Origin of the sequence: Pantoea endophytica (genome assembly GCF_002858935.1) — a bacterium.
GTDB classification, from domain to species: Bacteria; Pseudomonadota; Gammaproteobacteria; order Enterobacterales; family Enterobacteriaceae; genus Pantoea; species Pantoea leporis.
Map to the genome: position 1 here is coordinate 172,742 of NZ_PJRT01000031.1, position 105,499 is coordinate 278,240.

Consider the following 105,499-nt stretch of genomic DNA (forward strand, 5'->3'; position numbering starts at 1 on the left):
CACCGGCTCGCACGATTTTCCCGAACAGGAGCTGCGTGAAGGCACGCGCGGTGCGGCGGCGCACGGCGTTACCACCATCGTCGAGATGCCGCATTCTCTGCCACCGGCCACATCGCTGGCTAACTTCAGCGCCAAAAAAAGCTGGCTGGCAGACAACTGCTCGGTGGATTACGCCCTGTGGGCTGGGTTAGATGGAAATAACGTGCATGAACTGGCGGCGCTGAATAAGGCCGGTGCGCTGGCCTTCAAAGCCTTCCTGTGCAGCGGCGCACCCAACGGCGACGCCACCGACGAGAAAGGTTTGCCGCGTCTCGACGATGACGGCCTGCTGCGCGCCATGCGCGAGTTGGCCACGTTCGACGGGCTGATTGGCGTGCACGCTGAGAATCACGAGATTTTGATCGGTGCCGGCAGCGAACAGCGCCGCGCCGGACGCAAAGATGCGCGCGCTCATGCGCTGGCGGGGCCGGAAATCGCCGAGATCGAAGCGGTGGGACGCGTGTTAGCGATTGCCGAAGAGACCGACGCGCGCTGCCATATCGTGCACGTCAGCTCGGCGCGCGCGGCGGAAACCATTGTCGCTGCCAAAACCCGCGTACGCGCCAGCTTCGAAACCTGTCCGCACTATTTACTGCTCGACGAAGACGATTTGGTGCGCATCGGCCCCAACGCGCGCTGCGGCCCGCCAATCCGCCCACGTCCGGTGGTGGATGCGCTGTGGCAGGTGCTGCTGCGCGGCGATATCGACATGATCGCCTCTGACCATTGTCCGTACACGCCCGCACAAAAACAGGCGGGTGAAGCCAGCATCTGGGAGGCGGGCATGGGCCTCACCGGCGTGGAAACCCTCAGCCCGATGTTCTTCAGCGCGGCCCATATTGAACGTGGCGTGGCGCTCAGCGAGTTTGCGCGCATGACCGCCAGCGGCCCGGCCAAAGCCTTCCAGCTGTGGGGCAAAAAAGGGGCGATTGCGCCCGGCTTCGACGCCGATTTGGTGTTCTACGACGCCAGCCAAAGCTGGACGGTGCGCGGCGCCAATTTTCAGGGACTCGGCAAGTGGAGCGCATTTGAAGGGATGCGCTGTCAGGGTAGAGTGGTGCGCACATTGATTCGTGGCGTCACGGTATTCCAGGATGACCAGATGCAGGTTGAACCCGGCTTCGGTCAATTCGTGACCCGACAGGTTTAAACAGGATAAACAACATGGCAGGAAAACCCTCTACCGCTCGTCGTAAAAACAGCGCCCCGCTGGCGCAGGACGCGGCCACCGATAACAGCTGGAATAGCGCGCGTCCGCGCACGCTGGTCGATCACGCCGTGGATGCCATTCTCAGCGCCGCCTCGCGCGGCCTGATCCTGCCCGGCGACCGCATCGCAGAACCCGAGCTGGTGGCGAAACTCGGCATGAGCCGCGTGCCAATCCGCGAAGCGCTGCGCATTCTGGAGAGCCAGGGCATTGTCACCAGCGAGCCGTATAAAGGTATCCGCCTGATGGAGATTTCGCATCAGCGGCTGGAGCAGATTATCGATGTGCGCATCCCGCTGGAGACGCTGGCCTGTCGCCGGGCAATTGAGGCCGGACGCAACAGCGCTGAGCAGCTAAATCAGCTCTATCAGGGCGTGGCGCAGATGCAGGCGATGATGCAAAGCGATAACGTTTACGGTTTTGCCTCCGCCGATACCGATTTCCACCGCACGCTGTGCAGCTTCGCGCACAACCCGGTGCTGAGCAATTTGTGGGAGTCGATTGCCCGTCAGCTGACGGTGATTTTCGGTCTCTCCACCATGGGCAAATCGATGAGCGACATCATTGAGGAGCATCAGCGGCTGATTAATGTCTTTGCCGATGGCGACATCGCCAAAATGACCGACGAGGTTGAGAACCACATCCGCATTCAGGCGCTGGACGTGGATTACGAAACCCTGATAACACAGCGCCGACAGCACCGTTCCGCTCTCGGCTAATTTCGCCTTGCCTTTACACCAGGGAAAACACCATGAAAATCATTAACGTTGAGGCGTTTTACCTGCGCCTGCCAGTGATTGAGCAGCGCACCGACAGCTCTCAGGATGCGCTGCTGATCAAAATCACCACCGATGCCGGCATCACCGGCTGGGGCGAAGTGGATGGCAGCCCGTATGTCACCAAAGCCATCATTGAAGCGCCCTATTCGCACACCATGGTCACCGGCCTGAAGTCGCTGTTAATCGGCGAAAACCCGCTGGAAACCGGCCGTTTATGGAAGAAGATGCACAAAGCCACCCTCTATTACGGCCGCAGCGGCGCGGTACTACAGGCGATGGCCGGCATCGACATCGCCTTGTGGGACATCAAAGGTAAAGCACTCGGCAAGCCGATTGTTGAACTGCTGGGCGGCGCCATGCGCGATAAAATGCGCGTTTACTCCTCCAACATGTTCCAGTTCAGCGTGGAAGAGACGGTCGCGCGCGCGCAGCATGCGATGGATACCGGCCATAGCGGCGTGAAGTTTGGCTGGGAGCCGTTTGGCACTGACGAAGCGCTGGATCTGCGCTATCTCGACGCCCTGCGTAAAGCGATGGGCGACGATGTGGATCTGATGCTGGACGTCGGCCACGTGTGGGATGCGAAAACCACCATCCGCCGCAGCCAGCGCTATGAACACCTCAATCTGTTCTGGATTGAAGAGCCGCTGCATCCCGATAACTACGCGGGTTACGGCCAGGTCTCCGCCGCCTGCCAGCAGCATATCGCCGCTGGTGAGCAAGAGTGTTCGGTAACGGGTTTCCAGCGCCTGATAGATGAAGGCGGCATCGATATCGTGCAGATCGACCTGACGCGCACCGGCTTTACGCAGGCAATGGAGATCGCCAGCTACGCGCACAGCCGTGGACGCAAAGTGTGCAACCACAACTTCACCACCGACATTAATACCGCCGCCTCGCTGCATTTCCTCTGCGCGATTGAGAATGCGCTGGTGATGGAGTATTGCGTCGAGCCGGGCGAAATCAGCCGCTCGCTGGCGAAGAATCCGGTGCGCATCGCCGACGGTTACGCGTGGCTGCCGAGCGAGCCAGGCCTCGGCGTTGAACCCGACGAAGCGGTGATCGAGACGTTTTTGGTGCGTGATTAACGGCTGTCACCGTCTAACAACGAAGCACACATTGTAGCGGCGCAATTTATTGCGCGATAAATCGCGCCGCTATGCAGTGCGCGCGAATTGATTCTGGTGTCGAGTGTCGAATAACAGAGTGATCTGAATTACAACGCTAAAGGTTGTTGGCGCGCGGCTCACTGGCTACCCTTCTTCGCAGCCAATGCAAGAGGGTGCCATGCAGCAAAAAATTTACTGGATCGACAACTTACGTGCGGTTGCCTGTCTGATGGTGATCGTCATTCACACCACAACCTGGTACATCACCGGGCCGATGGCGGTAACAGGCCTGAGCTGGGATGTGGCGAACCTGCTTAACTCAGCGTCACGCGTCTGTGTGCCGCTGTTCTTTATGATTTCAGGCTATCTGTTTTTCGGCGAACGCAGCGCACAAGGGCGGCATCTGCTGCGCATCGTGCTGTGCCTGCTGTTCTACAACGCGGTGGCGCTGGCCTATATCACCTGGCTGACGCCGATCAGCGAAGGTCGATCGCTGCTCAAACTGCTGCAAAGACCGGTGTTCTATCACCTGTGGTTCTTCTTCGCCATTATCGGCATCTATCTGTTATCCCCGCTGATTCAGGTGAAAAGCGTGGCACCGCGCTATGTCGCGATACTGGTGATCGTGCTGGCGGTGCTGGCGAATCCGAATACCGTGAGCCAATCGCTGGGACCGTTCCACTGGCTGCCGGTGAATCTGTATGTCAGCGGCGACAGCATTTACTACCTGCTGTATGCGCTACTCGGGCGCGCGATTGGCTGTATGGAGACCGACAAGCACAGCGTCAGCTGGCTGGCGGGATTGGGCTTTGTGGCCTGCGTGATTGGCATTGCGCTCGGCACCAAACAGATGCTGAAAATCAACGGCGCGTTCAACGATACCTGGTATCTCTACTGCGGGCCGCTGGTGTTTATTGCCGCCATCAGCCTGTTGATTCTGTTCAAAAACACCCTGAATCAGCGCGCGCTGCCGGGGCTCGCCACCCTCTCGCGCTATTCCCTGCCGATCTACGGTTTTCACGCGCTGTTTATCCACTTTCTGCGTACCCATCACTACGACGACATGTCGCGCCCGTGGCTCGATTTGCCGTGGGTGATGGGCACGACGCTGATCGGTAGCCTGCTGCTGGCGATGGGATTACAACGCGTGGATAAGCGTCATCTGGTGAGCTGATCGTCCCAGCGCTGGTGCGCGCGGCGCAGCTGGCGTGCCGAGGAGAATCCGGCGGCCAGCGCCGCTTTCTCCGCCGCTTCGCCCTGCTGCTGGCGTTGCCGCGCAATCACTAAGCGCAGCTGTTCGTGGTATTCGCGCACGCTGATGCCCAGATGCTGGCGGAACAGGCGCGTCAGATGACGCTCGCTGACGTGCGCCCGTTCGGCCAGCGCGGTAAGCGACCAATCATGTTCGGGATGGGCAATCATCACATCCTGCGCGCGATGAATCGCCGGATGCATGTGATTGCGATAGCGCAGCCACGGCGACAGTTGCGGATCGTCGCCGGAACGGCGGAACCACACCACCATTTCGCGCGCCACTTTCAATGCCTGCGGCGCGCCGCACAGCCGATTGATGAGATGCAGCGCCAGATCGATACCCGCAGTAATGCCCGCGCTGGTCCAGATGCCGCCATCTTCGACGAAAACCCGGTTATCTTTTACCAACGCCGCTGGCGCTGCCGCTTTCAGACGCGGTAACACATCATGATGCGTGGTGCATTGGATGCCATCCAGCAACCCCGCCTGCGCTGAAAGCAGTGCGCCGGAACAGATGCACACCAGCGTGATGCGCTGATCGGTAATCGCCGCCTGCTGCTGGCGCAGCCAGTCACGAGCTTTCGCGGCCGGTTCGGTGTCGAAACAGACGCGCGAATCGTGTACGCCAGGCACCACCAGCAGGCTGTTTGCCGGCAGTTGCGCGGGCAAGGGCGCGATGTCGGCGAGGGTCATGCCGGTGGAGCACAGCACGCTCGGCTGCGGGCCGATGTAGTGCAGCGCGAAGTGGCCGTCGGCCAGCTGCAGGGTTTCAGCGGGGCCAGTGAGATCCAGCGCCATCACGCCGGGAAGCACGAGAAAGAAGACGGACTGCGGCATGGTGAGCTCCGGTTGGGTTTGGTGTGTTTTTCCCCCCTCACCCCAACCCTCTCCCGTAAACGGGCGAGGGAGCTGATCGTGCGTATACTCTCGATCGGTTCCCTCTCCTGCTTGCGGGAGAGGGCTAGGGTGAGGGCAAATCAGGCCACTACATTTAACACAAACCCCCAATCATACCCGATAAAAACCCCAACACCCTGCCAAATCCAGCCATCACCCTCCCACATCAAGACATCAACGGCTGCAACTGCTGATACAAGCGCGCAAACACCTCGCGCTGTGGCTGATACGCCTGATGCCGCGTCGCATCCGGTTGATGCCGCTGCGCCAGTTCCAGCGACGGCCATTCGCTCGCCGGATCAACCGCCAGCTGCGCCAGTCGCGCCGCACCCAGCGCCGGACCGACTTCGCCGCCATGACAATAATCCAGCGTTTGCCCGCTGATATCCGCCAGCATCTGACGCCAGTACGCACTTCGCGCGCCGCCGCCAATCAGCATCACGGTTTTCGGCTGCACGCCGCACTCATGCACCGCATCCATGCCTTCGGCCAGCGCGAAGCCCACGCCTTCCAGCACCGCGCGCGCCAGTTCTGGTCGGCCATGCTGATGCGTTAAACCAAAGAACACGCCCTGCGCCTGCGGATTGTTATGCGGCGTGCGCTCGCCAGAAAGATAGGGCAGGAACCACACTGGCGGCACATCGCTGCGCGCTTTTTCCGCCTCACTTAGCAGTTGCGGCACATCGGCGCAGCCGGTCAGCGCCGCCGCCCAATCGAGGCAGGAAGCCGCGCTGAGAATCACCGACATCAGATGCCAGCGCTGCGGAAGCGCGTGGCAAAAGCTGTGCACCGCACGCTGTGGATTGCTGAGATAGCCGTCGCTCACCAGGAAATAGACGCCCGACGTGCCGAGCGACAGCATGCCTTGTCCCGGCTCAACCATGCCGACACCCACCGCACCCGCCGCGTTATCGCCACCGCCCGCCACCAGCGGCACACTTTGCATGCCCCAACGCGCGGCGACATCTGGCAACAAGGTGCCGGTGATCTGATTGCCTTCAAACAGTTGCGGCATCTGGCTGCGTTGCAAATCGCAGGCGTTGAGCATCTCATCGCTCCAGTCGCGCTGCGCCACATCCAGCCACATCGTTCCCGCCGCGTCCGACATGTCGCTGGCGAACTCACCGCTCATGCGCAAGCGCAGATAATCCTTTGGCAGCAGCACTTTAGCCACCTGAGCAAAAACCTGCGGCTCATGCTGTTTTACCCACAGCAGCTTAGGCGCGGTAAAGCCAGGCATCATCAGGTTGCCGGTGATGCGACGCGAATCCGGCACGCGCTTCTCCAGTTCCTGACACTGCTCGCCGCTACGCCCGTCATTCCATAAAATCGCCGGACGCAGCACCCGACTCTCGCTATCCAGCAAGGTGGCACCGTGCATCTGCCCGCTCAGGCCAATCGCCTTCACGCCGCTGAGATCGTGCTGCTGGGCCAGCGCCTGCATGGCACGATCGGTCGCCCGCCACCAGCTTTCGGCATCTTGCTCGCTCCATAACGGCTGCGGCCGCGACACCTCCAGCGGCGCACTCTCCACTGCAATCACTTTGCCGTGCGCATCCAGCAATGCCACTTTCACGCCGGAGGTGCCTAAATCGATGCCGATAACCATGCTGCGCTCCTGAAAAGTTAAAAATCAAACAAGTAGTGATTCACCAGATTCTCCAGCTGTTCCTGGCGTCCACTACGATGCTGTGGATTAAATTGCTGTTGCTGCGCCTGTTCCGCCAGCGCGGCAAGGGAAAATTCTCCCTTCAGGATCTGCTGTCCGAACTCGCCGTTCCAGCCGCTGTAGCGCTGCGCCACACGCTTATCCAGCTCGCCATCCGCCACCATGCGTGCCGCGACTTTCAACGCCAGCGCCATGGTATCCATTGCGCCGATATGGCCGTAGAACAGGTCATATTTATCGGTGCTCTGGCGGCGGACTTTGGCATCAAAGTTTAAGCCGCCGGTGGTAAATCCGCCCGCTTTGATAATTTCGTACAGCACCAGCGCATTCTCTTCCACGCTGACCGGGAACTGGTCGGTATCCCAGCCACACTGTATATCGCCACGGTTAGCATCCACCGAGCCAAAAATGCCCAGCGCAATGGCCGTTGCGATCTCATGATGGAATGAGTGCCCCGCCAGCGTCGCATGGTTGGCTTCCACATTCACTTTGATCTCTTTCTCCAGCCCGAACTGCTTCAGGAAGCCATAAACTGTCGCGACATCATAGTCATACTGATGTTTCGTCGGCTCCTGTGGCTTAGGTTCAATCAGCAACATACCGTGGAAACCGATCTTATGTTTGTGCTCCACCACCATCTGCATAAACCGGCCAATCTGCTCGCGCTCCTGACGCAGATCGGTATTCAGCAGGGTTTCATACCCTTCGCGTCCGCCCCACAGCACATAGTTCTCGCCGCCCAGAGTTTGCGTGGCCTGCATGGCGCTGCACACCTGGCTGGCGGCCCAGGCAAAAATTTCCGGATCCGGATTGGTCGCCGCACCCGCACCGTAACGCGGATGGGTAAAGCAGTTGGCGGTTCCCCACAGCAGTTTCACGCCCGTTTCCTGCTGTTTCTCCAGTAATTTATCGGTCATCACCGCGAAATTTTCACGATAGCTTTTCAGCGAATCGCCTTCCGGTGAGACATCCACATCGTGGAAGCAGTAATAAGGCACATTCAGTTTATGGAAGAACTCAAAGGCGACATCGGCCTTTTGCTTCGCCAGCTCAAGCGCATCACCCGGCTTCTGCCACGGACGATCAAACGCGCCAACGCCAAACATATCCGCGCCGTTCCAGCAGAAGGTATGCCAGTAACAGGCTGCAAAGCGCAGATGCTCCGCCATGGTTTTACCGAGAATCACCTCGTCCGGGTTGTAATGACGAAACGCCAGAGGATTGCGGGTATTACTCCCTTCATAACGAACGCGATCAAGCTGGTCGAAATAGGCGTGCATAGTTAGCTCCTTAGCATGAGGACCCGAATGGTCAGCTTTGAGCGGTTATTGTGATGATGTAATTTACTGCTGCTCAATTACGATATTTAACACTCAACGTAAGATAATTATTATTTGTGCGCCAGCTCGCAAAATAATGTCGTTATTTTCATTCAGCCTCTCTCACGTCGTTTTTTCTGAAAGCGTTGAAATATCGATCGCGCTCATAAAATCGCAAATAAACCAAAAAACGTAATAGCCGGATAAAAATCAGTAATTGATGTCATCTGAAACTCAGGGCAACAATTCATCGGCCTGGTTATCAGCCTTACAACGACAACAGCCTCAACCTACAGGATTAATACCATGAACATGAAAAAATCACTGTTGGCCGCCTGCGCGGCTCTGGCCCTGTTTAGTCACGCGGGTAGCGCTAAAGAAGTCAAAATCGGTATGGCTATTGATGATTTACGTCTGGAACGCTGGCAAAAAGATCGCGATATCTTTGTTAAACAAGCCGAATCACTGGGCGCCAAAGTGTTTGTGCAATCGGCCAACGGCAACGAAGAAACGCAGATGTCGCAAATTGAAAATATGATTAATCGTGGCGTCGATGTATTGGTCATCATTCCTTATAACGGCCAGGTTTTAAGTAACGTGGTGGCAGAAGCGAAACGTGAAGGCATTAAAGTGTTGGCGTATGACCGCATGATAAATAACGCCGATATTGATTTTTATATCTCATTCGATAATGAGAAAGTGGGCGAATTACAGGCCGAAAGTATTGTGAAGCAAGTACCAAAAGGTAATTACTTTCTGATGGGTGGCTCGCCGGTGGATAATAACGCGCGCCTGTTCCGTGCCGGTCAGATGAAAGTGTTAAAACCTTATATTGATAATGGCAGCATTAAAGTGGTCGGCGATCAGTGGGTTGATGCGTGGCTGCCGGAAAATGCGCTGAAAATAATGGAGAACGCCTTAACCGCAAACAGCAACCACATTGATGCCGTTGTGGCGTCGAATGATGCCACCGCAGGCGGTGCGATTCAGGCATTAAGCGCGCAGGGACTTTCCGGCAAAGTCGCGATCTCCGGCCAGGATGCCGATCTCGCCGCCATCAAACGCATTATGAACGGCACGCAAACCATGACGGTTTACAAACCCATCACCGAACTGGCGACTGAAGCAGCCAAAATCGCGGTGGAACTCGGTGACGACAAACAACCCGCCAGCAACAGCAAGCTGAATAATGGCCTGAAAGATGTGCCATCGCGCCTGCTGAATCCTATTCCGGTGAACAAAGACAACATTGAAAGCACGGTAGTCAAAGACGGCTTCCACAAGCAGAGCGAACTCTGAGGCGCGAGCCCGTAAAGGAGAGAGGCCGATGTTGCTGGAAATGAACCATATCACCAAGCGTTTCGGCGCGGTGAAAGCCCTGGATGACGTGAGCCTGCAGCTGGAAGCCGGTGAAGTGATGTCGCTGTGCGGCGAAAACGGCTCGGGGAAATCGACCCTGATGAAGATCCTGTGCGGGCTGTATCCGCACGGTGACTTTGAAGGCAGTATCCATTTTGCGGGCGACGAGATTCAGGCGCAGACCATTCGTGATACCGAACGCAAAGGGATCGTGATCATCCATCAAGAGCTGGCGCTGGTGCGGCAGCTGACGGTGATGGAGAACATTTTCCTCGGCGCAGAGCTGGGACGTTTCGGCATGGTGGATGACGAAACCATGACGTTGCGTTGCCAGCAGCTGCTGGAGCGGGTCAAGCTGCAGGTATCGCCGGATACGCGCGTCGGCGAACTGGGATTAGGCCAGCAACAGCTGGTGGAGATTGCACGCGCCTTGAATAAACAGGTGCGCCTGCTGATCCTCGACGAACCGACCTCTTCGCTCACCGAACAGGAAACGGAGGTGCTGCTTAGCATCATCAAAAACCTGCGCGAACATGGCATCGCCTGCATCTACATTTCGCACAAACTCAACGAGGTAAAAGCGATTTCGGACACCGTCTGCGTGATCCGCGACGGTCAGCATATCGCGACCCGCGCGGCCGCCGGGCTGAGTGAGGATGACATCATCACCATGATGGTCGGGCGCGAGCTGACGGCGCTCTATCCGCATAGCCCACACGAGATTGGCGAAAACCTGTTGCAGGTAGAGAACCTCACGGCGTGGCATCCCATCAACCGCCATATCCGCCGGGTGGATAACGTCTCTTTTAGCCTGAAGCGCGGCGAAATTCTTGGCATTGCCGGGCTGGTTGGTGCCGGGCGAACCGAAACCGTGCAGTGTCTGTTTGGCGTTTGGCCGGGACGCTGGCAGGGCGATATTCATATCAACGGCAAGAAAGTCCGTATCAAGGACTGCCGCGCCGCCATCGCGCACGGCATCGCGATGGTGCCGGAAGATCGCAAAAAGGATGGCATCGTGCCGCTAATGGGCGTGGGCAAAAACATTACGCTGGCCGCGCTGGACCAATTTAGCCCCCGGCTTTCGCTGCTGGATGACGCGCAGGAACAACAGGCAATTAATCAGGCCATTACGCGATTGCGGGTGAAAACCTCGTCGGCGGAACTGCCGATTGGTCGCCTGAGCGGCGGCAATCAACAGAAAGCGATCCTCGCTAAATGCCTGCTGCTCAATCCAAAAATCTTAATTCTTGATGAGCCTACACGCGGCATTGATGTGGGCGCGCGCCAGGAAATATATCTGCTGATCAATTCGCTAGTGCAGCAAGGGATTGCCGTGATTGTCATTTCGTCTGAGCTGCCCGAAGTGCTGGGCCTGAGCGATCGGGTTTTGGTGATGCATGAAGGCAAAATCAAAGCCGATCTGATTAACGATAACCTGACTCAGGAGCAGGTGATGGAAGCCGCCCTGCGGAGTGAACACTATGTTTAAGACCGAAAGTACGCAACGCGGCCTCACTACGCCGGGTAAAGGTGCGCCAGGTAAATTCTCGCTGCCAAATCTGCAGGTGCTGGTGATGCTGGGTGCGATTGTGCTAATCGCCCTGTTCTTCACCTGGACCACCGACGGTGCCTGGCTCAGCGCACGTAATGTTTCCAACCTGCTGCGCCAGACCGCCATCACCGGCATTCTTGCGGTCGGCATGGTGTTCGTCATTATCTCTGCGGAGATCGATCTCTCGGTGGGTTCGATGATGGGGTTGCTCGGCGGTGCTGCAGCTATCTTTGACGTCTGGCTCGGTTGGCCGCTGCCGCTCACCATCGTCGTGACTTTGGTGATGGGTTTGCTGCTCGGCACCTGGAACGGCTGGTGGGTGGCCTATCGCAAAGTTCCGTCGTTTATTGTCACGCTGGCGGGGATGCTGGCGTTTCGCGGCATTCTGGTCGGCATCACCGATGGCACCACGGTAGCGCCTACCAGCCCGGCGATGTCGCAGATTGGCCAAAGCTATCTGCCCGGCGGGATCGGATTTGGCTTCGGCTTTGCTGGCCTAGCGCTCTTTATCCTCTGGCAATGGCGCTTGCGCCTGCGTCGCCAACAGCTTGGTCTCGCGCAAACTTCCGTCAGCGGAGCGCTGGTGCGGCAGGTTGTCACCGCTGTTTTGGTGTTAGGCGCGATCTGGCTGCTCAACGATTATCGCGGCGTGCCAACGCCGGTCTTGCTGCTGGCGCTGCTGCTGCTCGGCGGCATGTTTATGGCGACGCGCACGGCCTTTGGTCGCCGGATTTATGCCATCGGTGGCAACCTGGATGCCGCGCGCCTTTCCGGTATTAATGTGGCCCGCACCAAGCTGGCGGTCTTCGCCATCAATGGCGTGATGGTGGCGATTGCTGGCCTGATCCTGAGCTCACGCCTTGGCGCGGGTTCGCCTTCAGCAGGCAACATTGCCGAACTGGATGCCATCGCCGCCTGCGTGATTGGCGGCACCAGCCTGGCGGGCGGCGTTGGCTCGGTGGCGGGCGCGGTCATCGGCGCATTTATCATGGCGTCGCTGGATAACGGCATGAGCATGATGGATGTCCCGACCTTTTGGCAGTACATCGTCAAGGGCGCAATCCTGCTGCTGGCAGTGTGGATGGATACCGCGACGCGCCGCCGGGTGTAATCGCGTGGGGGATCACAATGTGGTGCAAATTCTTTCTGCTGTCCGTCATGCCATGCTATGCAAGGTGCTGTCGATTTAGGAGAGTGCGCCACGATGCATGAGAAACGCTTTCGCATTACGTTGCTGTTCAACGCCAATAAGGTCTATGACCGCCAGGTGGTTGAGGGCGTCGGTGAGTATTTACAGGCATCACAAACGGATTGGGACATTTTCATTGAAGAGGATTTTCGTTGCCGCATCGACAATATCCGTGAATGGCTGGGCGACGGGGTTATCGCCGATTACGACGATCCCTCGATTGAAAAACTGCTGGCGAACGTGTCGGTGCCGATAGTCGGCGTTGGCGGATCGTACCATCAGCCGCAGGACTATCCGCCGGTGCATTACATCGCCACCGACAACGCCGCGCTGGTCGAGAGCGCCTTTTTGCATTTGAAAGAGAAAGGCGTGAACCGCTTTGCATTCTATGGCTTGCCCGCAGCCAGCGGCAAACGCTGGGCGCAAGAGCGTGAACATGCGTTTCGCCAGCTGGTGGCGCGCGAGCGTTATCAAGGCGTGGTTTATCAGGGCATGGAAACCGCGCCGGAAAATTGGCAGCACGCTCAAAACCGTCTGGCTGACTGGCTGCAAACCCTGCCGCAGCAAACCGGCATTATCGCCGTCACCGATGCCCGTGCGCGCCATCTGCTGCAGGCCTGTGAATACCTCAAAATTCCGGTGCCGGAGAAGCTCACGGTGATCGGGATTGATAACGAGGAACTGACGCGTTATCTGTCGCGGGTGGCGCTCTCGTCCGTGGCGCAGGGTTCACGCCAGATGGGTTATCAGGCGGCAAAACTGCTGCATCGCCTGCTGGATAATCAGCCTCTGCAACTGCAACGAATTCTGGTTCCACCGGTGAAAGTTATTGCGCGCCGCTCCACCGATTTCCGCTCCTTGCACGATCCCGCAGTGATTCAGGCGATGCATTACATCCGCTTCAACGCCTGCAAAGGCATTAAAGTTGAACAGGTGCTGGATGCCATCGGCATCTCACGATCGAATCTGGAAAAACGCTTCCGTGATGAAACCGGCGACACCATTCACGCCATGATTCACCGCGAAAAACTGGAGAAAGCGCGCGAGCTGCTGGCGTGTTCTTCGCTGAGCATCAATGAGATCTCACAAATGTGTGGTTACCCGTCGCTGCAATATTTCTATTCGGTGTTTAAAAAGAGTTACGCCAATACGCCGAAGGAGTATCGGCAGCTTCACGGTGAAAACGTGCTGTGACGCACGGCTGAGATCAAGAATTCCGCCGTGATTGTCGCTATACTCCTGCGGCATCTTCAAAGGAAGATCGTCGTCTCCGGTGAGGCGGCCGGATTTCAAATCCGGTTGGGGCCGCCAGCGGTCCTGGGCAGGTTCGACTCCTGTGATCTTCCGCCACTTTTTTGTTTCATTCAGCTAACTCAACAACCCCGCCCCCACATTCACCGACAATCCCAAAATCGCCAGATTGAATACAAACGAAATCACCGACTGTAATAGGGCGATTTGCCGCATATCCGTGGTGCCCGTTGCCACATCGGCGGTTTGCGATGCTACCGCGATGGTGAAAGAGAAGTAGAGAAAATCCCAGTATCCCGGCTGCTCGGGCTTTTCAGGAAAGATCATCGGCGTGACATCCTTGCTGCGCCGCAGATAGTGATGGTGCGCGTAATGCATGGCGAATGACGTCGGAAGCAGCGCCCAGGAAACCACCAAGGTTGCCGCGGTCAGCAGCAGATGCAGCACGCGCGGCGTTCCCGTCAGGCTCTTCAGCGTGGTGAGTTCCATCAGAATCGCCAGAATGCTGACCAGGCAGGTGAGCGTTACCATACTCAACACCAGCGTCGCGCTTTCATCCTCGATTTTAGCAATATGCGGAATATCTTTGGCCTCGGTGCCTAGCATGCGCAGCCACAGAAAAGCGAGATAGAGCCATGCCAGCACGTTCCAGCCAATCAGCAGACGCTGCAACATGCCCAGGTGCGCAGGCAGGAAGAAATAACAGGCCACGCCAGCCACAATCGAAATCAGCAAACGCAGGCGCGCACGAAGATAATGCATCAGAGAAAGGCTCATGGTGTCAGAGGCTTAGTGAAGGAAGGTGGATAGGTTAACTGTAGACGCTGATAAAGAGGTTGTAATTGCGGAGCACCCCAACCGTTTACCAAATCTGCTGCGCTGCAGTTGATAAAATAATCGCCAATCGACTAATGAGCTTCATTGCGTCTCTCTGGCATACTGTGCACCAGATCCTAAAAGAGCGGAGGCGACATGTCAGAGGAGCAATCCACACCATCACCAGCAGGCGAATTTGTCATGTTTGCGAGCGGCGATGGGAAAGTGCGGGTTGAATGTCGCTTTGAAAACGAAACTCTGTGGCTTTCTCAGGCCATGATATGTGAGCTGTTTGATAAAGCGAAAGCGACCATCAGTGGGCATATCAAAAACATCTTCGAAGAGGGTGAATTGCTGGAAAATTCAGTTGTTCGGTTTTACCGAACAACTGCCAGCGATGGAAAAAATTATCAGGTTCAATACTTTAGCCTGCCAATGATTCTCGCCATAGGTTATCGCGTCCGCTCTGCACGCGGTACTCAGTTCCGCCAATGGGCAACGCAAACCCTGCAAGAATATTTGGTCAAGGGCTTCGTGATGGACGACGAGCGGCTGAGAAATCCGCCGGTTGGTTCATCCGCAGTACCTGACTATTTCGATGAGATGCTGGAGCGTATTCGCGACATTCGCGCCAGTGAGCGTCGGATGTATTTACGCGTTCGCGAGATTTTTGCCTTAGCGGCTGACTATCAACCTTCCCTCAAAGAGACCACGCAGTTTTTTCAAACCATTCAGAACAAATTGCACTTTGCCTGTACCGGTTATACCGCTGCCGAGCTGATTCATTTGCGCGCCAACGCCAGCCAACCTCATATGGGTTTGACCAGTTTCAAAGGTGAAGAGGTGCGCAGAAGCGATGTCACCGTGGCTAAAAATTATCTGGTTCAGGACGAAGTGAGCGAGCTTAATCGCGTGGTCACGATGTGGCTGGATTTCGCAGAAGATCAAGCGCGCCGCCGCCAGCAGGTTTTTCTTCGCGATTGGCAGAGCAAACTCGATCAATTTTTGCAGTTTAACGATCGCGATGTGCTGCAAGGTGCAGGTTCAATCAGTAAGAAAATGGCCGATGAAAAAGCGCAGGCTGAATACGGTCAATTCGCCGAGCAACAGCGTCGTTTAAAAGAGGCAGAAGGTGAAAACAACATTGCCGGTCTGCTGCAGTGGCAGACAATCCCTAAGAAATCGAAATGATCGCCGCTGGGCCGCATCCCGCCCTTTCACTCCTCAACTTATACACACCCACGCTTTACTTCCCCACCTATCTCCGCCACTTTGCTCCTTCATCGCATTGTGGAGCCAGGCATGCTAATCCATCCAACTGATACTCTGACTTTTTCCGGCAATCCGCGTCAGGCTGAGCTGCGTCAGCGCCTGCTGCAGCCGGATGCGCCGAAAGTGATTGCCGCTGCGTTAGCGAAGCAGCTGGACCGTGAAACCTTCACCCATCGCCACGCCGCCGGGCAGCTCTTCTGTTTGAAGCAGGGATTAATGACGGTGAAAACGCCGTCGGGTATTTTCGCCAATCCGCCGCGACTGGTGGGCTGGATTCCGCCCTACTTTGAACATGCGATCATCGGGCCGGGCCCGGTGCTTGGCTGGACAGTATTGGTGGACGACGCGCTGGCCGCACCCTTGCCGGATCATCCCGTCCTGCTTTCCTGCCCGTCGGTGCTGGAGCCGCTGGCGGAAAGACTGGCAACCTTGTCGCCCGATCACTGGGGCAGCGCGCGCTACCATCGCCTGTGCGAGGTGTTCCTGGATGAGTTATATGAATCGACCGAACATCCGCTGACGTTACCGCTGCCGGCGGAACCGCGCTTGCTGCAGATTGCACGCCTGTTAATGGACGACCCCGCCGATACGCGTACCGGGCCCGAACTGGCGCGCTGGGCAGGACTCAGCCCGCGCAGCCTCAGCCGTCATTGGGCCAGCGCGGTCGGCATGAGTTTGACGCGCTATCGCCAGGTTTCACGTTTACTCAAATCACTGGAAGGATTGGCCGCGGGCAAAAGTGTGCAGCAAGTGGCGTGGCAGGTCGGATTCGACAGCGTTAGCAGCTACATCAGCGCTTTTCGCAGCGCGTTTGGCTCAACGCCCGGCAAATACTTTACGCCGCCAGCCGACTCTGCGGATGCAAAAACAGCAAACTAGCAGGCCCATCAATGTCCGGCAAACTGTGCTGATATTTGCGACGGAACGCGCCTGGCGGCAGGTCGAACATGCGGCGGAAGGTGCGGCAGTAAGTTTGCTGCGAGTCGAAGCCATATTTGATGGCGATATCCATCAGCGGCATATTGCTGTTCAACAGCGCAATCACCGAAGCCGTTAACTTGCGCTCGCGAATATAGGTACCCAGCGCGACGCCGGTGTAACTGCGAAACAGTCGCTGCAGATGCCACTGCGAATAGCCGGCGCGGCGCGCCACGGTTTCCAGAATGAGTTTCTGTTCAATGTTGTCCTCAATCCAGAGCATCAGTTGCTGCATAAAGGCGGCGTGCATATCCATCTTTCCTCCTGATGTCGAAATGAATACCGTGATACCGATAAATCGTCGCACATCCCGTAGCGGCGCGATTTATCGCGCAATAAATTGCGCCGCTACGATCAGTGCGCTCTGAAATTTCGGTTTCAGCGATTAACTGATAAGCATTATAAGAAGACGCTCACTGGCTATGTGATGGTCAAAAGCCAATAAATAACGATAACTCGCCAATTTATGGCTGTTCCTACAGCTAGGACTCTTCGGCATCTTGTAGCCAAATGCATCATGTAATATTGTTAGTTACATGAAATGATACTTTGAGATGAAAAGGAGAATGTATGAGCAGCTTAATAATATCGAACCTGTCAATATGCCTGGCGATCGCACTGGCATCGGCCAGTATTTCCATGACAATTACCCAAACTGAGCTATTCGCGGGATTACGCGCATGGACCGCTAAAAAGAACGCATTATTGGGTCACTTGTTTCATTGCTTCTATTGCATGAGCCACTGGGTGGTATTTTTCGGCATGGTGGTTTATCACCCTGATTTATTACATAGCGGAATGGCAATTGCTGACTGGCTGATGACAGCATTTATCACCCTCACGCTAACAACCTTTATTAATGGTTTGATGTTTAAGGTTTTCCAGGCGGCCATTACTACGCACGTCATGAAGCATGAAGCACAAATCACCTTACAAAAACAGGATTAACCGATGTGATGAATAACCGGGAAAAATCGGTTATTCACTGCATTTAGGGAAGGTATTGGACGGGAGGCCAAGTTTAGCCATTTTACTCAGATAATCGTCGCTAATATCGGCAACAGTAATTTGGCTAAAGCGCTTCAACAACAGCGCTTCCGCTTCGCTAAGGGTTTGATCGAGTTGCGCATCAACGGCATGCTCAACCAGACAAGGCGAGGGCTCCGCAGCCGGACCAATGCTAAACAGCGCTGGTGCGCCGATTGCCTGATAAACATCCAGCAGGGATATTTCCGTTAACGCCACACGCAGCTCCCATCCACCACCGTGCCCTTTTTCTGACACCACATACCCTTTATCACGCAGGCCGGACATCATCCTGCGCACCACCACCGCATTAGTGCCCAACATTTTAGCCATCGTTTCTGAAGTGGCGCGTTTAACGTGCCGATCCAGATGTATCAGTGCGTGCAACGAGCGGGACAAGCGATTATCGCGCGGCATAAATCATTCCTCTAAAATTCACCACACTCTAACAAAGGAGTGAAGTGGCAACAATTTATCGCGCTATCATCGAGTCAAAAGCTTAATCATCAGCGTTTACGGATATGACACGAAAATATCAAGGAGAACACCATGAAAGGAATTTACCCCGCGCAGAGGAGCGATTTCGAGGCGATAACCACGGTATGGGAAGCCTCGGTGCGGGCGACGCATCATTTCCTGCAAGATGCGGATATCCGCGCTCTGCGCCCGTTGGTGCGCGAGCAATATTTGCCGATGGTTGAGCTGCGTGTTTATCGCGATGAACAACAGAACATCGTCGGTTTTCTCGGCGTGGCGGATAATCGGCTGGAGATGCTGTTTGTCGCGCCGCAAGTGTTTGGTCTCGGCATAGGCAAACAGCTACTGCGCTTCGCCATCGAACAAATGAATGTCACCGAACTGGATGTGAACGAGCAGAATCCGCAGGCGCTAGGTTTCTATCAGCATCAGGGATTTGTTATCACCGGCCGCTCGCCGCTGGATGGTCAGGGAAATCCTTTTCCGCTGCTTCATCTGCGCTATGCGCCGTGATTTAAATGGTCGCGCCCATTGAAAGGCGATAATGCAGGTCGACCTGCTCGATGGTGGGCTGCTGGTTGATCTTTTTCAGGATGATCTCCGTCGCCACTTTTCCCATCTCAAAGCGCGGCGTGATCACGCTAGCTAAGCGTGGCGTGGTTGCCTGACCAATTTCCAGCCCGTGAAAACCGGCAATCGCCATCGCTTGTGGCACGGCAATGCGCGCCGCCTGACACTCCTGCAGCACGCCAACCGCCAGATCGTCATTGGTACAAAGAATCGCATCCATCTCCGGATAGAGCTGGCGCGCCAGCGTCATCATGCCGGTGCCAATCGATACCGAAGAGACCTTGTTCGGCACAATCCGGCCCGCAGGCAACCCGGCCGCTTCAACCGCATCGCGATAACCGGCGTAGCGTTGCTCATCACGGCGATCGGACATCGAACCAAAATAGATAACGCGCTGTTTGCCGCTGGCCAGCAGCATCGCCGTCATGTCGTAGCCGGCGCGATAGTTGTCGAAGCCCACATTGATGCGTCCCCGCGCCTCGGTCAGCCCCATCACTTCCGCCACCGGAATGTTGGCGGCGTTTAGGTATTTTTCTGCGCGCACGGTGTGCACGGATTCGGTCAGAATCAGCCCTTTGATGTTAAAGGCCAGCACCGTGGCGATCTGCTCCTCTTCACGCTGGGCGTTGTAATCGTAATTGACCACCAGCGTTTGATAACCGTGCGCGCTGGTCACCGATTCAATGCCCGCCAGCAAGTCGGCAAAGATTTGATTATTAAAAGAAGGAATTAACACGCCGATGCGCGGTGGGTTCTGTTTGGTCGCTGCGACATTTTCGCTATCCGCGACGTAGCCAATTTCGGCAATCACGCTGGCGATTTTCTCCGCCGTTTCCGTTTTGACCTTTTCCGGCGTGCGCAGATAGCGACTTACCGTCATTTTGGTGACGCCCGCCAGGGTAGCAATATCGTCCAGAGTGATGCGCTGCGTTTTCATTACGACGTCCGCAAAGAGGGGCTGATAATCAACGTATTATGCCCGTTGCCTGTTAAAAAATGAAACGCACCCGTGCGCTCAGTCGGGTGAAATAAACCCGGCAAACCCGCGTGTTTAACAGAATAAAAATTCCAATAAAAAGCAAATTTTGCAATGCCCTCACAGCGTGAATTGATGAAAAACCTATCATTTCATTGGGCTATAAGCATACTTCTGACGACTTATTCGGCAATTTTCGCCACCCCCTTCACACTTTTCGGAAAAAATGATCCAAATGCCATCATTTAGAACATATATTCCAACACGAAGACCTCGCGTGAATAAAAGTTGAACATCGAAACCTACACCACCCTCTTTCTGGACAAGTAACGTTCAGGCCGTAGAGACAAGGGGCTATAACAATGGATACCAGGCAAAAACGCTACAACATGAAGTATGTCATTCTCTGCTGTACTGTCGCGGCATTCGGCGGTCTGCTGATGGGATATGACTCTTCCATTATCTCCGGTGCAATCGAACCCTTAAGTGAATATTTCCAGTTAACGCCCGCTGAAACCGGCTGGGCCGTTTCCAATATCCTGCTCGGCAGTTTGATCGGCTGCTTTATGGCACCGCGCCTCAGCGACAAGCTGGGACGTAAAAAATCCCTCGCCATCACCGCCCTGCTGTTTACCGTTTCGGTGATCGGCACGGCGCTGGCGCATAACTTCACCGTGTTCGTCATCTTCCGCATGATTGGCGGATTAGCGATTGGCCTGGCGTCGGTAATTTCGCCTATCTATCTGGCCGAGCTTTCGCCTTCGAAGTTTCGTGGCCGTACCACCGCGCTCTATGCGGTGTGCTGCGTCGGCGGACAATCGGTGGTGTTGCTGACCAACTACTTCATCACCAAATCCACCTTGCCGGATGTGATGATCAACATGGGCTGGCGCTACATCCTCGCCACCGCGCTGGTGCCGTGCGCGCTGTTTATTTTGTTCATCGCCTTTATCCCGGAATCACCGCGCTGGAACGTGCTGAAAGGCAAGTACGATGAAGCGCTGGATACGCTGACCAAAATCTCTAACCGCGAACATGCCGAGAGCGTGTTCAACGAAATCAAACATTCGTTTTCTGATAAAACCGCGCAGCAGCACAAATCGCGTCTGCGTCTGGATAAAACCACCATTCCATTGCTGATCGTCGGCATCGGTTTGGCGGTGGGTAACCAGATCAGCGGTATCAACGTCATTCAGTACTTTGGGCCAACCTTGCTGAAAAACGTCGCGGGCAGCACTGACTCAGCGCTGCTGCAAACCTTCTGGCTGTCGATTTGTCAGTTTATTGGCGTGCTGGCGGGGATGATGCTGATCGATAAAGTCGGTCGTCGTAAGCTGCTGCTGCTGGGCGCAATCACCTCTTGCGTGTGCCTGACCTACTCCTTCATCGCCTTCTATTACCATTTGCCGGGTATGCTGGCGGTTATTGGCCTGTTCGCTTACATGATTTTCTTCGGTATGACGTGGGGGCAGATCGTCTGGACGGTGCTGGGCGAAGTGTTCCCAACCGAGATTCGTTCGATTTGCGTGGGGATTTCCATCTGCGCGATGTCGATGGCCAACTTTGTTATCAGCAGCACCTTCCCGATCATGAACAGCAGCCCGATGCTGCTGGATATGTTCCACGGTGGCTTCCCGCTGTTGCTGTTCGCGATCTTCTCGCTGGGTATGTACTTCTTCACCTTCCGCTATCTGCCAGAAACGGCCGGCGTGTCGCTTGAGAAGATTCATGCGTTGGTGCTGCGTAAATTTAACGTCGAAGCAGAGTTGCCGGAGACGACGTCCACCGTGAAGGCGAGCGAATCATTTGATATTCCACGGCATTAAGCGGTAAGGATACGAATCTGCAGGGCACCCTTTATGGCGCCCTTGTTAACTCAGGCGTTCGTACTGCTCAATCACCGCCAGCGCTAAGCCGTTGGCGGGATCGATACGCAGCGGCAGGAAATGCAGCGCGGTATGGGCGAAGGTAAAGGCCAGCGCACCGGCCTGCGCCGCCTGCTGCACCGCCTGCACAAACGCTGGCTGCGCATTCCACGGCCCATCAATAATGATGCTGGCCGGATTCACCAGCTGCATCACCTGACTCAACGCGTTGCCCAAGTGGGTGCCCGCCTGCGTCATCACCTCTTTCAGGATTTCCGGTTCGCTCTCGCCATTCTGCCAGCGCAGGCCCGGTTTGCGTTTTGCCAGCTGCTGCTGAATGGCCGGTTTGCTCACCAGCGTTTCCAGACAACCTAAGCGGCCGCAGCTACAGCGTTCGCCGTTGGGTTGCACGATAAGATGGCCGATCTCGCCCGCCGTCCAGCTGCTGCCGGTAAACACTTCGCCGTGTTCCACCAGCGCGCCACCTAATCCTTCAGAAATTCGCAGATAGAAATGGCTTTGCGACTTATTCAGTTCGAGTTGCTGCACCGAAAGCAGCGCCGCCGCTTTGACGTTATTCATGATGCGCAGCGGCAGCGGCATCTCGTGGCTGAGGATGGTCATCACATCCACATCCTGCCAGCCCAAATGCGCGGAAAAATGCACCCAGCCGCGATGCGGATCGATGATGCCAGGGAAACCAATCGCCACGCCGAGCAGCTCGGGATGCGCCGCGTGCAAGGTCTGGCACACTTCCACCAGCTCATGCAGCAACTGCTCGGGATCGCTGGTTTCGGTGCGCCAGGTTTGCTCGGCAATCACCTGCGAGAAATAGTCGCACACGCGCCAGTGAATCGCCTGGCGCTCCACCATGATGCCCGCGCTTTTCAGCTTTTCGGCGCGCAGCGAGATTTCGATTTTCGGTCGTCCCGCTGACGCCACGCTAACCGGGCCGAGCTCATTGATCAGCCCGGCTTCCAGCAAATCATCGACAATCAGTGAAACGGTGTTTTTGCTCAGCTCGAGCGCTAATGCCAGATCCTGGCGGGAGGTGATGCGGGTGGTGCGCAGTTGCATCATCACCCGCTTCAGGTTGTTCAGGCGAAGTAGTGCTGGACCTTTACCGGCTGCTTTCATAGCACTCCTCAATACTCATCACCGCGCACACGGCTGCGATAACTTTCCCAGTCAAAGCGCACCCACAAGCTGTTGCCGAGGCGCATACGGTCCATCACGCGTTCACCCAGCAGCGAATTCATGCCGGCGGGATCGAGGTTCGATAACATGCCCGTTGGGCGTTTCGACGATGAGCGGCGATCAACAATCTGATTGATGATCACTTTTTCATAGCGCGATTCACTCTGCATCCCGATCTCATCGATCACCAGCAGATCCACATGGCTGAGATCGTGCAGCAGGCGCTCTTCAGTTAAATCGCTGCCGCCGCTGAAAGTGCCTTTCATGCTCGACATCAAGTCGGCCACGGTCACAATCAGCACGCTTTTACCGCGAATAATCAGATCGTTACCAATCGCCGCGGCAAGGTGGTTTTTACCGGTGCCGGGACGACCGGAAAAAACAAAACTGGAGATGCTGTTTTCAAATCCGGCGGCGTATTCGCGCGCCATGGCCAGCGCTTTGCGCTGCCCATCATTTTCCACGCGATAGTTGTCGAACGAGCAGTTCATGTGCAGCTCGCGGATGCCCGAGCGCCCCATGATGCGCTGCATTTTCATCGCGCGGTTTTCTCGCACAATCGCTTCCGAGCGCAAGCGGCCCTGTTCCTGGTTCCAGGCCAGCAGCTCCGCGCCGCTTTTGAATTTCGGCTGCACTTCGGACGGCATCATCTTTTTCAGGCGACTAAAAAGATTGTTCGGCGTTTTCATTACTCACCTCGGAATCCATCGGGAATATCGTAATCAGTATTGCTGATTTGCGTGAGATCGCGCTTTGGCTGTCCGCCATTGGCGGCGCGATTCATCTGCACGCTGCGCGCTAGCTTCTGCTGCCACTGCACATGATGGAACAAACGGCCTTCCGCCTGCCAGTACGCCACAAACGTGGCCAGCTCGGCGGCGGTAACCGGTTCACTCAACGCCACGCCCCAGATCGCGGCCTGACGCTGAAAATCGCTATCGGGCTGCCAGCCTTCATACATTGCGAACTTGCCCACCGGCGTGGCGATGGGCGCGCTTTCGGTCTGAAACAGACTCTCATCCAGCGTGACATCATTGGGCTGCTGCGCGGCGGCTTCCAGCGCCAGCAGCTGCGCCAGACGCTGCGGCGTGAGCGCATAAAACGCCGGCGTATTGTTATGCAGCACCGCCAGCGTGCCGTTATCGGCCTGCTGCAGCACGGCGAGCGGGTCATGGCAGAAGCCATCCAGCCCCACCAACGTTGAAGATAAGATTTTGACTGACATGAAGAAACCTGACGTTAACCAGCATGGTGCGCCGGGCGGCAAATTCAGCCCGGCGTTATGCGGTAAGTGTACCTGTTTTAGGACAAGTGATCGTCAAAAAGGTCGCAGCGATTAGCGTGGCATCGTCAGCGGTTCGGCGCGATCCACATGGCGTGACGCGTGCGGCACCCGAACCGCGCCAGGCTGCGGCCGGGTTTGCCAAAGATAGCGAGCCGATGCGATCAGGCACAGGCTGTAGCCAAACATCTCGCTGCCCTCTTCCGCCATGTTTTTTACCACGCGGTTATAACCATCGAGCATCAGATGTTCCCACAGCTGATGCATGCCAAACAGGCGCGAAAACACCAAAATAGCCAGTAAACCTGCGGCCATCATCTGCCAGCTGCGATGCTGAACCAGCGACGCCAGCCCGGGCAGGATTTGGCGCGGCTGGCGGAAGGCCATCGCCAGACAGGCCGCCGTCGTCGCCAGCGCAAACCACAGCCATGCGCCGTGCCTGATGAAATCGAACAGGAAGTCCATCTCACGAATCAGCATGCAGCTGTAAAAACCTCCGACCAGGATCAGCACGCTGCGTTGTGATGGCCGCTGCCAGGCCGAGAGGAAATAGAAGGTGGCGATGAGCAAGAGCATCAGCTCCTGGGTGATTTCGGTGAAGGAGGTTTCGTGCAGGGCATCGTTCATCCAGTTGACGTCGATGTAGACCATCGCCATACAGAAAACGAGCACCAATCCACTGATGAGAAAGGCCGTAACTTCACGGCTAATAAGAATAATATTGTTGCGCATATTGTGACCAAAGTAATGATTAGCGCGCTTAGTATATGGACCTCAGGTTTTGTCACTTCTCTTTTTATGCCGATTAGAAGCTGGCGCTGACGCCCAGGCTATAAATAAACTGCTCGCCGCTGGTCACTGCGCCGGTTTGCGCAAAAGAAGCAAAGGCCGCCATATTTTGCCCCAGCGGCATATTTGCGCCGACGCTGACATCCACCCAATTGTTTTCCCGTCCGTTGATATCCTCGGCTCGTTCGCGGGTGGGCGATGGCAACTCTTCATTTACCAGATGGCTGTAACTCACCTGCGCCCACGGCGATATCCCACTAAGGCTGGAATCCACGCGCCAGCCAACGGAGGCAATGTGCTCGGCGTTGTTGCTATCCACTCCTGCGCACTTCGGACAGCTCAAGGTCGAATCATCTACCGCAAACTGCGCCACCGGCCCGGTGCTCACCGCTTTACTCATCGGCATCGACCAGCCGGCAGAGTAGCGATTAACAAAAGGCGTAGCGCCGACGCTGGCGGTTTCACTGTGCATCACCAGCGCGTAGTCATTCGGCGAGTTAAGCGCGGCGTCAAACAGGTTGGCATCGGGGTTTTCTGTCAACATCAGGTGATTACTGGAAATTTTTTCAGCAAGTATGGCGTTGTAATCGGGTGCGCTATTCTGGCTCGATTGATCAAAGGCATAGGTATTCCCGGCCAGAAAAAATAGCCATACACTGCCAAAAGCCAGCGCGATTATATGCTGGCCTGTCCGCTGACTTTTCTGCAACATGAAGGACTCCTGACGAGCCGGGAAGAGATGGGCGTTTAGGTTTTATAAGATCTATATCGGCGCCCCTTGTATAACTATTAATCGCTTTTGCCATTCGTCAAGGGAACTACCGCTATTTCATAGGCTAAGGGAGTGATGCAATGCAACGTTGTGGCTGGGTAACTGAGGATCCACTGTATCTGGCGTACCACGATAAAGAGTGGGGCGTGCCGCAAACCGATAAGCGAGTCTTATTTGAAATGGTCTGTCTTGAAGGCCAACAGGCCGGACTTTCATGGATTACGGTACTGAAAAAACGCGAAAACTACCGCCGCGCGTTCCATGAATTTGATCCCGCAGCCGTGGCGTTGATGGATGAAAGCGACATGGCACGGTTGATGCAAAATGCGGGACTGATTCGCCATCGCGGCAAGCTGGAAGCGATCATCAACAATGCGCGTGCCTTGCTGGCGCTGGAAGCCACCGGAGAGGAGTTTTCACGCTTTATCTGGTCTTTTGTCGACCATACGCCGATTTTGCACCGTTACGCGAATTACAAAGACGCGCCAACGACCTCCGAGCCCGCGATTGCGCTGTCGAAAGCACTTAAGAAGCGTGGTTTTAAATTCGTCGGCCCCACAACCTGCCACTCATTTCTACAGGCCTGCGGCTTAATTAACGATCATCAAACCAGCTGTTTTTGCCATCCTGATAATCTTTAAAGCAAAAGTTTACAAATTAAGACTGACCCTCACGCATTTCCCCATAATTGAACGGCATAATAGTGCCGTTTTGGGGCTTTTCCCCGTTTAAATCTGTGAGGGATTTTTCATGAATAAGCGTATTTTGGCGCTGACCTTGTTACTGAGCGGCAGCCTCGCGCTGTCGGGTTGTACCACCAATCCCTATACCGGCGAATCGCAGGCGGGCAAATCGGGTATCGGCGCCGGTTTGGGCGCGGTGCTGGGTGCGGGCGTGGGCGTGCTGTCATCGTCGAAGAAAGATCGCGGTAAAGGTGCACTGATTGGCGCGGCGTCCGGTGCCGCACTGGGCGGCGGCGCGGGCTATTATATGGATGTGCAGGAAGCGAAACTGCGCGACAAAATGCGCGGCACCGGCGTCAGCGTGACGCGTCAGGGCGACAACATCGTGCTCAACATGCCGAATAACGTCACCTTTGATTCCAACAGCAGCAACCTGAAACCGGCGGGCGCCAACACCCTGACCGGCGTGGCGATGGTGCTGAAAGAGTATCCAAAAACCGCCGTGAATGTGGTGGGCTATACCGACAGTACCGGCACGCGCGCGCTGAATATGCGCCTGTCACAGCAGCGCGCCGACAGCGTGGCCAGCGGTCTGATTCTGCAAGGCGTGGCGCAAAACCGTCTGCGCACCCAGGGTTTAGGCCCGGATAATCCGGTTGCCAGCAACAGCACCGAAGACGGTAAAGCACAGAACCGTCGCGTTGAGATCACCCTCAGCCCACTGGGCTAAAAGTAAAGAGCCGATCTGCACGAACAGATCGGCTTTTGTCACATTTTTCCGCCTCTTTTGACGCCATCTTTGTTAGAAAAAGCTAAAAAATTCGTAACCGATAGAGCCGCCTTTTCCTTTATGCTAGCGTGATCAAAAATTGATCAGTGGGACGCTATCATGTCACTCAAAGCCATCGCCGCTACCCTTGGCCTCTCTGTTACTACCGTGAGCCGGGCGCTAAATGGCTATGACGATGTAGCGGCCGTCACGCGTAAACGCATTGAAGACGAAGCGAATGCGCGCGGCTATCGCCCCAACGACGCTGCCCGCCGCCTGAAAACCGGTCGCGCCAATGCGGTCGGTCTGCTCTTTCCCATCAGCCACGCCTCGCTCAATGACAGCTATTACAGCCAAATGCTGCTGATGCTGGATCAACGCCTCGCCCAGCACGATATTGATTTGTTGTTGCTGCCTGACAAACCGCAAGGGCAACAGCGTAAGCTGATCCGCATGCTGCGCAGCGGCGCCATCGATGCGCTGATTTTAACGCACACCCTGCCGCAGGATGCGAGACTGCAACGCTTGCAACAGAAGGGTTTCCGCTTCCTGACGCTCGGCCGCAGCGAGCTGCCGCTGCCGTACGCGTGGATTGATTACGATAATCACGCCGGTACCTTCCTGGCGGCAGAACACTGCCTGCAACAAGGGTGGCCGCGTCTGGCTTATCTCGGCAGTAACGAAACGGCAACGTACATCCTCGATCGCCGCCAGGGTTTCATTGATGCGCTGATTCAGCATCAGGCGCCGGTCGATCAATCCCTGATGGCCGCGCTACCCGCCACGCGCCGCTCCGGCTATCAGCAAACCAATGCCTGGCTGGCCCACGGCGACGCGCCGCAGGCGATCATCACCGATTGCAGCACGCTGGGTGAAGGTGCCGCGATTGCGCTGCAGCAGGCGGCCCGCCTTAAGGGCGCGCAGGCGATTCCGCTGTATGTGTATGATGGATTGCCGCCCGATTCGATTGTCGATCAGCCGGTGAACACTATTCTGCAATCATCGCAGCAGCACATTGGCGAGCGCATCGCCGAAATGGTGCTGCAACTGCTCGATGATGTGCCGCCAGGCGATCTGCAAACGCTCTGGCAGCCGGTGCTGCGACTCACTTCTGACGCGCAATGATTGCGCCTGGCGCGAGCTGTGTTAGTCTTCGCCTGTTTCTTTTCAGCAGGTGTAAGCAATGAAAACCAGGCCGCCACGAGCCACAATCAGTGACGTTGCCCGTACGGCAAAAACCGGTAAAACCAGCGTTTCCCGCTATCTGAATGGCGAAGTGAATCTGCTCTCGCCCGATCTCAAAGCCCGTATCGAACAGGCCATCGCCGAACTCAACTATCGTCCCAGCCAGATGGCGCGCGGACTGAAACGCGGCCGCACGCGTTTGATTGGCCTGATCATTGCCGACATCACCAATCCTTACTCGGTTGACGTGCTGAGCGGCATTGAAGCGGCGTGTCGTGCGCAGGGCTTTACCCTGCTGATGTGTAACACCAACAACGAAGTCGATCTCGAACAACATTACCTGCAACTGCTCAGCAGCTATCAGGTGGAAGGCATTGTGGTTAATGCCGTGGGCATGCATGAAGAAGTGCTCAATCGCCTGCAACAGTCGATGCTGCCGATGGTATTGATTGACCGGAAAATCCCCGATTTCGCCTGCGATATGGTGGGGCTCAATAACGTTGAAGCCTCCACGGTTGCGACCCAACATTTGCTGGATAACGGCTATCAAGCCCTGCTCTTCCTTAGCGAGCCGCTCGGCAGCGTTAATACGCGCCGTGAACGTCTGCGCGCCTTCTACGACACGGTAAAAAACGCGCCAGAGATTGCGGCAGAGAATGCCGAAATAGCGCTGCATCAGCCCGACGCGCTGGAAAAACAGCTGCGGGAATTCCACCAGCGCCATCCCGACAAACGCTGTGCGGTGATCGCCGCCAACGGCGCGCTGACCTTGCAAGTGGCGCGCGCGCTGCAGCGCCTTGCGCTGCGCTGGGGCGAAGCGATTGGCCTGCTGGGCTTTGACGAACTGGAATGGGCGGCGCTGGCGGGCGTCGGCATCACCACCTTGAAACAGCCCACCTGGCAGATTGGTTACGCCGCACTGGAGCAGGTTATCGCGCGCATTGAGGGCAGCGAGCAATCGGTCAGCGAACAGCTCTTCTCCGGCGAACTGATCGTACGCGGCTCCAGCCAGCCGCTGCGCTAAGCCGGCCTTTTATGGCTCACTTCGTGAGCATGATCATAATTTCACGGTCTGCGCCTTTCCTTTGGAACCGGTTCCATTTAGGTTTTTTATAACGAATGGGATGTGGTCATGCCCGGAGAAACGTGATGAAACCAGAAATTATTGTTGTAACTGCCGCATACGGCGCGCAGAAAGTAGCGGAATTGGGTGGCCAGGCCGCGCTGTTGCCGCTGATCAAACAGGCCGGCGCGGATGGCGTCGAAATTCGTCGCGAGCTGTTCAACGAAAATGAACTCTGCCTGCTGCATGCGCTGGGCAATGCGATTTCCCAGCATCAGCTGAGCGCCAGCTATTCCGTGCCGGAAGCGTTGTGGCTGGATGATGGTGCGCTGAATCCGCGTCTGGCGCAGTTCCTGCAGGAAGCCGAACAAATCGGCGCTCAGCGCCTGAAAGTGGCGCTTGGCCATTTTGTTGAACTTGATGCGCGCGCGCTGCTTGATGTACTTAAAGCATCAACGGTGACGCTGGTGGTTGAGAACGATCAAACGCCAGACAGCAAACTGGCACCGATGCTGCGCTTCTTCCATCAGGCTTGCGATGCCGCATTGCCGCTGGATATGACCTTCGATATGGGCAACTGGCAGTGGACCGGCGAAGACGGTTTGCAGGCCGCCGCGCAACTCAGTCGCTACGTTAGCTACATCCACGTTAAAGCGGCGGTGCCACACGGCGCTACTTTCCGCGCGATCGCGCTGGATCAGGCCGACGATAGCTGGCGCACGCTGCTGAACGCGCTGCCAACCGACGCACCGCGCGGCATCGAATTCCCGCTGGAAGGCGGGGATTTGCTGGCGGTCACTCGCCATTACGTTGACCTGCTGCGTGCAGCGTAAGGAGCCGATGATGACGCAAAAAACGCTGGATGTGGTGACGATTGGTGAAGCGATGGCGATGTTTATCGCCCAGCAAACCGGCGATCTCGCCGCAGCAGAAGGCTTCGTCAAACGCATTGCTGGGGCAGAACTCAACGTGGCGATTGGCCTGGCGCGCCTCGGTTTGCAGGTCGGTTGGGTGAGCCGCGTCGGCGACGACAGTTTTGGTCGCTTTACACTGCAACAGCTGGAAAAAGAGGGCGTCGATCACCGCTGCGTCACCACGGACGCGCGCTATCGCACCGGCTTCCAGCTCAAATCCCGCGTCGATGACGGCTCCGATCCGGAAGTCGAATATTTCCGCAAAGGCTCCGCCGCCAGCCATCTGTCGCCCGACGATTTCAACGACGACTACTTTGGCAGCGCGCGCCATCTGCATCTGAGCGGCGTGGCGGCGGCAATCTCTGACAGCTCGCTTGCCCTGGCGCAACACGCGGCAAAAGAGATGCGCGCGCGGGGCAAAACCATCTCCTTCGATCCTAATCTGCGTCCGGTGTTATGGCGCAGCGAAGAGGAGATGCGCAAGCAACTCAATCATCTGGCGGAATACGCCGATTGGGTGCTGCCGGGCGAGAAAGAGGGTTTGATTCTCACCGGCTACCGCCAGCCGGAAGCCATCGCCGATTTCTACCTCGATAAAGGGGTGAAAGCGGTGGTGATCAAAACCGGTGGCGACGGCGCCTGGTACAAAACCGCCGACGGCCAGCAAGGCCAGGTCGCACCGATTCGCGTCGAGAATGTGGTCGATACCGTGGGTGCCGGCGACGGCTTTGCGGTTGGGCTGATCAGCGCTTTGCTGGAAGGAAAATCCCTGCCGCAGGCGATTCTGCGCGGTAATAAGATCGGTTCGCTGGCGATTCAGGTCGCTGGCGACAGCGAAGGCCTGCCGACGCGCGCGGCATTGGGCGATTACTGATAACAGCACAATCCCGTAGCGGCGCGATGCATCGCGCGCTTTTCGCAGCGGCTTCGCTGCCAGAAGCGCAATAAATTGCGCCGCTACGGGTCCGTACGAAACCCAATAGCTGTACCCACTACAACAATATCGCGAGGCGCATCCACTGAATGCGTCCACCTCAACCAGAGGAGTCACCCCATGAAATCGCAGACAATCGCGCCAAAACGCTGGTGGTTTATCATGCCCATCGTGTTTATCACCTACAGTCTGGCGTATCTGGACCGGGCGAACTTCAGCTTCGCCTCTGCCGCAGGGATAAATGACGATCTCGGCATCACCAAAGGCATGTCATCGCTGCTGGGCGCCCTGTTCTTCCTCGGCTACTTCTTCTTCCAGATCCCCGGCGCGCTGTACGCCGAACGTCGCAGCGTGAAGAAGCTGATTTTCTGGTGCCTGATTTTATGGGGCGGCTGCGCCTCGCTGACTGGCGTGGTCAGCAACATTCCGATGCTGGCGGCGATCCGCTTTGTGCTCGGCGTGGTGGAAGCGGCGGTAATGCCGGCGATGCTGATCTATATCAGCAACTGGTTTACCAAATCCGAACGTTCGCGCGCCAATACCTTCCTGATCCTCGGTAATCCGGTGACGGTGCTGTGGATGTCGGTGGTTTCTGGCTATCTGATTGAGTCCTTTGGCTGGCGCGAGATGTTTATCATTGAAGGCATCCCGGCAGTGATCTGGGCGGTGGCCTGGTGGTTCCTGGTGCAGGACAAACCTGCCCAGGCCAAATGGATGAGCGAAAGCGAGAAAGCCGCGCTGCAGGCGCAGCTGCAAAAAGAGCAGGAAGGGATTAAAGCGGTACGTAACTACGGTGAAGCGTTCCGTAATCGCAACGTGATCCTGCTGTGCCTGCAATATTTTGCCTGGAGCATCGGCGTGTACGGTTTCGTGCTGTGGCTGCCGTCCATTCTGCGTAACGGTTCGCAGATGGGCATGGTGGAAGCCGGTTGGCTGTCTGCGGTGCCGTATCTGGTGGCGACCATTGCGATGATCGTGGTGTCGTGGGCGTCAGATAAAACCCAGAACCGTAAACTGTTTGTCTGGCCGCTGCTGCTGATTGGCGCGCTGGCATTCCTCGGTTCGTATCTGGTGGGTTCCAGCAACTTCTGGCTGTCGTATACGCTGCTGGTAATTGCCGGTGGGGCGATGTATGCGCCTTATGGTCCGTTCTTCGCCATCATTCCTGAGATGTTGCCGCGCAACGTCGCCGGTGGTGCGATGGCATTAATCAACAGCATGGGCGCACTGGGTTCCTTCGTCGGATCATGGATTGTAGGCTATCTTAATGGCGCGACCGGTTCGCCTGCCGCCTCCTACATTTTCATGGGTGCTGCGCTGCTGGCTTCGGTTTGGCTGACGTTGATCGTCAAACCAGCCCAGAACAAAACGCCGCCGCCCGTTCACGGGGCGAAGCACGCGTAATCGATTCGGGAGGCCTTAAAGCCTCCCCTACATTTTAAAGGGAGCAAAAGATGAAACCTGCTGTGATTCTTTATAAGAGCCTGCCAGATGACCTGCGCACCAAACTGGATGCCCATTTCACCGTCACTGAAGTGCATGACATTTCCCCGGAAACTATCGAAAAACACGCGGCGCAGTTCGAACAGGCGCAAGGTTTGCTCGGCTCTGGCGGCAAAGTGGATGGCGAGCTGCTGGCAAAAATGCCCGCGCTGCGCGCCTGCTCCACCGTGTCGGTGGGTTACGATAACTTCAACGTTGATGCGCTGAATCAACGCAAAGTGCTGCTGATGCACACACCAACCGTGCTGACCGAAACCGTCGCCGATACCATGATGGCGCTGGTTCTGAGCACCGCGCGTCGCGTGACCGAGCTGGATAAGTGGGTCAAAAACGGCGAGTGGAAAAAGAGCATCGGACCGGATCATTTCGGCATTGATGTGCACCACAAAACCCTCGGCATTCTCGGCATGGGCCGCATCGGCCTGGCGCTGGCGCAGCGTGCGCACTTTGGCTTCGGCATGAACATTCTCTACAACGCGCGTCGTCAGCATGAAGAGGCGGAAACCTGCTTTGGTGCGAGTGCCTGCGATTTGGAAACCTTGCTGAAAGAGAGTGATTTTGTCTGCATCAGCCTGCCGCTGACCGAACAGACGCACCATATGATTGGCGCGGCGCAGCTCAAGTTGATGAAGCCAAGCGCAATTCTGATCAACGCCGGTCGCGGTCCGGTGGTGGATGAGCAGGCGCTGACGGCGGCGCTGAAAGACGGCACTATCCACGCCGCCGGTCTGGATGTGTTCGAAGTTGAGCCGGTGCCCGCCGATGCCGAAATTTTGACGCTACCGAACGTGGTCGCGCTGCCGCACATCGGTTCCGCCACCCATGAAACCCGTTACGGCATGGCGCGCGACGCGGTAGATAACCTGATCGCCGCCCTGAGCGGCAAAGTCGAGAAAAACTGCGTTAACCCGCAGATCCAAGGCTAAGCTTGCCTTTTACCCATTGCGCCTGCCAGCGGCGGGCGCTATGGTGGTTCCCCATTCGATTTCACAACGTTTTAACTTCCTATGTCCTTTTCTCAGTTCGGCGACAAATTTACTCAACACTCCGGCATCTCACGTCTGATGGAAGACATGGGTGAAGGCCTGCGCACGCCCGGCACCATCATGCTTGGCGGCGGTAATCCGGCGCAGATCCCAGCGATGAATGACTATTTCAACCAGTTGCTGATGCAGATGCATCAGGACGGCCAGCTGAGCGAAGCGCTGTGCAACTACGATGGTCCGCGCGGCAAAGCGCTGCTGCTGGATGCGCTGGCGAAGATGCTGCGTGAGGAACTTGGCTGGCCATTAACCGCGCAAAACATCGCGCTGACCAACGGCAGCCAGAGCGCGTTTTTCTATCTCTTCAACTTGTTCGCCGGACGTCGCGCCGACGGCAGCAAAAAGCGCGTGCTGTTCCCGCTGGCACCGGAATATCTCGGCTACGCCGATGCCGGTCTGGAAGAGGATCTGTTTGTCTCCGCCAAGCCAAACATTGAGCTGCTGCCGGAAGGCCAGTTCAAATATCACGTTGATTTCGACCATTTGCCGCTGAATGACGATGTCGGCCTGATCTGCGTTTCGCGCCCGACCAACCCAACCGGCAACGTGATCACCGATGATGAACTGCTGCAGCTGGATGCGCTGGCGCAGCAGCACGGCGTACCGCTGCTGATTGATAACGCGTACGGCGTGCCGTTCCCCGGCATCATCTTTAGCGAAGCGCGCCCGCTGTGGAATCCCAATACCATTCTGTGCATGAGCCTGTCGAAACTCGGCCTGCCCGGCGCACGTTGCGGCATTATCGTCGCCGATGACAGCACTATCACCGCCATTGGCAACATGAACGGCATAATTAGCCTGGCACCGGGCAGCATCGGTCCTGCGATTGCTAATGAGATGATCGTACGCGGCGATTTGCTGCGTCTGTCGCAAGAGGTGATTAAGCCGTTCTATCAGGCCAAAGTCAGCGAGACGATTGCGATTCTGCGGCGCTATTTGCCGGAAGATCGCTGCCTGATTCATAAACCCGAAGGCGCGATTTTCCTCTGGCTGTGGTTCCGCGATCTGCCGATCAGCACCGAAACGCTGTATCAGCGCCTGAAAGCGCGCGGCGTGCTGATGGTGCCCGGCCACTTCTTCTTCCCCGGGCTGGAACATGAATGGCCACACACCCATCAATGCATGCGCATGAACTATGTGCCGGATGCAGAGAAGATTGAGCGCGCGGTGCAGATATTGGCGGAAGAGCTGGAAGCCGCGTTTAAGAATTAAAGCTTCAAAATCGCACGATGAATCGCGCCGCTACGATTGTGTGCACATTCCGTAGCGGCGCAATCTATTGCGCTATCCCTGCGTTATAGATAGCTGGCACCACTGCGCCAGCTGTTGAATCGCCTGCTCCACTTCGGCATTCCAGCCAAAACCGGCATTGAGTCGAAAACAGTGATCGTAGCGGTGATCGGTAGCGAAAATGTGGCCCGGCGCGATACCGATACCCGCGTTGCGCGCCTTGAGAAACAGCGCGCGCACATTCAGCGCACCGATCGGCATTTCCACCCATAACACATAGCCGCCTTCAGGATCAGACACCCGCGTGCCCGGCGGGAAGTAGCGCAGCACCGCCTGACGCATATGCTGGATTTGATTCTTCAACTCGCGCCGTAGCTTACGCAGATGCGCATCATAGCCGCCGCTGCGCAGCAGTTCGGCAATCGCTGCTTGAGACAACACCGACGTGCCCATGCTGGTGGTGTATTTCAGCGAGGCGATTTTGCGCATGTAGTTGCTGCTGTGCACCCAGCCAATGCGAATGCCCGGCGCAACCGTTTTCGAGAAGCCGCTGCACAAAATAGCGTTCGGGCTGAAGGCACGCATCGGGAACGGACGGCGCTCGCCAAACGCGGTATCACCGAAGATATCATCCTCAATGATCACCACATCGTTCTCGTCGGCCTGACGCGCGATATAGGCTTTCTGCTCGTTGGGAATGCTTTTGCCGAGCGGATTATTGATGTTGTTGATGGTGAGATACGCCTGCACCGCTTTGCGCTGGAACAGTGAAGTGAGTTTCTCCACATTGACGTAACCTTCCGGCCCGGCTTCGACCTCAATCACCCGTAGATTGAGGTTATGCAGCATCTGCAGCAACACGAAATAGCACGGCGATTCCACCGCAACGATATCGCCGGGCCGCGTGGTGGCGCGCAGCGCCAGCGAAATCGCTTCGATGCAGCCGTTGGTGATCAGGATGTCATCCGCATTGATATTGCAGCCATAATCCACCGCGCGGCGTGCAATTTCATTTTTCAGCGGCGCGTAGCCGGTGCCTTTTACGGTATTTCCCAGCAGCGCCGGTTTGCTGTAACCCATCTGGCGCATCAGCAAACCAATCTTCTTCACCGGATAGAGTGAAAGGTCGCCGTTGGCCAGATCCAGCCGCACGCGGCAGTCTGAACCGAGCATCGCCAGATGCAGCTCGGTCTGCTCATCGAGCGGCGCCACTTCGCGCGCTTGCTCGTTGATGAGCGTGGGAAAGGTTTTATTAACAGGCCGCGGTGCGACAAAAAAACCGGACTTGGGACGCGCCACCGCGTAGTGCTCATCCTCAAGCGTGCGTAATGTTTTCAGCGCGGTGGTCATGCTGACGCTGTACTGCGTCGCCAGCGTGCGCACCGACGGTAAACGGCTGTCGGGCGGCAGCGAGCCGCTGTGAATGGCTTGTTTTATCTGCTCTGCGATTTGACGGTAACGACTGCCCTGTTCCGTTTCACCCGCCATCTGTTCCACCCTATTTCGTCCGGATCTGTGCGTTTTCACCAGATTACATTCAAAGTACTTTAGGCTGCATTAGTTAATTGATAACCCGCGCAATCGTCTTTAAGGCATTCATTCCGTAGCACCTTCGTGGCCCATTTCCCGTCTGATGCCGCCAGCACGGCAGCAGCGACTTTTTAGCCAAAGGATGAAGTGAAAAATGAATAATCTGTCCACCCTGATGCGAGAGATTAGTGGATATCTCACCCCCACGATTATTGATTCCGCGCAACACTGTTCACGCCGTTTACTTGCCGCGCTCCCGGATGCCACGCACCCGGAGAATAACCGCGTGCTGCTGGCCTACGGCGGCGGCAAAGACAGCAGCTATATGGTGGCGTACGTGCGCTACATTCAGGGGCTGATCTGGCAGCAACATGGCAGCACCTTTCAGCTGCGCATTAGCACCAACCGCCATGCGGCAATGAACGACAGCGTAATGGAGAATATCGATCGCGTGTATCGCGCGTTGCACATCCACGATGATGACTTTACCGAATGTCTGGTGACTGACGGCCTGCAAATCCGCCACTTCGATCGCCATTTACCGATGCCAGACAGCGTGCGCCAGCAGAATCGCAACGATGTGCTGATGAATGGCCATCGCTTCCGCGCCGATGCGCGCTCCACGTTTTGTAACGCCTGTAATCTCAGCATGGTCAACTCGTTTGGCCTGGCGGCGCATTACGACGGCGGCGTTGATGTGATCATCACCGGCGATTCGCCGCAGGAGCAAACCGCTTATCTGGCGTGGGCGCGCCATCTTTCGCGGCTGTTTGCTGCGCCGGTGGCGGATAAGTCGCGCGGCTTTAGCGGCTTTCTGCAGACGCTGGATGGCGTGGCTGAACGCTACTTCGCCGATATCTACGGTGCCGATCAGGTGACGCCCGCGCACCGCATTACCTGGCAGCTGGAACGCGATCCGCTGTTCTTCAATATCTATCAGGACACCGCCTATGAAGCGGGCGCGCACTGGGCGCTGCTGACTGAATTTATGCATTTTCGCTTTGATGAACTGATGTTCAGCTTCTCCGAATCGGACTGCGGTAACCCGACGTTAATGGCACATATTCGCGGTCTGCGTGCGGAGACGCTGTTGCAGCGCAGCTACGCCGAAGGCATTCGCGAATATGTGCGCTTTGCGCTCGGGCTGATGGTGAAAAAAGATTTCCCGCCGCAGCTGATTGATGAGATGGCGGCACGTTATCAGGACGATGAAGCGATTAAGCGCGCCCGCCAGCGCGCCGCGCAGTTCGCCGAGCAGGCATTTGGCCTCAATGAAACCCAACTGGTTTGCATGATCTATTCGCCGTTTATCGCCGAAGGTAATCAGCTGAAAAGCTGGCTGCAGCAGTTAGTCGATGCACCGGACGAAGCGGCGGTGCGCGCCTTGCTGCGCGGCGAGAGCGACGACCTGGGGCTGGCGCAGCAGCTGGAGCAACGCTCTGGTTTGACCGTGGCGCAGATGCGTCACTGCTGGCGTAGCAAGCAGGTGAGTTCACTGCTGGACGAACAGCGCGGCGATGCGCTTTCGCGCGTGCTGCGTTTTGACCCGCACAAAGCAGTGATTCAGGTGAATAACGGGGTCATGCACGACGTCGTCACTGAAGTGATCTCCGGGCGTTAACCCGGTAAGGCAACGCGATGAGAAAAGTTTTCCTGCAGATTGGTGCCACCCGCGACGGACAAAATCCTTACTGCGCGGTGGCCAAACGCGACGGCTACTTTACCGTGCTGGCGGAGATGGGCGATTTCGTCGATTACCAATCGCTGAGCATCCCGTTGCCGTTCGATCTGATTGTGCGGCTCGATCGCCCGGAAAATCCGTGGGATGTACTGCAAGCCTGTTTGCATGCCGGGTTGATGGAGCATCCTCACGTGGTGCTGGCGGGCTTTGAAGCTTACAACGCCAGCGCCGGTCGCGTACGCGAACTGCTGGCGGGGCCCGACGCCGGTGCCAGCTTTATTCCGCCGGATAAGTACGCGCAGCGTATGGCGTTGCGCAAAGCCTGGCAGCGCTTTCCGCAGCCGGAGTTTCGCTTTTTTGCCTCGCCGCTCAGCATTCGGGATGCGCGAGACGCGTTGCTCTATCCCTGCGTGATCAAGCCGGTTGACGGCGGCGGCGGTCTTGGCGTCTGGCTGGTGAAACAGGCCAGCCAGCTTGATGCGGTGATCGGCAAGCTGGTCGACACCATGAATTACGGCGGGCGCGGCTTCAGCGGTTTTATCGTGGAGAGCTGGCTGGCGGGCGATGAGTATTCGCTGCAAGGCGTGGTGGCGGACGGCCATGCGGTGGCGCTGACCTGCTGCCAAAAAGTGATTGAACACCATAGCGATGCCGACGGCTGCGTCAGTTTTTACGAATCCGGCCATGTGGCGGTCGCCGCGCAGCAGCTGCCCGCCAGCTTTAGCAGCCTGATGAGCTTCTGCTGTGAAACCTTCGGCTATCGTCAGGGCGCATTTCACATCGACTTCATTTTGGTCAACGGCGAACCGCATTTCCTTGAAATGGGCTTCCGCCTTTCCGGCATGGGCGTGGTGAATCTGGTGCAGGAAGTCACCGGCATCAACTGGGCGGAAGTGGCGTTCCACATCGAAGCCGGTCACGGCATGCCGCCGCTGCATTTTCCGGCGCAGCCGCAGGCGGTGGGCCGCGTGCGTTTGCGTCAGCGCCTGCAGTATGACGCGGCTGAGCGCTGGATCGCACAGCATCAGCGCGGTCAGCTGTTGCCGCCGCTCAATCTGCCCGCGCTTGCAGTTTCGCCACGCTCTTCGCTGTATGCCGATTTAACCCGCCACGCCGGCATTCTCGCCACCTTGCGTCTCGCAGCGACCAGCCGCGACGACATTCTGGCGGTGTTCCATCAGATCCTTGAGGCCTCATCGCTCACCACTCGGAGAGATTTACTATGTGCAGAATGATTGTGGCGCACGGCCAATTCGATGCCGCCGCAGTGCTGGACGCCGCGCGTGCCATGAGCTGCGGCGAAACCGCCACGCACGAAGGTCCGATTAAACAGCATCCTAACGGTTGGGGCTGTTTATGGCTGGAGCAAGGGCACATTCGCACGCTGCACGGCACCGGCACGTTCGCCGATGCGCTGCCGACCATTGATGTTGATCGCCTGCGCGGCCGCTTTCTGGCGGTGCATGTGCGCCACGCCACGCTGAGCAAAAATCACGGTATCGAATTTTCCCATCCGCTGTGGCGCACCAGCGGCGCCACGCAGTGGTACATGATGCATAACGGTTTTTTGCCCACCGTTTATCAGCAATTGGGCATGGCGGAGTCGCGTTTCGATTCCGCGGAGTATCTCGAATATATGGTGGATCGCGCCACGCCCGCCGATTTCACCCGCGATTATCTGCGCGACAAGATGGCGCAGGTCGCGCCGGGCGGCAGTTCGGCCAACGCCATTTTTGTCACCCGCGATAAAGCCTGGGCGTGGCAATGGCATCCCGACGACACGCCCTATCCCAACTATTTCACGCTGCACCGCTTACAGAAAAACGACACCACTTTCATCTCTTCTGAACCTATTTCAGCACTGGGCACGGCGTCTGAATGGCGTCGTATGAACAACCATGAACTTCATGAATTTCCAATTGGGGAGTGATCAACATGGCGATTTTCAATCAGATCCGCGTTATTCATCCAAACATGTTTGTGGAGAGCACCTGGCTGGATGACATCGTGACGGCGCGCGTGCCGCTGCTGGTGTTACGTAACTTCCTCAAGCCGGACGTGCGCGCAGCGGTGGTGGAGGATTTGCAGCAGTGCCGCGAGCAGGTGCGGGTATCGCACTATCCAAACGGCGCGCTGACCACGCTCGGCCCTTATCTGGCGAAGCACACCGCTGCGCCGGAAAACTACTTCACCGAGCTGCGCGATATTCAGGCCGCGCTGCCGTCGTCGCTGCACTGCCTGCGCGATCAGATCTACAACTGGGTGCAGCACGCGCTGCGCCTGGAAAGCCTGCAAACCGCCAACGAACCCGAGCTGGGCGATTACGCCGGTTCGATTGTGCGCTTCCACGCTGACGGCGTCGCCAATCCCCTGCATAACGACAACATCGTGCGCGATGCCGCCGGCAGCGGATTGGCGGTGACCCGCATCTTGCACCAGCTGAGTTGCGTGGTTTGTTTGCAAGAGTGCAACGCCGGCGGCGCGCTGCGCATCTTCAACAAGAAGTGGCAGCCGGTGGATGAATGGTACAAAACGCCGGGCGAACTGGGTTATCAAACCGGCGTCATCGAACACAGCGAGGTATGCGAGTTCTCACCGCGCAGTGGCGATATCTATCTGTTTAATCCGGCGTTTTATCACGAAATTGATCGCGTGGAAGGCGACACGCGCATCACCATGGGCTTCTTCTTTGGCCTGACCGACAAAAAAATGAAACACGCCATCGCCTGGAGTTAACGCCAGGTTTTCGACGAGGAGACGAACATGAATACCTATGAAAAAGTAGCGGCCCTGCTGGATCATCATCAGGCGCGTTATCGCGTGGTGGAGCATGAAGCCATCGGCCAGACCGACCTGATTAGCGAGATTCGCGGTAACGATCTCAATCAGGCGGCCAAAGCGATGGTGCTGGAAGTGACGATGCCGGATGGCGCGGATGCGCGCTATCTGCTGGCGATTGTGCCGGGCGACTGCAAGATCAACTTCAAGAGCGCCGCACGCGCCATTGGCGGCAAGAAGTCGAGCTTTGCGGCGCCAGAGAAAGCGCAGGAGTTAACCCAGTGCGTGATGGGCGCGGTGCCGCCGTTTAGTTTTGATGATCGGCTGGCGCTGCGCGTCGATGTGCGCCTGCGCGACGTCGGCACGCTGTGGTTTAACGCCGGGGCACTGGATCGCTCCGTGGCTTTACAGGTGGATGACTTCTTTAAGGTTGTCGGTGATGAATGTTGTGCCGAGATCGCAACACCGGTGACGGCAACCGCCTGATCGCGGCAGTAAGGACTGTGTATGTCAGTGAAAGATATGTTGTTAGCCCTGCTGGTTGTGGTGGCGTGGGGCGTGAATTTTGTGGTGATTAAGCTGGGCCTGCAGGATATGCCGCCTTTTTTACTGGCGGGATTGCGGTTTAGCCTGGTGGCGTTTCCGGCAATCTTGTTTGTGAAGCGTCCGGCGATTCCGCTGCGCTGGCTGATCGTCTACGGCATGACCATCAGCTTTGGCCAGTTCGCCTTTCTGTTCCTCGCCATCAAGCTGGGCATGCCGGCAGGATTGGCGTCGCTGGTGTTACAGGCGCAGGCCTTCTTCACGCTGCTGTTGGGGGCGCTGTTCCTGGCGGAGAAGTTACGCTGGAATCATGTAGTCGGCATTTTGGTGGCGACGCTCGGCATGTTTATGCTGGCAACCGCAGGCATGGCAGGCCAAACCACAGCGGGCATTACGCTCACTACCATGATGCTGACGCTGGCTGCGGCGCTGTCGTGGGGCCTCGGCAATATCACCAACAAAATCATTTTGCGTAACCGCAAAGTGCCGGTGATGTCGCTGGTGGTGTGGAGTGCGCTGGTGCCGATCGTGCCGTTCTTTGCCTGCTCATGGCTGTTCGATGGCGAAGCGGCGATTGTCACCAGCCTGCTGCACATTTCACTGCAAACGGTGTTGGCGCTGATCTATCTCGCCTTTATCGCCACCATTGTCGGCTACGCGATATGGGGTAATTTGCTGAGCCGCTATGAAACCTGGCGCGTGGCACCGCTGTCGCTGCTGGTGCCGGTGGTGGGGATTCTCAGTGCGGCGCTGATTCTCGGTGAAACCTTGTCGATTCAGCAGATGATCGGCGTTTCAGTGATCATCCTCGGCCTGCTGGTGAATGTGTTTGGCGGCATGGTGAGTCAGCGATTATTGGTGCGCACCTAAACAAAAACGCCGCTTTTCAGCGGCGTTTTTTTAACTCACATCCTGATTACAGAATTTCGATACGACGCGGTTTCGCCTCTTCCGGGACAATGCGAATCAGATCGATGCTCAGCAGACCATTTTCCAGACGCGCATCGCGCACCGTGATGTGATCGGCCAGCTGGAATTTGCGCTCGAAGTTGCGCTCGGCGATACCCTGATACAGGTATTTACGCTCCGGCTGCTCTTCAGGATGTGCGCCACGCACCACCAGCACGTTGTCATGCGAGGTGATATCTAACTCGCTCTGAGCAAAGCCCGCCACGGCAATGGTGATACGGTAGAAATTCTCATCCACCAGCTCAACGTTATACGGAGGGTAGCCACCATTGGCCTGGTTTTGGTTGGACTCAAGCAGGTTAAACAGGCGATCGAAACCAATGGCAGAACGATAAAGTGGGGTGAGATCAAAGTTACGCATAATAAGACTCCTGATATTCAGCAAGTTTAGGCAACCTTCCACCATGGACAGGTTGTGCAGTCCGTTGCTGTCCCTTCCGGCAACAGCAACAAGACCGTTCCTTAAAAGTGGGTGCAGCCTGGTCGCTTTCAAGGGCTGATGCGTATTTTTTTAAAGCAAATCTGACGATATGACATACACTCAGGGGACCAATCGCCTGAGATCCAAGACGCAGCCACAGAGCTTTGCTTAACGTCAGGTGACACACTCCAGCCAGGGCCATGCCATGACTGAAGGGATGATGATGATGAATATGATGAAACGCTTTCCACTCACAGCTGTGCTGGTTTGCAGTACCTTTGTTACTTCAGGTTGCTCCAGCGTTATGTCTCACACTGGCGCCAGTCAGGGCTACTATCCCGGCACGCGCGCCAGCGCAGAGATGATCACTGACGACAACACCAGCTGGGCGATCAAGCCGCTGGCGCTGATCGATCTCCCGTTCTCAGCGGTGATGGACACCGTGCTGCTGCCGTGGGATTACTTCCGTTCTGACGACGATAAAAGTAAGGATTCGATTCACGAGCGCGTGATGCAGAGCGAAAAAATGGCCGGCACGCAAGCCAGCCTGGCGACCGCCGCGTCTATGCCCGCGCAGCCGCACTGACGCAAAACAGCTGCCGCCAGCCGTCCACTTCCCGCATATAAGCGATCTTTTCGCCATCCGGCGACCAGACCACTGCATCACCGGATGGCGCATGATCGCTACGTGGCGTTAAGCGCGTACAGGCTCCCGTCGCCATTTCACAGCGCATCACACTGTTATCACAGATAAAGCATATCGCGCCGCCTTGTGGATGCCAGCTAAAGGCCGACTGAATGCTGCTCGCCAGCTGCGTCACCTGGCGTGGCTGGCCGCCATTCGGTGAAACCGTCCACAGCTGAATCACGCCCTGTTCGTCCGCCAGCAAAAAGGCGATGGCGCTGCCATCCGCGGAGGCGCGCAGCCAGTGGCGCGGTTGCAGCGCCAGGCCATGGGTGTGCGTGATGCGTCGCTGCTGCACGCCAGCTGGCGGCGCAGGCAATTTATCCGCCGTGCCCTGTAAGGGCGAAGCGCCCGCTTTGGCGTAATCGGCTAACGCGGCGGGCAGATCCACCACAAACACTTCCGGCACTTTGTCGCCGTTGGCGGCGCGCGTATCACCGATAAAGGCGATGGCCCAGCGCTGCCAGCTGCCATCCGCTTTCTGATAGCCTTGATTCCCGATCCAGCACTCTTCATAGGCGCGGTCAATCTGGTCGCTGCCCGGCTGAGGATCGCGCTGCGTCTGGCTGACCAGCACGCAATAATGGCTGCCCTCATATTCACGCGGATGCTGTTTAGGCGGACACACCGGATGCAGCGGCACGGCCACGCCGACGTTACGCAGGTCGTCGCCAGCATCCTTTTCATGCATCACATGATCGTTGTAGGTAAAGCTCAGGCGCGAACCATCCGGGCTGAAGACGTGGACATGCGAGCCACCGCGCAGCGCGCCAGGCGTGTAGGGCGCGGTGATGTCGCAGGCATCGAGGTTCTCGGCGATGCCTTGCTGCACGATCACGCCGCGTCGGTGATGAAAATCGTAGCGCCAGTGCGCATCCGGATGTTCCGGACCATGAATGCAAACGTAACGCGGCGGCAAATCCGGACTGACGGTGACCACGCCAACGTGCGCGCCATCGCGAGCCTGATACAACACTTCAACGGCACCGCTCGCCACGTTGACGCGCTCGATAGTCAGGCTGGTAAAAGAGGCGCCGGAAGGTCGCACATCAAATGCCAGCCACTGGCTGTCGCCGGTCCAGACGTTGATGTTGGTAAGTTGATGATGACGCGCGGCAAAGGTGATTTGTTTTTCTGACATGAGGCAACCTTCCATCTAACAGTTGCCGGATAAATTACGTGATTCTGCAGTGAGAAGCAGCAATTTCGCCGCGGTTGATTGCGCAATGAACGGCGCCGCTACGGATTGTGCCCGTATTTGTAGCGGCGCGATTCATCGCGCGAATTTATTCACCTACGCGTTTTACATCACCGACCAGCAGGATGTAGGAGAGCGCGCCAATCAGCGCCACCGCCGAGATATACACCAGCGCCGGTGCAAAGCCGTAATCCTGCGCCAGATAACCCACCACCAGCGGCACGGTGATGCCACCCAAGCCGCCAACAAAGTTAAACATGCCGCCCGTCAAACCAATCAGGCGCACCGGTGCCAGCGAGGAGACCAGCGACCAGGTAATTGAGGCGAAGCCGTTGCCGAAGAAGGCGATCGCCATCAGCGTCATAATCCATATCGGATCGTTGGTGTAGTTCGCGCCCATGATGCAGGTGGAGATCAGCAGACCGCAGATGATCGGCGTTTTGCGCGCAAAGCCGAGCGAACGGCCACTGCGCACCAGACGATCGGCGACGATACCCGAGAGAATCACGCCAACGAATGCCGCGAGGAAGGGCACGGTGGTCATGAAGCCCGCGGTGAGCGCCGCGATATGTTTTTCCTGCGTCAGATAGTTCGGGAACCAGGTCAGGAAGAACCACAGCGTGGATGTGACGGCGAACTGGCCAAGATAGACGCCGCACAGCTTGCGGTGGAACACCAGTTTCCAGTCGGCGGCGGTAAGTTTGGTGCGGGCTTTCTTTTCGCTCGGCGCATCGCCATCCACCATCGCGCCACCTTCACGGATGTAATCCAGCTCGGCTTTATTGATGCCTTTGCTTTGGCTGGGTGCCTGATAGAACTTAATCCAGATGAACGACCAGATGATGCCGATGCCGCCGGTAATAATGAAGACCCAATGCCAGCTCAGCAGTTCCTGAATCCAGATCAGCAAGGGCGTGAGGAACGCCAGACCAACAAACTGACCGGACGTGTAGAAGCCGACGGCGGAAGCGCGCTCTTGCTCCGGGAACCAGCTGGTCACCAGCCGGTTATTGGTCGGGAAAGCCGGCGCTTCAAATATGCCGGTAATCGCACGCAGACCAATTAATGATAATAAGCCGGTGGCAAAACCCTGCAATAACGTCGCAACCGACCAGCCAAAGATGGCAATAAAATAGGTTAAGCGTGAACCCACGCGATCAAGGAACCAGCCGCCGGGAATCTGGCATAACGTATATAACCAGGCAAAGGCCGAAAATACATAACCCATTTGCGCTTTAGTAATACCGAACTCTTCCTGAATATGCGCGGAAGCGACGGCTAAATTAGCGCGATCGACATAACAAATGACCACCGTAATAAATATCATCAGCAGAGTGATATAACGACGGCGCGTCGGTTTGGCGTGAACAGCAGAGAGATCCATGGTGTTTCTCCGTAATCGGTTTTGCCGTTTGGGCACGACAGAGCACGCCCCGGCAAATGTAGGGTAGCGATATCAAAGGTAAAACCGCGTCAGCGGTAAATAAGCTGTGCCGGGAAACAGGCTGAACGCAGCCCTATGCCTTATTTCACCGGCATATAATTATCGAGATTTAATAAAATTTAATACCCTAAAGAATTCGAGTTGCAGAAAGGCGGCAAACGAATGAATCCCCCGGAGCTTACACTAGTAAGTGACTGGGGTGAATGAGCGCAGCCAACGCATCTGCAGCTTGAATTATGACGGGTATTTACCATTCAGCGACTGAACCGTCCGGGAATCGCCATAATGGATTACGCCAGTCAGGGGCATTTTTACTGCGCTCGATCACCAGCTCTTCGTTAATTTCCACGCCGAGGCCCGGTTTATTTAACGGATAGAAATGACCATCATCCATTTTAAAATCGTCTTTATTGATCACGTAATCGAGCAGTTCAGCGCCCTGATTATAGTGAATCCCCATGCTTTGCTCCTGGAACACCGCATTGCGTGACACGAAGTCAACGTGCAGGCACGCAGCCAGCGCAATTGGGCCGAGCGGACAGTGAGGCGCCAGCGCCACATCGTAAGATTCGGCCATCGCGGCAATTTTGTAGCACTCGGTGATACCGCCCGCGTGTGACAGATCCGGTTGCAGAATCGCCAGTCCACCCGCTTCCAGCACGCGTTTGAACTCGAAGCGCGAGAACATGCGTTCGCCAGCGGCGATCGGAATATGAGTCTGCGCCGCCAGACGCGGATAATATTCCGCCTGCTCCGCCAGCACCGGCTCTTCGATAAACAGCGGGCGATACGGCTCCAGCTCTTTGATCAGCACTTTTGCCATTGGCGCGCTGACGCGGCCGTGGAAATCGAGGCCAAATTCAATCTCTTTACCGAAGGCTTCACGAATTTGCGCCACGGTATTCACCGCGTCATCGACTTTGCGCGCGTTATCGATAATGCCCATCTCTTCGCAGCCGTTGAGTTTGAAGGTATCAAAACCGATGGTGCGCAGTTTCTTGATGCCATCAATCACATCGGCCGGACGATCGCCGCCCACCCAGCTGTAGGCTTTGATGCTGTCACGCACTAATCCGCCAAGCAGTTGATAAACCGGCACGCCGAGCGCTTTGCCTTTGATATCCCACAACGCCTGATCGATACCGGCGATGGCGCTCATCAGGATCGGGCCGCCGCGATAGAAGCCGCCGCGATACATCACCTGCCATAAGTCGTTGATGCGCGCTGGATCCTGACCAATCAGGTATTCCGACAGCTCATGCACCGCCGCTTCCACGCTGCGCGCGCGGCCTTCAATCACCGGTTCGCCCCAGCCAACGATGCCTTCGTCAGTTTCGATTTTCAGGAACATCCAGCGCGGCGGCAGGCGATAAGTGGTCAGTTTGGTAATTTTCATCGTACAGCGTCCTTATATGCAGCAATAAATGCGCGAGCTTGTTCCACAGTGCGTGACAGCGGTTGACCGGCGCGATAGAGATCGCTGCCTAAGCCCGCGCCAATGCAGCCTGCGGCCATAAATTCATGCAGGTTTTCCGGCGTCACGCCGCCCACGGCAAACACCGGCACCTCTGGCGGCAGCACCGCTTTCAGCGCTTTGATGTAGCCCGGACCAAAGGCTGACGATGGGAAAATTTTCAGCGCCTGCGCACCGGCCTGTAAGGCGGTGAACGCTTCTGTCGCGGTAGCGCAACCGGCGGCAACGATCATCCCTTTGGCGACCGCCTGGCGGATCACCGCAGCATCGGTGTTCGGTGTGACAACCAATTTGCTGTTCAGCGTCGCCAACTCATCGACCTGCGCCGGATTCAGCACCGTACCGGCGCCAATCAGCGCTTTATCGCCGAAGGTTTTCACCATCGCGCCGATGCTTTTCGCCCACTCCGGCGAGTTGAGCGGGATTTCAATCGCATCGAAACCCGCTTCAATCAGCGCGCCAACGTGCGCTTCGGCTTCATCCGGCGTGATGCCGCGCAGAATGGCGATCAGCGGGACTTTAGTTTGCCAGGACATTCGCAATACTCCTTATTCCGTGCTGGAAAGCACGATCGCCTTCCAGCGTGACTGAATCCATGCCGATAAACTGCAGCGCCTGCTGATAACGTTGCGCCAGCGCGCTACCGGCAATAATGGTGATCGGTTGGCTTGCGGCGTCGGCCTGTTGCGTCATCAGCGCCACTTCGTGACCAATCAGCAAGCCTGAAAGAAAGTCGCTGATATGGCGGCGATCGCGCGCGCCGAGTACGTGTGAAGCACGCACTTCAAACAGGCGCGACAGAATCGAGGCATCGTTGCTGCCGACTTGCACACCTGCGCGGAAAGCCGCCGCGTTCTCTTGCTGTTCGGGTAAACCTGCGCCAACCAGCGACTGTTTGAGCAGCAGATGATGCAGTTCGCCGGTCATCACGGTGCGGAAATCCAGCACGCGATCCTGTTCCATCTGCACCCATTTGGCGTGCGTGCCTGGCATCACATAGAGCGGCGCAGGCTGCAGTTCCAGCGCGCCAAGCAGCTGCGTCTCTTCACCGCGCATCACGTTGTAGTTGTCGGCACGTTCGACGCTCAATCCCGGCACGATCCACGCTTTATCCTCGACGCGCGTCAGGCGGCTAGCGATGTCGCACAGCGCCACCGGGCAGGAGAGATAGGGCACCGACAGCCAGCCGGCATTGCTGCCTACCATGCCCGCCATCACCACCGGCACGTCATCGACTGGCCAACCTGCGGTGACGCTGGCAAACACCTCGGCTGGTGTGCGATCGCCCAGGCGCGTGACGCCGGCTTCCGAACGACGCTCATCGATGCAAACGCCGGCTTGGTAATGCCAGGCGCGCAGGTTGGTTGAGCCCCAATCAATCGCGATATAGCTGGTCACATAATCTCCTTGAGTCGCGCCGTTGAGCTGGCAATCATCGCTTTCGCCGCCTGCTCGGCAGCATCGCCATCCTGATGACGAATGGCATCAAACAGCGCTTTATGTTCGGCAAGCGTACGCGGCATGTTGCCTTCGTCCGCCATGTAAGTTTGCGCGAACACCGCTTTTTGCAGCTGGCTGATCGCCACGTTGAGCTGCTGCAGCACCGGATTGTGTACCGAATTCAGCACCGCTTCGTGATAGCGGATATCCGCTTCATTAAAGGCATCACGATTGAGATGGTTGGCCACCATGTCGTTGTACGCCAGTTCAATCGCAGCCAGATCGCTTGAGGTGGCGCGCTCGGCAGACCAGCGTGCAATCTGCGGCTCGACCAGCACACGCACTTCGTTCATGGCGGCAATCAGACGCGGGTCCTGATCGTGCGCCAGCGCCCACTGCAATACGTCGCTATCCAGATAGTTCCAGTGATTGCGCGGCGTGACGAACGCGCCACGATAGCGTTTCATCTCCATCAAGCGTTTCGCCATCAGCGAGCGAAACACTTCGCGGATGATATTGCGCGAGGTGCCGAAGCGTTCACACAGCTCAGCTTCCGCGGGTAACGCCGCGCCCGGCACAAACTTGCCGGCCACAATCTCTTCACCCAGCGTCAGGATGATGCGCTCTGTTTTGCTTAGTTGTTCTTGCGTCATGATGTTCCATTCAGTGAAAGGCAGGTACGCATCAGATTACTGCTTTCGCCTGGCGAAGCCTAACGGCCGCCCTGACCTGCGTTGTCGATTGTAGTACCATTAATCCAAGTTGTACTACAATGTGGATCACAAAATAGACAAGTCATGTGTCATAACGCGATAAGGTCGCCATAAATGGCGACCTTATGAAGGCTTGGTGAGATTTGAAGTGTCGCCATGTATGGCGACCTAAAAACAGCGTGACGAGGAATAACGAGGGTTTACAGCACCAGCTCTTCAATGGCGTGCGCTACGCCGTGTTCCATGTTGGTTTTGGTAATGAACTGCGCGATTTTCTTCACGGAATCAATCGCATTGCCCATTGCTACGCCGGTTCCTGCATACTCAATCATCGCCAGATCGTTTTCCTGATCGCCAATCGCCATCACCTCTTCACGCGCCAGGCCGAGCTTCTCAGCCAGCATTTTCACGCCTTGCCCTTTATTCACGCGGGCATCGAGGATTTCGAGATAATAAGGTGCGCTTTTGAGAATGGTGTAGTTGTCGCGTGCCCGCTGCGGCAAGCGCTGTATGGCAGAATCCAGCAGATCGGGCTTATCGATCATCATCAGCTTAGGGAAACGCGTGGCGCGATCCATCTCTTCCACAGAACGATAGCGCACCGGAATGCCGGTCAGGCTCGCTTCGTGGATGGTGAACTCACTGATGTCTTTGTTCGGCGTATAAAGGAAAGATTTATCGAAGGCCTGGAAGTGGACGCCAAGATCGCGCGCCAGCTGTTCGATATACAGATAGTCGTCGAAACCCAAGGTGATTTCCGCGACGCACTCGCCATCATTAGCGCGATGCACCAGCGCACCGTTATAGCTGATGCAATATTGGCCTTCATCAACCAGATTCAGCTCCATCAGATAGCGCTGAATACCGACAAACGGACGGCCGGTGGTGAGCACCACCATCACACCTTTTTTATGTGCGCGTTCAATGGCCGATTTAACGGCAGGCGTGATCTCGTGCTGCGGATTGAGCAGCGTGCCGTCCATATCGATTGCAACCAGTTTTATAGCCATAACGTCCTCATTGAGTCAGGGTTTTGATCAATGCTAGCGCGATTCAGCTCACATTGACCAGTTTCGCGCCCCATTCAGATTTTTTACCGCAGCGGGCTTTGCGCGTTTTGCCGGGCGGAAAATAAAAAACCCTTCCACCAGGGAAGGGTTTTTACGTGTTGACGTGTCGATTAGATATCGATGTTGGCGGCTTTCAGCGCATTCTCTTCGATGAAGGCGCGGCGCGGTTCTACCGCATCGCCCATCAAGGTGGTGAACAGCTGATCGGCAGCAATCGCATCCTTGATGGTCACGCGCAACATGCGGCGGCTATCGGGATCCATGGTGGTTTCCCACAGCTGCTCTGGGTTCATCTCACCCAAACCTTTATAACGCTGGACTGACAGACCGCGACGCGACTCTTTCACCAGCCACTCAATCGCCTGCTCGAAGCTGGTGACCGGCTGACGACGTTCGCCACGTTCGATATAGGCATCTTCTTCGATCAGGCCACGCAGCTGCTCGCCCAGCGCACAGATTTTGCGGTATTCCGGTCCATCGATGAATTCGCTATCCAGCGGATAATCGGTATCAACGCCGTGCGTGCGCACACGCAGCACCGGTTCAAACTTCTGCTCATGGTTGGCGCGGACATGGGCCAGATAGCTGCTGCCGTGTGCTTCACGTTCGGTCAGATACGCCACTAAACCGTCGATCCAGCCTTTTACAGCGGCTTCATCGCTGAGGTCGCTTAAGGTCGGATGGTAGATCAGGCCGCGCAGCAGAGCCGTAGGGAAACGGCGCTCCATACGTTTGATCATGCGCTGCGTGCCGTTGAAATCCGCCACCAGCGTTTCCAGCGGCTGGCCGCCTAACGCCGGTGCGCTGGCGTTGGTGTGCAGCGTTGCGCCGTCGAGGGCGATGGAAATCTGATACTGATCCATCGCTTCGTCGTCTTTAATATACTGTTCTTGCTTGCCTTTCTTCACTTTGTACAGTGGCGGCTGCGCAATATAGACGTGACCACGTTCGACGATTTCTGGCATCTGACGGTAGAAGAAGGTCAACAGCAGCGTACGAATGTGCGAGCCGTCGACGTCCGCATCGGTCATGATGATGATGCTGTGATAACGCAGTTTGTCCGGATTGTATTCGTCACGGCCGATACCACAGCCCAGCGCGGTGATCAGCGTGGCAACTTCCTGCGAAGCGAGCATCTTGTCGAAACGCGCTTTCTCCACGTTCAGGATTTTACCCTTCAGCGGCAGAATCGCCTGATTCTTACGATTACGACCCTGTTTGGCTGATCCGCCTGCAGAGTCACCCTCCACCAGGTAGATTTCAGACAGCGCCGGATCGCGCTCCTGACAGTCGGCCAGTTTGCCCGGCAGACCGGCCAAATCCAGCGCGCCTTTGCGGCGCGTCATCTCACGAGCACGGCGGGCAGCTTCACGCGCACGCGCTGCATCGATGATTTTGCCAACCACGATTTTCGCGTCAGACGGGTTTTCCAGCAGGTATTCCGCCAGCAGTTCGTTCATCTGCTGCTCAACCGCCGATTTCACTTCAGAAGAGACCAGCTTATCTTTGGTCTGAGAAGAGAATTTCGGATCCGGCACTTTCACGGAAACCACTGCAATCAGGCCTTCACGCGCATCGTCACCGGTCGCACTGACTTTGGCTTTTTTGCTGTAGCCTTCTTTATCCATGTAGGCATTCAGCGTACGCGTCATTGCCGCACGGAAGCCCGCCAGGTGCGTACCGCCGTCGCGCTGTGGAATGTTGTTGGTGAAGCAGTAGATGTTTTCCTGGAAACCATCGTTCCACTGCAGCGCCACTTCCACGCCAATGCCATCTTTCTCCGTCGAGAAGTAGAACACCGTTGGGTGAATCGGGGTTTTGTTCTTGTTGAGATACTCTACGAACGCCTTGATGCCGCCTTCGTAGTGGAAATGATCGTTCTTGCCGTCGCGTTTGTCTTCCAGACGAATCGAGACACCAGAGTTCAGGAACGACAGTTCACGCAGGCGTTTCGCCAGGATTTCGTACTCAAACTCAATCACATTGGTGAAGGTTTCGTAGCTCGGCCAGAAACGCACGCGAGTACCGGTTGCATCGGTATCACCGGACACCGCCAGCGGTGCCTGCGGCACACCGTGCTGATAAACCTGCTGATGCACTTTGCCTTCACGGCGAATGGTCAGTTCCAGCTTCTGCGACAGGGCGTTTACGACTGAAACGCCAACGCCATGCAGACCACCGGAAACTTTATATGAGTTATCATCAAATTTACCGCCTGCGTGCAGGACGGTCATGATCACTTCAGCAGCAGAGACGCCCTCTTCCGGGTGAATGCCGGTAGGAATACCACGACCATCATCTTGCACCGAAACAGAGTTATCTGCATGAATAGTAACGGTAATATCACTACAGTGACCGGCGAGCGCTTCGTCGATTGCGTTATCCACGACTTCGAATACCATGTGATGCAGACCGGTGCCGTCATCCGTATCGCCGATGTACATACCCGGGCGTTTGCGTACCGCATCAAGCCCTTTCAGGACTTTGATACTTGAGGAGTCATAAGAATTCGACATCAACGTTTCTCGCTCATTTAATCTTCAGGTTGAACCACTATTTTACCCTGTTCCACGCGGAACATCTTGCCCTTTTCATCACTCATGTCGATTACATGCTCGACACCAATGGCGCTGACAAATACTTGAGCCTGCGTGGCTTTTAGGCGTTCAGCTAACAGCCGACGACGGGTGTCATCCAGCTCTGAGGCAAAGTCATCAATCAAATACAAACAGCGTTGTCCGCTGCTGCGCGTCAGGTATTCACCCTGCGCTAAGCGCAGCGCGCACATCAGCAGTTTTAACTGGCCGCGTGAGAGTAAATCTTCCACCGGCGTGCCCTCAGCACGAATGCGAAAATCGGCTTTATGCGGGCCGCTGGCGGTATACGTGAGCGCGCGGTCGCGCTCGAAATTGCGTTCCAGCAGTTCGGCGTAGTCGCTCTCTTTATCCCAGCCGCGCTGGAAAGAGAACGTCAACGCAAACTCCGGTAAAAACTGACCGCAGGTGGCGATGATCTCGCGGGAAATCGCCGCGCTGTATTCGGCGCGCCAGGCGCTGATCTGTTCGGCCAGCGGCACCAGTTCCTGATCCCAGGGACGAATCTGGCTGTAGCGCGAAACCTGACGCAGCGCCGCATTGCGCTGCTTCAGCAGGCGACGCAAATTGCTCCAGGCATGGAAAAAACCAGGCGAGGCGTGAAAGCAGCCCCAATCGATGTAGGCACGACGGTATTTTGGACCGCCATTGAGCAGGGTAAATCCTTCCGGCGTAATCAGTTGCATCGGCAGCAGCTGCGCCAACTCGGCGACTTTGTGACCATCGCTGCCATCAATACGCACTTTGCTGTCGCCAGCGCGATTCTTGGTCAGACCGACCGACATTTCACGTTCGCTGCCTTCAATGCGGCCGTGCAACACAAAGGCGTCCTGATCGTGACGAATCACGCGGCCCGCTTGCAAACTGCGAAATGCGCGACCGTGCCCCAGCGTGTAAATCGCCTCCAGCACGCTGGTTTTACCGCTGCCGTTGGCACCGACAAGGAAATTAAACCCCGGCGCCAAAGCCAGATCGGCCTGCTCGATATTGCGAAAATCTTTAATCAGGAGGCGGGTTAAAGCCATAACGAATCCAGCGAGAGGGGGATTTTACCTAACATTTGAGATCCAGGCCGTCGGCGGCGCAGCCAGTCTGGTTACGGCCAGCGCGCAGAACTTGGGAGCATACTGAAGTATGTGACCAAGGGCGAGCACTGCCCGGGACCAGAATGGCAAGTAAGCCAGGCCGATATTTATAAACGCATTGGCATCACGACGTAGGCTGCAGCCGGACTGGCCACATCCTCAATCTGCACGCTCGATACGCCATCGGTCAGCAGCAAACGCACGTTCTCGCACTTGAGCGCATTCAACACATCCAGCACGTAACTGACGTTGAAGCCAATCTCCAGATCGGTGCCGTTGTAAGAGACATCCAGCATCTCTTCCGCTTCTTCCTGCTCTGGGTTATTCGCCGTGATCTTGAGCTGATTTTCGGTGATGTAGATGCGAACACCGCGGAATTTCTCATTCGAGAGAATCGCCGCACGCGCAAACGCCTGTTTTAAAATATCACAGCCGGCTTCCAGCGCTTTGTCGGGATTCTTCGGCAATACGCGGCGATAATCCGGGAAACGGCCATCAACCAGCTTCGACGTAAAGATAAAGTCGCCAACGTGTGCGCGGATGTTGCTGCTGCCGATTTGCACCTGCAGCGGCGTTTCGCCACCGTCGAGCAAACGCATCAGCTCAATCACCCCTTTACGCGGCACGATCACCGAATGGTTCGGCAGCGCCTGACCAATCGGCATGGAGCACACTGCAAGGCGGTGACCATCGGTGGCGACGGTACGCAACTCTTCGCCTTCGGTTTCGAACAGCATACCGTTGAGGTAATAACGCACATCCTGATGCGCCATTGAGAACTGCGTGGCTTCAATCAGGCGTTTTAGCGTCGCCTGCGGCAAGGTGAATTCCACCTCGCTCTGCCAGTCATCCAGATTCGGGAAGTCGCTGGCGGGCAGCGTTGACAGCGAGAAACGGCTGCGGCCAGAACGCACCAGCATTCTGTCGCCTTCCAGCGTCAGGCTGATTTCAGCGCCTTCCGGCAAACCGCGGCAAATATCGAGGAATTTACGCGCAGGAACCGTGGTGGCGCCCGGCTCGTGTGGCTGCGTCAGCGCAACACGGGCTACCATTTCCATTTCCAGATCGGTACCGGTCAAGCGCAGCGAGCCTTCGCTTACTTGCAGCAGTAAATTTCCGAGGATTGGCAGCGTCGGGCGTCCGCCAAGTGGACCGCTAACCTGTTGCAGTGGCTTCAGTAACTGCTCACGTTCTACAATAAATTTCATATGCGTCAGGAAGATAGTGTTCGAATGAGGTTAGAGAAATCTTCTTTAATGTCGTGGCTCTCTTCACGCAGCTGCTCAATTTTACGGCAAGCGTGAAGCACGGTGGTATGGTCGCGACCACCAAACGCATCGCCAATCTCCGGCAAGCTGTGATTGGTGAGCTCTTTCGCCATCGCCATCGCCATCTGGCGCGGACGCGCTACCGAACGCGAACGGCGTTTCGACAGCAAATCCGCCACTTTAATTTTGTAATACTCGGCCACCGTTTTCTGAATATTATCGATGGTGACCAGCTTTTCCTGCAGCGCCAGCAGATCGCGCAGCGCTTCGCGCACGAAATCGATGGTAATCGCGCGACCGGTAAAGTTCGCGTTGGCAATCACGCGGTTCAGCGCGCCTTCCAGCTCGCGGACATTAGAACGCAAACGCTTAGCAATAAAGAAGGCGACTTCACCCGGCAGGCGAATATCGTTTTCATCGGCTTTCTTCATCAGGATCGCGACACGCGTTTCCAGTTCAGGCGGCTCGATCGCCACCGTTAAACCCCAACCAAAACGTGATTTCAGGCGATCTTCTACGCCGTTGATCTCTTTTGGATAGCGATCCGAGGTCAGGATGATCTGTTGATTGCCTTCCAGCAGCGCGTTGAAGGTATGGAAGAACTCTTCCTGCGAGCGCTCTTTATTGGCAAAGAATTGAATGTCATCAATTAGCAGCGCATCAACCGAGCGGTAGTAACGCTTAAACTCTTCAATGGCGTTGTTCTGCAAGGCTTTAACCATGTCCTGCACAAAACGCTCAGAGTGCATGTACACCACTTTGGCATTAGGCTTGCGCGCAATAATGCCGTTACCCACCGCGTGCAACAGGTGAGTTTTACCCAGGCCGGTGCCGCCATAAAGGAACAGTGGGTTATAAGCGCCGCCAGGATTATCCGCCACCTGACGTGCCGCCGCGCGCGCCAGCTGGTTCGATTTACCTTCAACGAAGTTGTCGAAGTTATGACGGTTATTCACATTGGAGCGGTAAGTCACATCGGCCGGTGCGGGAACGGAATCCCAACTTGGACGCAAAATTTGCGCGGGTGCCGGACGATTTTCGATCGGCGCGGGCGCATTGTAACTGGCCATCGCCGGTTGGTTAGTGGTGACCTGTGCTGCAGGGCGCGTACCAACTTCGAAACGCAGTAACGGCACATTTGCACCGCAGAATTCATTCAGCAGCCCATTGATACTATTGAGATATTTATCTCTAACCCAGTCGAGTACAAACCGATTTGGTGCATACAAGGTCAGCGTATTGTCGTTTAATTCAGCTTGCAGCGGACGAATCCACATGCTGAATTCGGTGGCAGGAAGCTCATCCTGCAAACGGGCAAGACACTGTTGCCAAAGCGTAAGTGACACGGCGGACTCCACTCGTACAAAATCGATAAGAATTTTAGGCGCTAATAAATAGAAACGTAATTTTTAGACACAGACGGTTGGAAAGCGCCTGCGACCGCTATTCGCGGTAGTCTTCCCCGGCGATCGCAGCGAGGATCGTCAGCGGAAGGGCGGATCATAACGTAAAGCTGCACAGAGATCTTCCCTTTCTACACAGTTTTGATCCAATTTATCCACAGGCTACTGAAGTGATAATGAGTTTACGCTTTCTGCGAAAAAAGCCAGCGTTAATGTGGCTGAAAGCGTTAATTTTTCTGGCAAGCTCTCGTTTCCGTGCAGCAAATCTGCAAACTGATCGCAAGAAGATCCTGCGCGATCCTTGCGCTTTAACCCACAGCCCGTATAATTCCCCACCCGGCATTATTGCGTGAAGCCTTGATGCCCGGAATCAGCGGGCTGTATCTGGGTTTCCAGGTGCCGCGACCAGCGAAGTGAATTGACTCTGGACTGTACAATTATTACAATCCCGCCTCTTTATTAAAGACACATTGAGGCGTTGGTCGATTTACTGGCCCGAAAACGCGTCACCCAGTGAAAATTTTCAAGTTTAGGTAGAAATCGCCATGAAACGCACTTTTCAACCGTCCGTACTGAAGCGCAACCGTTCACACGGTTTCCGTGCTCGTATGGCAACAAAAAATGGTCGTCAGGTTCTGGCACGTCGTCGTGCTAAAGGCCGTTCTCGTCTGACCGTTTCTAAGTAATAAAGCTAACCCTCGTGGTTAAGCTCGCATTTCCCAGGGAGTTACGTTTGTTAACTCCCACTCATTTCACTTTCGTCTTCCAGCAGCCACAACGAGCCGGTACGCCGCAAATCACCATACTCGGCCGACTTAACGCGCTGGGGCATCCCCGCATCGGTCTCACCGTCGCAAAAAAACATGTAAAACGCGCCCATGAACGCAACCGGATCAAGCGATTGACCCGCGAAAGCTTTCGTCTGCGTCAACATGAGCTCCCTGCAATGGATTTTGTGATCGTGGCTAAAAAAGGGATTGCTGACCTGGATAACCGTGCGCTGACGGAAGCGTTGGAGAAACTATGGCGTCGTCACTGTCGCCTGGCTCGCGGCTCCTGATTGCCCTGATACGCGTTTATCAACGCGCCATCAGCCCACTGCTGGGACCTCATTGCCGGTTCCATCCCACCTGTTCGCAGTATGGGATTGAGGCCTTGCGCCGCTTTGGCGTTGTAAAAGGCAGTTGGTTGACGATAAAACGCGTATTAAAATGCCACCCTTTGAACCCGGGTGGTGACGATCCTGTGCCGCCAAAAACCTTTGATACCAGAGAACATTAACGATGGATTCGCAACGCAATCTCTTTCTCATCGCTTTTCTGTTCGTGTCTTTTATGATCTGGCAAGCCTGGCAGACGGACCACGCTCCGCAGCCACAGCAAACCCAGACCACGCAAAACACAAACAGCGCAGCGGGTGATGCCGCCACTTCCGGCGTGCCGGCTAGCGGACAGGGCAAAACGATCACCGTTAAGACAGATGTCCTGTCACTCAACATCAATACGCGTGGTGGCGATATTGAGCAGGCTCAGCTGCTGACTTACCCGGACAAACTGGGTTCAGATGCACCGTTCCAGCTGCTTGAAACTACACCGGCCTTCGTTTATCAGGCGCAGAGTGGCTTAACTGGCCGCAACGGCCCGGATAACCCGAACAATGGCGCACGTCCGCTGTATACCACTTCGCAAGATAGCTTCGTGATGGCAGATGGCCAGAGCGAACTGCGCGTACCGTTGACCTGGACCGGTGAAAACGGCGTGGTTTACACCAAGACTTTCGTCTTCAAGCGCGGTGAGTATGCGGTAAACGTTGACTACAACATCAACAACACCACTCAGCAGCCGCTGGAAGTGTCGATGTTTGGTCAGCTGAAGCAGACCATCGAGGTGCCTAAGCATCGCGATACCGGCAGCAACAACTTTGCTCTGCACACCTTCCGTGGCGCAGCGTACTCAACCAGCGATGCGAAATACGAAAAATATAAATTCGACACCATCGCGGATAACGAGAACCTGAACACCACCACCAGCAATGGTTGGGTGGCGATGCTGCAGCAGTACTTTGCTACCGCCTGGGTGCCGCGCACGCAGGGTAATAACACGCTGTACACCACTAACCTCGGCAATGGCGTAGCGGCAATTGGCTACAAATCTGCTCCTGTGACCGTTGGCGCAGGCGCACAGCAAGATCTCGGCGCAACGCTGTGGGTAGGCCCGGAAATTCAGGACCAGATGGCAGCCATCGCGCCTCACCTGGATCTGACCGTGGATTACGGTTGGTTGTGGTTCATCTCGCAGCCGCTGTTTAAGCTGCTGAAGTTCATCCACAGCTTTATCGGTAACTGGGGCTTCTCCATTATCGTTATCACCTTCATCGTGCGTGGCATCATGTACCCGCTGACCAAAGCGCAGTACACCTCCATGGCGAAGATGCGTATGCTGCAGCCAAAGATTCAGGCGATGCGTGAACGTCTGGGTGATGATAAGCAGAAACAGAGCCAGGAAATGATGGCGCTGTATAAGGCGGAGAAAGTGAACCCGCTGGGCGGCTGTCTGCCACTGGTTATCCAGATGCCAATCTTCCTGGCCTTGTACTACATGCTGTCAGGCTCGGTTGAACTGCGTCATGCGCCGTTTATTCTGTGGATTCATGACCTGTCAGCGCAGGATCCGTACTACATTCTGCCGATCATCATGGGTATCACCATGTTCTTCATTCAGAAGATGTCACCGACCACCGTGACCGATCCGATGCAGCAGAAGATCATGACCTACATGCCGGTGATCTTCACCGTGTTCTTCCTGTGGTTCCCATCAGGTCTGGTGCTGTACTACATCGTCAGCAATCTGGTGACCATTCTCCAGCAGCAGCTGATTTATCGCGGCCTGGAAAAACGTGGTCTGCATAGCCGCGACAAGAAGAAAGCATAACGCCTGACTGCAACCAGCAGCAGCGTATAATCAAAGGGCGACATTTATGTCGCCCTATTTTTATTTATTAATACCCTAAAAGTTTAAGGTGGAATCATGAGCCACAGCGACACTATCGTTGCCCAGGCGACGCCTCCCGGCCGTGGCGGCGTTGGCATTCTGCGTATCTCCGGCGCCAAAGCCGCTGAGGTAGCGCAAGCCGTGCTTGGCAAGCTGCCAAAGCCGCGCTATGCCGACTATCTGCCCTTTACCGACGCCGATGGCAGCGTGCTGGATCAGGGCATTGCGCTGTGGTTTCCTGGCCCGAACTCCTTCACCGGTGAAGATGTTCTGGAGCTGCAAGGCCACGGCGGCCCGGTGATTCTCGACCTGCTGCTCAAGCGCATCGTGGCGCTGCCCGGCTTACGCATTGCGCAACCAGGTGAATTCTCCGAACGCGCCTTCCTTAACGACAAGCTCGATTTGGCGCAAGCCGAAGCGATTGCCGATCTAATCGATGCCAGCTCAGAGCAAGCCGCCCGCTCGGCGGTAAACTCGCTGCAGGGCGCGTTTTCCCTGCGCATCAACGCACTTGTGGAAGCACTTACTCACCTGCGCATCTATGTGGAAGCGGCCATCGACTTCCCGGATGAGGAGATCGATTTCCTTTCCGACGGAAAAATTGAAGCACAGCTCAATGTGGTGATCGGCGACCTCGACGGCGTGCGTGCCGAAGCGCGTCAGGGCAGCCTGCTACGTGAAGGGATGAAAGTGGTGATTGCCGGTCGTCCCAATGCCGGAAAATCGAGCCTGCTGAATGCCTTAGCCGGACGCGAAGCGGCGATTGTGACTGATATCGCTGGCACCACGCGCGACGTCCTGCGCGAGCATATCCATATTGACGGCATGCCGCTGCACATCATCGATACTGCCGGTTTACGTGAAGCCAGCGACGAGGTCGAGCGCATTGGTATTGAACGCGCGTGGCAGGAGATCGAGCAGGCCGACCGCGTGCTGTTTATGGTCGATGGCACCACCACAGACGCGACTGAAGCCGCCGCCATCTGGCCAGATTTTGTTGCCCGTTTGCCGGAAGCGCTGCCAATTACCGTGGTGCGTAACAAAGCGGATATGACCGGCGAAGTGCTGGGTCTCACTGAAGTGAACGGTCACTCACTGATTCGTCTCTCGGCGCGCACCGGTGAAGGTGTGGAAGCGCTGCGCGATCACCTGAAACAGAGCATGGGATTTGCCGGCAATATGGAAGGCGGATTCCTCGCCCGCCGCCGCCATCTGCAAGCACTGGAGTTAGCCGCAACCCACTTGCAGCAGGGCAAGCATCAGCTGTTAGGTGCGTGGGCCGGCGAATTACTGGCAGAAGAGTTACGGTTAGCGCAGCAGGCGCTGAGCGAAATCACCGGTGAATTCACCTCCGACGATTTGCTGGGCAGAATTTTCTCCAGTTTCTGTATTGGTAAGTAATGGCCTGCGGCGTTCTCATGTCGGGTGCGCATTCACGCGCATCTGGCGCCCGGTAGACATGCGTCTTTGTTATTTGGCTCTCCCACGCCTTTGCAGTATAACGATCATTGCCCGGCGAACAGGTCCTGCTGGGTACATTCATTATTCATGCTAAATATTGGGCGCAAGTTGCTGCCTGCACAGGAGAGAAACATGAGTACATCGCTCGACAGCGTGGCGCTGAACACGCTGTTCATTGAAGCCCGCACCCACAGCTATTGGCAGGACAAACCGGTTTCTCGGGAGGTGCTGGAGCAGCTCTATCACCTGACCGCGCTGGGTCCAACCTCGGCTAACTGCTCGCCGGGCCGTTTTGTGTTTGTGACATCGCAGGAAGGTAAAGAGAAGCTGAAACCCGCGCTCTCCTCCGGCAACGTCGACAAAACCATGTCCGCTCCGGTAACGGTGATCGTGGCGTGGGATCCTGAGTTCTACGAAGCGCTGCCGAAGCTGTTCCCGCATGGTGATGCGCGCAGCTGGTTTACCAGCAGCCCGGATCTGGCGAAAGAGACCGCGTTCCGTAACAGCAGCTTGCAGGCAGGTTATTTGATTCTGGCCGCGCGTTCGCTGGGCCTGGATGCCGGCCCGATGTCCGGTTTCGATCCGTCAAAAGTGAACGACGCCTTCTTTAGCGAGAGCAAATGGCAGGTGAACTTACTGATCAATCTCGGCTATGGCGAAGCCAGCAAACTGCATGCGCGTCTGCCGCGTCTCGGCTTTGATGAAGCCAGCACCTTTGCCTGATTGAGAAAAGGCGTCGGGCTTAGCCCACGACGCCCGTTTCAAGCGGTTATCCCAGTGAATGGAAGCCGCTGTTGAAGTAGATCATCGGCTCTGCCGCTTCACCTGGCAGAGCAATGCCCACGATACGCGCCAGCAGCACGCTGTGCGTGTTCCACTCCACTACCTTCTCCAGCTGGCAATCAAAACTCACCAGCGCATCAGCCAGAATCGGCGCGCCGGTATTCAGCGTCTGCCACGTACCGTTTTGAAAACGCTCGGCGCGGCGTGAGGATTGGCTGAACTGGGCACATAAGTCATCATGCTGTTCACGCAGCACGTTAACGGCAAAATGGCCGGCTGCGATAAAAGCATCATGACTGGACGCGCTACGATTCACGCACACCAGCAGGCTGGGTGGCTCAGCCGCAAGCGAACTGACCGACGTGGCAATCAGCCCCAGCTTTTCGCCCTGAAATTCGGTGGTAACCAGAGAAACACCCGCGGTTAAGCGACGCATGCCGTGACGAAACTCATCAAGCGAGATCGATTCCTGGCGAGAAATAGCGGTATCTGACATAAAAAACTCCGACGTGCCTGTTTTAACAATGCGCACAATGGGCAGATGAATGAAGAGTTAGCGCACTTTGATGTGCTGTTTTACTGCCCAAATCCTACACCACATCACACAGTTAGGCACTCAATCCGGCAGGTTTCTGCAAAAGCGTTCTATGCAAAGTTGCCAAATGGGATTGCCGCATGGCTTCGTCCTTATCTGAAATATCGCCTATTCCATCTTAAGCCGGATGCAAACCCATGAGAAAATTCTTACAATAGCACTGATGATTATTCGACCATTTTCATGGAGCGACAGATGGCTAGTCATTTTGTACGTTGGATAGGTAATCCGCCCTTTTCTTCTGAGAACATGCGGGTGCCACAAGAAGTAATCAACAGCGCTCAGCGCTTCGCTGACAAGCGTCGCGGACGCTTTCTCGCCGCACGCGAACTGCTGGCTCAGCTGATGTTACGCGTCTACGGTATCCGCGAACTCCCCGCGCTAACGACCAGCAGCAGCGGACGCCCCTGTTTTGCCGATGCCAACCTGCCCGATTTCAGCATCTCCTACGCCGGAAACACTATCGGTGTGCTGCTGGCCGAAGAAGGCGGCCGCGCCGGACTGGATATGGAAATTGTGCGCGCACACAGTCGCCAAACACAGGATATGCTGACACAGGATCTCTCCTCCGGCGAAAAAGCATGGATCAACGCGCAGCAGGATTTTATGGAAGCGCTGACGCAAATCTGGACGCTGCGCCAAAGCATTCTCAAGCTCACCGGCGAAACCGATAGCGGTATTGATTCACTGCGTTTGCATCCTGCGGCCGGTCGGCTGCGTTCCACCGTGTTCCCCGATATTCAGGCGGTGTGTGATGCTGAGCCCACGCTGGTGTGGTCGTGCGCGCTGTCGCCCGGCACCGAACGCTTACATCTGTGGGAGATTGATGGCTCGCAGCAGTGGCAAGCGCTGCGCGATGTCGAGATGAGTAAACCCAATATCGGGCCGCATACGCTGCGCCTGACCAGTTTGGTCACGCCGCATGAGATGGGACATCCGTAAAAAAGGCCGCATCAGCGGCCTTTACTGTTTAGTGGGCATCGATAAAGACGATTTTCAGCACGAACAGTAGCGCGACCACCACCACGCACGGGCTGATTTCACGCCAGCGGCCGGTTCCCAACTTCATCACGCAGTAAGAGATAAAACCCAGCGCGATACCTTCCGTGATCGAGAAGCTGAACGGCATCATCGCCGCAGTAACAAACGCTGGCACCGCTTCGGTGAGATCGTCCCACTGCACGCGTGACAGCGACGCCGTCATCAATACGCCAACGTAAATCAGCGCACCCGCCGCCGCATAGGACGGCACCATCGCCGCCAGCGGTGACAGGAACATCACCAGCAGGAACAGAATCCCGGTGATCACCGCCATCAGGCCGGTACGACCGCCGATCGCCACGCCGGACGAACTTTCAATGTAGGCGGTTACCGATGAGGTACCAATCAGCGAACCGGTCACCGAACTGATGCTATCAACGTACAGCGCCTGCTTCATGCGTGGGAAAGTGCCTTTCTCGTCAGTCAGCCCGGCTTTATCGGTCACGCCAATCAGCGTGCCGGAGGAGTCGAACAGATTCACCAGCATAAAGGAGAAGATCACCCCGGCCATGCCGATGTTGAACGCGCCTTTGATATCAACCTGGCCCACAACAGAAGTGATCGCTGGCGGAGCGGCGAACACGCCGCTGAATTTCACATCGCCAATGATCAAGCCCAGCGCGGTCGTCACCACAATCGACACCAGCACCGCCGCATGGATATTGCGGGAAGCCAGAATTGCGATGATGAAGAAACCCAGCGCCCCAAGCAGCACGCTGTGCGAGGTCAGATTACCCACAGCTACAATGGTATCGGCGTTTGGCACGATAATTCCGGCGTTTTTCAGCCCCATCATGGCGATAAACAGACCAATACCAGCGGTGATGCCAACACGCAGGCTGAGCGGAATGTTGGCAATCATCCAGTAACGCACGCGCAGCAGCGTGAGGATCAGCAGACCCAGCGCGCCCCAGAAAATCGCGCCCATACCAATCTGCCACGAGTATCCCATGGCCCCGACCACCACAAAGGCGAAGAAGGCGTTCAGGCCCATCGCCGGTGCCAGAGCTACCGGCAGATTCGCCACCAGCCCCATCAGAATACTGCCGAACGCGGCAATCAAGCAGGTAGTAACAAACACTGCCTGCGTATCCATGCCCGCTACACCGAGAATTTGCGGGTTAACGAAAACGATGTACACCATCGTCAGGAAAGTCGTGCAACCGGCAATCACTTCGGTACGCACGGTGGTTCCGTGTTCCTGCAGTTTAAAGATGCGCTGCAAAAGGCCCTGATTAGTCATTCCACTGTTCCGCTAAAAAATTTATCGCCGCGTATCCTATAGAGTTTAGCGTGGCAAAACACTGATTTTTCGCAACCGGTTGCTCAGGGTCGCTTTCTACGCTCAGTGCGCTAGAGTGTCAGCTTATTGTTTAACAAAAGGATGATGTGCGATGTCGGTGGAATGTATTTTTTTTGATTGCGACGGCACGCTGGTCGACAGCGAAGTGATCTGTACGCAAGCTTACGTCAACACCTTTGCCCGCTACGGTATTGAACGCTCTCTGCAACAGATGTTTGAGCAGTATAAAGGGGTAAAGCTCTACGACATCATCCGCGATGTGGCGGCCGAACATCAGGTTGAACTGCCGCTCGAAGAAGTGGAAACCGCCTATCGCGCCGAAGTGGCTAGATTGTTTGATCTCGATTTGAAGCCAATTACCGGTGCCAAAGCGCTGGTGGAAAGTGTCAACGTGCCGATGTGTGTGGTTTCAAACGGCACGGTGAAGAAGATGCAGCATTCGCTGGGATTGACCGGCATGCTGCCGTATCTCGATGGCAAGCTGTACAGCGGGTATGACATTAACCACTGGAAGCCGGATCCGGAATTGATGTATCACGCCGCCGAGCAGATGCAGGTGCCGATTGAGAAGTGCATTCTGGTGGATGATTCCGAAGCGGGCGCGCGTGCCGGGATCGCGGCCGGGATTCCGGTGTTTTACTACTGCGCCGATGCGCACAATCCCGAACTCGATCATCCGCTGGTGACGCGCTTTGATGATATGGCGCAGTTGCCGGATTTGTGGCGCGCGCGTGGCTGGGATTTGGTGGGGTAGAGCTCGTTTTCCCCCTCCTCGGTTCGTGCTGGCTGTCCCCCATCCCGGCCTTCCCCCATGAATGGGGGAAGGAGATGCTGCCACATGCAACTCCCAACCCACATATTGCAGCATCTTCCTCCCCCATTCATGGGGGAGGACCGAGGAGGGGGACAGCCAGCACAATCCAAATCAGCCAATCGCCCCTAACGAATCCTCGTTGCTCTGCTTCTTCGGCAGCAGGAACAGCGTGGCGGCGATATCCAGCAGATAAATCAGCGCCAGCAGCGTGATCGCCGCGGTGAAAGAGATATTGGTCGCCAGCAGGCCAATCACTAATGGACCAAATCCGCCCACGCCACGCCCCAAATTAAACAACACGTTCTGCGCTGTTGCGCGCGCCTGCGGTGGGAAAGTATCGGAAATCAGCGCGCCGTAGCCGCCGATCATGCCGTTCACAAACATCCCCATCAGCGCGCCGGTAAACAGCATCACCGTAGGATCACGCAGCTGAGCATACACCACCACCATCACCACCGCGCCGAACTGATACAGCAGGAAGATTTTCCAGCGCGCGAAGCGATCGGCCAGCACGCCAAACAGCCAGATGCCGAACGTCATGCCCACCACCGTCACCGCGGTCCACAAGCCTGATTTGGTCAGGCTGAAACCGAAGCTGGACGACAGATAGCTCGGCATCCAAATCATCAATCCGTAGTAACCAAAGTTCTGCACCGAGCAGAGAATGAAAATCCCCAGGCTGGCTTTGCTGGTGGCGCGATCGGCAAACAGCAATTTAAGACGTGCGCCAAACGAGAGCTGCGGCGTTTTCTCCACGTGGCGGGTAAAGCTCTCCGGCTCGCCCATGCTGCGGCGAATCACAAAGGAGACCAGCGCCGGCAGCAAACCGACGAGGAACATGCCGCGCCAGCCAATCACGCTCAGCAGCGGCGGCGTGATAAAGGCCGCCAGCAGCACACCGAGCTGCCAGCCAATGCCCACCCACGCCGAGGCGCGGTTGCGCTTCTCTTTCGGCCAGGCTTCGGCAATCAGCGCCATGCCGATGCCGAACTCGCCGCCCAATCCCACGCCCGCCAGCGTGCGGTACACCAGCAGATCCCAATAACCCTGCGCCACGGCGCACAGGCCAGTGAATACCGAGAACACCAGAATAGTAACGGTAAGGATACGGATGCGGCCATAACGATCGCTGAGATGGCCAAACACGATGCCGCCGATCACCGCGCCAATCAGTGTCCAGGTGACCAGCGAACCGGCCTGAGAAGGATCGAGCGCCAGCGAGACGCTGATCGCCGGCAGCATAAAACCAAGAATCAGCAGATCAAATCCGTCCATCGCGTAGCCGCTGATAGCCGCCACCATGGCTTTCGCCGGTGTAATGGCTTGTTTTTTAGGAGTTGGGGAAGACATGTAACAGCACCTGGCAGAAAAAAGTGCGCCAAGTATAAAGAGAGGGAATCGATGAGAACAGACAGAATTTAAGCAGGCGGCCCGTTAGCCACAGTGGCAACGGGCCGCCGACGCATCAATCAAGAGGGTTTATTGCTGCCGTCATCGCCCGACAGCAGTTCATCCAGCTTGTCGCCGCCCACATGACGGAAATCCTGACCTTTGACGAAATAGAAGATAATTTCGCAGATGTTCTGGCAGCGATCGCCGATACGCTCGATGGCGCGCGCGCAGAACAGCGCGGTCAGCACGCTTGGGATAGTGCGCGGATCTTCCATCATGTAGGTCATCAGCTGACGCACGATGCCTTCGTACTCTTTATCCACCTTCTTATCTTCGCGGTAGATTTTGATGGCTTCGTTGAGATCCATGCGCGCGAACGCATCCAGCACGTCGTGCAGCATCTGCACGGTGTGATGACCAAGCGCTTCAAGGCTCACCAGCAGCGGCAGATGCTGCTGGCTGAACTTCTCCAGCGCGGTGCGGCTGATTTTTTCCGCCACATCGCCAATGCGTTCCAGCTCAGAAATGGTCTTGATGATCGCCATTACCAGGCGCAAATCGCTGGCGGTCGGCTGGCGTTTGGCGATGATGCGCACACAGGCTTCATCAATCTCCACTTCCATCATGTTGACCTTCTGGTCGCCGTCGATGACGTGACGCGCCAGCTCGCCATCCTGGTTGTGCATCGCGGTGATGGCGTCCATCAGCTGCTTCTCAACCATGCCGCCCATGATCATCACTTGCGTGCGAATGTGCTCCAGCTCCGCGTTGAACTGACCGGAGATGTGTTTGTTCAGATTTAAATTATCCATGTGCGTCTCCTGAATCAGCCGTAACGACCGGTGATGTAATCTTCGGTCTGCTTCTTTGCGGGCTTAGTGAACAAGGTATCGGTATCGCTGAACTCAATCAGCTCGCCCAGATACATAAAAGCGGTGTGGTCAGAACAACGCGCAGCCTGCTGCATGTTGTGAGTCACGATCACCACAGTGTAATCCTGCTTCAGTTCGGTGATCAGCTCTTCAATACGACCGGTTGAGATCGGATCCAGCGCGGAGCAAGGCTCATCCAGCAACAGCACTTCCGGGCGAATCGCGATGCCGCGGGCGATGCACAAACGCTGCTGCTGACCGCCGGAAAGACTGTAACCGCTCTGATGCAGCTTGTCTTTGGTTTCATTCCACAGCGCGGCTTTGGTCAGCGCCCACTGCACGCGCTCATCCATATCGGCACGCGACAGCTTCTCAAACAGCCGCACGCCGAAGGCGATGTTGTCATAAATCGACATCGGGAATGGCGTAGGCTTCTGGAACACCATACCGACGCGGGCGCGCAGCAGGGCGATATCCTGATTGGAAGCCAGAATGTTATCGCCATCCAGCAGGATGTCACCTTCGGCACGCTGCTCCGGATAGAGCGAGTACATTTTGTTGAAGGTGCGCAGCAAAGTGGATTTACCGCAACCTGATGGGCCGATAAACGCGGTCACCTGATTTTTGGTGATATCCAGATTGATGTTTTTCAGCGCGTGAAACTTACCGTAATAGAAGTTCAGATTACGGACCTGAATTTTACCGGCTGATGAAGTCACGTTACTCATTCTCGTCTCTCATAAGCATCGCCGCCGAAGCCGCGCTGGGAAATTAGTGTTTGCCCTTGGCGAAAACCACACGCGCCACAATGTTCAGCAGCAGCACGCACACGGTAATAATCAGCACACCCGCCCACGCCAGGCTTTGCCACTCGGCAAAGGGGCTCATGGCGAATTTAAAGATGGTGACCGGCAGGTTAGCGATCGGCTGCATCATGTCGGTGCTCCAGAACTGGTTCGACAGCGCAGTAAACAGCAGCGGTGCGGTTTCACCGGCAATACGCGCCACGGCCAACAGCACACCGGTGATGATGCCGGAAACCGAGGCTTTCAGCGTAATCGCCGAAATCATTTTCCACTTCGGCGTACCCAGCGCATAAGCCGCTTCACGCATGCTGTCGGGTACCAGACGCAGCATATTTTCGGAGGTACGAATCACAATCGGGATTTGCAGCAGCGCCAGCGCTACTACGCCGGCCCAACCGGAGAAGTGCTGCATCTGCGATACCACAATGGTGTAAACAAACAGGCCCACCACAATCGACGGTGCTGACAGCAGAATGTCGTTGATGAAGCGAATCACTTCCGCCAGCCAGTGTTTACGGCCATATTCCGCCAGATAAATCCCTGCCATGATGCCGAGCGGCGTTCCGATGATCGTCGACCAGAAAATCAGTAAACCGCTGCCGAGTAAGGCGTTGGCTAAACCACCGCCTGCGGTGTTGGGCGGCGGTGTCGATTCGGTAAACAGCTCCCAGCTCAACCCATCAACGCCGCGCGTAACGGTGGTGAACAGAATCCACACCAGCCAGAACAGACCGAATGCCATGGTCATCAGCGACAGCGTCAGGGCAATTTTGTTTTTGGTACTGCGCCATGCCTGCATTTTGCGGCGCGAGGCTTCCAGCTCAGCGCGAGCCTGAACTTCAATAGCGGTCATGAACGGGCTCCTTCACTCTTCGCCAAACGCAGGATCATCAGTTTGGAGATCGCCAGCACGATAAAGGTAATCACGAACAGAATCAGACCCAGCTCCATCAGAGCCGCGACGTGGACACCGGATTCCGCTTCGGCGAATTCGTTGGCCAGCGCGGAGGTGATGCTGTTGCCCGGCATAAACAGCGAGGCGCTGTCGAGCTGGTAGGTGTTACCGATGATAAAGGTCACCGCCATGGTTTCACCCAACGCGCGGCCCAGGCCAAGCATCACGCCGCCGATCACGCCATTTTTGGTGAACGGCAGCACGATGCGCCAGATCACTTCCCACGTGGTGCAGCCGATACCGTAAGCCGACTCTTTCATCATCACCGGCGTTTGTTCAAATACGTCGCGCATCACCGAGGCGATGTACGGGATGATCATGATGGCGAGAATCACGCCCGCCGCCAGAATACCGATACCGAATGCCGGGCCAGAGAATAGCGTGCCGACAATCGGGATATTCGCCATCACGTTGCCAACCGGCGTCTGGAAATATTCGGCGAACAGCGGCGCGAAAACAAACAGGCCCCACATGCCGTACACGATGCTGGGGATGGCCGCCAGCAGCTCAATGGCGGTGCCCAACGGGCGACGCAGCCAGCCTGGCGCCAGTTCGGTCAGGAACAGCGCGATGCCGAAGCTCACCGGCACGGCAATGATCAAGGCAATAATCGAGGTGACGAGGGTGCCGTAAATCGGTACCAGCGCACCAAATTGTTCGTTTGGCGCATCCCAGGTTTTGTTCCACAGGAAAGAGAAACCAAATTTTTGGATGCTTGGCCAGGAGGAGAAAATCAGGGAGACGATAATACCGCCCATCAACAGCAACACGATAAGCGCGGATAGCTTCACCAGCGCGCCGAAAATCATGTCGCCTTGTTTACCGGGGGCTTTGAACGTCGGCTTAGTGGCAGCCATAGAATTCTCTGTTCTCAGGGGGATGTCAGGGCGGCACGCAGGCCGCCCATTGGGGTTGGCCAACCGTCTCGGCTGGCCGGGTCAATCTGTTACTGGTACAGCGCTTTACCGGAGCTATCTTTGATGTTCGCTTTCCACGCTGCACGAATCTGGTTAGCTACGCTTTCTGGCAGCGCGGCGTAATCCAGGTCGGTTGCGGTTTTGCTGCCACCTTTGTATGCCCAGTCGAAGAACTTCAGCACTTCGCTACCTTTCTCCGCATTCGCCTGATCTTTGTAAATCAGGATGAAGGTGGTTGAGGTGATCGGCCATGCATCGTTGCCTTTCTGGAAGGTCAGATCCTGAGCAAAGGTTTTGCTCCAGTCTGCGCCTTTCGCGGCGTTAGCAAAGCTCTCTTCACTTGGTGCGACCGCTTTACCGTCGGCATCAACCAGTTTGGTGTAGGTCAGGTTGTTCTGCTTGGCGTAAGCGTATTCCACATAGCCAATTGAACCCGGCAGACGCTGTACAAACGCGGCCACGCCGTCGTTACCTTTACCGCCCAGACCGGTTGGCCAGTTAACGGTGTTACCTTTACCGATTTTGCTGTTCCACTCTTCGTTCACTTTTGCCAGGTAGCTGGTGAAGACGAAGGAAGTACCGGAACCGTCAGCGCGGCGAACCACGTTGATGTTGGAATCTGGCAGTTTCACGCCTGGGTTCAGTTTAGTGATCGCCGGGTCGTTCCACTTTTTGATGGTGCCGAGGTAGATGTCGCCCACGGTTTTACCGTCAAGAGTCAGTTCACCGGATTTCACACCTGGGATGTTAACCGCCAGCACCACACCACCGATGACGGTAGGGAACTGGAACAGGCCGTTTTTCTGCAGATCTTCTTCTTTCATTGGCGCATCAGACGCACCGAAATCGACGGTTTTCGCGATGATTTGCTTCACGCCGCCGGAAGAACCAATACCCTGATAGTTGATTTTGCTACCGGTGGCTTGCTGGTACTCGGCTGCCCACTTGGCATAAACCGGCGCCGGGAATGTCCCGCCTGCGCCCGTCAGATCGGTGGCTGCAAAAGCAGAAACCGCGCTTACTGCGAAGGTGGCGGCGAGGATTCGGGCTACGGTGCTACGCATCAGTGTCATGTTCCCTCCAGGGGATTCAAAAAAATCAGGCTCAATGCCTTTTTAGTAGGAGTCAGTGATTGCTGCTGGAGGGAAAATAGGACAGTTTGATGACAGTGAAATGTACGAAATGTGACAGTTATATGACAGCGTACAGAAATGAAGCGGGCCCATTGCGGGCCCACTCTTGTTACTGATTATTCAACGGTAACCGATTTCGCCAGGTTACGCGGCTGGTCAACATCGGTACCTTTAATCAGCGCCACATGGTACGAGAGCAGCTGTAACGGCACGGTGTAGAAGATCGGTGCAATCACCTCTTCTACGTGCGGCAGGGAGATGATTTTCATGCCATCGCTGTCGCTGAAACCGGCATCCTGATCGGCAAACACATACAGCAATCCGCCGCGCGCGCGTACCTCTTCAATATTGGATTTCAGCTTCTCCAGCAGTTCGTTGTTGGGCGCGACCACGATCACTGGCATATCCGCATCAATCAGCGCCAGCGGGCCGTGCTTCAGCTCGCCCGCCGCATAGGCTTCGGCGTGGATATAGGAGATCTCTTTCAGCTTCAGCGCGCCTTCCATCGCGATCGGATACTGATCGCCACGGCCAAGGAACAGCGCGTGATGCTTATCAGAGAAACCTTCCGCCAGGTTTTCGATCACTTTGTCCTGCGCCAGCATCTGTTCGATGCGGCTCGGCAAGGCCTGCAGCGCGTGCACAATCTCGTGCTCGGTTTCGGCTTTCATGCCGTGCAGACGACCGAGTTTCGCCACCAGCATCAGCAATACTGCCAGCTGCGTGGTGAAGGCTTTGGTGGATGCCACGCCAATTTCAGTGCCGGCTTTGGTCATCAGCGCTAAATCGGATTCACGCACCAGCGATGAACCGGCCACATTACAGATGGCCAGCGAACCGAGATAACCCAGCTCTTTCGACAGGCGCAGCGCCGCCAGCGTATCGGCGGTTTCACCCGATTGTGACAGCGTGATCAGCAGGCTATTTTTACGCACTGCAGATTTGCGATAACGGAATTCTGAAGCAATTTCCACATCACAAGGCAGGTTAGCCAGCGACTCAAACCAGTAACGCGAAACCATGCCGGAGTTGTATGACGTACCGCAGGCGATGATCTGAATATGTTCGACCTGGCTCAACAGCGTCTCAGCATCCGGGCCCAGCTCGCTGAGATCGACTTCGCCGTGATTAAAACGACCGGTGATGGTGTTTTTGATCGCGTTCGGCTGCTCGTAAATCTCTTTCTGCATGTAGTGACGATAGATGCCTTTGTCGCCAGCATCGTACTGCGCGGTCGATTCGATTTCAGCGCGCTTAGCCGTTTTACCGTCACGATCGATAATGGTGACTTCGCGGCGGGTGATCTCGGCAATGTCGCCCTCTTCCAGATAGATGAAGCGACGCGTCACTGGCAGCAGCGCCAGCTGATCGGAAGCGATAAAGTTTTCGCCCACGCCACGGCCAATCACCAGCGGACTACCGGAGCGCGCCGCCACCAGCAGCGAAGGATCGCGGCTGTCCATGATCACCATGCCATACGCACCGCGCAGCTGCGGAATAACGCGCAGCACCACTTCACGCAGCGTGCCGCCCTGCTTCTGCTCCCAATGCACCAGATGCGCCACCACTTCGGTGTCGGTTTCTGAGGCAAAGTGATAGCCGCGCTCAAGCAACTGCGCGCGCAGCGGCTCATGGTTTTCAATGATGCCGTTGTGCACGATGATGATGTGCTCAGAAACGTGCGGATGCGCATTGGCCTCCGACGGTTCACCGTGTGTCGCCCAGCGCGTGTGTGCGATACCGGTGCCGCCAATCAGCGGCTGCTGCTCTGCGGCTTCCGCCAGGTTCTGCACTTTACCCAGACGACGCAGGCGCGTCATATGGCCCTGACGATCGACGACGGCTAATCCCGCGGAGTCATAACCGCGATACTCAAGACGACGCAAACCTTCCAGCAGAATTTCTGCGATGTCACGCTGCGCTACTGCACCAACAATTCCACACATAGTAATTTCCTGACTTCATGGCTTTCGGCCATTGCGTTGTCATACGACCTGATTTCCCCGAGCCTTGTAGAGAGTGGGGATATTTTTTTATGGCACTGCTAACAGGCCGATCGTTGTCGGCCTTTAAAATTTATTTTTTCTTAACAGGACGCTGCCAGCCCGATTTTTGATTCTGTTCTTTACGGTTGTAGACCAGATCCGCAGCTAACACATCTTTCATTATCGTGGTGCCCGCGGCGATGGTCGCACCGCTCGCCACGCTGACAGGCGCCACCAGTTGGGTATCCGAACCGATAAACACGTTGTCGCCAATGATGGTTTTGGATTTGTTGGCGCCATCATAGTTACAGGTAATGGTACCCGCACCGATATTCACGCCCGCGCCAATTTCCGCATCGCCGAGATAAGAGAGATGACCGGCTTTGGAGCCTTTGCCGAGCGTGGCTTTCTTCATCTCTACAAAGTTGCCCACATGCGCCGCTTCCGCCAACTCGCTGCCCGGACGCAGACGCGCAAAAGGCCCAACCGTACAAGCAGCGGCTAACGTGGCATCTTCGATCACCGAATAAGGGCTGATTTCACAGTCGTCAGCAATCATGCTGTTTTTAATGATGCAGCCGGCACCGATTTTTACGCGGTTGCCGAGCGTGACCTTGCCTTCGATGATCACGTTAGTGTCGATCTCCACATCGCGGCCGTGTTGCAACGCACCGCGCAGATCGAAACGCGCCGGATCGCGCAGCATCACACCCGCCAGCAGCAGCTTTTCTGCCTGCTCGCTTTGGTAGACACGCTCAAGCGTTGCCAGCTGCAGGCGATTGTTGACGCCATCGGTTTCGCTGATGCGCGCCGGATGCACCGCATTGATCACGCGGCCTTCGTGGTGCGCCATGGCGATGATATCGGTGATATAGAATTCGCCCTGCGCATTGTTGTTGTTAAGTTGTGCCAGCCAGCGCTTGAGGTCGCCACCGTTGGCAATCAGGATGCCGGTGTTAATTTCCTGAATATTTAGCTGTTCTGGCGAGGCATCTTTCTGCTCAATGATGCCGATCACCGTGCCGTTTTCACGCACGATACGACCGTAGCCGGTGGGGTTATCCAGAACCACGGTGAGTAAACCAATGCCGCCCGCGGGTTTCGCATCACGCAGACGTTGCAAACTGGCCTGCGAGATCAGCGGCACGTCGCCGTACAGCATCAGAATATCTTCGTCATCGGCAAAGAAGGGTGCCGCCTGCTGCATCGCATGACCAGTACCCAGTTGCTCTGCCTGCAGCACCCAGTTGAGTGCGTTATGCGCTAACGTTGACTGCAGTAAATCTCCGCCGTGGCCGTAAACCAGATGGACCTGCTGGGCGCCCAAACCGGTTGCGGCATCAATAACGTGCTGAACCATTGGTTTACCTGCAAGGGTGTGCAGAACTTTGGGCAGGTCGGAATACATTCGGGTGCCTTTGCCAGCGGCTAAGATCACCACACTCATCGCGTTCGTAGACATAACTATCCTGATTCTCTTCAACTTTCGAAAGTGTAAGGTTTAACCCCGAGATTACTACATTTTTCTCGGGTCGAAATTAGCCGGGCTCAGCGCCAGGCGGCAAATTTGGGGCAAAAAAAATGCCAACCCAAAGGGCTGGCATTTCGTGACGCATAAAGCCTGATTACATCGCTTTTTTGGTCAGCTCGATGACACGCAGTTTCGCGATGGCTTTCGCCAGTTCCGCAGATGCCTGAGCATAGTCCACGTCGCCGTGGCTGCTGTTCATGTGCTCTTCCGCTTTACGTTTCGCTTCCAGCGCGCGCGCTTCGTCGAGGTCTTCACCGCGAATCGCGGTGTCGGCCAGAACGGTGGTGCTGCCAGGCTGAACTTCCAGCACGCCGCCAGAGAGGTAAATAAACTCCTCTTCGCCGTGCTGTTTCACGATGTGAATCATACCAGGCTTGATGGCTGTCAGCAGCGGGGCGTGGCCAGGACGAATCCCCAGCTCACCTTCGCTACCTGACACCTGGATACGCTCGACCAGACCGGAGAACATTTGTTGCTCCGCGCTGACCACGTCCAGATGATAAGTCATAGCCATACCATTCCTCCTGGGAAACCTAAATTACAGTTTCTTCGCTTTTTCTACGGCTTCTTCGATAGCGCCGACCATGTAGAACGCCTGCTCTGGCAGGTGGTCGAATTCGCCTTCCATGATGCCTTTGAAGCCACGGATGGTGTCTTTCAGGGTGACGTACTTACCTGGAGAACCGGTGAAGACTTCAGCAACGAAGAACGGCTGAGACAGGAAGCGCTGAATCTTACGCGCACGTGCCACCAACAGTTTGTCTTCTTCAGACAACTCGTCCATACCCAGGATGGCGATGATGTCTTTCAGTTCCTGGTAACGCTGCAGCAGAGACTGCACGCCACGCGCAACGTCATAGTGCTCCTGACCCACGATCAGTGGATCCAGCTGACGGCTGGTAGAATCCAGCGGGTCAACGGCTGGGTAGATACCCAGAGAGGCGATCTGACGGCTCAGCGTAACGGTTGAGTCTAAGTGAGCAAAGGTGGTTGCTGGTGACGGGTCAGTCAAGTCATCCGCAGGAACGTAAACGGCCTGTACAGAGGTGATTGAACCGGTCTTCGTGGAGGTAATACGCTCCTGCAACACACCCATCTCTTCTGCCAGCGTTGGCTGATAGCCTACCGCAGATGGCATACGACCCAGCAGTGCTGATACTTCAGTACCGGCCAGGGTGTAACGATAGATGTTGTCGATGAACAGCAGAACGTCACGGCCTTCATCACGGAATTTTTCCGCCATGGTCAAACCGGTCAGTGCTACGCGCAGACGGTTACCCGGCGGCTCGTTCATCTGGCCATACACCAGCGCTACTTTATCGATAACGTTGGAGTCAGTCATTTCGTGGTAGAAGTCGTTACCCTCACGAGTACGCTCACCCACACCAGCAAATACCGAATAACCTGAGTGCTCAGCCGCGATGTTACGGATCAGCTCCATCATGTTTACGGTTTTACCTACACCCGCACCACCGAACAGACCGACTTTACCGCCCTTAGCGAACGGACACATCAGGTCGATAACCTTGATGCCGGTTTCCAGCAGTTCCTGCGAGTTAGACTGATCTTCATACGAAGGTGCTGCACGGTGAATAGAGGAAACCTCTACTACAGTGCCGTCGTCATTCTGCAGGTCGCCTTTCATGTCGATTGGCTCACCCAATACGTTCATGATACGGCCGAGGGTTGCTTTACCAACCGGAACCTGGATAGGTTTTTTCAGGTCGGTAACTTCCAGACCGCGCTTCAGGCCGTCAGAAGTACCCATGGCGATGGTACGAACCACGCCACCACCCAGCTGCTGCTGAACTTCCAGCACCAGACGAGCATCACCATTTTTCACCTCGAGAGCGCTGTATACCTGCGGTACCGCGTCCTGAGGGAATTCGACGTCAACTACGGCGCCGATAATCTGGACAATCTTTCCAGCTGCCATCTTGAATCCTCTACCTAATACGAAAATACCCAGCCGCGCTCGCGCGACAGGATATATGCCTGGTTAAACCGCGGAGGCTCCCGAGACGATCTCGGTAAGTTCCTGGGTGATGCTGGCCTGACGAGCTTTGTTGTAAACCAACTGCAGCTCTTTGATCAGGTTTCCGCCGTTGTCGGTTGCAGCTTTCATCGCAACCATACGTGCGGCCTGCTCACTGGCCAGGTTTTCCACCACACCCTGATAAACCTGCGATTCGACGTAACGACGCAGCAGGGTATCCAGCAGCGCTTTCGGATCGGGTTCGTACAGGTAATCCCAGGTCTTCGCCTTCATCTCTTCTTCACCTTCCGCTGGCGGTAACGGCAGCAGTTGGGTAATGGTCGGAGTCTGAGACATGGTGTTATTAAACTTGTTGGCAACGATATACAGCTTGTCGATGCGACCTTCATCGTAGGCCTGCAACATCACTTTTACCGGGCCGATCAAATCAGACAGTGCAGGCTTATCGCCCATACCGGTGACTTGTGCCACGATGTTGCCACCTACAGAGCCGAAGAATGAATTGCCTTTCGAACCGATAACAGCCAGATCGCTCTGTACGCCTTTATCCGCCCAGCTTTTCATATCTGCCAGCAATTTTTTGAACAGGTTAATGTTCAAACCACCACAAAGCCCGCGGTCAGTCGAAACGACCAGGTAGCCGACGCGCTTAACGTCACGCTCATCCAGGTAAGGGTGCTTGTATTCCAGATTACCCAAGGCAAGGTGACCAATCACTTTGCGCATGGTATCTGCATACGGACGGCTGGCCGCCATGCGTTCCTGCGTTTTACGCATTTTGGAGGCGGCGACCATTTCCATCGCTTTGGTGATCTTCTGCGTATTTTTTACGCTTCCGATCTTACTACGTATTTCTTTTGCGCCGGCCATTAGCTTCTCCTCAAAGCCTTGCGGCCTGCCTTTTCAGACAAGCCGCCAGACATTACCAGGACTGGGTTGCTTTAAACGTTTCGAGGAGGCCTTTCAGCTTCTCTTCGATTTCGTTATTGAAGTTACCCGCTTGGTTGATTTCAGCCATCAGCTCAGCGTGATCGCGATCCGCGAACGCCAGCAGAGCGGCTTCGAAGCTGCCGACTTTCGCCAGTTCAACATCGTTCAGATAGCCGCGCTCAGCAGCAAACAGCACCAGACCCTGTTGCGCGACTGACATCGGCGCATACTGTTTCTGTTTCAGCAGCTCGGTCACTTTCTGACCGTGGCTCAGCTGTTTACGCGTTGCATCGTCCAGATCGGAAGCGAACTGAGAGAACGCAGCCAGTTCACGATACTGTGCCAGCGCGGTACGAATACCACCGGACAGTTTCTTGATGATCTTAGTCTGTGCAGCACCACCAACACGGGATACCGAAATACCCGGGTTAACGGCTGGACGAATACCGGAGTTGAACAGGTTAGATTCCAGGAAGATCTGACCATCAGTAATCGAGATTACGTTGGTCGGAACGAACGCAGAAACGTCACCCGCCTGAGTTTCGATGATTGGCAGTGCGGTCAGAGAACCGGTCTGGCCTTTCACTTCACCGTTGGTGAAGCGCTCAACGTAGTCAGCGCTAACGCGTGATGCACGCTCCAGCAGACGAGAGTGGAGATAGAACACGTCACCAGGGAATGCTTCACGACCTGGTGGACGGCGCAGCAGCAGAGAAATCTGACGGTAAGCAACAGCCTGCTTAGACAGGTCATCGTACACGATCAGTGCATCTTCACCGCGGTCACGGAAGTACTCACCCATTGCACAACCGGCGTACGGTGACAGGTACTGCAGTGCTGCAGATTCAGAAGCAGAAGCGACAACCACGATGGTGTTAGCCAGCGCGCCGTGCTCTTCTAGTTTGCGAACTACGTTAGAAATGGTTGACGCTTTCTGACCAATCGCAACGTAGACACACTTGATGCCTGAATCGCGCTGGTTGATGATGGCGTCGATTGCCATTGCAGTTTTACCGGTCTGACGGTCACCGATGATCAGCTCACGCTGGCCACGGCCGATTGGAATCATCGCATCGACAGATTTGTAACCGGTCTGAACAGGCTGGTCTACAGACTGACGGTCGATAACGCCCGGTGCAATCACTTCAACAGGCGAGAAGCCGTCGTTTTCGATTGCGCCTTTACCGTCGATCGGTGCACCCAGGGTGTTCACCACACGGCCCAGCAGGCCACGGCCAACTGGAACTTCTAAAATACGACCCGTACATTTTACTTTCATGCCTTCCGCGAGGTCAGCATACGGGCCCATCACTACTGCACCAACCGAGTCACGCTCGAGGTTCAGTGCGATAGCGTAACGGTTGCCCGGCAGGGCAATCATCTCACCCTGCATGACATCGGCCAGGCCGTGTACGCGGATGATACCGTCACTTACAGAAACAATAGTACCTTCGTTGTGAGCTTCACTCACGACATTGAACTGAGCAATGCGCTGCTTGATCAGTTCGCTGATTTCGGTGGAATTCAGTTGCATATGCTCCAGTCCCCTTAAGACTGCAAGACGTCTGCCAGACGATCAAGACGGCCGCGTACGCTGCCATCAATGACCAGGTCACCCGCACGGATAACCACACCTGCCATTACAGACTTATCAATTTTGCAATTCAGCTTAACTTTACGTGACAGACGTTTTTCCATCGCGACGCTGATTTTAGTCAGCTGACTGTCACTCAGCGTGCTGGCAGAAATCACATCAACTTCGGCTGTCGCTTCATAAGCGTCACGCAGTTGAATGTACTGAGCCAGTACGGCTGGAAGCGCTGTCAAACGTCCGTTTTCGGCCATTACCTTAATCAGGTTCTGGGCGTTTTCATCAAGTTGATCGCCACAAACTGCAATGAAAGAAGCAGACAAAGCTTCCGGTGCGAGCGCACCGGAAAGAAGATCTGCGATCTGTTCGTTGCGAGCCACTTCTGCGGCAAACGCCAGCATGGATTGCCAGCGATCGATGCTTTGATGCTCAACAGCAAAGTCAAAAGCTGCTTTGGCGTAGGGGCGAGCTACAGTAATCAGATCAGACATCAGCCCCTCCCTCCTTACAGTTCAGCGACCAGTTTATCAACGATGTCGCTGTTAGCAGCTTCATCCACGGAACGTTCGATGATTTTCTCGGCGCCAGCTAATGCCAGCAACGCGACTTGCTTACGCAGCTCTTCACGGGCACGCGAACGCTCGGCATCAATTTCTGCCTGCGCCTGCGCCACGATGCGGTTACGTTCAGTCTCAGCTTCGGTTTTCGCTTCGTCCAGAATCTGGGCACGGCGTTTGTTCGCCTGCTCGATAATGACCTGAGCGTCTTCTTTCGCTTTTTTCAGCTGGTCGGTCGCATTGGCCTGCGCGAGATCTAAATCTTTCTTCGCGCGCTCAGCAGAAGCAAGGCCTTCAGCAATTTCTTTCTGGCGCTTTTCGATGGCAGCCATAATCGGCGGCCATACGTACTTCATGCAGAACGCGACAAACAGAATGAACGCGATGGCCTGGCCGAGGATTGTTGCATTAATGTTCACAGCACAATGCCTCTTATTAAGTTAACTTGCTCTGCCGCTATCAGAGATAAACGGCAGAATCCGTCCCTCATCACACCAGGTGCCATGAGTGAACAAGGCTACCAGGTTTAAGCGACAGCAAACATCACGTAGAGACCCAGACCTACAGCGATCATCGGGATTGCATCCACCAGACCCATTACAACAAAGAACTGCGTACGCAGCAGAGGGATCAGATCCGGTTGACGCGCGGCGCCTTCCAGGAATTTACCTCCGAGGATGCCGATACCGATCGCAGCACCGATTGCCGCCAGGCCCATCATCACAGCGGCAGCCATGTACAGCAGATCCATATTCAGGTTTTCCATGACAGTCTCCAGTTTGTTTCAGTTAAAAGCTTAAGTGTTGAGATAAAAATCAATGTTCTTCAGATGCCATCGACAGATAGACGATCGTGAGGACCATGAAAATGAAAGCCTGCAGCGAAATGATCAGGATGTGGAAAATGGCCCAAGGCACATTCAACAACCACTGCGACCACCACGGCAGCAAGCCGGCAATCAGGATAAAGATCAACTCACCCGCATACATGTTACCGAACAGTCGCAGACCCAGTGAAACAGGCTTGGACAGCAGGCTAACACCTTCAAGAATCAGGTTAATGGGGATGAAGATCGGGTGATTAAAAGGCTGCAGCGTCAACTCTTTGGTGAAGCCGCCAATGCCTTTCATTTTGATGCTGTAGAACAGAATCAAAATAAATACGCCCAGCGCCATAGACAGCGTGATGTTCACGTCTGCAGACGGCACGACGCGCAGCGCCGGCAGGCCTAAATAGTGCTCGCCGATAAACGGCAGCAAATCGATAGGCAGCAGATCCATGAAGTTCATCAGGAAGACCCAGACGAAGATCGTCAGAGCCAGCGGGGCGATAAGTTTGCTTTTACCGTGGTACATGTCGCGCACGTTGTTATCAACGAAGCCGACAACCAGTTCGATAGCCGCTTGTAATTTCCCTGGAACACCGCTAGTAGCGCTTTTCGCCACTTTGCGGAACAACACCAGGAAAATCAGTCCCAGCACCACAGAGAAAAACATGGAATCGATATTTAATACCCAGAACGTCGCGGGAGCGTCGTGCGGATTCACCAACTCGAAAGTACGCAGGTCCAACTGAAGGTTATTCAGGTGGTGACCTATGTATTCTTGCGGAGTAGAGATTTCTCCAGCAGCCATGATGCCTCTTACCCTTTGTTGTTAATTACAGCCGGAGCGACGATCTGCACCACCAGCACCGATAACCACGTGATTGCGAGTGGCCAGAAGACCGCTCCAAACACACCCAACGCCACCGCGAGGAAAATGACGGTTGTGAACACCTTCAACACTTCACCGAGGGCGAAGCTCCAGGCAACACGTCCTTTCGCAGGCGTTTGATCCTGCAGGCGCCAGGCCAAAAACATAAACAACACGTTCGGCAGCCAGGCTGCCACGCCACCCGCGATGGCGGAGGCGCCCCAGGTAACCTCTTTCAGGGTAAAGAGCGCACCGATGATGACAAAGGTCACCAGCTGAACGATCAGCACGGCCCGGGCTAATTTCACACTGTAAAGAGACACTGACATGACGCTGAACTCTCCTGCCCCGAACGGGGTATGTCGCGTGTCGTATAAGACTGCCTTTACTCATTTGAGTCAAGCAGCAAAAGCCGTGCAAATTATACGGGCGCCACCTGCGATTTCAATCGGTAAGTAGCGAAAAGGTGAACAATTATTTAAATTTCTTTCTGAAGGGCTATTTTTCAAAACATCGTCTTCAGGCAATGTCTGACTTTAAGTCTGAAAATGCCCGACCGACTTGCTTTTAAAGCGTGCTTTAGATCACATAATAAACAAGGAATGCCTGACTGAATTTGTTTCAGACAAGATTTATACGATTTCTAAATTGTATTAAGCACTTATAAATCAGAGTTTTAATTTTATTATTTAACAGTTGCGCTACGATTTTCGAGAAAAACACTCTATTGACATCATGCGCTGCAATAAAAACGCAAAACTGAGATTACGTACGCCAATTTATTGCAAAGTTATATTTTCACCAGTGATTATTTGGTTGGGTAAATACACGCGATAAAGTGATCTAAGTGATAATATAATGTGAATTATTCGTTAAATGTAACAGAGCTTTTCGGATAATTTCCGCCGGGGATGTTAACTCGCGCGCCCTGCCCTGCGAAATAAAAGCTTTTACCTAAAAGTGTTCAATCGCTGCTTTTTCGTTCAGGGCAATAACTAAGACAAACGGCATGAAGCAGCTTAAATCCATACCGTTTAAAAGGCTATTGGCGAGTAATCACCACCAGATGACGTTCACCATCCAGCTCGGGTACCTGCAGCGGTTGAATTTTTTCCACCGTAAAGCCAGCGGGTAATGCAGCAATCTCATCATGCGGACGCACACCTTTCAGGGCATAAAAGCGACCTTCAGGACCCGGCAGATGATGACACCAGGTCAGCATATCCTCGAGTGAAGCAAATGCACGACTGATAACACCGTCGAATGGCGGCTCAGACGGGTACTCTTCAACGCGGCTCTGCACCGGCGTGACGTTAGTAAGTCCTAACTCATGCTGCACCTGACGCAGGAAACGCACGCGTTTGCCGAGGCTATCCAGCAAGGTGAAATGCGATTGCGGGCGCACAATGGCCAGCGGAATGCCTGGTAAGCCCGGACCGGTGCCGACATCAATAAAGCGTTCGCCCTGCAAATGTGGCTCAACCACCACGCTGTCAAGAATATGGCGTACCAGCATCTGCTGCGGGTCGCGCACTGATGTCAGGTTATAGGCCTTATTCCACTTATGTAACAACTCAACATAGCCAACCAACTGCTGTTTTTGTTGATCGGTAAGGGAAATGTTTGCCGCTTTTAGCAGCGAGGAGAGTTTGTTGATCACAACGAGAATTCCATTAACGGGGGCGAGTTGCCTCGCCCCAAAATCGATCAGGCGCTTTTACGCAGCAGGCCCTGTTTTTTCAGGTAAATCAGCAGAATTGAGATGGCCGCAGGCGTGATGCCCGAAATACGAGAAGCCTGGCCGATGGAAGTCGGTTTGTGATCGTTGAGTTTGGCGATTACTTCATTCGACAAGCCATTTACCTGACGATAGTCGAGCTCGACAGGCAACAAGGTGTTTTCATTGCGCAGCTGGCGATCAATCTCTTCCTGCTGACGCGCAATGTACCCTTCGTATTTCACCTGAATCTCCACCTGCTCAGCAGCTTGCTCATCTGACAGTGCCGGACCGTAGCTGGCGAGTGACGTCAGCAGCGGATAGGTCATCTCTGGACGACGCAGCAGATCTTCACCGCTGGCTTCTTTGGTGAGCGGCGCACTGATCACCGCGTTCACTTCCGCCACGTTATCCGATTTTGGATGCACCCACAGATCGCGCAGGCGTTGACGCTCCTGCTCAATCGCCTCCAGTTTCTGGTTGTAGCGCGCCCAGCGGTCATCATCAACCAGACCGAGTTCGCGACCGGCTTCGGTCAAACGTAGATCGGCGTTGTCTTCGCGCAGCATCAGGCGGTATTCAGCGCGTGATGTAAACATGCGGTACGGCTCTTTCGTGCCCAACGTGCACAGATCATCAACCAGCACACCAAGGTAAGCCTGATCGCGACGTGGCGCCCAGCCCTCTTTGTCGGCGGAAGCGCGTGCTGCGTTGAGGCCGGCCAGCAAACCTTGCGCTGCCGCTTCTTCGTAGCCAGTGGTGCCGTTGATCTGGCCGGCAAAGAATAGGCCGTGAATAAATTTGCTTTCCAGCGTCGGTTTGAGATCGCGTGGATCGAAGAAATCATACTCGATGGCGTAACCCGGACGGATGATCTTCGCGTTTTCCAGTCCTTTCATCGAACGTACAATCTGCATCTGGACGTCAAACGGCAGGCTGGTGGAGATACCATTCGGGTAGATCTCGTTGCTGGTCAGGCCTTCCGGCTCCAGGAAGATCTGGTGCGCATTACGATCGGCAAAGCGCATCACTTTGTCTTCGATCGATGGGCAATAACGTGGACCAATACCTTCGATGATCCCGGCATACATCGGGCTGCGATCGAGGTTATTGCGGATCACGTCATGCGTCTGTTCGTTGGTGTAGGTGATCCAGCATGGTACTTGTTGTGGATGCTGTGAAACCTTGCCCATGAACGAGAACACCGGCATCGGATTATCACCGTGCTGCGGTGTCAGCACCGAAAAATCAATCGAGCGTGCGTCGATACGTGGCGGCGTACCGGTTTTCAGACGGTTTACGCGCAGCGGCAGTGCACGCAGGCGTTTTGCCAATGGGATTGATGGCGGATCGCCTGCACGGCCACCGCTGTAGTTATCCAGCCCGATGTGGATTTTGCCATCGAGGAAGGTCCCGACGGTCAGCACCACAGTTTTGGCGCGGAACTTCAAACCCATTTGCGTCACAGCACCGACGACACGATCGTTTTCCACAATCAGATCGTCAACCGCCTGCTGGAAGATCATCAGGTTTGGCTGGTTCTCTAATGCGGTGCGTACCGCCTGGCGATACAGTACACGGTCAGCCTGAGCACGAGTGGCGCGAACGGCGGGGCCTTTACTCGCGTTTAGTATCCTAAACTGGATACCTGCCTGGTCAATTGCCGTGGCCATCAAACCGCCTAAGGCATCCACTTCCTTCACCAGATGTCCTTTCCCGATGCCACCGATCGCCGGGTTACAGGACATTTGTCCAAGCGTATCAATGTTATGGGTGAGTAACAGGGTTTGCTGACCCATTCGGGCTGCGGCCATCGCGGCCTCTGTGCCCGCATGACCACCACCGATTACGATGACGTCAAAAGGATCTGGATAAAACATGAAGTGGGTCCTCGTTAGTGTTTCGGACAGGGATCGTTGCCCTGGGCGGTGGATTCTACTGAAATAATGTCGGCGGCGAAAGTCGCGGGATCCCGAGGTTTAAAAGAAAGGATCTTAAGTCTTTTATATGATCTTTCTGTTAGATCTACTATTAGGATCGCATCTGGCTGTTGATAACCCCAAAAAGTTCATGCTAAACAGCAAATTAGCGAGGATCATTAGCTGTGAATGATCGGTGATCCTGATCCGTATAAGCTGGGATCAAAATGGCTACTTATGCACAGCCTAAAAAAGAAACAGGCGTTGTTCTTTGGATAACTACTGGTTATACGCATGAAACAGGCCATGTTATCCACAGTCGATCGCGGGTTTAAGGTAAAAAAACAGCGCAATCAACTGGGGATCATTCTATTTTCCCGATCCCCAGCCACTAAAGATCGTTTTAAATCTGCGTTTTCCATGTGGCGACCCACACTTCGGCCGCGTCTTCCGGGATCTCATGCTCCAGCACGTCGATCTCCAGTCGATCGCCAATGCGTTTGGCGCCCAACTGGTTCAATTGCTCTTCCAGCAGCTTGATCGCGCCGCAGAAAAGATCGTATTCATGATTACCGATGCCGACTGCGCCATAACGTAAGCCAGAGAGGTCCGGTTTTGTTTCCTGCAGTGCTTCATATAAAGGAAGCAAATTATCAGGCAGTTCACCGGCACCGTGCGTGGAGGTAACGATCAGCCAAATCCCTTCCGGTAGCAGCTCATCCAGCTCTGGGCCATGCAGCACCTCGGTTGAGAAGCCCGCTTCCTGCAGTTTTTCTTCCAGATGTTCAGCAACATATTCGGCGCTGCCAAGGGTACTTCCACTGATTAACGTAATATCGGCCATGATGCTCTCCCGCACTAAAGGCGAGCATTGTACGCTGTGATCAAGCCGTGATCCACCTGTGGAAAACAGGGTTAATAGTCGAAAGCATCAGGCGGCAAGTCGCGCGATACGCGCGATCTGCCGGGGATAAGTTTGTGCACAGATTAGAGAGGGATCACGGCTTAATGGTGCGCATGATCGGGTTTTGCAGGGAGATCAGGGTTTCGGTGGACTGAATTTCGTCGATGGTCTGGATCTTATTGATCAACACCTGTTGCAAGGCATCGATTGATCGGCACATCACTTTGATAAAGATGCTGTAATGACCGGTGGTGTACCAGGCTTCCACCACTTCATCCAGCGCGTCGAGTTTGCTCAGAGCCGCCGGATAATCGCGCGCGCTTTTAAGGATAATGCCGATAAAGCAGCACACATCGAAGCCGAGCTGACGTGGATCGATCTCCACGCGCGTGCCCAAAATAATGCCCGCCTGACGCATCTTCTCCACCCGCACATGAATGGTGCCGGGGCTGACGTTGAACTGCTTGGCGAGCTCGGCATAGGCGGTACGCGCATTCTGTAGCAGCGCATTCAGAATGCCGCGATCCAGGTTATCCAGCTGAAGGTGTTCCGCCATTGTCCATCCTCGTTGAGTTCTTCTTCTATGAATAGAGGAGAATGTGCAGCAAATTAGCGGTGCAGGCAAGGTGCAGACAACAGCCATGCCGTTGTCTGCCTGCTTTTTAGCGCTTACGCCAGAAGGTCACTTGCGCCTGCGTGTGCTGGAATTTGCGCGCCGTTTCGCGGATCACAAAGGGGACATCCTGTGGCGGTGCCACTTCGTCAAAGGCATCACGCAACAGACGCTGCAGCGCCTGATAGGTTGTCAGCGCTTCACCATTTTCGCGAACACCGCCCAGCCAGTTCCCTTTCGGCGTGAAATCTTCCAGCCAGGTATACGGCGATGACAGCACCAGCAAACCACCGGCGCGGATCATCGGCGTGACATCCTGCAGGAAACGTTTTGGCTGACGCAGACGATCGATCAGGTTAGAGGCCAGCACCAGATCGTAACGGTCCGGCTGCGGCTTCAGGTTACAGGCATCGCCCTGCACAAACTGAATACGCTGCGCTTGCTCAGCTTCCAGACCAAACTCTTTCAGCCGCACCTGACGATACTCCACCAGATCGCCCTCTTCAGGCACCACATAGCGGAAATCCTCACCGGAGGTCAGCTGCAGCGCAACATCAATAAAGCGCGCCGAGTAATCCATGCCCGTTACTGCCTCGAAGTGTCGCGCCAGTTCAAAGCTGGCCCGCCCGGTGGCGCAGCCGATGTCCAGCGCCTGACCCCGCGCAGTAGAGTGCGGCAGCAGTTTTTCCACCAGCGCAGCCGCGTAGTTGGGTACGTTGTAGTAGCTCGGTCCGTACTGGAAATCGAGATACTGCGACACCATGCTGTCGGTTTCATAAGGATTGAGCGTCATGCTCTCTTCATGGGAAGAAACGACATAGCGGAAACCGGCGTGCTGGAAGAAGTGACGACGGAAAGCGTAGCGCGCAGATTTCAGCGCTTCGTTGCCGGTGGAAATCCAGCTGCCACCTTTGATCAGCGCATGTTTGCCATCAAAGGTGGGTGTGGAGAAATCGTCGTAGAGCGGATGTACCTTAAAGCCTTCGAAACCGTTGGTTGGCGTCGTGGTCCACTGCCAGACGTTGCCGACGATGTCGTAAAACTCACCTTGTGCGAAGCGATCGACCGGGCTGGAGGAAGCCCAATATGCCAGATTGATGTTGCCCGGCGCTTCAGTCCAGTCCGGCTGATCGCCGCCAACTTGCTCACGCAGCTGCGCCCATTCGGCTTCGCAGGGAAGCTGAACAGATTTACCGGTCTCTTCCGCCAGCCAGCGACAAAACGCGGCGGCTTCCAGTTGATTCACTTCCGCCGGCCAATCCCACGGCATCGCCACTTCTTCGGCCAGCACGCGCAGTTTTAGCTGATCGGGCAGCTTTTCGTCACCGACCCAGAATGTCGGCATCTGCGCACCGGAAAATTCACGCCAGCCCCAACCTTCGTCATCCCACCAGCGGCGATCGTTATAACCGTCCGCCGCAATAAAACGATAAAACTCAGCATTGCTGACCAGCATTTTGCTGGCCTTAAACGGCTTCAGTTCGGTTTGCTGGCTACCGTATTCGTTATCCCAGCCATAAGTGTCGTCGGTTTTGCCCTGCTGCACACGGCCGCCGGGCATCGCGATCAGAGAGTTTTCCGGTACCGATTGACGATCGTGACGCGCCTGCGGGCAAACTGGCCAGTGCGGCTGCGGCTTAACCCATTCAATCGGCAACTGGCGCATCAGCACGCTGGAGGTTTCCAGATGAATACGTTCGTGTTCGATGCCCATCAAAACCACCCACGCCGGGCTGTCCCAGTCGATCGGCAGTTCCAGCGGCATGGTGCGAATAAACTCACTCACCAGGCTTTTCACTTTGCCACGATAGTCGCGCACTTCTGCGATGGTCGGCCAGTCGTAATGGCTGTCGTTGAGATCGTCCCAACTCATCTCATCCACGCCGATCGCCATCATCGCCTCAATACGATCGTCAACGCGTTGATCGAGGTAGCGGCCTGCCATCAGCTTATTAATGTAGAAGGTTGCGGTGTGACCAAAATAGAAGATCAGCGGATGGCGCAGCGAAATGGCTTTGTTAAACCAGGCGCGCTCGTCCGCCAGGCAATCAAACAAGCTTTCATACAGTTCCCAGGTTTGGGTGAAGTACGCCAGCAGCTCGGCCCGTTTTTGTTCGGAGTGTTGGCCGGAAAGTTTCAGCGTGCGGGTCGGTGCGGGAAGTTGGGCGGTCGTCACAAGGTGCTCCAGTTTGCTAAATGCTCGAACTTATCAATATAGCAAATTAGCATTTCCGCCAGATGAATTAGCGCTGCCAGCGGCGCAGCAGACGGCTTTTCAGACCGGTGTCGAAGCGCCAGATGTGATCGAAGATGCGCAGAATGCCGGGTTTGCCATGCAGCGACATTGCTACCGCGTGGAAGCGCTGTTGATGTTGGCGCTGACGCTGCTTAATGGTGCTGACGATGTCGTCCGGCAAACGCTGGGCAATAAAATCCGAAACGATCACCGCATCCGCTTCCTGCCACGCGCTGCCTTCCATGCGTTTCACCACCGCCGCAAGGCAGGCAGCGAGATCGGTACCGCCGCGAAAACGCTGGCTGAGGAAACGGATCGCCTGCTCAATGCCGTTATCAGCGGTGAGTTCATAACCGATCACTTCATGAGCAAACAGCATGATGTAGCAGCGGCGCTTATCCGCCAGCGCCACTTTCAGCAGCGCCAGGCAAAAGGCTTTGGCGCAGCGTTCATTGAAACCGCCCATCGAACCAGATGTATCAACGCAGACGATAAACGGGCCGCGCGGTTGCTCTTCATGCTGCTGGTGGCTGACCGGACTCATGGTGATTTTTTCGTGCCACGCATCGCCCTGTAGACGATAAGTCAGCAAGCGTTTCTCGACTAAGCGCCGATAAAACTCCAGCTCTAACTCGCTTATGCTCAATGCCGCTAGCTCAGGTGGCAACAGACGCAGCACATCATCGCTTTGATGAATGCCGCTGACTTCTTCCGGGACGTTATCCTGTTCGCGCACCAGCTGGTGAAACGCTTCCAGCGGCGCATCCTGCGACGGCACTGATTTGGCCTCGCGGCTGCGACCCAGCTGCTGCGCCAGCTTCATCAATTCCGGCTGCTGGGCGAGGAAATCGCCGTACTGCACGATCAGTTCATAATCGCCGTGCTGCAGCGGCGCTTTGCTTAAATCCCACAGGCGTCCGGCGGCGGCTTCATCGTCATCGGTCAGGATCGGCGCCAGCTGACCGCTAATCGCCATGCGCTGCTGCAGCTCGGCCATCAAGCGTTCGCGCTGCTCTTCCAGAAGGGTTTCATTCAGCGTCAGCGTTTGCAGCGTCAGGCTGAGACGCCAGCGTTGCAGGAACAAGGTGTGTTGCGCGTTGCTGAGCTGGTCGCTTTCAGCATTCAGCAGCAGTTTGCTGGCTTCTTCGATGAACGGCGACGGCAGGCTTTTCAGCTGCGTCATAATGTTGGGTAACTGCTGGGTGAAATGTTGCGTGCTGAGTAGCTGCATCTGTTGAAACAGCTGAAACTCCTGCGCCAGCGCTTCTGGCACCGGCGTGACTTTGATCTGCTCGGCGATCTCCGATCGCCAGCGCGGCAGATCGCGCATCATGGCTTGTTTCAGGCGGGGAAATTTCTCAAAGAACAGCGCCAGTTGCGGCGAGGCGAGCAGCGCGATAATCAGCTCTTCGATTAACTCGGTTTCGCCAATCGACAACAGCGCACTCAGCGTCTCCAGTGAGATCATTTTCTCGCCTGTTTCAGCTGTTCCGCGACATCCTGCAGGCTGGTTTCGATGCGTGCCAGCCAGTCATCGCTAATGAACAGACAGCGCTGATGCTGGCTGAACAGCGTGCGCTGCGCGCGCAGCTGGGTTTCCAGCGCGTCATATTCATCAGCGATCTCCTGCGGCATCTCGCTGCTGCTGCTGGCGCCCGGCAGCGTCAGACGCGTGGATTGCAGGCTGACATCGCGCAGCGTCAAACAGTGATGGGTATCCACCAGCATATCCAGCGTCTGACCAAAGCCGATGCCGTTCAGCTTGCCACGGATTTCACCGCCCTTCAGCAGCCACTGATCCAACGCTTCGCGGCCAATCAGAATGTGCGTCACCTGCATGTCGTGCAGCATCAACGGTTGTTGCAGCATTAGCGTCAGTTGATCATCGGTGATGGCGGCGGGTAATTCGTAGTGCGGTTTGCGGCTGAACATGCCGCTGTGTTTTTCCAGCGTCAGCGCTTGCGCCACGCTTTGCTGCTGTTGCAGCGCCAGCCGGCGGCTTTTGATCTGCTGCAGCTTGTGTAGCAGCGCCTGTTGCTGCCACGCGTGTTGCGACATTAGCGTATCGATTTCGCGATCCAGCATTTTCATCGACGCCACGTCATGCCACAGGCAATCTTTCAGCAGCACTAAGTCGATGGGCGCGATGGCCACGCGGCCGCTGTAAAAGGCGCTAGCCTGCAACAGGTGAATGGCTTTCTTCCAGCGACGATCGGAAATGTACGGCGCGTCCGGCAGCGTTTCTAACTGCTGACGAAGCTGATAAATCAGTTCAAACACATGATCCGGCAAACTGACCTGGCTGATGCCTTTCTGCCACTGCTCATACTCTTCGTCGCTGATGCGCAACGATTCCGCCACCGGATTGTCGTTTTCATCCTGCTGGTGGGTGAGCATGCTGCGGAAGTTCTGCTTCTCATGCACGTTATCCAGCCACAGGCGAATCAACATGCGGTCATACAGCGCTTCGAGGCCACTATCGGCTTCCGGCAATTCGTTGGAAGCGGTAACCAGCAGGCGCATCGGAATTTTTTCTTCGCTGTCGCCATTGCGGAAGCGGCGTTCGTTAATGGCGGTCAACAAGGTATTAAGAATTGCCGGGCCGGCTTTCCAGATTTCGTCGAGGAAGACAATTTCGGCATCCGGCAGATAACCTTTGGTCAGACGCTGATAACGCCCTTCATCTTTCAATGCCTGAATCGACAGCGGGCCAAACACCTCTTCGGGGGTGGAAAAACGGGTCATCAGGTATTCAAATGCGCGGGCGTGCTGAAAGGCATATTTCAATCGGCGGGCAATCAGACTCTTGGCGATGCCCGGCGGCCCGAGCAGAAACACGCTTTCGCCACTTAAGGCAGCCAGTAAACAGAGGCGGATCGCATGATGGCGTTCATACAGCCCTTTTTCCAGAGCGTTGCTCAGGCGAGAAATTCTTTCTGCCAAAAGATGGGGTTGAGCCATAATCACATCATTATCCTTTTGATCCTGGTGCCGTCATAGTCTGGCGAGCGCAATACTCTACTGATTATCATGCGCGATTGCGTTGATAGCCGTCAGCTTTTTTGTTTCAGAAGGTTGATGCGAGAAAACTCGCCGCTTCCAACGGTTTTTTGGCGCTATTTTCGGCGAAAAACCGCGTCACCGACGCGATGGTGACACTTTGTAAGAGTAGGTTTTTTTGGGAATATGTGCATACTGTGCGCTTTTTGATGGCTTGAGCGGAAGGCAAGCGCCTCCGGCTCCAACAAAAGACAACTTATGAGCTCGGATAAGAAACAGTCCCTTGGGGCAGTCACGCTGGCGGCAATTGGCGTGGTGTATGGCGATATCGGTACCAGCCCACTCTATACATTGCGTGAATGCCTCTCTGGTCAGTTTGGATTTGGCGTGGAGCGCGAAGCGGTTTTTGGCTTCCTGTCGCTGATTTTCTGGCTGCTGATTCTGGTGGTGTCGCTGAAGTACATCAGCTACGTGATGCGTGCAGATAACGCCGGTGAAGGCGGGATTTTAACGCTGATGTCACTGGCCGGACGAAACACCGGCGCCAGAGCCACCGCGATACTGGTGATCATGGGCCTGATCGGCGGCAGCTTCTTCTACGGGGAAGTGGTGATCACGCCGGCGGTGTCGGTGCTATCGGCGATAGAAGGTCTGGAAATTGCCGCGCCGAGCCTCGATACCTACATCGTGCCGTTGGCGATTGCGGTGCTGACCTTGCTGTTTGTCATCCAGAAGCACGGCACCGGCATTGTCGGTAAGCTGTTCGCGCCGGTGATGCTGCTGTGGTTTATCATCCTCGCCGTATTGGGTGCGCGTAGCATCATTAATAATCCTGACGTGCTGCACGCCATGAATCCTTACTGGGCGCTGCACTTCTTTATTCAATACAAAAGTGTCTCTTTCTTCGCGCTGGGCGCGGTGGTGCTGGCAATTACCGGCGTGGAAGCGCTGTATGCCGATATGGGCCACTTCGGTAAATTCCCGATTCGTCTCGCCTGGTTTATCGTGGTGCTGCCTTCACTGGTGCTCAACTACTTTGGTCAGGGCGCGCTGCTGCTCAAACATCCTGAAGCGATCAAAAACCCGTTCTTCCTGCTTGCGCCGGATTGGATGCTGATCCCGATGTTGATTCTTGCCACCTTAGCCACAGTGATCGCCTCGCAAGCGGTGATTTCCGGCGTGTTCTCATTAACGCGTCAGGCAGTGCGTCTCGGCTATTTGCCGCCGATGCGCATTGTGCACACCTCAGAAGAGGAGTCCGGGCAGATCTATATTCCGGTGATTAACTGGCTGCTCTACTTCTCGGTGGTGATTGTGATTGTCGGCTTCGAACACTCCAGCAATTTGGCGGCGGCTTATGGCATCGCGGTCACCGGCACCATGGTGCTGACCGCCATTCTCTGTTCTACCGTGGCGATTCAAAACTGGCACTGGAACCGCTATCTGGTGGTGCTGATTCTGATTGCCATGCTGATCATCGACGTGTCGCTGTTCTCCGCCAACCTGATCAAGGTGTTCTCCGGCGGTTGGCTGCCGCTGACGCTGGCGCTGATGATGTTCATCATCATGACTACCTGGAAAAGCGAGCGTTTCCGTCTGCTGCGTCGTATGCATGAGCACGGCAATTCACTGGAAGCGATGATTGCGTCGCTGGAGAAATCGCCGCCGGTACGCGTGCCGGGCACCGCAGTGTATATGTCGCGTGCGCTGAATGTGATTCCGTTTGCCATGCTGCATAACCTCAAGCACAACAAAGTGTTGCACGAGCGCGTGGTGCTGCTGACGCTGCGTACGGAAGATGCGCCTTACGTGCATAACGTCCGTCGTGTGACCATCGAACAGTTGTCGCCGACCTTCTGGCGCGTGGTGGCGAGTTACGGCTGGCGCGAAACGCCAAACGTCGAAGAGATCTTCCATCGTTGCGGTCTTGAAGGCCTCAACTGCCGCATGATGGAGACCTCCTTCTTTATGTCGCATGAATCGCTGATTATCGGCGATCGTCCGTGGTATCTGCGCCTGCGTGGCAAGCTGTTCCTCGCGCTGCAACGCAATGCGCTGCGCGCGCCGGATCAGTTTGAAATCCCACCGAACCGCGTGATCGAGTTGGGAACCCAGGTCGAGATTTAATGTTGTGCGCGTCACCAACTCAAGGTGACGCGCAATCCTCCGCTGGCGCGCTGGCTGAACTGCAAGCGAACGCCGTGTAGCTGGGCAATATTTTTCACGATGGAAAGCCCTAATCCGCTGCCGGTTTGCGCCTGTCCCGGCGGTCGCCAGAAGCGTTCACCCAACCTTATCAACTGCTCATCGCTGACGCCTGGCCCGTTATCATCAACGGTAATGGCGCGGGCATTGAGCTGCACATCAACAGTGCTGCCCGACGGCGAATAGCGCAGCGCGTTATCCAGCAGATTGCGCACCATCAACCCCAGCAACAGCGGATGACCGTTCATCACCGGTTCGGCATGGCTGGTGAACTGCAAAGCGGTGTTTTGTTGTTCTGCCTGCGGGAAGTGCTCCGCCAGCAGGTTTTGCAGCAGCGGCGCCAGCGCCACCGGTTGAAACTCGCTGCGCAGATCGTCGGCTTCCACGCGTGACAGCGTTAAGAGCTGATCCACCAGACGCGTGGCGCGCACGATGCCGCTATCCAGTTGCTGAATGGCGCGTTTGCGCATCGCCTCATCATCATCAGCCAACTGAATCACTTCACTCTGCACGCGCAGCGCCGCCAGCGGGCTGCGCAGTTCATGGGCGGCATCGGAGGTAAAACGACGTTCGCGCTGCACCAGATGCGCCATACGACTGAACAAGCCGTTTAGCGCCACCACCAGCGGCTTCACCTCTTTAGGCAAGCGCGTGTCCGGCAATGGCGTGGCATCATCCGGCGCACGCTGATGCAGGGAAAGCGTGAGGCGTTTCAACGGGCGCAGCTCGAACCACACCAGCGCCAGCAGCAGCAGCAACATAAAGGGCATGGCAATCAGCCACGGCAGCAGGCTGCTGAGCGCCAGATCGCGCGTCATATCTTCGCGGTATTCCCATTCTTGCCCGACCACCACGCGATAGCGCTTATCCTCGGAGGTGAGCCACACCAGGCGCCAGCTATCTTTATCGCCGCGCAGTCGTCCATCAACAAAGCCATCGCGCTGATGATCGAATTGCAGGTCGCGACCGTTTTCGCCGTCGTTCAACAGTGGCTGGCCTGCCGCGCTGAAAATGGCAAATGCCAGCGCATCATCATCCTGATCGCCGCGGTGATGGCGCAGGATCGCTTTGGTTTTCGGCAACGTCACGTCCTGCAGCGAGGTGGGATCAAGCGCTATCAGCCGTTTGGCGAACAGCATCTGCTGAGTATCAAACAGCTCGTTTACCGTATCGCGGGTTTGATGCCAGGCGCTGAGGCCGGCCAAGCCGCCGCACACTATAATCAGCAGCACAAAGCCGATGGCGAGGCGCAGAAACAGACTCATTCCGCCGCTCCCAGCGTATAACCGACGCCGTGTACGGTACGAATAAACTGGCTGCCGAGTTTCTTGCGCAGATGATGAATGTGCACTTCCACCGCATTGCTGGAGACATCTTCATCCCAGCTGTAGAGCTTCTCCTCCAGCTGACTGCGCGTCAGCACGCGGCCAGGATTACGCAGAAACAGTTCCAGCAGCGCCAGTTCGCGGCTCTTCAGGCTGACGGCTTCGCCATCGCACAGCACGCTGTGGCTGCCGGGCGCCATTACCACGTTGCCGTGTTTCAGTTCCGGCTGCAGTTGCCCGTGACGGCGACGGATTAGCGCCTGCAAGCGTGCCGCCACTTCTGTTAACGCAAACGGCTTACACAGGTAATCGTCGGCGCCGAGTTGTAATCCCTGGACGCGCTGATCGAGCGCATCGCGCGCGGTGAGGATCAGCACCGGCACATCGTGTCCTTGCTGGCGCCACTGACGCAGGATATCCAGACCATCGCGTTCGGGCAGCGACAGATCCAGCACCACTGCGTCCCAGGGCGCGGCGGTCAACGCCTGAAATCCGGCTTCGCCGGAGACAAACCAATCCACGCTGAAACCGAGTTTGGTCAACCCGACTTTCAAACCGTCGCCAATCAGCGTGTCATCTTCAATCAGTAAAATGCGCATCAACTCTCCTTCTGTTAAGCGGAGTTATACGAAGCACAATTGCTCTTGTACAGCGAAAATCCCGGCAAATAGACTATTTTTCATGAATGTTAGCCAAACGGATTCTCTTAAGATCCTGTTAAGAACCTTATGGTGAAATAGCTCCCGTAAACCGACACATTCATGGAAAAGAGGTGAATTATGAAAAAGTCTGCAGCTCTGTTAGCGATTGTCGCCCTGGCCGCCACGCCGGTTCTTGCCGCTCAGCAAGGTGGCTTTGTTGATCCCAATGCGCCATCCGCGCAGGTGAAGTCCGGTGGGTTCAAAGCCGACAACACCAGCGTTGTCACGGTGAAACAGGCCGAAGAGATGAAGGACGATAGCTGGATTACCGTGCGCGGTACGCTTGAGAAGCAAATCGGTGATGAGGATTATCAGTTCCGTGATGCCACCGGCACCATGAAAGTTGAAATCGATCATAAACACTGGAACGGTTTGACCATCACGCCGAAGGATCAGGTAGAACTGACCGGCGAACTGGATAAAGATTTCAACTCCATCGAACTGGACGTGAAACAGGTACGTAAACTGCCGTAATGCCATCTTCGGGGCCGCAGCAGCGGCTCCAAAATCCCACCAAACTCAAATTCTCTCTGGCACAAGCGAAACGTTTCGATGGCGATCACATTTCCGTGATGCTGTCATTGAGTTGCCGTGCGCATTTTATACACTCCCGATCAGCGAAACGTTTCGCTGTGGAGTGGAATAAATGAAAAAAGGTCGCTTGTTAAACGCTGAAGTCTCACATGTGATTGCTCGCCTGGGGCACACCGATACGCTGACGATTGCAGATGCAGGCTTGCCGATTCCGGCCGGTCCACAGCGCATCGATCTGGCGTTAACGCCGGGTACGCCCGAATTTCTACAGGTAGTTGACGTTGTCACGCAGGAGATGCAGGTCGAAAGCGCCCTGATGGCGGAGGAGATTAAGCAGCACAATCCGCAGCTCCACAGCGCACTGCTCGCCGTGCTCGAAGCCTTGCAACAGCACCAGGGGAATGTCATCACCATCCGTTACACCAGCCATGAACAATTCAAACAACATACGCAGCGTAGTCAGGCGGTCATTCGCAGCGGAGAGTGTTCTCCGTATGCGAATGTCATCCTGAGCGCCGGCGTGACCTTCTGAGGCCGCTATGCAACCGTTATTGCAACTCAAAGGAATTGAAAAGTCGTTTCCTGGCGTGAAGGCGTTGAATGGCGCATCGCTGGCCGTTTATCCGGGACGCGTGATGGCGCTGGTGGGTGAAAACGGCGCGGGCAAATCCACCATGATGAAAGTGCTGACCGGCATTTACAGCATGGATGCCGGTTCCCTGCAGTGGCTGGGTAAGGATGTCGCGTTCTCCGGTCCAAAGGCGTCGCAGGAAGCAGGCATTGGCATTATCCATCAGGAACTGAACCTGATTCCGCAGCTGACTGTTGCCGAGAATATCTTCCTTGGCCGCGAATGTGTTAACCGCTTTGGCCGCATCGAATGGAAAAAGATGTATGCCGAAGCGGATGCGCTATTAAAGCGCCTCAATCTGCGTTTCGACAGCCACAAGCTGGTGGGCGATTTGTCGATTGGCGATCAGCAGATGGTCGAGATCGCCAAAGTGCTCAGCTTCGAGTCGAAAGTCATCATTATGGATGAACCGACTGATGCGCTGACAGATACCGAAACGCTGTCGCTGTTCCGCGTCATCAATGAACTGAAAGCGCAGGGCTGCGGCATCGTCTATATCTCGCACCGCATGAAAGAGATCTTCGAGATTTGCGATGACGTCACTGTGTTCCGCGATGGGCAGTTTATTGCCGAACGCGCGGTGTGCGATCTCAGCGAAGAGAGCCTGATCGAGATGATGGTCGGCCGCAAGCTGGAAGATCAGTATCCGCGTATCGATCAACAGCCGGGTGAGATCCGCTTAAAAGTCGAAAATCTCAGCGGTCCGGGCGTTGATAACGTCAGCTTTACGCTGCGCAAAGGGGAAATCCTTGGCGTGTCGGGTCTGATGGGCGCAGGACGTACTGAACTGATGAAAGTGCTGTACGGCGCGCTGCCGCGCAGCAAAGGCAAAGTGACGCTGAACGGCCGCGAGATCGTGACCCGCTCTCCGCAGGATGGCCTCGCCAGCGGCATTGTGTATATCTCGGAAGATCGCAAGCGCGATGGTCTGGTGCTCGGCATGTCGGTGAAAGAGAACATGTCGTTGACCGCGCTGCGCTATTTCAGCACTGGCGCGGGCAACCTGCGCCACAGCGACGAGCAGCTGGCGGTGGGCGATTTTATCCGCCTGTTCAACGTTAAAACCCCGTCAATGGAGCAGCCGATTGGTCTGCTGTCTGGCGGTAATCAGCAAAAAGTGGCGATTGCGCGTGGCCTGATGACGCGCCCTGATGTGCTGATTCTTGATGAGCCGACACGCGGCGTCGATGTCGGGGCAAAAAAAGAAATTTATCAGTTAATTAACCAGTTTAAAGCCGAAGGGCTGAGCATCATTTTGGTGTCGTCGGAAATGCCGGAAGTGCTGGGCATGAGCGATCGCATCGTGGTGATGCATGAAGGCCATCTGAGTGGCGAATTTTCCCGTGAGCAAGCTACCCAGGAATCCCTGATGGCGGCGGCAGTCGGTAAGCAACACAGCGAGGAGTTAGTTGTATGAGCACCCAAACCTTACCCGCCAGCCGTCGTTGGTTCAGCAAAGCCTGGCTGCTGGAGCAGAAATCACTGATTGCATTGATCGTGCTGATTGCCGTGGTTGCCAGCCAGAGTCCGAACTTCTTCACGCTGGCTAACATGTTCAACATTCTGCAGCAGACGTCGGTCAACGCCATCATGGCGGTCGGCATGACGCTGGTGATTCTGACCTCGGGCATTGATCTATCGGTGGGATCGCTGCTGGCGCTGACCGGCGCGGTGGCGGCATCGATTGTCGGATTAGAGGTGAATGCGCTGGTGGCCGTTGCGGCTTCGCTGGCGCTGGGGGCGGCGATTGGCGGTATTACCGGCGTGATTGTGGCGCGCGGCAAGGTGCAGGCTTTCATCGCCACGCTGGTGATGATGTTGCTGCTGCGCGGCGTCACCATGGTTTACACCAACGGCAGCCCAATTAATACCGGTTTTAACGATAACGCCGATCTGTTCGGCTGGTTCGGTATCGGTCGCCCGTTGGGCATTCCAACGCCGGTGTGGCTGATGGTCGCGGTGTTCGGGCTGGCGTGGTACATGCTGCATCACACGCGCCTTGGTCGTTACATCTATGCGCTGGGTGGCAACGAAGCGGCCACGCGTTTGTCGGGCATCAACGTTAATCGCGTTAAAATCATCGTCTATTCGCTGTGCGGCCTGCTGGCGGCATTGGCGGGCACCATCGAAGTGGCGCGTCTCTCTTCCGCACAACCTACAGCGGGCACCGGTTATGAACTGGATGCGATTGCTGCGGTGGTGCTGGGCGGTACCAGCCTGGCGGGCGGTAAAGGTCGCATCATGGGCACGCTGATTGGTGCGTTGATCCTCGGTTTCCTGAATAACGGCCTGAATCTGATGGGCGTATCGTCTTACTACCAAATGATTGTTAAAGCCGTCGTCATTCTGCTAGCGGTGCTGGTGGATAACAAAAGCAGTAAATAACTCTGACCTTCACACAGGATTTAAAAATGAAAAAGTTAACTGCATTGGCCGTCATTCTTGGCGCCACCCTCAGTGCTGGCGCGATGGCTAAGGACACCATTGCTCTGGTGGTATCTACGCTGAATAATCCGTTCTTTGTGTCACTGAAAGATGGCGCACAGAAAGAAGCTGACCAACTGGGTTATAACCTCGTGGTGCTGGATTCGCAGAACAACCCGGCGAAAGAGCTGGCGAACGTGCAGGATCTGACGGTGCGCGGCACCAAACTGCTGCTGATCAACCCAACTGATTCTGATGCGGTGGGTAACGCCGTGAAGATGGCGAACCAGGCGAATATTCCGGTGATCACGCTGGACCGCGTAGCAGCACAAGGCAACGTGGTGAGCCACGTGGCTTCTGACAACCGCTTCGGCGGCAAAATGGCCGGTGACTTCATCGCCAAAAAACTGGGCGATGGCGCGAAAATTATTGAGCTGCAAGGCATTGCCGGTACTTCTGCGGCGCGCGAGCGTGGCGAGGGCTTCAAACAGGCAGCCGATGCCCATAAATTCAATATCCTGGCGAGCCAGCCTGCTGACTTCGACCGTACTAAAGGTCTGAACGTCATGCAGAACCTGCTGCAGGGACATCCGGATGTGCAGGCCGTCTTCGCTCAGAACGATGAAATGGCTTTGGGCGCGCTGCGTGCGCTGCAAACCGCGGGTAAAACCGACGTGCTGGTGGTGGGTTTTGACGGCACCGCTGACGGTGTGAAAGCCGTTGAATCGGGTAAACTGACCGCGACTGTGGCGCAGATGCCAGACAAGATTGGTGTGATTGGCGTGCAGACTGCCGATAAAGTATTGAAAGGTGAGAAGGTGCAGGCGGTTAATCCGGTTGACCTGAAGTTGGTGACCAAATAATAAGTAAAGAAAAGCAGGGCAACGCGCCACCGTCCTGGTGGCGCATCTTTCTGGATGAATCCCAATGACCACAAGCGCAAAACTGGCCGTTCTCGGCAGCATCAATGCCGATCACATCCTTAACCTCGCCCATTTTCCACGTCCGGGCGAAACGGTGATCGGGAAACAGTATCACATTGCTTTTGGCGGCAAAGGGGCCAATCAGGCTGTGGCTGCGGGCCGTGCCGGTGCAGACATTGCTTTTATTGCCTGTGTAGGCGCTGATGATATTGGCGAGCGTATTCGTCAGCAGTTGCAGCAAGACCGCATTGATACCGCACCGGTTGAAACTGTCGCAGATGAATCGACCGGTGTAGCGATGATCTTCGTGAATGGCGAAGGCGAAAATAATATCGGCATCTATTCCGGTGCCAATGCCGCGCTGACGCCGGCTCGCGTTGCGCAGCATCAGCAGGTGATTGCCGATGCTGATGCGTTGCTGATGCAGCTGGAATCTCCGCTGGAAAGCGTTCTGGCCGCCGCGAAGATTGCTCGCGCGCAGCAGACGCAAGTGATCCTGAATCCCGCACCGGCCACGGCGCTCTCTGATGAGCTGCTCGCGCTTATCGACATCATCACGCCAAATGAAACCGAAGCTGAAATTCTCACCGGCATTGCGGTAAAGAGCGATGAAGATGCCGCGCGTGCTGCTGCGGCATTGCATGCGAAAGGTATTGCTACCGTGTTGATCACGCTAGGCCGTCGCGGTGTGTGGCTGAGTGAGCAAGGCAACGGCGTGCGCATTCCGGGCTTCAGCGTGCAGGCCATCGATACTATCGCAGCGGGCGATACCTTCAACGGGGCATTTATTACCGCACGTCTGGAAGGTGTGGCGATGCATGATGCTGTACGTTTCGCCCATGCCGCCGCTGCGATTGCAGTGACGCGTCCGGGCGCGCAGCCCTCAGTGCCGTGGCGCACTGAGATTGACGCCTTCCTGCAACAACAGGGCTAAGCGCTTGGCTACCATGAAAGATGTCGCCCGCCTGGCGGGCGTCTCTACCTCCACCGTTTCACACGTCATCAATAACAATCGCTTTGTCAGCGAGCAGGTGCGTGAAAAGGTGGAACAGGCAATTCGTGAGCTGAACTATGCGCCGTCCGCGCTGGCACGCAGCCTGAAGATCAAACAAACCCGCACCATCGGCATGCTGCTGACCGCCAGCAGTAACCCATTCTATTCCGAAGTGGTGCGCGGCGTAGAAAACAGCTGCTACGAGCGCGGCTACAGCCTGATTCTGTGTAATACCGAAGGCGATGAAGAGCGTATGAATCGCAGCCTCGAAACGCTGATGCAAAAGCGCGTCGATGGTTTACTGATGATGTGCACCGAAACCCATCTGCCGTCGGCGGAGATCCTCAATCGTTATCCCTCGGTACCGATGGTGATGATGGACTGGGCGCCATTTGAAGGACGCGGCGACATTATTCAGGACAACGCGCTGCTCGGCGGCGAACTGGCAACCCAGCATCTGATTGATCGTGGCTACACGCGCATTGCCTGTATTGCCGGGCCGCAGGATAAAACCCCCGCGCGTTTGCGTCTTGAAGGTTTCCATAAAGCGATGGCCAACAGCGGATTATCGGTTCTGCCGGGTTTTGTGGTTGATGGTGATTTCGAGTTTCAGGGCGGCTTCAACGCCATGAATCAACTGCTGACGCTGGATACGCTGCCAGAAGCGATATTTACCAGCAACGATGCGATGGCGGTTGGCGTCTATCACGCCTTGTTCCAGGCCGGATTGCGCGTGCCGCAGGATATTGCGGTGATGGGCTATGACAACATTGAGCTGGCGCGTTACCTGACTCCGCCGCTTAGTACCATCCATCAGCCGAAAGATGAGTTAGGTGAACTGGCGATTGATACCTTGATTCATCGTATGGGCGATCCCGACGCCAGTCAGCAAACGCTGGTGCTGACGCCGGAGCTGGTGGAGCGCGGTTCGGTCTAAGTCGCTTTCTTCTTTTTCTCGCGGTTGGCGATCAGATTACGCCCATCGCTCGGACGTAACATCATAAAGGTAAAGGCAGACAACACCGTGACGACGCCCATCGTCAGGAAGGTGGCGTGGAATTGCGCGACGGTTGTGGCCTCGACATCCTGATAGAAACGCAGCACTGCGGCACTCACCGCCACGCCAAAGCTGATCGACAGCTGCTGCGTTACCGCTAGCACACTGTTCCCGCCGCTGGCGTTCTCATCATTTAAATCTGCCAGCGTGATGGTGTTCATCGCGGTGAACTGCGTTGACATCGCCATCCCCAGAATCAACAGTGCCGCCAGCAACATCACCACGCTGCCACCCGGCGATTGCAGTGAGAAGGTGGCGATCAATATGCCAATAATAATGGTGATACCTACCAGCGTATGGCGATAACCAAAGCGGCGTAGCACTTGCGTCACCGTGGATTTCGCCAGCAGCGCGCCAATCGCCGTTGGACCCATCATGCAACCGGCAATCAGTGCGGGATAACCAAAGCCCACCTGCAACATCAGCGGCATCAGGAACGGAATGCAGCCGGTTCCCAGGCGCGAAGCTATGTTGCCAATGATGCCGACCGAGAAGGTGCGGGTTTTAAACATTGGCAGATTAATCAGCGGTGCCGGATGGCGACGCGCGTGCACTATATAGAGAAGAAGTAATGCAATGCCGCCAAACAGTACCAACAACGCTTGCCACGGCAACACCACGCGCTCGCCAAACAACTCGATACCGACCGAGATCAGCACCAGACCCAAACCAAACAGCAGGAAGCCTGAAAAGTCGAAGCGGCGTTTTGGGGTAGTGAAGTCCGGCATATATTTGCGTGCGTAGAAGATGCCGGCGATACCGATGGGAATGTTGAGGAGGAATATCCAGTGCCAGCTGGCGTAGGTTACTAACAATCCGCCCAGCATTGGGCCCAGAATCGGGCCCACTAAACCCGGCATGGTAACGAAGTTCAGCACCGGCAGCAGTTCACTGCGTGGATAAGCGCGTAACAACGCCAGGCGCGCGACGGGCATCATCATCGCCCCGCCAATCCCTTGTACCACGCGCGAGACCACCAACATGCTCAGCGAGCCGGATAAGGCGCAGGCCAGCGAACCCAGCGTAAATAGCGATACCGCAAGAATGAAGATTTTGCGTGTGCCGTAGCGATCGGCTAACCAGCCACTCACCGGAATCAGCATCGCTACCGTTAGCGTGTAACTGATGATGGCGGATTGCATGGCAAGAGGGGAACGTTCAAGGCTGGTGGCGATAGCAGGGAGCGCAGTATTCAGGATGGTGGCATCAAGTGCTTGCATGAAAAACGCCATGGCGGCGATCCAGGGCAAGCCGGCCATGCTGCGCGCGGAGCGAATCATTGAAAGTCCTTCTCGAATAATTGTCAGCCTGCGACAAAGAAATTACGTTTGGTTAAAGAGAATAGCATTGGTGTTTAAGGTGATGGCGCTGATTTATGCCGATGAAGCGGCGATTTTGACTGATTCTTCGCCGGGAAATGTCCGTTTTTAACGCGTTCGTTTAAAAAAGAGGCGCTCAGTCATTTTTTTGCAATTAACCCTTGTCAGCTCCGAATAACTCCCTATAATGCGCCACCACTGAGACGGCAAAGCGGCAACGCAGACGGCTCGGCAGGGAGTGAAGAAATTCATCCCGCCGGATGAAGACGCTGAAAAAAGTGTTTGACTCCGAAGGAGAGTAGCGTAGTATACGCCACCTCGCGACAGGCGGTTCAGCCGCTGTTCGCAACGCTCTTTAACAATTTATCAGACAATCTGTGTGGGCAC

General features: G+C 55.8%; 100 protein-coding genes and 1 tRNA gene (1 of these 101 only partly in view). 47 read left to right on the plus strand and 54 right to left on the minus strand.

Annotated features, from left to right (window positions below; genetic code table 11):
* The 4 genes from PZBJ_RS19450 to PZBJ_RS19465 all read left to right on the plus strand — a co-directional run.
* On the plus strand, nt 1–1,189 hold the 3' portion of the coding sequence (locus PZBJ_RS19450; protein WP_101763850.1) for a dihydroorotase. The gene continues 188 nt to the left of window position 1, outside the view; the window shows 1,189 of its 1,377 coding nt (coding positions 189–1,377); its start codon lies beyond the left edge, outside the window; the stop codon is at nt 1,187–1,189.
* Between the two features lie 14 nt (nt 1,190–1,203).
* Nucleotides 1,204–1,965 carry a GntR family transcriptional regulator gene (locus PZBJ_RS19455; protein WP_101763851.1) on the plus strand — a complete coding sequence of 254 codons (762 nt, stop codon included), beginning with the start codon at nt 1,204–1,206 and terminating at the stop codon, nt 1,963–1,965.
* 32 nt (nt 1,966–1,997) lie between these two features.
* Nucleotides 1,998–3,113 carry a mandelate racemase/muconate lactonizing enzyme family protein gene (locus PZBJ_RS19460; protein ID WP_101763852.1) on the plus strand — a complete coding sequence of 372 codons (1,116 nt, stop codon included), beginning with the start codon at nt 1,998–2,000 and terminating at the stop codon, nt 3,111–3,113.
* Nucleotides 3,114–3,312: 199 nt separating this feature from the next.
* Nucleotides 3,313–4,308: an acyltransferase gene (locus PZBJ_RS19465; RefSeq protein ID WP_101763853.1), complete on the plus strand. Its 996-nt coding sequence runs from the start codon at nt 3,313–3,315 to the stop codon at nt 4,306–4,308.
* Here PZBJ_RS19465 and PZBJ_RS19470 read toward each other — a convergent pair.
* From PZBJ_RS19470 to xylA, 3 genes are all read right to left on the minus strand, one after another.
* A complete protein-coding gene (locus PZBJ_RS19470) occupies nt 4,293–5,225 on the minus strand; it encodes a GlxA family transcriptional regulator (RefSeq protein WP_101763854.1) in 933 nt (310 codons plus the stop codon). The genes PZBJ_RS19465 and PZBJ_RS19470 overlap by 16 nt on opposite strands.
* Before the next feature lie 226 nt (nt 5,226–5,451).
* Nucleotides 5,452–6,894, minus strand: a complete 1,443-nt coding sequence (xylB, locus tag PZBJ_RS19475; protein WP_101763855.1) for a xylulokinase — start codon at nt 6,892–6,894, stop codon at nt 5,452–5,454.
* Between the two features lie 17 nt (nt 6,895–6,911).
* Entirely contained in the window at nt 6,912–8,234 is a 1,323-nt protein-coding gene (gene xylA / locus PZBJ_RS19480) for a xylose isomerase (RefSeq protein WP_101763856.1), read from the minus strand.
* 345 nt (nt 8,235–8,579) lie between these two features.
* Here xylA and xylF point away from each other — a divergent pair, with 345 nt between their 5' ends.
* The 5 genes from xylF (at nt 8,580) to PZBJ_RS19510 (ending at nt 13,723) form a co-directional block, all read left to right on the plus strand.
* Entirely contained in the window at nt 8,580–9,572 is a 993-nt protein-coding gene (gene xylF / locus PZBJ_RS19490) for a D-xylose ABC transporter substrate-binding protein (RefSeq protein ID WP_101763858.1), read from the plus strand.
* A gap of 28 nt (nt 9,573–9,600) precedes the next feature.
* On the plus strand, nt 9,601–11,121 hold the full coding sequence (locus tag PZBJ_RS19495) for a xylose ABC transporter ATP-binding protein (protein WP_101763859.1): 1,521 nt from the start codon (nt 9,601–9,603) through the stop codon (nt 11,119–11,121).
* Complete coding sequence (gene xylH, locus PZBJ_RS19500) at nt 11,114–12,295, plus strand: xylose ABC transporter permease XylH (protein ID WP_101763860.1); 1,182 nt, start codon at nt 11,114–11,116, stop codon at nt 12,293–12,295. Before PZBJ_RS19495 ends, xylH begins: the two co-directional genes overlap by 8 nt.
* Before the next feature lie 93 nt (nt 12,296–12,388).
* Complete coding sequence (gene xylR / locus PZBJ_RS19505; protein WP_061719296.1) at nt 12,389–13,567, plus strand: D-xylose utilization transcriptional activator XylR; 1,179 nt, start codon at nt 12,389–12,391, stop codon at nt 13,565–13,567.
* A 61-nt stretch (nt 13,568–13,628) separates the two neighbouring features.
* Nucleotides 13,629–13,723: transfer RNA gene (locus PZBJ_RS19510), tRNA-Sec, on the plus strand.
* An 18-nt stretch (nt 13,724–13,741) separates the two neighbouring features.
* Here the strand turns inward: PZBJ_RS19510 and PZBJ_RS19515 are convergent.
* Complete coding sequence (locus PZBJ_RS19515; protein WP_101763861.1) at nt 13,742–14,401, minus strand: DUF1345 domain-containing protein; 660 nt, start codon at nt 14,399–14,401, stop codon at nt 13,742–13,744.
* 195 nt (nt 14,402–14,596) lie between these two features.
* Between PZBJ_RS19515 and PZBJ_RS19520 the strand changes: the two genes are divergently transcribed.
* Together PZBJ_RS19520 and PZBJ_RS19525 are read left to right on the plus strand one after the other, a co-directional pair.
* Complete coding sequence (locus tag PZBJ_RS19520; protein WP_146001308.1) at nt 14,597–15,631, plus strand: virulence RhuM family protein; 1,035 nt, start codon at nt 14,597–14,599, stop codon at nt 15,629–15,631.
* 111 nt (nt 15,632–15,742) lie between these two features.
* Complete coding sequence (locus PZBJ_RS19525; RefSeq protein WP_101763863.1) at nt 15,743–16,591, plus strand: AraC family transcriptional regulator; 849 nt, start codon at nt 15,743–15,745, stop codon at nt 16,589–16,591.
* Here the strand turns inward: PZBJ_RS19525 and PZBJ_RS19530 are convergent.
* On the minus strand, nt 16,548–16,946 hold the full coding sequence (locus PZBJ_RS19530) for a helix-turn-helix domain-containing protein (RefSeq protein ID WP_101763864.1): 399 nt from the start codon (nt 16,944–16,946) through the stop codon (nt 16,548–16,550). The genes PZBJ_RS19525 and PZBJ_RS19530 overlap by 44 nt on opposite strands.
* A 314-nt stretch (nt 16,947–17,260) precedes the next feature.
* On the opposite strand from PZBJ_RS19530, the gene PZBJ_RS19535 reads away from it, so the two are divergent.
* Entirely contained in the window at nt 17,261–17,638 is a 378-nt protein-coding gene (locus PZBJ_RS19535; protein ID WP_192414310.1) for a DUF1360 domain-containing protein, read from the plus strand.
* Nucleotides 17,639–17,668: 30 nt separating this feature from the next.
* On the opposite strand, the gene PZBJ_RS19540 is transcribed toward PZBJ_RS19535, so the two are convergent.
* Entirely contained in the window at nt 17,669–18,133 is a 465-nt protein-coding gene (locus tag PZBJ_RS19540; protein ID WP_101763865.1) for an Rrf2 family transcriptional regulator, read from the minus strand.
* A 132-nt stretch (nt 18,134–18,265) separates the two neighbouring features.
* On the opposite strand from PZBJ_RS19540, the gene PZBJ_RS19545 reads away from it, so the two are divergent.
* Nucleotides 18,266–18,706 carry an acetyltransferase gene (locus tag PZBJ_RS19545; protein ID WP_101763866.1) on the plus strand — a complete coding sequence of 147 codons (441 nt, stop codon included), beginning with the start codon at nt 18,266–18,268 and terminating at the stop codon, nt 18,704–18,706.
* Nucleotide 18,707: 1 nt separating this feature from the next.
* Here PZBJ_RS19545 and PZBJ_RS19550 read toward each other — a convergent pair whose 3' ends face one another.
* On the minus strand, nt 18,708–19,700 hold the full coding sequence (locus tag PZBJ_RS19550; protein WP_101763867.1) for a LacI family DNA-binding transcriptional regulator: 993 nt from the start codon (nt 19,698–19,700) through the stop codon (nt 18,708–18,710).
* Between the two features lie 401 nt (nt 19,701–20,101).
* On the opposite strand from PZBJ_RS19550, the gene PZBJ_RS19555 reads away from it, so the two are divergent.
* Nucleotides 20,102–21,565: a sugar porter family MFS transporter gene (locus PZBJ_RS19555; RefSeq protein WP_101763868.1), complete on the plus strand. Its 1,464-nt coding sequence runs from the start codon at nt 20,102–20,104 to the stop codon at nt 21,563–21,565.
* A gap of 45 nt (nt 21,566–21,610) precedes the next feature.
* Here PZBJ_RS19555 and PZBJ_RS19560 read toward each other — a convergent pair whose 3' ends face one another.
* From PZBJ_RS19560 to PZBJ_RS19580, 5 genes are all read right to left on the minus strand, one after another.
* Complete coding sequence (locus tag PZBJ_RS19560; protein WP_101763869.1) at nt 21,611–22,741, minus strand: ROK family protein; 1,131 nt, start codon at nt 22,739–22,741, stop codon at nt 21,611–21,613.
* A gap of 8 nt (nt 22,742–22,749) precedes the next feature.
* On the minus strand, nt 22,750–23,490 hold the full coding sequence (gene dnaC / locus PZBJ_RS19565; protein WP_101763870.1) for a replicative helicase loader DnaC: 741 nt from the start codon (nt 23,488–23,490) through the stop codon (nt 22,750–22,752).
* The gene (gene dnaT, locus PZBJ_RS19570; RefSeq protein WP_101763871.1) at nt 23,490–24,026 is read right to left on the minus strand and encodes a primosomal protein DnaT; all 537 of its coding nucleotides are present in this window, start codon (nt 24,024–24,026) and stop codon (nt 23,490–23,492) included. The genes dnaC and dnaT overlap by 1 nt, the downstream gene beginning before the upstream one ends.
* Before the next feature lie 111 nt (nt 24,027–24,137).
* Nucleotides 24,138–24,815 carry a hypothetical protein gene (locus PZBJ_RS19575; protein ID WP_101763872.1) on the minus strand — a complete coding sequence of 226 codons (678 nt, stop codon included), beginning with the start codon at nt 24,813–24,815 and terminating at the stop codon, nt 24,138–24,140.
* A gap of 73 nt (nt 24,816–24,888) precedes the next feature.
* A complete protein-coding gene (locus PZBJ_RS19580; RefSeq protein WP_101763873.1) occupies nt 24,889–25,584 on the minus strand; it encodes an autotransporter in 696 nt (231 codons plus the stop codon).
* A gap of 140 nt (nt 25,585–25,724) precedes the next feature.
* Here PZBJ_RS19580 and PZBJ_RS19585 point away from each other — a divergent pair, with 140 nt between their 5' ends.
* The 9 genes from PZBJ_RS19585 to PZBJ_RS19625 all read left to right on the plus strand — a co-directional run bounded on the left by PZBJ_RS19585 (nt 25,725) and on the right by PZBJ_RS19625 (nt 34,950).
* The gene (locus tag PZBJ_RS19585; protein ID WP_101763874.1) at nt 25,725–26,285 is read left to right on the plus strand and encodes a DNA-3-methyladenine glycosylase I; all 561 of its coding nucleotides are present in this window, start codon (nt 25,725–25,727) and stop codon (nt 26,283–26,285) included.
* Nucleotides 26,286–26,394: 109 nt separating this feature from the next.
* The gene (locus tag PZBJ_RS19590; protein ID WP_101763875.1) at nt 26,395–27,057 is read left to right on the plus strand and encodes an OmpA family lipoprotein; all 663 of its coding nucleotides are present in this window, start codon (nt 26,395–26,397) and stop codon (nt 27,055–27,057) included.
* A 159-nt stretch (nt 27,058–27,216) separates the two neighbouring features.
* Nucleotides 27,217–28,221: a LacI family DNA-binding transcriptional regulator gene (locus PZBJ_RS19595; protein WP_101763876.1), complete on the plus strand. Its 1,005-nt coding sequence runs from the start codon at nt 27,217–27,219 to the stop codon at nt 28,219–28,221.
* Nucleotides 28,222–28,279: 58 nt separating this feature from the next.
* On the plus strand, nt 28,280–29,305 hold the full coding sequence (locus PZBJ_RS19600) for a LacI family DNA-binding transcriptional regulator (RefSeq protein ID WP_101763877.1): 1,026 nt from the start codon (nt 28,280–28,282) through the stop codon (nt 29,303–29,305).
* A gap of 125 nt (nt 29,306–29,430) precedes the next feature.
* Nucleotides 29,431–30,177 (plus strand): sugar phosphate isomerase/epimerase family protein, encoded by a 747-nt coding sequence (locus PZBJ_RS19605; protein ID WP_101763878.1) that lies wholly within the window; start codon nt 29,431–29,433, stop codon nt 30,175–30,177.
* Between the two features lie 10 nt (nt 30,178–30,187).
* Nucleotides 30,188–31,132, plus strand: coding sequence for a sugar kinase (locus PZBJ_RS19610; RefSeq protein WP_008105274.1), 945 nt, complete (start codon nt 30,188–30,190; stop codon nt 31,130–31,132).
* A 180-nt stretch (nt 31,133–31,312) separates the two neighbouring features.
* A complete protein-coding gene (locus PZBJ_RS19615) occupies nt 31,313–32,596 on the plus strand; it encodes an MFS transporter (RefSeq protein ID WP_101763879.1) in 1,284 nt (427 codons plus the stop codon).
* Nucleotides 32,597–32,646: 50 nt separating this feature from the next.
* Nucleotides 32,647–33,621 (plus strand): glyoxylate/hydroxypyruvate reductase GhrB, encoded by a 975-nt coding sequence (gene ghrB / locus PZBJ_RS19620; protein WP_101763880.1) that lies wholly within the window; start codon nt 32,647–32,649, stop codon nt 33,619–33,621.
* Between the two features lie 81 nt (nt 33,622–33,702).
* The gene (locus PZBJ_RS19625; protein ID WP_101763881.1) at nt 33,703–34,950 is read left to right on the plus strand and encodes a valine--pyruvate transaminase; all 1,248 of its coding nucleotides are present in this window, start codon (nt 33,703–33,705) and stop codon (nt 34,948–34,950) included.
* Between the two features lie 72 nt (nt 34,951–35,022).
* Here PZBJ_RS19625 and PZBJ_RS19630 read toward each other — a convergent pair whose 3' ends face one another.
* Nucleotides 35,023–36,456 carry an aminotransferase-like domain-containing protein gene (locus PZBJ_RS19630; RefSeq protein WP_101763882.1) on the minus strand — a complete coding sequence of 478 codons (1,434 nt, stop codon included), beginning with the start codon at nt 36,454–36,456 and terminating at the stop codon, nt 35,023–35,025.
* A 196-nt stretch (nt 36,457–36,652) separates the two neighbouring features.
* On the opposite strand from PZBJ_RS19630, the gene PZBJ_RS19635 reads away from it, so the two are divergent.
* The 6 genes from PZBJ_RS19635 to PZBJ_RS19660 are packed head-to-tail and all read left to right on the plus strand — an operon-like array spanning nt 36,653 to nt 42,370.
* Nucleotides 36,653–38,119 carry a hypothetical protein gene (locus PZBJ_RS19635; RefSeq protein WP_101763883.1) on the plus strand — a complete coding sequence of 489 codons (1,467 nt, stop codon included), beginning with the start codon at nt 36,653–36,655 and terminating at the stop codon, nt 38,117–38,119.
* Between the two features lie 17 nt (nt 38,120–38,136).
* The gene (locus tag PZBJ_RS19640; RefSeq protein WP_101763884.1) at nt 38,137–39,414 is read left to right on the plus strand and encodes an ATP-grasp domain-containing protein; all 1,278 of its coding nucleotides are present in this window, start codon (nt 38,137–38,139) and stop codon (nt 39,412–39,414) included.
* Nucleotides 39,402–40,109, plus strand: a complete 708-nt coding sequence (locus tag PZBJ_RS19645) for a class II glutamine amidotransferase (protein WP_101763885.1) — start codon at nt 39,402–39,404, stop codon at nt 40,107–40,109. The genes PZBJ_RS19640 and PZBJ_RS19645 overlap by 13 nt, the downstream gene beginning before the upstream one ends.
* 5 nt (nt 40,110–40,114) lie before the next feature.
* On the plus strand, nt 40,115–40,915 hold the full coding sequence (locus tag PZBJ_RS19650; RefSeq protein WP_101763936.1) for a 2OG-Fe(II)-dependent halogenase WelO5 family protein: 801 nt from the start codon (nt 40,115–40,117) through the stop codon (nt 40,913–40,915).
* 27 nt (nt 40,916–40,942) lie between these two features.
* Nucleotides 40,943–41,443 carry a YbaK/EbsC family protein gene (locus PZBJ_RS19655; RefSeq protein ID WP_101763886.1) on the plus strand — a complete coding sequence of 167 codons (501 nt, stop codon included), beginning with the start codon at nt 40,943–40,945 and terminating at the stop codon, nt 41,441–41,443.
* A 21-nt stretch (nt 41,444–41,464) separates the two neighbouring features.
* On the plus strand, nt 41,465–42,370 hold the full coding sequence (locus PZBJ_RS19660; RefSeq protein ID WP_101763887.1) for an EamA family transporter: 906 nt from the start codon (nt 41,465–41,467) through the stop codon (nt 42,368–42,370).
* A gap of 46 nt (nt 42,371–42,416) precedes the next feature.
* Here the strand turns inward: PZBJ_RS19660 and ibpA are convergent, their stop codons facing one another.
* On the minus strand, nt 42,417–42,830 hold the full coding sequence (gene ibpA / locus PZBJ_RS19665) for a small heat shock chaperone IbpA (RefSeq protein ID WP_101763888.1): 414 nt from the start codon (nt 42,828–42,830) through the stop codon (nt 42,417–42,419).
* Nucleotides 42,831–43,116: 286 nt separating this feature from the next.
* Here ibpA and PZBJ_RS19670 point away from each other — a divergent pair, with 286 nt between their 5' ends.
* Nucleotides 43,117–43,476 (plus strand): YceK/YidQ family lipoprotein, encoded by a 360-nt coding sequence (locus PZBJ_RS19670; protein ID WP_304622225.1) that lies wholly within the window; start codon nt 43,117–43,119, stop codon nt 43,474–43,476.
* Here the strand turns inward: PZBJ_RS19670 and PZBJ_RS19675 are convergent.
* From PZBJ_RS19675 to dnaA, 11 genes are all read right to left on the minus strand, one after another.
* Nucleotides 43,454–44,716 carry a YidR family protein gene (locus PZBJ_RS19675; RefSeq protein WP_101763890.1) on the minus strand — a complete coding sequence of 421 codons (1,263 nt, stop codon included), beginning with the start codon at nt 44,714–44,716 and terminating at the stop codon, nt 43,454–43,456. The two genes, PZBJ_RS19670 and PZBJ_RS19675, sit on opposite strands and share 23 nt — an antisense overlap.
* A 145-nt stretch (nt 44,717–44,861) precedes the next feature.
* A complete protein-coding gene (locus PZBJ_RS19680) occupies nt 44,862–46,157 on the minus strand; it encodes an MFS transporter (protein WP_101763891.1) in 1,296 nt (431 codons plus the stop codon).
* 307 nt (nt 46,158–46,464) lie between these two features.
* Nucleotides 46,465–47,613: a galactonate dehydratase gene (gene dgoD, locus PZBJ_RS19685; protein ID WP_007893527.1), complete on the minus strand. Its 1,149-nt coding sequence runs from the start codon at nt 47,611–47,613 to the stop codon at nt 46,465–46,467.
* Nucleotides 47,610–48,227, minus strand: a complete 618-nt coding sequence (locus tag PZBJ_RS19690; RefSeq protein WP_061719996.1) for a 2-dehydro-3-deoxy-6-phosphogalactonate aldolase — start codon at nt 48,225–48,227, stop codon at nt 47,610–47,612. Before PZBJ_RS19690 ends, dgoD begins: the two co-directional genes overlap by 4 nt.
* Nucleotides 48,211–49,089 carry a 2-dehydro-3-deoxygalactonokinase gene (locus tag PZBJ_RS19695; RefSeq protein WP_101763892.1) on the minus strand — a complete coding sequence of 293 codons (879 nt, stop codon included), beginning with the start codon at nt 49,087–49,089 and terminating at the stop codon, nt 48,211–48,213. Before PZBJ_RS19695 ends, PZBJ_RS19690 begins: the two co-directional genes overlap by 17 nt.
* Nucleotides 49,086–49,784, minus strand: a complete 699-nt coding sequence (locus PZBJ_RS19700) for a FadR/GntR family transcriptional regulator (RefSeq protein WP_101763893.1) — start codon at nt 49,782–49,784, stop codon at nt 49,086–49,088. The genes PZBJ_RS19695 and PZBJ_RS19700 overlap by 4 nt, the downstream gene beginning before the upstream one ends.
* Nucleotides 49,785–50,044: 260 nt before the next feature.
* Complete coding sequence (yidA, locus tag PZBJ_RS19705; protein ID WP_101763894.1) at nt 50,045–50,854, minus strand: sugar-phosphatase; 810 nt, start codon at nt 50,852–50,854, stop codon at nt 50,045–50,047.
* Nucleotides 50,855–51,024: 170 nt separating this feature from the next.
* Nucleotides 51,025–53,430 carry a DNA topoisomerase (ATP-hydrolyzing) subunit B gene (gyrB, locus tag PZBJ_RS19710; protein WP_101763895.1) on the minus strand — a complete coding sequence of 802 codons (2,406 nt, stop codon included), beginning with the start codon at nt 53,428–53,430 and terminating at the stop codon, nt 51,025–51,027.
* A 17-nt stretch (nt 53,431–53,447) separates the two neighbouring features.
* Nucleotides 53,448–54,533, minus strand: coding sequence for a DNA replication/repair protein RecF (gene recF / locus PZBJ_RS19715; protein ID WP_101763896.1), 1,086 nt, complete (start codon nt 54,531–54,533; stop codon nt 53,448–53,450).
* 167 nt (nt 54,534–54,700) lie between these two features.
* Nucleotides 54,701–55,801, minus strand: coding sequence for a DNA polymerase III subunit beta (gene dnaN, locus PZBJ_RS19720; protein ID WP_008105300.1), 1,101 nt, complete (start codon nt 55,799–55,801; stop codon nt 54,701–54,703).
* Between the two features lie 5 nt (nt 55,802–55,806).
* Nucleotides 55,807–57,207: a chromosomal replication initiator protein DnaA gene (gene dnaA, locus PZBJ_RS19725; RefSeq protein ID WP_101763897.1), complete on the minus strand. Its 1,401-nt coding sequence runs from the start codon at nt 57,205–57,207 to the stop codon at nt 55,807–55,809.
* A 602-nt stretch (nt 57,208–57,809) separates the two neighbouring features.
* Between dnaA and rpmH the strand changes: the two genes are divergently transcribed.
* The 6 genes from rpmH to PZBJ_RS19755 all read left to right on the plus strand — a co-directional run bounded on the left by rpmH (nt 57,810) and on the right by PZBJ_RS19755 (nt 62,438).
* The gene (gene rpmH, locus PZBJ_RS19730) at nt 57,810–57,950 is read left to right on the plus strand and encodes a 50S ribosomal protein L34 (RefSeq protein WP_003849659.1); all 141 of its coding nucleotides are present in this window, start codon (nt 57,810–57,812) and stop codon (nt 57,948–57,950) included.
* 14 nt (nt 57,951–57,964) lie between these two features.
* Entirely contained in the window at nt 57,965–58,324 is a 360-nt protein-coding gene (gene rnpA / locus PZBJ_RS19735) for a ribonuclease P protein component (RefSeq protein ID WP_036648555.1), read from the plus strand.
* On the plus strand, nt 58,288–58,545 hold the full coding sequence (gene yidD / locus PZBJ_RS19740; protein WP_007893564.1) for a membrane protein insertion efficiency factor YidD: 258 nt from the start codon (nt 58,288–58,290) through the stop codon (nt 58,543–58,545). The genes rnpA and yidD overlap by 37 nt, the downstream gene beginning before the upstream one ends.
* 2 nt (nt 58,546–58,547) lie before the next feature.
* Nucleotides 58,548–60,194: a membrane protein insertase YidC gene (gene yidC / locus PZBJ_RS19745; RefSeq protein WP_101763898.1), complete on the plus strand. Its 1,647-nt coding sequence runs from the start codon at nt 58,548–58,550 to the stop codon at nt 60,192–60,194.
* 96 nt (nt 60,195–60,290) lie between these two features.
* Entirely contained in the window at nt 60,291–61,655 is a 1,365-nt protein-coding gene (gene mnmE, locus PZBJ_RS19750) for a tRNA uridine-5-carboxymethylaminomethyl(34) synthesis GTPase MnmE (protein WP_008105304.1), read from the plus strand.
* Nucleotides 61,656–61,847: 192 nt separating this feature from the next.
* A complete protein-coding gene (locus tag PZBJ_RS19755; protein WP_101763899.1) occupies nt 61,848–62,438 on the plus strand; it encodes a malonic semialdehyde reductase in 591 nt (196 codons plus the stop codon).
* A gap of 46 nt (nt 62,439–62,484) precedes the next feature.
* Here the strand turns inward: PZBJ_RS19755 and PZBJ_RS19760 are convergent, their stop codons facing one another.
* The gene (locus PZBJ_RS19760) at nt 62,485–62,994 is read right to left on the minus strand and encodes a flavin reductase family protein (RefSeq protein WP_101763900.1); all 510 of its coding nucleotides are present in this window, start codon (nt 62,992–62,994) and stop codon (nt 62,485–62,487) included.
* A 294-nt stretch (nt 62,995–63,288) separates the two neighbouring features.
* Between PZBJ_RS19760 and PZBJ_RS19765 the strand changes: the two genes are divergently transcribed.
* On the plus strand, nt 63,289–64,035 hold the full coding sequence (locus PZBJ_RS19765; RefSeq protein ID WP_101763901.1) for a 4'-phosphopantetheinyl transferase family protein: 747 nt from the start codon (nt 63,289–63,291) through the stop codon (nt 64,033–64,035).
* A 28-nt stretch (nt 64,036–64,063) separates the two neighbouring features.
* Here PZBJ_RS19765 and PZBJ_RS19770 read toward each other — a convergent pair whose 3' ends face one another.
* Nucleotides 64,064–65,377 (minus strand): NCS2 family permease, encoded by a 1,314-nt coding sequence (locus PZBJ_RS19770; protein ID WP_101763902.1) that lies wholly within the window; start codon nt 65,375–65,377, stop codon nt 64,064–64,066.
* Between the two features lie 151 nt (nt 65,378–65,528).
* Between PZBJ_RS19770 and yieH the strand changes: the two genes are divergently transcribed.
* On the plus strand, nt 65,529–66,191 hold the full coding sequence (gene yieH / locus PZBJ_RS19775; protein ID WP_101763903.1) for a 6-phosphogluconate phosphatase: 663 nt from the start codon (nt 65,529–65,531) through the stop codon (nt 66,189–66,191).
* A gap of 171 nt (nt 66,192–66,362) precedes the next feature.
* Here yieH and PZBJ_RS19780 read toward each other — a convergent pair whose 3' ends face one another.
* The 24 genes from PZBJ_RS19780 to ravA form a co-directional block, all read right to left on the minus strand.
* Nucleotides 66,363–67,601 carry an MFS transporter gene (locus tag PZBJ_RS19780; protein ID WP_101763904.1) on the minus strand — a complete coding sequence of 413 codons (1,239 nt, stop codon included), beginning with the start codon at nt 67,599–67,601 and terminating at the stop codon, nt 66,363–66,365.
* Between the two features lie 119 nt (nt 67,602–67,720).
* Nucleotides 67,721–68,455, minus strand: coding sequence for a phosphate signaling complex protein PhoU (phoU, locus tag PZBJ_RS19785; protein ID WP_007893583.1), 735 nt, complete (start codon nt 68,453–68,455; stop codon nt 67,721–67,723).
* Between the two features lie 14 nt (nt 68,456–68,469).
* Nucleotides 68,470–69,243: a phosphate ABC transporter ATP-binding protein PstB gene (pstB, locus tag PZBJ_RS19790; RefSeq protein ID WP_101763905.1), complete on the minus strand. Its 774-nt coding sequence runs from the start codon at nt 69,241–69,243 to the stop codon at nt 68,470–68,472.
* Between the two features lie 43 nt (nt 69,244–69,286).
* Nucleotides 69,287–70,174 carry a phosphate ABC transporter permease PstA gene (gene pstA, locus PZBJ_RS19795; RefSeq protein ID WP_101763906.1) on the minus strand — a complete coding sequence of 296 codons (888 nt, stop codon included), beginning with the start codon at nt 70,172–70,174 and terminating at the stop codon, nt 69,287–69,289.
* Nucleotides 70,171–71,133, minus strand: a complete 963-nt coding sequence (pstC, locus tag PZBJ_RS19800; protein WP_101763907.1) for a phosphate ABC transporter permease PstC — start codon at nt 71,131–71,133, stop codon at nt 70,171–70,173. The genes pstA and pstC overlap by 4 nt, the downstream gene beginning before the upstream one ends.
* A gap of 89 nt (nt 71,134–71,222) precedes the next feature.
* Nucleotides 71,223–72,266 carry a phosphate ABC transporter substrate-binding protein PstS gene (pstS, locus tag PZBJ_RS19805; protein WP_049852409.1) on the minus strand — a complete coding sequence of 348 codons (1,044 nt, stop codon included), beginning with the start codon at nt 72,264–72,266 and terminating at the stop codon, nt 71,223–71,225.
* A 176-nt stretch (nt 72,267–72,442) separates the two neighbouring features.
* Nucleotides 72,443–74,272 carry a glutamine--fructose-6-phosphate transaminase (isomerizing) gene (glmS, locus tag PZBJ_RS19810; RefSeq protein WP_101763908.1) on the minus strand — a complete coding sequence of 610 codons (1,830 nt, stop codon included), beginning with the start codon at nt 74,270–74,272 and terminating at the stop codon, nt 72,443–72,445.
* 130 nt (nt 74,273–74,402) lie between these two features.
* Complete coding sequence (glmU, locus tag PZBJ_RS19815) at nt 74,403–75,773, minus strand: bifunctional UDP-N-acetylglucosamine diphosphorylase/glucosamine-1-phosphate N-acetyltransferase GlmU (protein WP_101763909.1); 1,371 nt, start codon at nt 75,771–75,773, stop codon at nt 74,403–74,405.
* Between the two features lie 163 nt (nt 75,774–75,936).
* Nucleotides 75,937–76,356: a F0F1 ATP synthase subunit epsilon gene (locus PZBJ_RS19820; RefSeq protein WP_008106717.1), complete on the minus strand. Its 420-nt coding sequence runs from the start codon at nt 76,354–76,356 to the stop codon at nt 75,937–75,939.
* A gap of 24 nt (nt 76,357–76,380) precedes the next feature.
* The gene (gene atpD, locus PZBJ_RS19825; protein ID WP_008106718.1) at nt 76,381–77,778 is read right to left on the minus strand and encodes a F0F1 ATP synthase subunit beta; all 1,398 of its coding nucleotides are present in this window, start codon (nt 77,776–77,778) and stop codon (nt 76,381–76,383) included.
* Between the two features lie 63 nt (nt 77,779–77,841).
* The gene (gene atpG / locus PZBJ_RS19830; protein WP_101763910.1) at nt 77,842–78,708 is read right to left on the minus strand and encodes a F0F1 ATP synthase subunit gamma; all 867 of its coding nucleotides are present in this window, start codon (nt 78,706–78,708) and stop codon (nt 77,842–77,844) included.
* A gap of 52 nt (nt 78,709–78,760) precedes the next feature.
* Entirely contained in the window at nt 78,761–80,302 is a 1,542-nt protein-coding gene (gene atpA / locus PZBJ_RS19835) for a F0F1 ATP synthase subunit alpha (RefSeq protein ID WP_008106721.1), read from the minus strand.
* Between the two features lie 14 nt (nt 80,303–80,316).
* The gene (atpH, locus tag PZBJ_RS19840) at nt 80,317–80,850 is read right to left on the minus strand and encodes a F0F1 ATP synthase subunit delta (RefSeq protein ID WP_101763911.1); all 534 of its coding nucleotides are present in this window, start codon (nt 80,848–80,850) and stop codon (nt 80,317–80,319) included.
* A 14-nt stretch (nt 80,851–80,864) separates the two neighbouring features.
* Nucleotides 80,865–81,335: a F0F1 ATP synthase subunit B gene (atpF, locus tag PZBJ_RS19845; RefSeq protein WP_007893603.1), complete on the minus strand. Its 471-nt coding sequence runs from the start codon at nt 81,333–81,335 to the stop codon at nt 80,865–80,867.
* A 107-nt stretch (nt 81,336–81,442) separates the two neighbouring features.
* Nucleotides 81,443–81,682 (minus strand): F0F1 ATP synthase subunit C, encoded by a 240-nt coding sequence (gene atpE, locus PZBJ_RS19850; RefSeq protein ID WP_003849523.1) that lies wholly within the window; start codon nt 81,680–81,682, stop codon nt 81,443–81,445.
* A gap of 49 nt (nt 81,683–81,731) precedes the next feature.
* Nucleotides 81,732–82,550 carry a F0F1 ATP synthase subunit A gene (gene atpB, locus PZBJ_RS19855; RefSeq protein WP_007893608.1) on the minus strand — a complete coding sequence of 273 codons (819 nt, stop codon included), beginning with the start codon at nt 82,548–82,550 and terminating at the stop codon, nt 81,732–81,734.
* 8 nt (nt 82,551–82,558) lie between these two features.
* The gene (gene atpI, locus PZBJ_RS19860) at nt 82,559–82,939 is read right to left on the minus strand and encodes a F0F1 ATP synthase subunit I (protein ID WP_101763912.1); all 381 of its coding nucleotides are present in this window, start codon (nt 82,937–82,939) and stop codon (nt 82,559–82,561) included.
* A 713-nt stretch (nt 82,940–83,652) separates the two neighbouring features.
* The gene (gene rsmG / locus PZBJ_RS19865; protein WP_101763913.1) at nt 83,653–84,270 is read right to left on the minus strand and encodes a 16S rRNA (guanine(527)-N(7))-methyltransferase RsmG; all 618 of its coding nucleotides are present in this window, start codon (nt 84,268–84,270) and stop codon (nt 83,653–83,655) included.
* 47 nt (nt 84,271–84,317) lie between these two features.
* Nucleotides 84,318–86,207, minus strand: a complete 1,890-nt coding sequence (gene mnmG, locus PZBJ_RS19870) for a tRNA uridine-5-carboxymethylaminomethyl(34) synthesis enzyme MnmG (protein WP_101763914.1) — start codon at nt 86,205–86,207, stop codon at nt 84,318–84,320.
* A gap of 442 nt (nt 86,208–86,649) precedes the next feature.
* Nucleotides 86,650–87,090: an FMN-binding protein MioC gene (gene mioC, locus PZBJ_RS19875; RefSeq protein WP_101763915.1), complete on the minus strand. Its 441-nt coding sequence runs from the start codon at nt 87,088–87,090 to the stop codon at nt 86,650–86,652.
* Nucleotides 87,091–87,244: 154 nt separating this feature from the next.
* The gene (gene asnC, locus PZBJ_RS19880; protein WP_008106733.1) at nt 87,245–87,706 is read right to left on the minus strand and encodes a transcriptional regulator AsnC; all 462 of its coding nucleotides are present in this window, start codon (nt 87,704–87,706) and stop codon (nt 87,245–87,247) included.
* Nucleotides 87,707–87,812: 106 nt separating this feature from the next.
* The gene (ovoA, locus tag PZBJ_RS19885) at nt 87,813–89,939 is read right to left on the minus strand and encodes a 5-histidylcysteine sulfoxide synthase (RefSeq protein ID WP_101763916.1); all 2,127 of its coding nucleotides are present in this window, start codon (nt 89,937–89,939) and stop codon (nt 87,813–87,815) included.
* 67 nt (nt 89,940–90,006) lie between these two features.
* Complete coding sequence (gene viaA, locus PZBJ_RS19890; RefSeq protein WP_101763917.1) at nt 90,007–91,467, minus strand: ATPase RavA stimulator ViaA; 1,461 nt, start codon at nt 91,465–91,467, stop codon at nt 90,007–90,009.
* Nucleotides 91,464–92,960, minus strand: a complete 1,497-nt coding sequence (gene ravA, locus PZBJ_RS19895) for an ATPase RavA (RefSeq protein ID WP_101763937.1) — start codon at nt 92,958–92,960, stop codon at nt 91,464–91,466. The genes viaA and ravA overlap by 4 nt, the downstream gene beginning before the upstream one ends.
* Nucleotides 92,961–93,257: 297 nt before the next feature.
* Here ravA and kup point away from each other — a divergent pair, with 297 nt between their 5' ends.
* Complete coding sequence (gene kup / locus PZBJ_RS19900; protein WP_101763918.1) at nt 93,258–95,126, plus strand: low affinity potassium transporter Kup; 1,869 nt, start codon at nt 93,258–93,260, stop codon at nt 95,124–95,126.
* Between the two features lie 11 nt (nt 95,127–95,137).
* On the opposite strand, the gene qseC is transcribed toward kup, so the two are convergent.
* Both qseC and qseB read right to left on the minus strand, forming a co-directional pair.
* Entirely contained in the window at nt 95,138–96,469 is a 1,332-nt protein-coding gene (qseC, locus tag PZBJ_RS19905) for a quorum sensing histidine kinase QseC (protein ID WP_101763919.1), read from the minus strand.
* Entirely contained in the window at nt 96,466–97,128 is a 663-nt protein-coding gene (gene qseB / locus PZBJ_RS19910; protein WP_101763920.1) for a quorum sensing response regulator transcription factor QseB, read from the minus strand. Before qseB ends, qseC begins: the two co-directional genes overlap by 4 nt.
* 180 nt (nt 97,129–97,308) lie before the next feature.
* Between qseB and PZBJ_RS19915 the strand changes: the two genes are divergently transcribed.
* From PZBJ_RS19915 to rbsR, 7 genes are all read left to right on the plus strand, one after another.
* Nucleotides 97,309–97,704, plus strand: coding sequence for a YgiW/YdeI family stress tolerance OB fold protein (locus tag PZBJ_RS19915; RefSeq protein ID WP_101763921.1), 396 nt, complete (start codon nt 97,309–97,311; stop codon nt 97,702–97,704).
* A 172-nt stretch (nt 97,705–97,876) separates the two neighbouring features.
* Nucleotides 97,877–98,296, plus strand: coding sequence for a D-ribose pyranase (rbsD, locus tag PZBJ_RS19920; protein WP_101763922.1), 420 nt, complete (start codon nt 97,877–97,879; stop codon nt 98,294–98,296).
* A 7-nt stretch (nt 98,297–98,303) separates the two neighbouring features.
* A complete protein-coding gene (gene rbsA / locus PZBJ_RS19925; RefSeq protein ID WP_101763923.1) occupies nt 98,304–99,812 on the plus strand; it encodes a ribose ABC transporter ATP-binding protein RbsA in 1,509 nt (502 codons plus the stop codon).
* Nucleotides 99,809–100,780, plus strand: a complete 972-nt coding sequence (rbsC, locus tag PZBJ_RS19930; RefSeq protein ID WP_008106756.1) for a ribose ABC transporter permease — start codon at nt 99,809–99,811, stop codon at nt 100,778–100,780. Before rbsA ends, rbsC begins: the two co-directional genes overlap by 4 nt.
* 26 nt (nt 100,781–100,806) lie before the next feature.
* Nucleotides 100,807–101,682 carry a ribose ABC transporter substrate-binding protein RbsB gene (rbsB, locus tag PZBJ_RS19935; RefSeq protein ID WP_101763924.1) on the plus strand — a complete coding sequence of 292 codons (876 nt, stop codon included), beginning with the start codon at nt 100,807–100,809 and terminating at the stop codon, nt 101,680–101,682.
* 64 nt (nt 101,683–101,746) lie between these two features.
* A complete protein-coding gene (rbsK, locus tag PZBJ_RS19940; protein ID WP_101763925.1) occupies nt 101,747–102,676 on the plus strand; it encodes a ribokinase in 930 nt (309 codons plus the stop codon).
* 4 nt (nt 102,677–102,680) lie between these two features.
* A complete protein-coding gene (gene rbsR, locus PZBJ_RS19945) occupies nt 102,681–103,673 on the plus strand; it encodes a ribose operon transcriptional repressor RbsR (protein WP_368734931.1) in 993 nt (330 codons plus the stop codon).
* On the opposite strand, the gene mdtD is transcribed toward rbsR, so the two are convergent.
* Nucleotides 103,670–105,073: a multidrug transporter subunit MdtD gene (gene mdtD, locus PZBJ_RS19950; RefSeq protein ID WP_101763927.1), complete on the minus strand. Its 1,404-nt coding sequence runs from the start codon at nt 105,071–105,073 to the stop codon at nt 103,670–103,672. The genes rbsR and mdtD overlap by 4 nt on opposite strands.
* Here mdtD and PZBJ_RS24245 point away from each other — a divergent pair.
* Nucleotides 105,012–105,224 (plus strand): hypothetical protein, encoded by a 213-nt coding sequence (locus PZBJ_RS24245; protein ID WP_167391204.1) that lies wholly within the window; start codon nt 105,012–105,014, stop codon nt 105,222–105,224. The genes mdtD and PZBJ_RS24245 overlap by 62 nt on opposite strands.
* Nucleotides 105,225–105,499 lie beyond the last annotated feature (275 nt).

What these genes read in the sequence shown, in the direction of transcription:
- yidC (WP_101763898.1), top strand. Translation starts at nt 58,548, where the DNA reads ATGGATTCGCAACGCAATCTCTTTCTCATCGCTTTTCTGTTCGTGTCT.
- kup (WP_101763918.1), top strand. Translation starts at nt 93,258, where the DNA reads ATGAGCTCGGATAAGAAACAGTCCCTTGGGGCAGTCACGCTGGCGGCA.
- PZBJ_RS19640 (WP_101763884.1), top strand. Translation starts at nt 38,137, where the DNA reads ATGAGAAAAGTTTTCCTGCAGATTGGTGCCACCCGCGACGGACAAAAT.
- PZBJ_RS19605 (WP_101763878.1), top strand. Translation starts at nt 29,431, where the DNA reads ATGAAACCAGAAATTATTGTTGTAACTGCCGCATACGGCGCGCAGAAA.
- dnaC (WP_101763870.1), bottom strand. Translation starts at nt 23,490, where the DNA reads ATGAAAACGCCGAACAATCTTTTTAGTCGCCTGAAAAAGATGATGCCG.
- PZBJ_RS19595 (WP_101763876.1), top strand. Translation starts at nt 27,217, where the DNA reads ATGTCACTCAAAGCCATCGCCGCTACCCTTGGCCTCTCTGTTACTACC.
- PZBJ_RS19460 (WP_101763852.1), top strand. Translation starts at nt 1,998, where the DNA reads ATGAAAATCATTAACGTTGAGGCGTTTTACCTGCGCCTGCCAGTGATT.
- dnaT (WP_101763871.1), bottom strand. Translation starts at nt 24,026, where the DNA reads ATGTCAGTCAAAATCTTATCTTCAACGTTGGTGGGGCTGGATGGCTTC.
- qseC (WP_101763919.1), bottom strand. Translation starts at nt 96,469, where the DNA reads ATGAGTCTGTTTCTGCGCCTCGCCATCGGCTTTGTGCTGCTGATTATA.
- atpG (WP_101763910.1), bottom strand. Translation starts at nt 78,708, where the DNA reads ATGGCCGGCGCAAAAGAAATACGTAGTAAGATCGGAAGCGTAAAAAAT.
- mioC (WP_101763915.1), bottom strand. Translation starts at nt 87,090, where the DNA reads ATGGCCGATATTACGTTAATCAGTGGAAGTACCCTTGGCAGCGCCGAA.
- PZBJ_RS19550 (WP_101763867.1), bottom strand. Translation starts at nt 19,700, where the DNA reads ATGAAAACGCAGCGCATCACTCTGGACGATATTGCTACCCTGGCGGGC.
- PZBJ_RS19580 (WP_101763873.1), bottom strand. Translation starts at nt 25,584, where the DNA reads ATGTTGCAGAAAAGTCAGCGGACAGGCCAGCATATAATCGCGCTGGCT.
- PZBJ_RS19525 (WP_101763863.1), top strand. Translation starts at nt 15,743, where the DNA reads ATGCTAATCCATCCAACTGATACTCTGACTTTTTCCGGCAATCCGCGT.
- PZBJ_RS19690 (WP_061719996.1), bottom strand. Translation starts at nt 48,227, where the DNA reads ATGTCCTGGCAAACTAAAGTCCCGCTGATCGCCATTCTGCGCGGCATC.
- ravA (WP_101763937.1), bottom strand. Translation starts at nt 92,960, where the DNA reads ATGGCTCAACCCCATCTTTTGGCAGAAAGAATTTCTCGCCTGAGCAAC.
- pstS (WP_049852409.1), bottom strand. Translation starts at nt 72,266, where the DNA reads ATGACACTGATGCGTAGCACCGTAGCCCGAATCCTCGCCGCCACCTTC.
- PZBJ_RS19470 (WP_101763854.1), bottom strand. Translation starts at nt 5,225, where the DNA reads ATGCCGCAGTCCGTCTTCTTTCTCGTGCTTCCCGGCGTGATGGCGCTG.
- rbsC (WP_008106756.1), top strand. Translation starts at nt 99,809, where the DNA reads ATGAGCACCCAAACCTTACCCGCCAGCCGTCGTTGGTTCAGCAAAGCC.
- PZBJ_RS19700 (WP_101763893.1), bottom strand. Translation starts at nt 49,784, where the DNA reads ATGACGCAAGAACAACTAAGCAAAACAGAGCGCATCATCCTGACGCTG.
- PZBJ_RS19515 (WP_101763861.1), bottom strand. Translation starts at nt 14,401, where the DNA reads ATGAGCCTTTCTCTGATGCATTATCTTCGTGCGCGCCTGCGTTTGCTG.
- PZBJ_RS19675 (WP_101763890.1), bottom strand. Translation starts at nt 44,716, where the DNA reads ATGTCAGAAAAACAAATCACCTTTGCCGCGCGTCATCATCAACTTACC.
- atpB (WP_007893608.1), bottom strand. Translation starts at nt 82,550, where the DNA reads ATGGCTGCTGGAGAAATCTCTACTCCGCAAGAATACATAGGTCACCAC.
- atpA (WP_008106721.1), bottom strand. Translation starts at nt 80,302, where the DNA reads ATGCAACTGAATTCCACCGAAATCAGCGAACTGATCAAGCAGCGCATT.
- PZBJ_RS19615 (WP_101763879.1), top strand. Translation starts at nt 31,313, where the DNA reads ATGAAATCGCAGACAATCGCGCCAAAACGCTGGTGGTTTATCATGCCC.
- PZBJ_RS19600 (WP_101763877.1), top strand. Translation starts at nt 28,280, where the DNA reads ATGAAAACCAGGCCGCCACGAGCCACAATCAGTGACGTTGCCCGTACG.
- yieH (WP_101763903.1), top strand. Translation starts at nt 65,529, where the DNA reads ATGTCGGTGGAATGTATTTTTTTTGATTGCGACGGCACGCTGGTCGAC.
- PZBJ_RS19610 (WP_008105274.1), top strand. Translation starts at nt 30,188, where the DNA reads ATGACGCAAAAAACGCTGGATGTGGTGACGATTGGTGAAGCGATGGCG.
- pstB (WP_101763905.1), bottom strand. Translation starts at nt 69,243, where the DNA reads ATGAGTAACGTGACTTCATCAGCCGGTAAAATTCAGGTCCGTAATCTG.
- rpmH (WP_003849659.1), top strand. Translation starts at nt 57,810, where the DNA reads ATGAAACGCACTTTTCAACCGTCCGTACTGAAGCGCAACCGTTCACAC.
- ghrB (WP_101763880.1), top strand. Translation starts at nt 32,647, where the DNA reads ATGAAACCTGCTGTGATTCTTTATAAGAGCCTGCCAGATGACCTGCGC.
- PZBJ_RS19820 (WP_008106717.1), bottom strand. Translation starts at nt 76,356, where the DNA reads ATGGCTATGACTTATCATCTGGACGTGGTCAGCGCGGAGCAACAAATG.
- PZBJ_RS19465 (WP_101763853.1), top strand. Translation starts at nt 3,313, where the DNA reads ATGCAGCAAAAAATTTACTGGATCGACAACTTACGTGCGGTTGCCTGT.
- asnC (WP_008106733.1), bottom strand. Translation starts at nt 87,706, where the DNA reads ATGGCGGAACACCTTCAGCTGGATAACCTGGATCGCGGCATTCTGAAT.
- mnmE (WP_008105304.1), top strand. Translation starts at nt 60,291, where the DNA reads ATGAGCCACAGCGACACTATCGTTGCCCAGGCGACGCCTCCCGGCCGT.
- atpE (WP_003849523.1), bottom strand. Translation starts at nt 81,682, where the DNA reads ATGGAAAACCTGAATATGGATCTGCTGTACATGGCTGCCGCTGTGATG.
- xylA (WP_101763856.1), bottom strand. Translation starts at nt 8,234, where the DNA reads ATGCACGCCTATTTCGACCAGCTTGATCGCGTTCGTTATGAAGGGAGT.
- ibpA (WP_101763888.1), bottom strand. Translation starts at nt 42,830, where the DNA reads ATGCGTAACTTTGATCTCACCCCACTTTATCGTTCTGCCATTGGTTTC.
- PZBJ_RS19625 (WP_101763881.1), top strand. Translation starts at nt 33,703, where the DNA reads ATGTCCTTTTCTCAGTTCGGCGACAAATTTACTCAACACTCCGGCATC.
- recF (WP_101763896.1), bottom strand. Translation starts at nt 54,533, where the DNA reads ATGGCTTTAACCCGCCTCCTGATTAAAGATTTTCGCAATATCGAGCAG.
- atpD (WP_008106718.1), bottom strand. Translation starts at nt 77,778, where the DNA reads ATGGCAGCTGGAAAGATTGTCCAGATTATCGGCGCCGTAGTTGACGTC.
- PZBJ_RS19585 (WP_101763874.1), top strand. Translation starts at nt 25,725, where the DNA reads ATGCAACGTTGTGGCTGGGTAACTGAGGATCCACTGTATCTGGCGTAC.
- PZBJ_RS19915 (WP_101763921.1), top strand. Translation starts at nt 97,309, where the DNA reads ATGAAAAAGTCTGCAGCTCTGTTAGCGATTGTCGCCCTGGCCGCCACG.
- glmU (WP_101763909.1), bottom strand. Translation starts at nt 75,773, where the DNA reads ATGTCTACGAACGCGATGAGTGTGGTGATCTTAGCCGCTGGCAAAGGC.
- PZBJ_RS19770 (WP_101763902.1), bottom strand. Translation starts at nt 65,377, where the DNA reads ATGACTAATCAGGGCCTTTTGCAGCGCATCTTTAAACTGCAGGAACAC.
- PZBJ_RS19635 (WP_101763883.1), top strand. Translation starts at nt 36,653, where the DNA reads ATGAATAATCTGTCCACCCTGATGCGAGAGATTAGTGGATATCTCACC.
- atpH (WP_101763911.1), bottom strand. Translation starts at nt 80,850, where the DNA reads ATGTCTGATCTGATTACTGTAGCTCGCCCCTACGCCAAAGCAGCTTTT.
- phoU (WP_007893583.1), bottom strand. Translation starts at nt 68,455, where the DNA reads ATGGATAATTTAAATCTGAACAAACACATCTCCGGTCAGTTCAACGCG.
- rbsB (WP_101763924.1), top strand. Translation starts at nt 100,807, where the DNA reads ATGAAAAAGTTAACTGCATTGGCCGTCATTCTTGGCGCCACCCTCAGT.
- PZBJ_RS19755 (WP_101763899.1), top strand. Translation starts at nt 61,848, where the DNA reads ATGAGTACATCGCTCGACAGCGTGGCGCTGAACACGCTGTTCATTGAA.
- viaA (WP_101763917.1), bottom strand. Translation starts at nt 91,467, where the DNA reads ATGATCTCACTGGAGACGCTGAGTGCGCTGTTGTCGATTGGCGAAACC.
- PZBJ_RS19645 (WP_101763885.1), top strand. Translation starts at nt 39,402, where the DNA reads ATGTGCAGAATGATTGTGGCGCACGGCCAATTCGATGCCGCCGCAGTG.
- dgoD (WP_007893527.1), bottom strand. Translation starts at nt 47,613, where the DNA reads ATGAAAATTACCAAACTGACCACTTATCGCCTGCCGCCGCGCTGGATG.
- PZBJ_RS19680 (WP_101763891.1), bottom strand. Translation starts at nt 46,157, where the DNA reads ATGGATCTCTCTGCTGTTCACGCCAAACCGACGCGCCGTCGTTATATC.
- PZBJ_RS19540 (WP_101763865.1), bottom strand. Translation starts at nt 18,133, where the DNA reads ATGCCGCGCGATAATCGCTTGTCCCGCTCGTTGCACGCACTGATACAT.
- mdtD (WP_101763927.1), bottom strand. Translation starts at nt 105,073, where the DNA reads ATGATTCGCTCCGCGCGCAGCATGGCCGGCTTGCCCTGGATCGCCGCC.
- gyrB (WP_101763895.1), bottom strand. Translation starts at nt 53,430, where the DNA reads ATGTCGAATTCTTATGACTCCTCAAGTATCAAAGTCCTGAAAGGGCTT.
- atpI (WP_101763912.1), bottom strand. Translation starts at nt 82,939, where the DNA reads ATGTCAGTGTCTCTTTACAGTGTGAAATTAGCCCGGGCCGTGCTGATC.
- rbsA (WP_101763923.1), top strand. Translation starts at nt 98,304, where the DNA reads ATGCAACCGTTATTGCAACTCAAAGGAATTGAAAAGTCGTTTCCTGGC.
- PZBJ_RS19780 (WP_101763904.1), bottom strand. Translation starts at nt 67,601, where the DNA reads ATGTCTTCCCCAACTCCTAAAAAACAAGCCATTACACCGGCGAAAGCC.
- pstA (WP_101763906.1), bottom strand. Translation starts at nt 70,174, where the DNA reads ATGACCGCTATTGAAGTTCAGGCTCGCGCTGAGCTGGAAGCCTCGCGC.
- PZBJ_RS24245 (WP_167391204.1), top strand. Translation starts at nt 105,012, where the DNA reads ATGAAAAACGCCATGGCGGCGATCCAGGGCAAGCCGGCCATGCTGCGC.
- PZBJ_RS19530 (WP_101763864.1), bottom strand. Translation starts at nt 16,946, where the DNA reads ATGGATATGCACGCCGCCTTTATGCAGCAACTGATGCTCTGGATTGAG.
- PZBJ_RS19560 (WP_101763869.1), bottom strand. Translation starts at nt 22,741, where the DNA reads ATGAAAGCAGCCGGTAAAGGTCCAGCACTACTTCGCCTGAACAACCTG.
- PZBJ_RS19520 (WP_146001308.1), top strand. Translation starts at nt 14,597, where the DNA reads ATGTCAGAGGAGCAATCCACACCATCACCAGCAGGCGAATTTGTCATG.
- xylB (WP_101763855.1), bottom strand. Translation starts at nt 6,894, where the DNA reads ATGGTTATCGGCATCGATTTAGGCACCTCCGGCGTGAAAGTGGCATTG.
- xylF (WP_101763858.1), top strand. Translation starts at nt 8,580, where the DNA reads ATGAACATGAAAAAATCACTGTTGGCCGCCTGCGCGGCTCTGGCCCTG.
- rbsK (WP_101763925.1), top strand. Translation starts at nt 101,747, where the DNA reads ATGACCACAAGCGCAAAACTGGCCGTTCTCGGCAGCATCAATGCCGAT.
- PZBJ_RS19760 (WP_101763900.1), bottom strand. Translation starts at nt 62,994, where the DNA reads ATGTCAGATACCGCTATTTCTCGCCAGGAATCGATCTCGCTTGATGAG.
- PZBJ_RS19555 (WP_101763868.1), top strand. Translation starts at nt 20,102, where the DNA reads ATGGATACCAGGCAAAAACGCTACAACATGAAGTATGTCATTCTCTGC.
- glmS (WP_101763908.1), bottom strand. Translation starts at nt 74,272, where the DNA reads ATGTGTGGAATTGTTGGTGCAGTAGCGCAGCGTGACATCGCAGAAATT.
- PZBJ_RS19535 (WP_192414310.1), top strand. Translation starts at nt 17,261, where the DNA reads ATGAGCAGCTTAATAATATCGAACCTGTCAATATGCCTGGCGATCGCA.
- yidD (WP_007893564.1), top strand. Translation starts at nt 58,288, where the DNA reads ATGGCGTCGTCACTGTCGCCTGGCTCGCGGCTCCTGATTGCCCTGATA.
- PZBJ_RS19765 (WP_101763901.1), top strand. Translation starts at nt 63,289, where the DNA reads ATGGCTAGTCATTTTGTACGTTGGATAGGTAATCCGCCCTTTTCTTCT.
- PZBJ_RS19630 (WP_101763882.1), bottom strand. Translation starts at nt 36,456, where the DNA reads ATGGCGGGTGAAACGGAACAGGGCAGTCGTTACCGTCAAATCGCAGAG.
- dnaN (WP_008105300.1), bottom strand. Translation starts at nt 55,801, where the DNA reads ATGAAATTTATTGTAGAACGTGAGCAGTTACTGAAGCCACTGCAACAG.
- rbsD (WP_101763922.1), top strand. Translation starts at nt 97,877, where the DNA reads ATGAAAAAAGGTCGCTTGTTAAACGCTGAAGTCTCACATGTGATTGCT.
- PZBJ_RS19575 (WP_101763872.1), bottom strand. Translation starts at nt 24,815, where the DNA reads ATGCGCAACAATATTATTCTTATTAGCCGTGAAGTTACGGCCTTTCTC.
- PZBJ_RS19655 (WP_101763886.1), top strand. Translation starts at nt 40,943, where the DNA reads ATGAATACCTATGAAAAAGTAGCGGCCCTGCTGGATCATCATCAGGCG.
- PZBJ_RS19495 (WP_101763859.1), top strand. Translation starts at nt 9,601, where the DNA reads ATGTTGCTGGAAATGAACCATATCACCAAGCGTTTCGGCGCGGTGAAA.
- mnmG (WP_101763914.1), bottom strand. Translation starts at nt 86,207, where the DNA reads ATGTTTTATCCAGATCCTTTTGACGTCATCGTAATCGGTGGTGGTCAT.
- xylH (WP_101763860.1), top strand. Translation starts at nt 11,114, where the DNA reads ATGTTTAAGACCGAAAGTACGCAACGCGGCCTCACTACGCCGGGTAAA.
- PZBJ_RS19660 (WP_101763887.1), top strand. Translation starts at nt 41,465, where the DNA reads ATGTCAGTGAAAGATATGTTGTTAGCCCTGCTGGTTGTGGTGGCGTGG.
- PZBJ_RS19545 (WP_101763866.1), top strand. Translation starts at nt 18,266, where the DNA reads ATGAAAGGAATTTACCCCGCGCAGAGGAGCGATTTCGAGGCGATAACC.
- PZBJ_RS19455 (WP_101763851.1), top strand. Translation starts at nt 1,204, where the DNA reads ATGGCAGGAAAACCCTCTACCGCTCGTCGTAAAAACAGCGCCCCGCTG.
- yidA (WP_101763894.1), bottom strand. Translation starts at nt 50,854, where the DNA reads ATGGCTATAAAACTGGTTGCAATCGATATGGACGGCACGCTGCTCAAT.
- PZBJ_RS19590 (WP_101763875.1), top strand. Translation starts at nt 26,395, where the DNA reads ATGAATAAGCGTATTTTGGCGCTGACCTTGTTACTGAGCGGCAGCCTC.
- xylR (WP_061719296.1), top strand. Translation starts at nt 12,389, where the DNA reads ATGCATGAGAAACGCTTTCGCATTACGTTGCTGTTCAACGCCAATAAG.
- PZBJ_RS19650 (WP_101763936.1), top strand. Translation starts at nt 40,115, where the DNA reads ATGGCGATTTTCAATCAGATCCGCGTTATTCATCCAAACATGTTTGTG.
- PZBJ_RS19670 (WP_304622225.1), top strand. Translation starts at nt 43,117, where the DNA reads ATGAATATGATGAAACGCTTTCCACTCACAGCTGTGCTGGTTTGCAGT.
- pstC (WP_101763907.1), bottom strand. Translation starts at nt 71,133, where the DNA reads ATGGCTGCCACTAAGCCGACGTTCAAAGCCCCCGGTAAACAAGGCGAC.
- qseB (WP_101763920.1), bottom strand. Translation starts at nt 97,128, where the DNA reads ATGCGCATTTTACTGATTGAAGATGACACGCTGATTGGCGACGGTTTG.